Here is a 115,343-nt window from a genome sequence, read left to right on the forward strand (position 1 = left end):
CATCGGTTCTCTTATCCATTCCATTTCATCACCTCCTTTACACTTCCTTCGTTTCTTCATATTCCAAAATGTCACCCGGCTGACACTGTAATACTCTACAAATCGCTTCCAATGTAGAAAACCGAATCGCCCTAACCTTTCCAGTTTTTATATTCGACAAATTTACATTCGATATTCCCACTTCTTCTGCAAGTTCTTGCAGGGAAATTTTTCTATCGGCCATCACCCGATCTAACCGTAATACAATTGGCATCTTATATTTCCTTTACTTTATCTATAATATTTCATCAGCCTCTTTCTGCAATTCGTACCCATGTTGAAAAGAAACACCAATGAAATAAATACAGATTCCTACTATAACAGCTGCTCCAATAAAATGATCCGTTCCTTTCCATTCTACCCCTTTTATAATCTGGCATGCTGCTAAACTTAAATATTTCAGGCATTTAATAACCGGATATCCGATTACAAAACATAAGGCTATCCCCCTACATTTTCAAATTGTTTTTTTACTTTATTTTCGTTCTTTCTTTCAAACATTTTTTATTCTCCTTTCTTGTATATCATAATTTCACTTTTTATGTTTATCAATACATTTTTAATGTTTATCGTTAATTTATGACGAAAAATCCCAAGAGCGATGCCAGCATCGATACTCATGCCACAAAAAAGGAGCCACACAGCACTCCTGCTGTGTGGCTCCTTCGATATTTCATTATCCTTCAATCGCAATATATTTGTTTTCTTCTACCGCTTTCTTTGCCTCTTTCTTCGGCACGAACAGCTTTAAGATACCATGCTTAAATTCTGCTTTGACATCCTCCTGCTCAATATCTTCACCGACATAAAAGCTTCTCTGGCAGGCACCGGCATAACGTTCCCTGCGGATGTAGTGACCGCTGTCTTTTTCTTTCTCGTCCTTATCCAGTCCCTTTGCAGCACTGATGGTCAGGTAGCCATCGGAAACAGAAGCCTTAATCTCATCCTTGGTAAATCCCGGAAGATCAATCATCAGCTCATATCCATCCTTCTGCTCTTTGATATCGGTCTTCATAATCCTTCCGGCTTTCTTACCGTATAGCTTCTTTTCGGTATTATTCATTTCTTTATCCATATCATAAAATGGAAACTCATCAAACCAGTCATCAAATAAATTCTCTCCAAAAATACTAGGCATTAACATAAGTCATCTCTCCTTTTCTTTCTGCGTCCACGGTCTGTGGACCTCTCATGCTTGTTTACCTTGTTTCTTTGGAACCGGGATGTTTCAGGAACCTTTCGTTCTCTTTTGGTTCCCTTCCTTTGTTCTTGCCTATGTTATAGCACTGTTTATTAGCACTGTCAATAGGTGAGTGCTAATTTTTTGAGTTTTTTTTTGCACACCTTGATTTTGCTTGGTATGCAGCCATCTTTTCTTTCCAACTGCCAAAGATGGGATTTTACTATAACCGGATTTTTTATTTCGCGCACTCCATAATAACCGCTTCACATCTGCCATATCCAAGCTGTGAACTGTTCAGACACAACGTGTAATTGCTGGCCTTTCCCCACTTCTGCCCGGTATAAAAGTTATAATTTGTCATACGCCTTTTATCTGTATCCTCTATCAGCTTTGCTGCTTCCTGGTCACTGACATTATATAACCGGCTGATACGCTGTATGCATCATCCAGAAGCATTCCCTTGGTCTCAAGCAATTACCTGCAGTGTCTCTCCCGCTCCCTTTTTTAAACATATAATGATTTATAAAGCGTTACTTTTTTTCTCTGCACGGTCAAGATAAATATAAAATCCAACATTTAGCACGATTCCCACCATTGTCGATACTGGTGCCGCAAGACCGATCTTCGTCAGGCTTGCATTCGGCTGGATACTCATCACATAGGCAAATGGAAGACGTACCAGCAATGTCTGGATTAATCCCTGTGTCATTACCCATACCGTCTTGTTATTACCATTGAAATATCCGACCATACTGAACAGAATTGCTGTCACGATTGTTTCCAGTGCGAATCCTTTCAGATATGCATACCCTTTCTGGATAACGGCTACATCCGTTGTGAAGAACCCTGCCAGTATATCGCCTCCAAACATCACCAATAAAAATACTATACATCCCACAACCAGGCCAACACCGATTCCGGTAAACATGGATTTCTTCGCACGCTTTGCCTTGCCTGCTCCGATGTTCTGAGATACAAAGGATGCCATCGACTGCATCAGCGCACTTGGAACCAGCATCGCAAAGTTGACAATCTTACATGCAACACCGTAACCCGAAGAAGCTTCCAGGCCAAGCCGGTTCACAAATGCACAAAGTGCCAGGAAGGACATCTGTGTCAGGAACTCCTGCAGTGCAAGCGGAAGTCCGATCTTTAGGAATTTCTTACACTGACTATTCAACCCGAAATCTTTTCTGGTAATCTTAAATGGAAGTTCCTTTTTGATCAGAATAACAATAGCAAATACTACGCTGAGTGCCTGCGCTGCAACAGTTGCAATCGCCGCACCTGCTGCGTCCATATGAAATCCTGCCACAAGTACTATATCTCCGATCACATTTACAATACATGCAACAAATACAAATAGCAACGGTGATTTACTGTCCCCCAGTCCACGGAAAATTGCTGATAAAAGATTGTATGCAACAATAAAGAAAATACCGCCTCCGCAGATACGCACATATACCGAGGTCAGCTCAACCGCCTCTTTCGGAGCCTGCATCAGGACTGAGATTGGATGTGCAAATCCAACCATAACGATAAATAATCCGACTGCAATCATCGTAAATACAACTGCTGATCCGCCAATGACCGATCCAATCTGCTCTGGTCTCTTTTCACCGAGATATCTCGCAATCAGTACCGTAATACCCATTGCAAACTGTGTCACTACAAAAGTTACAAGATTCAATACCTGACTTCCCGTAGAAACCGCTGAAAGCCCGGATGTAGAACCGAATCTTCCAACTACCAGAAGATCCACTGCACCGTATGCCGCCTGCAGGATCAATGCTCCCAGCACCGGTATCATAAATGCAATCAGTTTTTTAAGTATGCTTCCTTGTGTAAAATCTGCCTTATCGTTCATCGTAATGTTTTCTCCTTTCGCACATGATCTGATAAAATTTCTCTATCGTCCGTATCATACATTCTGCATCTTCGTCCGAGATTTCTTCCATGTAAGGGAGCAGACTTTTAAAATATTGTTCGTCATATTTCTGCGAAAGATTTGTTCCCTTTCTTGTAACAGCTATGTATGTGACACGTCCATCTGCTTCAGAAGCCATTTTCTTAAGGTATCCTTTTTCTTCCATCTCTTTGACAGTTCTTGTAACTCCCGGTCTTGGAAGCTCCATTGCATCACTGATATCCGACACCTTTACCTGTACGCCCTGTCCTTCCAAAGACTGTATCGTATCCAGATATTGAATAAAGGATGAACGAACACCTTCGGGCAACGGTGGGAGCATCTCCCGGGTCCGCTTTGCCTGATAACATGCATCGAACATCCTTTTTATTATTTCACTTGTCATATTCTGTCCTCCTTATATATTATCAGTAAAATCACCACTTATACTTTCTTTTGCATTCATGGCACTTCTAGTAATTATCACAGTTAATTACCTTTGATAATTATATAAAAATTTAGAAATTTGTCAAGCTTTTATTCCATTGTTAACAGCTGATCCGCTGAAAATTTATCATCTTCTTAATATCTTCCGGAATTTTTTCCCAGATTTCCGCAGACACATATTCCATATTTTTCCAAATCTACCCTTCCATTTATCACTTCAACTCCATCCGCTCGAAGAAGTTCTGCCTGTACATCCTCTCCACCAAACGCAAATGCCCCGGCCAGTTCACCTTTCGCATTGACCACTCTGAAGCACGGAATATGTTCCGGATCCGGATTCTTATGCAGTGCATTGCCCACGGCTCTTGCCATTCTGTGGTCTCCCGCCATCTCTGCGATCTTCCCATAAGTTGCCACATGTCCTTTCGGAATACGCTTCACTGCTTCATAGATTCTCTTTGTCGGACTGTCCGTAACCAGATCATACCCAGACAATCTGATCTTTCTCTTTATCCGGCAAAGGCTCTTTTTTCTCTAGCTGTTTCAGAATCACTTCTTCCCGTTCTCTGGCTGCCTTGTCTACTTCCAGAAGATGCTCTCCAATGGTGTCCTGCAGAAGCATCACCTGATAAGTTGAATTTCGATGGTTCTTCAGATAATCTCTGCGAAGAAAACCATACTTGCCAAGTTGCTCCATCTGCTCACCGGATTTATAGGTGAGATTCGGAATCAGATATCCATTTACATTTGTATACGTTATATAAATAGGACATTCGCAATCCGCTTTCGCTACTTGCTCATGAACGCAGTTGCTTCGCTGCCTGCGTTCATTTTATTAGCACTCTCCATTTCTCATCATTTTTTGACCACAAATTTACGACATTTACGACAATTCTGACACTGCTTTACAATACCAGACAAAATGACTGATGCCCCGGAAAGCCTGTAAAACAGGCACTTCCGGGATACACAAGACCGGACAAAAATCGACTTCCATTATCAAGTATCGAGTGCTAATTTTTTGTGAAGATTTTTTGACGTCTTAATTTTAGTCCTGTTTTCCTATTGTGCATATGTTTCTTCCATGCTATATTTTCTTTACACATTTCGAATTTGCAGCTAAATTTATATACCGCTGCATTTCACCGGATATTTCATCCGTTTTTTCCATGTGTACGAAACAATTAAATATTGGAGAGGAATTTCGTGCAGAGCAAAAATTCAGTTATTATTTTATTATTGTTTTTATTTTCAGATATTGAAAGCTGGGGGGCTTCCATGTTACAATCTTGATAGAAGAACAGCCGCTATATCACACGTTTTCCTCTCCGCCACTACAAAGGAGAAGAAAATGTACAAGAGCAAAAAGTTCGAAGACCTTACCATTAGTGATGATTTTATGTTTGGGATTGTTATGCGCGATCCCAAATATTGTAAACCGTTTCTGGAAACTATACTGAATATTAAGATTTCACGCATTGAGTATCCCGAGGATCAGAAAACGATTAATCTGTCTCTGGATGCGAAGAGCATCCGGCTGGATGTGTATGTTGAGGACGATTTTGATACGGTTTACAACATTGAAATGCAGAACGGACACCATAAAAATCTTCCGAAGCGCACCCGCTATTATCAGGGGATGATTGATTTAAACCTGCTCGACAAGGGCATGGATTACACGCAGTTGAAACAAAGTTTTGTGATCTTTGTCTGCACCTTTGATCCGTTCCATATCGGCAGGCATGTGTATACTTTTGAAAACCGCTGCGTGGAAGATCCGAATCTGCCTCTTAACGATGGCACACAGAAAATCATTTTAAATACGAAAGGAATTTTTGATGATGTTCGGCCGGAACTGAAACGGCTGCTTAACTTTATTGATGGCAGACAGCCGGAAGATTCTTTTACACAAGATCTCTCCAAGGCTGTGGAATCTGCCAAGCGCAATGAGAAATGGAGGCATGACTACATGACGCTGCAAATGGCTTATGACGAGAAATACCGCGAGGGGCTGGAAACTGGCATTCAGCAGGGCATTGAACGAGGCATTACAACATCTGCCCGTCGTATGCTTTCCTCCGGTAAATATTCGGATTCTGAAATTTCTGAAATTACCGGACTTTCCGTGGAACAAATTCAGGCTTTAAAGAATTCCGCAAAATAAACTCTTATTATTTTTAATTCAATACTTTATAATTCAAGAATAATCTTGAGGTTATTGTCCTGTACGCTTGCTCCTACATTACCATCAAGAGCCAGAACGAGAGCCTTAACTACCGCAAGCCCTACCCCCGTACTTCCATCGTGTCGTGAGGTATCCCCTGTATAAAAGCGGTCAAACAGCCGGTTACCATCAATTTGCAAGCTGTCACTCACTGGATTTTCCATCATAAACCGGATACCGCCATCCGATTTCTGCATAAGTGTTATTTTTATGTTCCCTGCCGAATACTTCATTGCATTTGTCAGCAGGTTTTGCAAAATCCGCTCTACCATATTCCGGTCTGAATATATGTAGATGGAATAATCTGGCAGTTTTATTTCCGGTATAATATTCTTTTTTTCTAATGCCGGTGCATGTTCCGTTATCAGATCTATGAGCATGTTGGAAAAATTAAACGTTTCTTTACTGGGAACGGTCTGCTGTTCCTCTAAAACAGAAAGGTCATAAAATGCTTCCACCAGTTCCTTCATTTTTTCTGCTTTATGCAGGACAACTGCGATGCGTTTGGCCTGCGCCGGCTCTAAATCTTCTTTTTGTAACAATTGTAAATGACCAAGAATAACCGTTAGCGGCGTACGCAGATCATGTGATATATTTGCAACAGATTCTTTTAAATGTTCTTCATGACGTATGGTTTTCGCTACGGCCTGTCTCTGCCTGATATTATAAAGATTCAGTATAGCTGCCAGGTGTTCTAAATCTTTATCCATCAGGGAAATGTCTATCATCTGTCCGGAATTTCCACGATTCCATTCCTTCACCTGACCGGAAAGATTACGAATTTGTTTTTTCAGCTGTATATGTCGGAATAATAATATCAGGAATCCCACTGCCAGAAGCAATAAAAACCATTTTATTTCAGACATCTTTCCTCCATCTATTTCAAGTCACATTTACGAAATTTTATCCACGAAAGCAATATCAGTATGCCCGACCATATCACCCCTGCCAGAATAGCAGCCGGCTGAAAAAATGTGTTCCTGCTGACAACGACCCGGATCTGATAAACCGGTAAAAACGCTACCGGCAATTGCAGCATCATTCCATATCCGAGATAAAGACTAAGTGCAAAAATAATAATTGCCGTAACAGAAGTTGCTCTCACAACATCTTGCAAATAACAGCAAATTAAGATTGCAATCAGAAAGATCCCGCTATTTAACAGAAGCGAATAAACGATTGCTTTTGTTACATTATAAAAAAACACCCCACCATCTTCCATACCAAACTTTCCAAATTCTCTGATACATCCCGCAACCGGATACACAAGCGCCATGATATGAAAAGCGATCAGATAGGATATGATTTTACCCAGAAAAATTTTGCTTCTGGAATGTCCGGCACTGACTTCGAGCGTTATGGTTCTCCCGGAAAATTCCTGTCCGAAACTCAAAGCAAGAAGCCCCGAAATAATGATAAGGAGAAACGTAGAATCATACACCATTCCGTTAAAAATATCTGCAAGGGAAGATGCCTTTCCTCCTGCCGGTCCCATAACTTCCGGCACATAGGTATCGGCAGTAAAAAAGCCCAGAACAAATATTCCAATCATCCCACACCAGTAAACGAAATTATGCAAAAACTGGTATTTCTCCATCTTTAATAATTTTTCCATCCTAAACACCTCCCACTATTTCAAATCTGCATGTAAAAAAATGCGACCGGCACTATAATACAAAATAAACATCCACAGAAAATCCAGGCTTAACGGAACCGTTGTCCTGTCAAACTTTTGTAATGCAATTAATCGAAGCTGTCCCATGGGCAATATTCTTATCAGACTTTCTGCATGTTGCCCATTCATCAAAAAAATCATAAGAAAAAACAGAACCATGGAAACTGCCAGTGTTTTTCCCATATCGCGGAAAACAAAAGCAAGAACGACCGGTAATGCACACATGGTGATTACGACAAACAGTATTTGAAAAGCCACAGTAAAAGTACCTGAAATTTCCGGAAATCTTTCTTTCATACCAAACCGGCCAATGATTTCATGTATCAGTAACGGAACTGTCAGAATGAGGATGCAGCCAATCTGGGATACCATGACTTTTGCCCAGAATACATAACCTCTCTTATGTCCTGCAGTCAGATATGCATTTAAGGTTCTTCCTCCAAAATCATTTCCAACAAACAATGCTATAAAAACAATAATCAGGAAATAAAGAAGTGGCATATTATATAAAGATGCCATAACCAGATTTGAAGTTTTTCCTTTGCTGTCCAGCAACAATATACTGCTTAAAAGAAACGTAAAGATCCCGATTCCCCAAAAGTACCAGCTGTGCCATAATTTATACCATTCCGTTCTCAGGAGATTTGCCATCTTTTGCCCCTCCTATTTTACTCAGGAAATAATCTTCCAATGTATCACCCGATACAAAAAGCCCGGTAACCAGCACATGCGCTTCTGATAAAACAGATGCAACCATTTCCAGATCATCCAGATGATCGTACAAACGAATCGTACCATCGGGCATCAGCTTAAAATGATCTGTATGAAGATTTTCTTCCAGAACCATCACTGCTTTCTGCATATCGGTTGTCTGAATCGCAATATGACGTTTGCACCGTTCATTTAATTCATGATCAGAAATTTCTTCTATAATATTTCCATGATCAAGCAGAATAAACTCTGTTGCCGTTTGATACAATTCTTCCAAAATATGACTGGAGACCAGAATTGTCATTCCGTATTCCCTGTTTAACGTTTTTAATAAATTCCTGATTTCCACAATTCCGGCAGGGTCCAGTCCGTTAACAGGTTCATCTAAAATTAAAAATTCCGGGGTATTCAAAAGAGCCATTGCAATTCCAAGGCGCTGCCGCATCCCTAAGGAAAAATTTCGAACCCTCTTTTTTCCCGTATCGTTTAACCCAACCATATCCAATGTTCTTTTTATCACGGTTTTATCCGGTATGCCACGCTGAATACGCTGTATTTCCATATTCTGATATGCGGTCATTGCAGGAAATAATGCCGGTGTTTCGATCATACTTCCAATCCGTTTACGCTGTTTCTGTAATTCCACAGTTTCTGATTTTCCCCATAAGGAAAGCGTGCCGCTTGTCGGAAATGCAAGTCCCGTGACTAGTCTTAAAAAAGTAGTCTTGCCAGCCCCATTCTGACCGATAAAACCATAAATTTTACCCTTTTTTATCTGCAAATTTATGTGGTCCAATGCCAGTGTCTGCTTATACTCTTTCGTTAAAGACCGGGCTTCTAAAATAACTGAATTCATCTTCCGAACCTCCTTTACAAAAAACAGTATAACGAACATTCTTAAAGAATTCCTTAAGCTGAGATAAGAAGACATTAAAAAAGCATAAAGCCAGGGAACTTTTATTCCTTAGCCTTATGCAGACGATAACCAATGCCCCAGACCGTATCTATAAATTCTTTATCCGGACAAACCGCTTTTAATTTGTTACGCAGATTACTGATATGAACATTAAGCGTATTGTCTTCCACAAAATATTCTGTATTCCACACACTCTGAAAAAGATTTGACTTTGAGAATACTTTGTCCGGATATTTCATCAGCAATTCCAGAATGGCAAATTCTTTTGCGGTTAAAGCCAATTCCGCTTCCTTCAAAAATGCCGTATTCTTTTCCAGATCCAGACATAAATCCCCGTATTGTAAACAGGCAGCCGAACGATTTTCAAACTGTACTCTGCGCAGATTGCTTTCGATTCTGGCAAGCACTTCTTCCATATCAAAAGGTTTTGTAATGTAATCATCTGCCCCAAGACGAAGCAGATCAATTTTATTCTGTGTCGTTTCTTTCGCTGAAATAATAAGAACCGGTATCGTAAATTGTCTGCGTATATCTGCCAGAATAATATCGCCGCTTCGATAGGGTAACATAATATCAAGTATGATCAGATCAATTTTTTCTTTGTGTAAGAAATCCAGAACATGGAGTCCATCATATTGACTGTACACAACATATCCGTTTTCTTTCAGGAAATCTGTTAACAGCGTATTGATTTCCACATCATCTTCAATTATTAATATTTTATCCACTTGTGTACCTCTTTTTTACAGACAATAACCTTCTTCCCTGAGTTTCTTTCCCTCTTCGATATAAGAAAGTGCACTCTCTTTTAACCCTGCAATTTCTTCTTCCGTCAATGCCCGCGTGACCTTCGCCGGTCTGCCCATAACCATGCTTCCATCCGGGATATTCTGATGTTCGAGCACAAGGCTTCCTGCTGCGATGAGACAGTTTTTTCCGATCACACTGCCGTTCATCACCGTTGCGCCCATGCCGATTAATGTGTTGTCCCCGATCGTGCAGCCATGAAGAATTGCATTATGCCCCACCGTCACATAATCGCCCACCATGGTCGGGTCGACTTTGGAAGTGTGAACCGTGCAGTTATCCTGAATGTTTGTCCCTTTTCCGATGATAATTTTATTGTCATCCCCACGCAGTACCGCATAAAAAAGAATGGTACTGTCCTCACCGATGGATACATCCCCCATCACTACCGATTCCTTTACGATATTGGCGGATGCCGCTATATTTCCCGTTGTTTTTATCATGACCGATTTCCTCATTTCTTCATTTCATACTGTTTTTAGTATAACATCTCCGTTTTTTCTTCTCAACATGCTCCTGGAAAAGAAAAAGCGAGGACATCAGCAGATGCTCTCGCTCGACTCCATTTTACGATTTATTCGTAAATGTGTTTCTTTTTATCTTTTGCTTTCGCCTGTTTTTTCTTTAACGGGTGTTTTGGATTCTTATCTGACATAGTAATCGCCTCTTTTCCTCATATTCATATGTCAAATTTGTTTCCTTTGTTATGCCTACGTTATAGCACTGTATTCTGGCAATGTCAACCCTGTCTGTTAATTATTTTGTGTTTTTTCTGTGAATATGATAAATTTACTCATTTTAACGCAAGTTGTCAGGCATTTTGTGTTTGTGTTTTTTCTGTGAACTTACAAAATCCTCCAAAAAAAGCCATTGACATTTTAAATTTTCATCCCTATAATGATAAAAGTTCGGTTGCTAACTATTTAAAATCATTTTAAGAAAGGAGTGATTTCTTGCAGGATTTCGATGAAGAACAACTCAAAGAAATTCATATGGGCCGCCTGATCCAGGTACTGTCCCATCAGATGAAACGGAAAAGCTGTGTGAACTCCATGATCAACGACGATGGTCTGACCACCATGCAGAAACATGTGTTGAAATTTCTTCTTCTGGAAACCCTTCACAAGGTTGTCTACCAGAAAGACATCGAAGAAGAATTTCAGATCCGCAAATCCACGGCGACCGGAATGCTGCAGCTTCTCGAAAAAAATGGTTTTATTGTGCGGGAAAGCGAAAAAAAAGATGCCCGTCTGAAACGCATCATTCCTACAAAGAAAGCGGAAGCACTCCGTCCGAGCATCCTTGCACACATAAGGCAGTCGGAAACACAGCTTACGACAGATATTTCCGAAGCTGATGTTCTGACCTGTAAAAAAGTGCTCTACCAGATGCTCTATAACGTATCAGAACATAAGGAGGTATGTAAAAAAAATGAATAAGAAACTTTTACAATCCGTCCGGGAATACAAAAAGCAATCCATCATTACCCCTCTTTTGGTTACATTAGAGGTACTGATGGAAGTATTGATTCCTCTGGAAATGGCAAAAATTATTGATATTGGCATTGCAGAAGGAAATCTCGGATATATTATCCAAAGAGGACTTATCCTTGTAATTATGGCAATGATGTCCCTGTTTTTCGGTGTACAGGCCGGAAACTTTGCAGCAATTGCCGGAGCCGGATATGCCAAAAATCTGCGGCACGATATTTATTATAAAGTACAGGATTTTTCCTTTAAAAATATCGACCATTTTTCCACGTCCGGTCTTGTAACACGTATGACCACCGATATTACAAATATCCAGATGGCTTATATGATGAGTATCCGCCTGCTGGCAAGGGCTCCGATCATGATTATTTTATCCTGGGTTATGACCCTGACGCTCAGCAGAAAAGCTGCGCTCTTATTTTTAATCGTCATTCCGGTACTCGGTGGCACGCTGTTATTTATTGCAAAAAAAGCCCATCCACATTTCATCAAGGTGTTTGACGAATATGATGAATTAAACAATTCCGTACAGGAAAATGTAAATGCCGCCCGCGTCGTAAAGGCATTCGTCCGTGAAGATTATGAAATTGGTAAATTCCACGGTGTTTCCAAATATGTTTATCAACTTTTTACCACAGCGGAAAAGATCGTTGCCTGGAATTCCCCGGTTATGCAGTTTGTCATGTATGCTGTGATTATGATTCTTATTTACATTGGCGGAAAAGGCATCGTAACCGGAATCATGGAAACCGGTGCACTTACTTCTATTATTGTATATGCCTTACAGATCATCGGTTCCCTGACGATGGTAACATTTGTGTTTGTCATGATCATGATTGCCGGTGCATCGACCGACCGTATCGTGGAAGTACTAAATGAGATTCCGGAAATGCGCGATCCTGCTGATGCTGTAACTTCCGTTGCCGATGGTGATATTATTTTCGATCATGTCAGTTTCAGTTATGCCGGTGAAGGTGGAAATCTTTCCTTAAAAGACGTCAATCTGCATATCAAATCCGGTCAGACCGTGGGGATCATCGGTGGAACCGGAAGTGCAAAATCAACGCTTGTACAGCTGATTCCGCGTCTGTATGACGTCACCGAAGGAAGTGTAAAAGTTTCCGGTATCGACGTGCGCAAATATAATCTGGAATCCCTGCGCGATCAGGTTTCCATGGTGTTGCAGAAAAACGTCCTGTTCTCCGGAACAATTTACGACAATATCCGCTGGGGCAACGAAAATGCTACGGATGAAGAAGTACAGAATGTCTGTAAACTGGCACAGGCCGACGGATTCGTCCGCGAATTTCCGGATGGTTACAATACACAGATTGTCCAGGGTGGAAACAACGTATCCGGTGGACAGAAACAGCGTCTTTGTATTGCCCGTGCCCTGCTGAAGAAACCAAAAATTCTGATCCTTGATGATTCTACCAGCGCCGTGGATACCAAAACCGATGCGCTGATCCGCAAGGCTTTCCGCGAGGAAATTCCAAACACGACAAAGATCATCATTGCACAGCGTGTTTCTTCCATTGAAGATGCCGACTTGATCATTGTCCTTGAAAACGGTGAGATTTCCGGCATTGGTACATCCGAAGAACTGTTAAAAACCAATGCTATTTACCGTGAAGTATATGAATCACAGGTCAAAGGAGGTGAAGATCATGAATAACAAAAAACCAAAGCTTTCCAAATACAATATTGCTACCGCAAAACGTCTGTTGAAATATGTAACAGAAACCTATAAAGCCCGCTTTATTCTTGTATTTGTATGTATCTTCTTAAGTGCAGTCGCATCCATTTCGGTATCTCTGTCCTTAAAATACATGCTTGATGATTTCATCCTTCCCCTGATTGGACAAAAAAGTCCGGACTATACCGAATTTTACCGTGCACTTGCTGTACTTGGCTGTATTTTCATTGTCGGTGTTATTGCAACATTTATCTATACCCGTATGATGGTATATATCGGCCAGGGTGTGTTAAAGCGTGTGCGTGATGATATGTTTGAGCATATGCAGACCCTTCCGATCCGCTATTTCGATCAGAATACGAATGGCTCTATCATGAGTCTTTACACAAATGATACCGATACCCTGCGCCAGATGATCAGTCAGGCAATCCCACAGGCACTGATGTCATTTTTCACCATCATTGTTACGTTTATTTCCATGCTGGTCTTAAGTCCCCTGCTGACACTGCTTGCCATTGTTGTCATCGGGATTCTGGTATTTGTCACAAAAAAAATCGGTGGAAACAGTGGAAAATACTTTGTGCGCCAGCAGGTTTCCCTTGCCGACGTGACCGGATTTGTGGAAGAACATATGAATGGCCAGCGTGTGGTAAAAGTGTTCAACCATGAGCAGAAATCCAAAGAGGAATTCGACCAGCTCAACGAAGCACTGTTTGACAGTGCCTCACAGGCAAACAAATACGCAAACATGATGGGACCGGTGATCGGAAACATCGGAAACTTACAGTTCGTTCTGACCGCTGTCCTCGGTGGTGTTCTCTCGGTTGCCGGTGTGGGCGGCATTACGCTCGGCGTCATGGCCTCCTACCTGCAGTTTACCAAGAGTTTTACCCAGCCATTTATGCAGGTGGCACAACAGTTCAACTCCATCGTTATGGCGCTTGCCGGAGCGGAGAGAATCTTTGCCCTGATCGACGAAAAACCGGAGACAGACGAAGGCTATGTAACACTTGTCAATGCAAAAAGAGATGCCGATGGCAACATCATCGAATGTAAAGAACGTACCGGCATGTGGGCATGGAAACATCCACATTCCGCAGATGGAAGTGTATCTTACACCCCTCTGACCGGCGATGTCCGTTTTGAGGATGTTACATTCGGCTACAATCCGAATAAGGTCATCTTAAAGGATATCAGTCTGTTCGCCAAACCGGGACAGAAACTGGCATTTGTTGGCTCTACCGGTGCCGGAAAGACAACAATTACCAACCTGATCAACCGTTTCTACGATATTCAGGAGGGAAAAATCCGCTATGACGGCATCAATATCACCAAGATCAAAAAAGATGATCTGCGCCGCTCCCTCGGTATTGTCCTGCAGGATACCCATCTGTTTACCGGAACCATCCGCGATAATATCCGTTACGGAAATCTTGATGCAACCGATGAGCAGATCTACGAAGCTGCCAGACTTGCGCACGCAGACCAGTTCATCCGGATGCTGCCAAACGGTTATGATACCATGTTAAGCGGTGACGGCGAAGAACTTTCCCAGGGACAGCGCCAGCTGCTTTCCATTGCAAGAGCCGCCGTGGCTGATCCACCGGTTCTCATCCTCGATGAGGCAACTTCCAGCATCGATACCCGTACCGAAAGCATTGTACAAAAGGGTATGGATAATCTGATGAAAGGACGTACGGTATTTGTGATCGCTCACCGCCTGTCTACGATCCGAAACAGTGATGCAATTATTGTGCTTGATCATGGACAGATCATTGAACGCGGAGATCATGCGGATCTGATTAAGCAGAAGGGAACCTATTATCAGCTGTATACCGGAAAACTGGAACTTTCCTAAACTGGAAATACCCTCCTATTGCAGAAATATTACAGACTTGTTACAATACATTTGTACTTAGCTAATACAAATACAAACAGGGAGGTACTTAACTATGTGCTTTAGATTTTTTTCCAACTGCGATTTCTCAGCACTGATCCGTAAGTGTTTTGGATGCTAATAACCAGCAAAAAAGAAGCTGCACACGAATTTTCTTTTCGTGTGTCAGCTTCTTTTTGCGTTTCCTGTCTGTATTCACCTGACCGGTCCGTCTATGCACGGAAATCAAATTTATTTTTTGATATGTTGATTTAAAAACTCCATTACTTCTCGTTTCTTTGGAATCGCAGGAATTCCACCTCTCTTTTGCACACACAGACATGCTACTGCATTTCCCTGCCGTGCACAGGCACGCAAATCATTCCAGTCCATCTCATCAATTGCTTTGTTCAAGGATAAAAACTGGCTCAGGAATCCACCCCAGAATGAATCTCCGGCTCCTGTTGTATCAACCGCCTCTGTTGCAAATCCCCTGATCTGTTCTTTTCCATCCGTAGTTGCCACAAGTACGCCGTCACTGCCAAGTGTAATGGCAATCAGCTCTGGTCCCATGGAAAGCAACTCCTCCGCAGCTTCTTCATAGCTGTTTTTTCCCGTCAGCAGGAGACTTTCTTCATCCGATACCTTCATCACATCCGCAAATGGAATCACTGCTTTCATTTCCTGTACTGCAGTCTGTTCATTTCTCCACAAGGATGCACGGTAATTTGGATCATAAGAAACCAATGCTCCCGCGTCTTTTGCGATATGAACGGCTTCTAAAGTTGCACTTTTTGCCGGTTCATCCGTCAGGGAAAGCGATCCGAAATGAAAAATTTTACCTTTTTGCAAAAGCGTCGGATCCAGTTCTTCTTTCCGAAGTTGTGTATCCGCGCCCGGTTTTCTTGCAAATGAAAATTTCCGCTCACCGTTTTCATCAATTTCTACAAACGCAAGTGTAGTAAAATACTTATCATCTTCGATCAGATGGTCCACTGCAATCCCCTCATTTTGTAAGGTTCTTTTTAAAAATGCACCATGCATGTCTTTTCCGACTTTTCCAATAAACGATGTCCGGTATCCCATATGGCTTGCAACCGTCAACAAATTCGCCGGTGCACCACCGGGATTCTGCTCAAACAGCTTCATTCCATCTTTTCCGTATCCTGCCTCGGTAAAATCGATCAGCAGTTCACCCAATGCTACAATATCAACCTCTTTTTCCATTCTTTAATTCCTCCACAATTTCATTATAACGCTTTTTATTCAGCCGATAAAAGAATAATACCACAGCAGTCACAATCCAGAGAACCCCCGGAATGGTTGTAAATGCATGTTTCATAATGGAAAGTACGGCTGCATTTTGTGTCTGGTTTGCCACATACCCGTATTTTCCGAGTAATCCGGCAAGAAGTGCTGTTCCAATTGCCATTCCAATCTTGTTTCCAAGCGAGATAAACGCATATTGAAATCCATCGTTGCGCAATCCGGTTTTCCACTCACCGTACTCCACACAATCCGGAATGATTGCATAAATTGCGGTATTGAATCCGGAAAAGAAAAACTGTGTAATTCCAGACAATGCATAAAAGATAACCGGAGCTTCTTTTACATTAAAGAAAAACATGGAAAGCATCGAAATTCCTGTCAAAAGTGCAAATACACTGGCAGTTCTTCCTTTATTGTTCAGTTTACGGAATACCGGCTGAAAGCAGGCTGCTCCAATAATGGAAGGAATAATGATGCACATCGAATAAGTGGTATAATACGAGGCATTTCCTTCTACATAAGTAAAATAATACAGGACATCCGCATTTCTTCCATATAAAGTAAAACCAAATAAAATCTGTCCTACCAGAGCCAGCAGATACGGACGATTCTGAAGCACCGCTTTTAGCTGGACTTTTATAGAAATTTTTTCTTTTTCCGGTGTGATCACAGCCTCTTTTGTCTTTGCAAAGCAAAAGAAATGACATGCTGCAAAAATGCATCCATAAATAACTGCCACCGTCAGATATCCGGTTTTTGCACTGCTGCTTCCAAATTTGTTAATCAAAGGAACGGTAATGATATTTAACACACCGATTGCAATCATTGCTGCAACGGAACGGGAAGTGTTGATTTTTGCACGCTCATCAATGTCCTGTGTCATTGCTCCACAGAGTGTTCCATATGGAATATTCACACAGGTATATCCCAAAACAAGGAGACAATATGTGATTACCATATATACAATTTTTGCAGTCTGATTCCAGTCTGGTCTTGCCCAGAATGTCATTACAAGGAGCACCGCCGTAATCGGTGCCGCCACCAAAAGCCATGGACGGTATCTTCCCCATCTTGTCTTTGTCTTGTCGGTCAGTCCCCCGACAATCGGATCATTAATGGCATCCCAGAATCGGGAAAACAGCATCAGTGCAGACACTGCTGCCATACTGATTCCAAATACATCGGTATAAAAAATCATTAAAAAATTGCTGACAAACATCCAACTGAAATTACATCCCACATCACCAAAACCATATGCAATTTTGCTGATCAGCGGCACTTTTCCACTTCTGTTCTCGCTACCCATACGTTCCTCCTACTTCATCAGAGTTTCTGGCAAAACTCGATTCTCTCCTCATTCGGTCCTTTAATCATGAAAAACTTTACACCATTATCCCAAAACGGAAGCTGCTCAATTCCATCCGTAATGACTTCATATCCATTTTCACAGATCTTTTTATACATTTCTTCAATATCTCTCACATCCAGTGCGACATGCTGATATGCCCCGTCTGCCATTACCGCCTGTCCGTTCTCAAACGATTCGATACAGTAATTCTGAATCTGCAAAAACGCAACCTTTTCTTTTGCCTTTTCATTATAGGTTTCTAAAATCACTTCAAATCCAAGACTTTTATAAAATTCGATTGTCTTTTTTAAATCATTCGTCGGGAGCCCTATGTGGGCTACTCCGACAATTCCATATTCGTTTTTCATCTGTTTAATCCTCCTGCACATTGATGATGACTTTCATCGTTGTCTCACGGTTATCATCAATATACTGGTATGCTTTCAGATAATCTTTAAATGCAAACGTTTTTGAAATTAATGGTTTCAAATGTACCTTTCCCTCATTGACAAGACGGATACCATCTACATAATCGTCATGCCGGTACATCATGGTACTTTTAATATCGAGTTCGTGATCATTTGCGACTGCCAGATCCACCTCTGCCATTCCTGCAAATACTGCAACTAGTACGATCACACTTCCTTTTCTTGCATATTTGATTGCCTGCCCCATCGTAATGTTATTTCCTGCACAGTCATAGATCACATCTGCCTTATCCGGACCAAATGCCTCTACCATAGCCTCTCCAAAATCTTTGTGCAGCGTGTTGACACATACATCAATTCCACATTCTTTTGCTTTTTCCAAACGCAGATCACTGACATCGGTAATCATAACCTTTGCTGCTCCCATCCCTTTTGCTGTTTGTGCAACAAGATTTCCAATTGGACCTGCGCCGATTACTGTGATATTCATTCCTTTTACATCGCCCATCTGCTTTACTCCATGAACTGCAACTGCAAGAGGCTCGATCATCGCCCCTTCTTCATAAGACATATCTTCCGGAATCGGTGTTACCTTAGATGCATCTACTGCAAAATATTCAGAAGCCGTACCTGTGGTCTGGAATCCCATAACCTTTAATTCCTCGCAAAGATTATATTTTCCATGGCGACACGGATAGCAGTGTCCGCAATAAACCTGTGGTTCAATCGTAACTTTCTGTCCGATCTGAAACCCAGAAACATTTTTCCCTATTTCTGCGATTTCTCCGGAAACCTCATGTCCCTGTGTCACCGGATATTTCGTAAACGGATGCTTTCCATGATATACATGGATATCAGAACCACAGATACCTATATTTCTGATTTTTACCAGTACCTGATCATCCTTGACTTCTGGAACCGGAACCTCTCTAAATGTAATTTCTCCTGGATTTGTCATTACCTGCTGTAACATAATTGTTTCCTCCTTTATATTTGTTCTTCTTTTGTTTTATCTTTTATAAAATGTTTTATTAAAGTAATTACATTATTGTCCCATTCCTCTGTTTTGTCAATAGTTTTTGAGAGTTTTTACCAGTTGCACAATTTTTTATTTTACTTTTTGTACAATTTTTCTAAATTTTTAAACAAAAAAGTTCCCTCTTTACCGCATGTACACGCCAGTAAAGAAGGAACTTTTTTAATTTCATCATTACGAACAGCATTCTTTTACATATTCATACAAAAAATGTTTTGCCGCACCAACCGCCGATGCTTCTTTTTCATAAGAACAATTTTTCAGATAAGAAATATCCCTGTCAAATCCATTGTAAGACAATACCCTCTGTCCCAATGGAATCATATACTCTGCCAGTACACCTCCGACATCTCCCCCAAGTATAATATCCATATCGTATGCCATCCGAAGATTGGATATCAGGATAGCAAGATGATCCAGATATCTTTCCCATTTTTGTTCAGCTTCCTTATTTCCCTGTTTCAATTGTTCCATAAATACTTCCAGAGAATTTTTTCCGTCCCCAGTCAGCACACTTGCCGCACAATAAGCATCTGCACACCCCTGCTTTCCACAATAACATCTGTCCCCTCCGGGAATCAGGATCATATGTCCAAACTCTCCTGCCTTCTGGTTCTGTCCACGAAACAGTTTTCCATCAATGCAAAATGCCCCTCCAAGAGTATGATTTAAGGAGAGGTATATCGCATTGTTATATTTTTGTGTATCTTCCGCAAGCATAGCGGAATTAGCATCATTCTCAAAATAAACCGGAAATCCCAATGCCTGTTCCAAAAAACGCAGACTGTAATTTTCTACCTGAAGAGCATGCGATTTTAGAACTGTCTTCTCATTCTGATCGATAATTCCGGGAATTGCAATTCCAATCCCTAAAATATCTTTCTCCGTTTTGCATTCTTTCAGAAACTGTTGCACCTGCCCGGCAATTTTTACACTATAATCGATATCCGGTGAAAATTTTAAACGGACACGTTTCAGATGTTCGATTTCATATCCCAGATTTACGAGTACCATTTCCAGATGATTAGCGGTAATTACAAGTCCCATTGCCCTGCAATATTCCTTGTTAATTCCTATGCTTTTGGCTTTTCTTCCTCCGGTAGATGCATACTCTCCATTTTCTACAATCAGTCCCTTTGCAATCAGCTCATTGACATTTGTCAGAACTGTAGGCATACTAAGCCCCAGTTCTTTTGCCAGTTCTGCCTTTGATGTAACGGAATGGTTCAACATGTAATTAATAATTTCAGTTCTTGCTATATTGCGTTTTTCTCTTTTTTCCGGCATAATCTTCCTCTTAAATAAAGTATTTTATAAAAGTATCATATGCTTTTATTTATTATTTGTAAAGAACCAATTTCATCCTATATCCAAACAAAAAACCGCTGCGGCTGCAACGGTTTTCATTCTGTCTATTATTCTTATTTTACGGTAACGGTCTTTACTTTTGACCATGCAGAATATGCTTTCTTATTGTTATCATTTTCTGTTCTGGCACAGGAACGAACCCGCACGTAATACTTCTTTTTTGAAGTAAGGTATTTGATTGTAACAGAAGTCTTCTGATCGTAAACACTTACTTTTTTTGCGCCCTGAAACTTGCTGTTGGTCGCATACTCTACCTCATATCTGTAATTATTTACTTTCGACCAGCTTACTTTTGCACTGCTCTTTCCGGCAGAAACAGATACGGTCGGAGCCTTCAGATTTATTTTTTTCACTCCGATTTCGTACTTGTACTGTTTTCCATAGTAATTTCTTACATAAGCATAATATGTTCCGGTATAAGGTGCAATAAACACATCACCGGATGCCACACAGAAATCTTTTTTCTTTACAGATGGCCAGAAAGACGATAATTCTGTTGTTTTGCCAAGCAATTTTACAATCGTTGTTTTTTCACTGTAAGAGTCCGCATCACAGATAAATTTATAGCTCTGTCCCTTTTTTAAGGTTACTGCATACATATCATTATCTTCTTCCGCACCACCATAGGAATTTCCCATAAATCCTGTATACATGGTGTTTACTTTCATACCTGTAGCATCATTTTTCTTCTCATTTGCCTCAAGCTCACAGACATTATTTTTTTCAAACGAAAAACGATACGTTGTAGAAGGCCGAAACTGGTAATGCGATTTCAGTGATACATAATAAGTTCCCTTTGCAAGCCCCACATAATTATCTGCTGCTGCCCCTGCACAGTCCATCATGATCTTCCAGATCTTTTCCCCTTTGGCGGAGTAAACAGCTACAACATAATTCTCCAGGGATTTCGGATCCTCCTCATTCAAATGAATCCGAAGGATTCCCTGCTGATCCAGCGTAACCTTGTTCCAGTATACCTTATCCGCATCCCATTTTACGGTATAATCGGTATCAAACGACTTCTCCGTTGCCGTGTCCATGGAAGTTTCCTCAACCGTAATTCCATCGGCATATGCCGGTACCGGTGCCATTACACCTGCTGCCAGCGCAAGTGTCAGTATCATCGCAGCTAATTTCTTTTTCATAGTATTCTCCTTTTTGTTTACATTTTAACCGAACCAATTGTCCTACACAATTCGTCCGACTCTCCCATTGTAAACATTTCAGGATGTAACCACAATAGGCGATAAGTCCTATAATTAACACAGCTTGTTGCCGTTTCCAAGAAATTATTTTGTAAAAATTATCCCTGTGCATACCGTGTCAGGAACTGCTTTGTCCGCTCTTCCTTCGGATGATCGATCACCTGGTGCGGGTCTCCCTGCTCCACAATCACACCACCATCCATGAAAATCAGCTGATCTGCCACATCACGGGCAAATGCCATCTCATGGGTAACAATGATCATCGTTGTTTTCTGTTCTGCCAGTGTGCGGATGACTTTTAAAACCTCACCGGTCAGCTCCGGATCAAGCGCCGATGTCGGCTCATCAAAACAGAGAATATCCGGTTTTAAGGCAAGAGCACGCGCAATTGCCACCCGCTGCTGCTGTCCGCCGGACAACTGATGCGGATAATGATCCATGCGCTCCGCAAGTCCCATGCGCTCTAACAGCTGTCGGCCGTGTGCATCAATTTCTTCCAAGATCTTTTTCTTATTCTGTTTGAAATCCGGACGTTCCTGTGCCAGAAGCTGTTCCGCAAGCGTCACATTCTGTAACGCTGTATACTGTGGAAACAGATTGAATGACTGAAACACCATGCCAAAATGCAGACGTTTTCTGCGCAGATCCGCATCCTTTTCCATTCCGGCTGTTGATGCATCAAACAAATTCTCTCCATTAACCGTAATCGTTCCGCCATTCGGGCGCTCCAGAAAATTCAGACAGCGCAGAAGCGTTGTCTTTCCGGAGCCGGACGATCCGATAATTGCAAGCGCCGTGCCTTCCTCCATGGAGAAACTGACATCTTTTAATACATTCGTTCTGCCGAAATGTTTTTCTATATGTGATACCTCTAAGATTGCCATGTTATCCTCCTACTTAAAGTAATCCAGCTTACGCTCAATATAATTAAATAAAAGCGTCAAAATACCAATAAAAATAAGATAAAATACACCGGTGTAAAACAGCGGCCAGGTCAGGCCATCGGATTTCATAAACGCAGCACCGGCAAAGGTCAGCTCATAGGCTGCAATGATACGCGCAAGAGAGGTATCTTTTACAAGCGTAATGATCTCGTTTGACATCGGTGGTACAACGCGCTTGATCATCTGAAGCAATGTGATTTTGAAAAAGATCTGATGCTTTGTCATGCCAAGCACCTGTCCGGCTTCCCTCTGTCCGGCCGGAACTCCCTCGATTCCTCCACGGAAAATCACAGAAAAATAGCACGCATAATTAATCACAAATGCCACTACGGTTGCGGTAATTCGCCCGCTCTCATTTCCGCTCCAGACGGTCGTATGGAGCCAGAGCCCCGGTCCATAGAAAATAATGATCAGCTGAAGCATCAGAGGTGTTCCACGGATGATCCAGACCAGAATCTGAACCAGACGCTGCAGCGGTTTAAACTTGCTGAGCAGGCCAAATGCCAGCACCAGCCCAAGCGGCAGCGCAAAAATCAGTGTCAGTATAAAAATTTCAAAAGTGGTGGCAAGACCTGTCAAAAGTGACTGTGTTACTGTCCAGAACATGATTTATTTCCCCTCTGGTACGACAACTACCTGTGCATTGTTACAATAAGCATTGGTACATTCCATTGCAGAAGTTACCTCGCTCGTCAGAGTCATTCCATTCCATACGACATCGATATTCTTGGAATTCAGTTCCATGACCTTGTTGTCCCAGTCGATCTCTACAAAATCAACCTCTACACCAAGTTTTTCTCCGACAAGTTTTGCCATATCTGCATCAAAACCGATCCAGTTGCCATCTTTATCCTTATAATCCATCGGCTCAAAATCGGTCACACCGACAACCAGTTTTCCTCTTCCCTTGATGTAATCCACGTCACTGTCTTTTGGGGACTGTTCAAAGGTGGCATCTTTCTGCTCTACAAGTGCTTCCTGAACACCGTAGGTTTCGGCAATTTTTTCCATGCTTCCGTCTTTATAAGAGTCAGCAAACACCTGATTGATATAAGAAGCCAGATCCGATCCTTTCCGGCATCCAACGCCATACTCCTCGGTCGTAAGTTCGTCTGTATGCTTCAGATTCGGATAACTGGTGCCCTCACCAATCATGGCACCTGCCATCAGAAGGTCAATGATCGCTGCATCAGATGTACCGGAAGCAACTTCCATCAGGGCATCTGCCTGAGACGAAACGGAATTGTACTGAAATCCCTTTTCTTTTGCAGCTTCTTCTCCGGCAGATCCTGCCTCTACTGCATATACCATGCTCTTTTCGCTCTTTCCGGTATCTCCTGCTCCTTTGGATGCACCACAGGCAGTCATACCAAGTGTCAGCGCTGCTGCCAGCAATACTGCAAGTTTCTTTTTCATAATGTTCCTCCATTAATTATTAATTCTTCTGTTTACTACATGTTTACCATATTATCATGTTATCATGCTAAAGTAAAGAGGAGTCAATTACAAACCTTCCTGCATTTTTTCCCTGACCATTTTTACCATCTGAATCACCAATGTCGGCACAAATGCCAGCAGCAGAATATATCCATACATCAGCACTCCCATTTCTGCCACATCAAACAGCCTCTCAAAAACCGGAACGCAAAGTACCAGTCCCAAAAGAATACATCCACCCAAAAATGCTCCCATGCTGTACTTGTTGGACCCAAGTCCAGCCCGTGCCATGGACTTTTGGCTCCGGCAGTTAAACCCATGAAACAGGCGTGCCAGTGTCAGCGTTGCAAAAGCCATCGTTGCTGCAAGCGCGGTACTCTGCTGCAGCCCTATATAATAAGAAGTCATGACCGGACACGCAATCAACGCTCCCTCTGCCACAATTTTCCCCAGAAACGAACCGGTCAGTATTCCAGCAGAAGGATCCCTTGGTTTTTCCTCTAAAAGTGCTGCATCTGCCGGCTCCATGCCAATCGCAATTGCCGGAAGCGAATCCGTCAGCAAATTGATAAAAAGCAGATGCACTGGTGCAAACGGAACCGGAAGTCCTGCAAGTGAAGTATACAGTACCGCCAGAATCGCTGCCATATTGCCGGACAGCAAAAACAAAATAGCATTCTTTATATTCCGGTATACATTTCTTCCATTCACCACCGCCTGAATGATGGTCGCAAAATTATCATCTAAAAGAATCATGTCTGCCGCATCTTTTGCCACTTCTGTTCCTGTAATCCCCATTGCCACTCCGATATCTGCGCGTTTTAATGCCGGTGCATCGTTGACACCATCCCCCGTCATGGAAACAATCCGTCCTTTTTTCTGCCATGCCTTTACAATTCTTATCTTATGTTCCGGCGAAACTCTGGCATACACACAGATTTTTTCCAGTTTTTCCTGCAATTCCTTCTCACTCATGGCATCTAACTCCCTTCCAGTCACAGCCAGATCCCCTTCCTGATAAATTCCAAGCTGTTTTGCAATCGCACGCGCGGTAATTTTGTGATCCCCTGTAATCATGACCGTGCGGATTCCTGCTCTCTTTGCATCGGCAACCGCCTGAATGGCTTCCGGTCTTGGCGGATCCATCATGGCAATCAGCCCGAGAAAGATCAGATTTTCTTCGCTTTCTATGGTCAGCGGTCCTTCACTCTCTTTATACGCAAATGCCAGCACACGCAGTCCCTGCCCGGAAAATTCCGCAATCTTTTTTTTGATTTTTTCTGTCTCCGTCGGATCAAGTGGAACAATTCCGGTACTTTTCCGGACAAAATCACAGCGTTCCAGCAATACATCCGGTGCCCCTTTGGTCAGAATGGTTCCGACCCCGTGCAGGCAATATCTTGTGCTCATCCGTTTCCGCTCAGAATCAAACGGAACCTCTTCGAGACGTTTCATACAGCTTCGAAGCATTTCTTCCCGGTAACCGCCTTCACCCATCATTCCCCCTTTCGGTGCGGGAATTTTACGAAACATTTCCAACAGGGCATATTCGGTCGGATCTCCGATTCCTTTTCCGTTCTCCAATGTCGCATCATTGCTAAGCACCGCATCGTAGACCAGATATCTGTGCAGCTGTTCTTCCATGGAAAGCTGTCCGGGCAGATATTCCCTGTCGTCCACATAAACTTTCTGTACGGTCATCTTATTCTGTGTCAGCGTTCCGGTTTTATCCGAACAGATCACCGATACACACCCAAGGCTCTCCACTGCCTTCAGCTTTCTGACGATGGCATTTTCCTTTACCATCTTCTGTGTTCCCATCGCCTGCACAATGGTCACGATTGAACTGAGTGCTTCCGGAATGGCGGCTACCGCAAGTGCAACCGCAAACATCAATGCATCCAGAAGCGGCATTTTACGGTATAAACATAACCCCAGTACCACTGCTGAAATTCCCATAACCAGAACTGCCAGCTTTCTGCTGAACTGATCCAGACTCACCTGTAATGGTGTCTTACGATCCCGGATATCATTCATCATCCCGGCAATCTTTCCGATCTCTGTATGCATCCCTGTTCCTGTAACCAGAACCTGTGCGCGTCCATAAGTGACCAGGCTTCCGGAATATACCATGTTTCTGCGGTCTGCCAGTGGCAGATCCTCCGGCAGACTGCCTTGTGTCTTTTCTACATTGGTGGATTCTCCGGTCAGCGCACTCTCATTGACCTGCAGAGAATAATTATCCAGAATCCTTCCATCTGCCACAACCATGTCACCAGCTTCCAGTTCCACAAGATCTCCAGGAACCAGTTCCCTCGAAGGGATCTCTTTCTTTTTCCCTTCCCGGATGACTTTTGCACACGGTGCAGACAGATTTTTCAGACTGTCCAGTGATTTTTCCGCTTTCTGGTGCTGCACCGTTCCCAAAACTGCATTCATCACCAGGACAACTGCGATTACAATCGTACTCTCTGCATTTCCGGAAAACATGGAAATAAGCGCGGCGATCAGCAAAATGACAATGAGTAAATCTGCAAACTGTGACAAAAACACCCTCAGAAGCCCGGGTCTTTTTCCCTCTTCCAGTATATTTTCCCCACATGTTTCCCGGATTTTTTTCACCTGCATTTCGGATAATCCCTGCTCCGTAGTAGAAAATACGTCTCTTAGCTGCTCTTTGGAATACTTCCAGTATTTTTTCATGGCATGCCCTCCCTGTGTTGTGGTACAAAAAAAGAAACGGGACTTTTTTGCACCAGAATAATGCAATAAAAAGTCTCGTTTCTTCGTGTACAGCCCGGTTCCAGCTTTCCTGTAACGTGATGACGGCCTGCACAACACCCGGACACACCGGATGCAAACTACTCCCTGTTTATTATCTTTTTGTATTTTACCCATATCCTCTTTCATTTGTCAACTGCTTTGTTTCTTTTTTCACCACATTGCACAAAATATTTGTTTCTTTAAGCATTATATAGTATAATAAATCCAAAGATAAACTTACATCAGGGATTTACATGATAGAATAGGAGATACGCTTATGATGCTTACACTCATTCCTTTTTTTGACCGAAATATGTCCGTTAGTGCTTATTCTCTGTTTACCAGAAAAAATAACTTTCTTATGAACCCAAGCCTTCTTGGTTCCAGACAGTTTGACGGAGCTGCCTATGTAGATGGGCTGGAACTGATTCAGGAGCTTGGAACCACCACACTCTCCGGAGGAAAACCGATTTTTGTATCTTTAAATAATATCTCTATTTTCAGCAGTCTGGAATCCGAATGCAAAAATACAAACCATGCACCGATTCTCCTGATTGACCAGACATTTCCTCCGGTATCCATGTATACAGACCGCATCCGCGAACTGCGCGAATTCGGATATCATTTTGCAATCCGTAATCTTCCTGTTCACTGCTACGAAGACTACGCACCGATTCTGTCACAGATGGACTACGTTCTGATTGACTGCCAGAAAATAGATGCCGTCAAGGCTTCTTTCTATTTCCGCAAACTGTATCCGGATATCTGTATCTGTGCCAGCAACATTCCGGACATGGAAACTTTCGGAAAACTCAGTCCTGCAGAAACAATTTCTTTATTTGAAGGAACCTTTTTCCGTATGCCGGTCACACGCGGCGAACATAAAGTATCGCCCCTGAAGATCAATTACATTTCCCTTCTGAATCTGATTGAAGAAGATGATTTTGACCTGACCAAAGCGGCTGATATTATCAGTCAGGACACGGCTCTTATCATCTCCCTGCTGCGGCTGGCAAATACACGCTCCTTTAATTCCGAAATCACTTCCGTGCGGGTTGCTGTCTCAATGCTGGGGCAGAAGGATCTGACGCGCTGGATTCAGACAACCGTTATTGAGAAACTGTGTTCTGACAAGCCTAATGAACTGATGCGCCTTTCCCTGCTGCGTGCCAAGTTTGCAGAAAATCTTGCACCGGTCTTTGGCATGGCAATGCGTTCCCAGGAACTGTTTCTGACCGGTCTTTTCTCGATTCTGGATATTATTCTGGATTGTTCCATGGAAGAAGCTCTCTCCATGGTGCGTGTATCGGGCAAGATCCGCACCGCCCTTCTGGAACATACCGGTTCCCTGGCAGAAGTGCTTCACTTTATTGTAAAATACGAATCGGCAGAATGGCAGGAAGTTTCCCGCCAGCTGGTGCTTAAAAACATCGAAATTCCGGATGTTTCCCATGCATGGGTTTCTTCCCTGCAATGGTATGCAAAACTGATTACCATGAATGAATAATGTCAGATAAAAAAAGGATGCACAAAACGTGCATCCTTTTTTATTGTTTTATTTTCTTCCGCTGGTTCCTTTCAGACGTGCCATCGCACGGGAAAGAGAAGCTCTTGAGTGGTAATACTCACGGATACTCTGCTTCTGGCGCATCTGCTCCTCTGCACGCTCTTTTGCTTCGCGGGCTCTTGCCACATCGATTTCCTCCGGACGCTCTGCAGTCTCCACGAGAAGTGTCACACGGTTATTGACGATCTCGACAAATCCCATTCCGACTACTGCATATTCCCAGTTATCCGTGCCTTCCGGCTGAAACCTCATCTCGCCCTCATCAATGGCGATGACCATATCCTCATGATGGGCCAGAATTTCTTTCTGCCCATCATATTCCGGAACGATCAGAGAACGGCATCTTCCGGAAAAGAACACACGGTTCGCAGATATAATTTTTAAATAGAATGTATTGCCTGCCATAATGATCTCCGTTCTTTATGCTATGCGTTCTGCTCCATCTGCTCTGCTTTCTTCCTGACATCTTCGATGGTTCCTGCATTGAAGAATGCATTCTCCGGATATTCATCCATCTCACCATCTAAAATTGCCTTGAATCCGCGGATTGTTTCTTTCAAAGGAACATATACACCTTTGATACCGGTAAAGTTCTCTGCTACGTGGAACGGCTGTGACAGGAACTTCTGAATCTTTCTTGCACGGTATACCAGGACTTTATCTTCATCTGCCAGCTCTTCCATACCAAGAATTGCAATGATATCCTGCAATTCCTTATACTTCTGAAGGATCTCCTGCACTTTACGTGCAACTTCATAATGCTCCTCCCCAACAATATCCGGCTCAAGGATACGGGAAGATGACTCCAGAGGATCAACCGCCGGATAAATACCCTGCTCAACGATCTTTCTGGAAAGTACGGTTGTTGCATCCAGATGTGCAAATGTCGTAGCTGGTGCCGGGTCTGTCAGGTCATCGGCTGGTACATATACAGCCTGTACGGAAGTGATAGATCCATTCTTTGTAGAAGCGATCCTCTCCTGTAATTCACCCATCTCCGTAGCCAGTGTCGGCTGATAACCTACGGCTGACGGCATACGTCCAAGCAGTGCGGATACCTCTGATCCGGCCTGTGTGAAACGGAAAATGTTATCAATGAAGAGAAGCACATTTTTATGCTGCTCATCACGGAAATACTCAGCCATGGTAAGTCCGGTCTCAGCGACACGCATACGAGCCCCTGGCGGCTCATTCATCTGTCCAAACACTAAGGCTGTTTTTTCAAGTACACCGGATTCGCCCATTTCGGTCCACAGATCATTTCCTTCACGGGAACGCTCCCCGACACCGGTGAAAATGGAATATCCACCGTGCTCTGTTGCAATATTACTGATCAGCTCCTGGATCAATACGGTTTTCCCTACACCGGCACCACCGAACAGACCAATCTTACCACCCTTTGCATATGGGGCAAGTAAGTCGATGACCTTGATACCGGTCTCTAAGATTTCCTCTGCAGGGTTCTGATCTTCAAATGCTGGCGGCTCTCTGTGGATCACCCACTTTGGAGCATCCCCGATCGGCTTTCCGTCATCAATTGTTTCTCCTAATACGTTGAACAGACGTCCCAGTGTTGCCTCACCAACTGGTGTCTTGATACCGCTTCCGGTTGCAATGACTTCCATATCACGGTGAAGTCCTTCACTGGCTGCAAGCATAATACAGCGTACCGTATTATTTCCTATATGCTGTGCAACCTCCATGATACATTTTTTGTCACCATTTTGTACTTCCAGAGCGTCTCTGATTGCAGGCAATTCTTCGTCTTCAAATTCAACGTCCACAACAGGTCCCATAACCTGTATGATTTTTCCTGTTTTCATCCTAGGCCTCCATTATCTCTTTTTCTTGCGCTTCTGGGATTTTGCTCCCGCAATTACCTCTGTGATCTCCTGGGTAATCGCTGCCTGTCTGGCACGGTTATACATGATATCCAGCTCATGAAGCATATCCTTTGCGCTGTTGGTTGCTGCCTCCATCGCCATCATACGGGCATTCTGCTCGCAGGAGAAGGATTCTACCAGCGCACCATAAACAAATCCTACCACATAGTCCGGAACAATACGATTCATCACTGCATCTGCCGATGGACGCAGGGCAAGCTCCTCACGTCTGACATCCAGCGGAATCTCCACGTTGTGGAAATCTGCTTTTTTCAGTGGAAGCAGCTGCAGGATTTCTGCTTCTTCCTGCATCGCATTGACCATTGAGGTATAAATGATATAGATTTCATCAAACTCTCCCTGACGGTAATCTTCGAGAAGTTCCTCAGAGATATTTCGTGCACGGTTCAATGTCGGATTCTGAATCGTATAATGGAACTGTTTGTTGATCTCAATTCCACGTTCTTCAAAATAATGTCTTCCGACTTCACCAAGCACATACAGCTGACGTTTCGGGTGCTTTGCAAGTTCCTCTTCCGCAATTTTTAAAATATTGTGGTTGTAAGATCCTGCCAGTCCCTTATCCGCCGTAACCACCATATAAGCGATCCGTTTTTCTTCTTCCGGAATCTCATCTGTGGACCTGAAATAAATACTGTCCAGATCCGGCAAATGCCGCAGAATACGGCTCATCTCAGATTGCAGGGTAAAGAAATACGGTTCTGTGTCCGTCAGCATTTTTTTAGATTTCTTTAATTTCGAAGAAGAAATCATGTACATTGCATTTGTAATCTTTAATGTATCATTGATACTCTTCATTCGATCCTGAATTTCTTTTGCATTTGCCATCGTAACACCTGCTTACTGTTCTGCTGCGAACTCTGCTGCAGCATCTTTGATTTTCTGTCTCAGTTCATCGGATAAAGCTTTTGTCTGCTCAATTTCTTTTCCGATCTCCGGATGTTTCAGATCCATGAAATCCAGGATATCTTTCTGATACTGTTTTACCTGTCTGGTAGGTATCTTATCGAATACACCGTCCGTTGCCATGCACAGGGTTAATACCTGCTCATGCATGGAAAGCGGATGACTCAGCGGCTGCTTCAACAGCTCCATCAGAGCTTTTCCGTGCTGCAGCTGTGCTTTTGTTGCATCATCCAGATCAGAAGCAAACTGTGTGAACACTTCCATCTCACGGTACTGTGCCAGATCGATACGGATACTACCGGATGCTTTCTTCATTGCCTTTGTCTGGGCTGCACCACCGACTCGGGATACGGAAAGTCCTACGTTTACGGCTGGTCTCATACCTGCGTTGAACAGGTTGCTCTCGAGGAAGATCTGACCATCGGTAATGGAAATAACGTTGGTAGGAATATATGCGGAAACATCACCGGCCTGTGTTTCAATAATCGGCAGTGCAGTGATGGAACCGCCACCTAACTTGTCACTCAGATGACTGGAACGCTCAAGCAGTCTGGAGTGTAAGTAGAATACATCACCAGGATAAGCCTCACGTCCCGGGGAACGCTCAAGCAGAAGGGAAATTGCACGGTATGCAACCGCATGCTTGGACAGATCATCATATACAATGAGAACATCCTTGCCCTTGTGCATAAAATATTCTGCCATGGCAGTTCCTGCATATGGAGCTATGTACTGTAAAGATGCCGGATCACTGGCTGTAGAAGATACTACGATGGAATAATCCATGGCATCATGTTTCTTTAATGTATTTACAATCTTTGCAACGGTAGATGCCTTCTGACCAATGGCAACGTAAATACAGATTACATCTTTGCCTCTCTGGTTGATAATGGTATCTGTTGCAATGGATGTCTTACCTGTCTGACGGTCACCAATGATCAACTCACGCTGTCCACGTCCGATTGGGAACATGGAATCAATGGAAAGAATACCGGTCTCCATTGGTGTGTCTACGCTTTGTCTGTCGATGATACCAGGAGCTTCCTGCTCGATCGGACGATAATCATCCTCTTTTACATCACCGTTTCCGTCAATCGGCTCACCGAGTGCATTGATTACTCTTCCTACAAACGCATCACCGACCGGAATACCGGCTTTTTTCTTGGTACGAACCACTTTGGTTCCTTCTTTGATTCCGGTATCACGACCAAAAAGAATAATACCGATTTCATTCTGTCTGACATCCTGAACCATTCCTTTGACTCCGTTTTCAAAGGCTACGATCTCGCCATACATTGCATGATCAATTCCGTATACGGTAACAATTCCATCACCGACCCAGATGACCTCACCTGTCTCACGGCTTTGTTCATCCCAGTTGATATTTTCGATCTCACCCTGAATAATGGAGATAATATCTGTTGCACTAATAGCGCCCAAAGGGGTCACCTCCCTGTAAGTTTTCTTTGTAACTGACGCAGACGTCCTTCATAGCTGTGGTCATATTCTTTATATCCCACCTTAACAACATAGCCACCGATCAGCGACTCATCCACACTCTGCGTCAGGGTAATCTCACTATCCGGATAGTTTTTATCCAGAATTTCTTTCGCCTCGGCCTCCTCTTCTTTGCTCGGAGTCTCGGCATAAATCAGGTCCGCACGAACCACATGATGCATCTGATCCCAGTATTTATAATAATATTGGAAAATATCCTGCATCTCGGTCATGTTACCAATCCTGCACATGATCTTCATGTACCGGACCAGCACATCTTCTGTCGTTTCCAGTGCAAATACCTGATCGATAATTTCATACTTTTTTGCTGCCGGTACGACCGGGCTCGTCAGAACTTTCTGCAGTTGCGGTGTCATAAAGAAAAGTTTTTCCGCTTTCTCGACATCCTCTCTGCTGACAGACAGCCGGTATAGTACCTTGGCACTATTTACTGCTGCCTGCGTCATGTGCTTCACCCGTCTTCATAATCTTCTTAGCAGCCAGCAAAGCAAGCTCTGCAATCTTTGCCTGAGCATCTCTTGTTGCCTTTTCCTGCTCATTTGCAATATCACTCTTTGCTTTCTCAAGCATATGATCTGCTTCGACCCTGGTTGCTTCCATTTTATTGTTATATTCTTCCTGTGCACGCGTCTTCGCATCGAGAATGATCTGATCTGCCTTTTCTCTGGCACCCTTTAACTGGTTCTCATACTCACTCTTCATCTGCGCTGCATCGTCCTGCTGTTTTTGGGCATCCTCGAACTGTTTGTTGATCATGTCCTCTCTCTCATGAATGATATTCATGACCGGCTGAAACAAAAACTTACGAAAGATTGCATATAAAACAAGCAGATTTACGATCGTCCACAAGATATCCCATGGATTTAAACTCAGCATAGTTTACTGCTCCTTTCTTAATGTAATAATTACGCAGGTAATCATTATTTTAAGAAAAGAATGATAAGTAATGCAATAACGAAACCGTAAATAGCGGTTGCCTCGGCAAGTGCACAACCAAGAAGTAATGCTTTGGAAATCTTACCTTCTGCTTCCGGCTGTCTTGCGATAGCGTCTACTGCAGAACCTGTTGCCTTACCGATTCCAAGACCTGCTCCGATACCTGTTAATACTGCTACTCCTGCTCCGATTGCTACAAATAATGATGCTGACATAATGTTTTCTCCTTTTCTTTTCTCAGTTAATTAGTGTGTTACTCCGTTGCTTCCTTGATGAACAAGCCTGTAAGGAATACAAATACGTATGCCTGAATCAGTCCGTCAAAAATATCAAAGTAACAACTGAATATTGCTGGAAGTACGGGTGGAACCACCATCTTCAGTAACTCCATAATAACGAAGGAACCAAGTACGTTTCCAAACAATCGCATACAAAGTGATAATGGTTTGATGAATATCTCAAGAATGTTAATTGGAAGAACTACAGGCATTGGTTCCGCAAAGCTCTTTAACCAGCCTTTGGTTCCTTTCTTTCTCACTCCTGCTGCTTCAATTAAGATGATACTCATCAATGCAAGCGCTACCGTGACATTCATGTCTTTTGTCGGTGGCTTGAAGCCTAATAGGCCGATGAGGTTGGCAATTCCTATGTAGATGGCAACTGCTGCCAGGTACGGAATGTACGCTTTACCGTTTTCTCCTATCGTGTCCTCAAAGAATCCATACAGTTTTGAAACAGCAAGTTCAAGTACTACCTGCTTACGGCTTGGATTCTCAACTCTGAGTCCTCTGACAAGGATCAGACACAAAAGAAGAATGACCGCCATGATGATCCATGTAACAACAACCGATTCATAGATCGGAATGCCACCAAACAGCGGGATTGTAAAGACGGTATCGCAATTCAGCTCCTCCATCAGATTCTTTACCAACGCATCCAACAGTCTCACTTCCTTTCTTAACTTTTGAATCAAAAGCTATTATATTTGTCATATTGTAAAAAGTAAAACGTTTTTTTTATATAAACTATATGTCATATTTGTATATTTCTCATATGGTCATACACTTTATATATAAAAAGAGGCGTCGTACATACATTACGACGCCTTTGCTCTACCCACTGTGGTATTCTACCCCTTTCTTCCAAAAAATGCAAGCACAAAAAAACTAATTTTCGGCAAAGAACTTCGAAAGAACTTCTTTCAGCGTATTTGCAGACTCATGCAGTTTGGAAACTTCCTCCTGATCCAGATCGATTGGAACCTTGGTTTCATAGCCATCGCGGCCAACGATACACGGCAGACTTAACACCACGTCTGAGATTCCATACTCTCCGTGCAGCATGGTCGAAATCGGCAGAATTGATTTTTCATCTCTTATGATTGCTTCGCAGATGCGCTTAACTGACATGGCAATTCCATAATATGTGGCTCCTTTTTTGGAAATAATCTCATAGGCACTCTGTTTTACCTCCGCGGCGATACGTTCCGTTGCTTCCATATGATTATAGTGCCCCCGCATCTCACAGAAATTGTCCAGCGGTATTCCGGATATATTCGCACTGCTCCATGCCGCAATCTCACTGTCCCCGTGTTCTCCCACGATAAAAGCATGTACACTTCTGCTGTCCACTCCCAGATGCTGTCCCAGATGATACTTCAGTCTGGCAGAATCCAGCACAGTTCCAGAACCAATTACCCGTTTTTCCGGATAACCGGACAGTTTCTGCGCCGTGTAAGTCAGAATATCTACCGGATTTGCAACAATCAGAAGAATTCCTTCAAAATCTCTTTTTGTAATTTCCGGAATAATCGACTGGAAAATTGCAATGTTTTTGTTTACCAGATCCAGCCGTGTTTCGTCCGGCTTCTGATTTGCACCTGCTGTAATTACAATAATGGCTGCATCCGCAATATCATCATAATCTCCGGCATAAATCTGCATCGGTCTTCCAAACGGAATTCCGTGTACGATATCTTCGGCTTCCCCTTCTGCTTTCTGATGGTTTGCATCCAAAAGCACCATCTCGGTAAATAATCCGCTCTGCATCAGGGCGAATGCAGATGCAGAACCGACAAATCCACATCCGATAATTGCTACTTTTCCTGATTTTAATTTACTCATATGGTTACCTCCTTCCAGGCACAAAAATTCTCTACAATATAGTCTGCCTCTTTTCCGTCATCATTTTTCGGGGAAATATTGGAATTTACATAAAACACCGGCATTCCGACACCTTTTGCACCACCGACATCACAACGGCTGTCATTCCCGATATACAGGGAATGTGACACATCCAGCTTATGCCGCTCCAACAATATATGAAAGAAACGTTTATCCGGTTTTTTGGTGTGATAATCCGAAGAAATCAAAATATCATCAAAATATTTTGTAATGCCTAAAACATTCATTTCATATGCGGTAAAAATGCGCTGGGCATTCGATAACAGATATACTTTTTTGTCCATTTTTTTCAGACTGGCAAGCATCTGCTGTGTCCCCGGATACAAACGGACATAATCGGTAGACAGCGCACGGAAAAACTGTCCGGTATGTATGGCAAGGGTCTTATCGGCCACGATCCCTTTTTCCTGATACAGTTTTTCAAACACTTCCCCGATCTCAATCTCCGGAGATGCCTCATGCGTATAATGCCTGTCCTCTTCCAGCGTCTTTTTCAACGCGCGCTCACAGTCGCTGACAAGTGCCGCATAGCGCTTCTGCAATTCCTTCGGTTCATAAATGGCCCCGTAATATCCAAAAAACAATGCCAGTTTCTCCCACAGTTTTGGAAAATCTTCCTCTGTGTGGATATCCACCAGTGTCCCGTACAGATCAAACACATAATTGTCGTACTGCACCGGCAACACGGCTTCCTGCAAATATTCTCCCATGTTAATTTCTCCCTTTTGTGATCTTTTACGTGCAAATTATACCAGATTTTCCCTGTACCTGTAAGTGGTAGCTACAACATTTTTCTGCGAAGTTTTTCCAGTATCTTCCTCTCACTGCGCGATACGGATACCTGATTTTTCCCCATGCGCTTTGCTGTTTCTGCCTGGGAAAGATTGTCCATATAGCGAAATTTTATCAGCTGTGCCTCTTCCTCCGGCAGCTGGTCGATCGCCTGTTTCAATGCAATATGATTCAGAAGCGGAGTTTCAAACCGGTGATTATCCTCCAGCTTTTCTTCCAAAGTCAGCACTTTTCCGTCATTTTCCGTCACCGGTCGTGAAAAAGAATCCACCTCTCTTCCTGCTTCCATTGCCACCACCAGATCTTCAATGGCAATTCCTGTCTTTTCCGCCAGTTCCTGCAATGTCGGCTCCTTATTTTGTGTCTTTTTCATTTGTTCTCTGACAATTGCTATTTTTCTTGCATGTTCTTTCATCTGGCGACTCGTATGAATCATACCGTCATCCCGTAAAAATCTCCGGATTTCCCCCATAATAAGCGGAACCGCATAGGTAGAAAAAGAGTAGGATAGCGAAGTGTCAAACCGGTCGATCGCCTTGATCAGACCAATCACTCCGATCTGTGTCAGATCCTGCAAATCGGTTCCCCGGTTTGCAAATCGTTTCGCCACCATATAAACCAGCCCCATATTCTCGGTTATCATCTGCTGCCTGATCTTCCGGTCTCCCTGCTGCGCCCTCTGGATGTTCTGTCGTCCATTTTCCTCTTTTGCCGGTATCTTACTGCTCACGTTCCCTTTCTATGTATTTCCACATAACCACACGTGTTCCTTCTCCTTTTTTTGACCGTACCTCAATCCGATCCATAAATGCCTCCATAAAGGAAAAGCCCATACCGGAACGTTCCAATTCCGGTTTTGTAGTAAAAAAAGGCTGCAATGCCTGTTCAAGATCTTCAATTCCGACTCCGTGATCTTCCACCGTTACCACCAATTGCTGACCGTTTTGGTCACAGGTCAGTTCCACCTGTTTCGTTTCATCTTCGTATCCATGGATAATGGCATTTGTCACAGCCTCACTCACTGCTGTCTTTACATCTGCAATCTGCTCCAGCGTCGGATTCATATTTGTCATAAATGCGGTCACAACCATGCGTGCCAATCCCTCATTTACGGATTTTGCATCAAAATGAACCTGCATATGATTTTCCTGCACCATTTTATTTTTCCTCCTCTTCCAATGAAATAATCTGAAACAACCCGGATTTTTCAAATATTTTATACACCCGTTCTCCCAGATTTACCGCTGTCACTTTTCCTGCATGCATGTCCATCGTCTTTTTTCTTCCTATTAATATACCGATTCCGGAACTGTCCATAAAATCAGTCCCCGCAAAATCAAATACAATCCTGTGAACATGCCAGCTTTCCGCCAACAGATCTATTTCCCTGCTCATATTGCCTGCCACATGATGATCCACCTCCCGCGGCATCGGCACAATCATGCAGTCCGCTTCCTTTCGATATGCTGCTTCCATATAAAACCTCTTCCTTTCCCTTACTTCTTTATAAATAAGCAAAAAAAGACACCGACAGTAACCTGTACTGTAGTGTCTTTTGTAATGCAATGTGTTCCTTTTTATTCCTGTGCGTCTACATAATTCTGTGACGTTCTCGCCCGCTCCGTATCCGGATAATTTTCAATTACATACTGATAATACGGTTTTGCAGATTTCAGGTCCCCGTTTTTCCGGTAGGACTGTGCCAGATAATAGGCAGCTGATCCGTCCTGGAAATCTTCCTGCTCATCCGTAATCTGTTTTAATGTATCGATGGCGTCCTTATACTTTCCACGGGAGTACAAACTATAGCCTTCCTTGTAAAGCTGATTCAGATACTTATCCTGTACCTCCCCATGGATATCATCATATATGGTTTTGGCTTTATCGGACAGATACTTCGTCTTTACTTTGTCCAGCGTCTCTCCCGCAGTCGTCACATCCTTTGATCCATAATAGGAAACACATGCCTGTAGGAGATTTTCATAAGTGGATATCTTAACCTTGACCTTTTCGTTGTTGGTCGTCTGCTCCTCCAGCTGATTTTTCAGATCCTCCACCTGTCCTTCCAGATCTTTGATTGTCTGTCCATTCGTGGAAATGGTATCACTCGCCTCAACCAGTTTTCTCTGTGCCTCTTCTTTTGCCTTGTTGCGGACGCTCGGCACGATCAGAAACGCGGTAATCGCAGTACCCACGATTAGTCCGATCACGATATATACCAATGTTGCCCCAATCGAAGATTCCTTAAACCGCTTCGGCATGATAATGGTCTCATTTCCACTTTGATAAGAAATCAGATCATCATCCTTCGGCTTTTTGGAAGGACTTTTTTCCTTCAGTCTTGCATTCACTTCGCGCAGATAACGCAGGGTGGTTGTATTATTTGTATCAATCTTTCCCGCATTGCGCAAAGTTTTTTTTGCCAGTTCCAGCTTATTGTCCTGCAGATAAAGAAGCGCCAGCAGCTGATGTGCCTTGACAAGCTTCGGATTCAGCGAAAGTACCTTTTTCAGCTGGATAATTGCCAGATCCCGACTGTCCTGCTTGCAATAGTGCAATGCCTGGTTATATTTTTTAATCGTCTGATTTACGGAATCCAATCTTCCCCGGTCCTGCTGGATCTCATCAAGATAATGACTGGCAAGATTGTCCTTCGGCTGATAACTGCGGCTGATCACCCATTCACTTAAGGCATCTACCACTTCTCCTGTCTCGCAATAAATCAATCCCAGAAGATTTCGTGCATCAATATTATATTTATTAAACTTCAGACTGTTTTTCAGGCTGACAATCGCTCCGGAAAGATTTCTCACGCCCGCCTGTTCCAGCCCCAGATTATAATATGCGTTGGAAATGTGACGCACTTTCAAAAATACGGAAAGATCTGCCCCGCAATTCGGGCAGCGCTTTGCATTTCCAACCTCCTGTCCACATTTATAACAAATCATTTCTTCCTCTTTTTCATTACTGTCCTAACTGCTGGCCATTCTGACGTACATCACGCAATATTTCGGTAATAATATCCGTTACGTCTGTCAGATCATGGTTATAAATCGCCGCCTCGGCTTCTTCCACTTCCAGACTCGGCTGAAAATTTTTCAGCTCCTTTTCAAAATTAATCATTTCTCCTGCTCCTTTTTGCGATATACAGGTTCTGCGTTCCCATGTATCTTAATTATAATATAATGCATTGGATATGCAAGTAAATTTATTCGCATTATTTCTCGGAAATATTACAGGAACTGCATCTGTTTACTTGAGAGAGATCATCACAACCCCTTCTTTTTTCTTCTGAAAACAAACGGATTCCTGCAGTTCTTTTACGGTAAGCGTCTGCTGGTCAATGGTTACAACACATCCGGAATACACTTTGCGTACGACACTGATCTTTGCATTTTCCCCGCGTTTGACCAGTTCTTCCAGACGATCTACCGCTTTTTGGCTTTCAGCAATATCTGCCTGCGTTTTCATTTTGGCACGAAGAAGCTCGGTTCTGCGCGGATCTTTCGATACATCAATTCCTTTTTGCGCAGCCACCAGTTCAAACTGTTTCAGCCCGGTGGTAATCTTCTTGATCACTTCCCCATTTTCTTCAATGGATTTCTGCAGATCCGACAGTTCCTGCCGCATCTGCGCACTGACTCCGACATGCACCTGTGTCTTTACTTCCGTGGAATTTCCGATTACATTCACATCCATTCCACTGATTGCGTAGGCATATCCGCCAATGATACTTCCCTTTTTTCCGGTTACATAAATATGATCAAAACTGATCATATGACTGTCTAATGCATAAGTCACTTCAATAAAGCCATCGGCTTTCACCTTACAGTATTCGAAAAATTTTGCGTGGATATTCCCACCTGCACGAATACTGGTCTTGTTTCCACCGAGAACACCGCTTCGCAGGACAATATCTTTTCCCGCTTCAATCACACAGTTCTCGCAGATACCGTCTACCGTGAGACTTCCACTCGTACTTACCTTTGCCCCCGGTTTGATTCCACCGTGGATTATAACATCTCCGTGATATTCCACATTTCCTGTACCGATTCCCACATCACCGGGAATTTCATAAACTGCGGATATCCGGATCTTTCCGTTTGTCATTTCAATCTTTCCAGACAGGTCTGCAATATAAGTACTTCCGTCTTCTGTACAGTGAAATCCTTTTCCGCGGAGTGGCTGCAATGGCTTGCCACGGACTGCCAGTATCGGCTTTCCCGAAACATTCATCCCGTTTACCGCCTCGGTTGGTGGATAGTAGGTGGCAATTGTCTGACCTTCTTTTACCATCTCCACTGTACGGATGCTCCAGTAATCTATGGAACCATCCTCCTTGACCTTTGGTTTTCCATCCACATCCGGATTGAAATGAAGTTCATAGCGGCCATTTTCTGCATTGACCGGTGGCTGTCCTTTTGCAATACATACATCTCTCATGTACACTCCGCCATCGATCATCTCCTGGATCGCCGCTTCGTCAATTCCATTGGTTACCCGCTGGGTGCGGATATACCGCACCAGCTCTGATAATGTGTATCCCTCTCCGTTCTCCGGCGGCTGCAATGTCAAATATGCTTCCATACTATCCTGTGAAATCCGAACAACCGCACCTCTCATTGAAATATCTTCCATGGCATTTTCCCCTCTCTGCTATAGAAATCCGAAACCATTTATTTCATTTGTGCCAGCCGCGCTTCTACCTGAGCCATCATCTGCTCATACTTTGCCAGCTTGTCTTTCTCTTCCTGTACCTTTTCTGGTTTTGCGTTATTTAAGAATTTTTCATTGGAAAGCATGCCCTTAGAACGTGCAAGTTCCTTCGTCAGCTTATCTTTTTCTTTATGCAAACGCTCTTTTTCTTTTTCAAAATCTACCAGATCCTCCAGTGGCAGATAAAGAACTGCTCCTGGAATCACAACGGAAACCGCATCCTCACTGATACCGTTTTTGTCTGCCTGTACTATAATCTCGCTGGTAGAAGCAAGATTTACATATACTTCCTTATTTTCTTCAAAAACAGTGCGAAGCCCTGCATCCTCAGATGTAATATAAAGCTTTGCCTTTCTTGATGGCGGAACATCCATTTCTGTGCGGACATTACGGATTCCCTTAACGAGATCCTTACAGTGCTCAATGGCAGATTCCTCTGCCGGGAAGTTCCACTCTTCTTTGTACTCCGGCCACTTGGAGAGCATAATCGTCTCTTCCTCTGACTGTAATGTACAGAAGATTTCTTCTGTGATAAATGGCATATACGGATGTAACAGTTTCAATGCCTCGGTCAGTACGGTCTTTAAGGTCCACAGTGCTGCATTGGCAGATACCGGATCTTCATCCTTTTTATAGGTACGGACTTTTGCGATCTCAATGTACCAGTCACAGAACTCATCCCAGATGAAATCGTATACTTTCTGTACAGCAATTCCGAGTTCAAATTTATCCATATTTTCTGTGGCATCTTTTGCAAGGGTATTCACCTTGGAAAGAATCCACTTGTCTGCTGCATGTAACTCATCCTTTGACGGCGTATGGAGTTCAAATCCATCCAGATTCATCATGATAAAACGGGATGCATTCCATACTTTATTGGCGAAGTTACGGGATGCCTCCACACGCTCCCAGTAGAACCGCATGTCATTTCCCGGTGCATTTCCGGTAATCAGTGTCAGACGAAGTGCATCTGCGCCATACTTGTCAATGACTTCCAGTGGATCAATACCATTGCCCAGTGATTTACTCATCTTGCGTCCCTGGGAGTCACGTACCAGTCCGTGGAACAGTACGGTATGGAACGGTGCCTTACCCATCTGCTCATATCCGGAGAAAATCATACGGATAACCCAGAAGAAAATAATATCGTATCCGGTTACCAGCACATCGTTCGGATAAAAATAATCCAGATCCTCGGTCTTTTCCGGCCAGCCTAACGTAGAGAATGGCCACAGTGCAGAAGAGAACCAGGTATCAAGCGTATCCGGATCCTGTGTCATATGTGTACATCCGCACTTCGGACACTTGCCAGGATTTTCGATGGATACTACCATCTCGCCACAGTCATCGCAGTACCATGCCGGAATGCGGTGTCCCCACCACAGCTGACGGCTGATACACCAGTCACGGATGTTGTCGGTCCAGTTAAAGTAGGTCTTGTCCATACGCTTTGGAAGAAGTTTGATATCTCCGTTCTTCACACCTTCCACAGCCGGCTTGATCATCTCATCCATCTTTACAAACCACTGCTGCTTGATCATCGGCTCAACCGTTGTATGACAGCGGTCATGCACACCGACATTGTGGGAATGTGGAACAACTTTTACCAGAAGTCCCTCTTTCTTAAGATCATCCACCAGTGCTTTCCGGCACTCGTAGCGGTCCATTCCGGCATATTTTCCGGCTTTTTCATTCATCGTTGCATCGTCGTTGATGACAACAATTTCTTCCAGATTATGACGCTTTCCAACCTCAAAATCGTTCGGGTCATGTGCCGGAGTGATCTTTACGCATCCGGTTCCAAATTCCTTGTCTACATAAGCATCTGCGATCACCGGTATTTCGCGGTCCGTCATCGGAAGCTTTAAAGTCTTTCCGACAATATCTTTATAACGCTCATCGTCCGGGTTTACTGCCACCGCAGTATCACCAAACAGTGTCTCCGGACGTGTGGTGGCAATCTCTACGAAGCGGCCTTCCTCTCCAACAACCGGATAATTGATATGCCAGAAAAATCCATCCTGCTCTTCATGCTCAACTTCCGCATCGGAAATGGAAGTCTTACATACCGGACACCAGTTGACAATACGGGAACCTTTATAAATCCAGCCCTTCTTATATAACTTGGTGAATACTTCCTGTACCGCATGGGAACATCCTTCATCCATCGTAAAGCGCTCACGCTGCCAGTCTGCGGAAGAACCAAGTTTGCGCAGCTGCTTTACAATACGTCCGCCGTATTCTTTTCTCCACTCCCAGCACTTATCCAGGAACTCTTCACGGGTCAGGTCCGCCTTATTGATGCCCTGCTCTTTTAAACTCTGGATCACCTTTACCTCTGTAGCGATGGATGCGTGATCCGTACCCGGCTGCCACAGTGCATTGTATCCCTGCATTCTCTTGTAGCGGATCAGGATATCCTGCATGGTATTATCCAGTGCATGTCCCATGTGAAGCTGACCGGTAATATTTGGCGGTGGCATCACAATGGTAAACGGTTTCTTGCTGCGGTCTACTTCTGCATGAAAATACCCATTGTCCTCCCACTTCTTATAGAGACGATCCTCTATATCTTTCGGATCGTATGTTTTACTTAATTCTTTGCTCATGTGTTCCTCCTTAATATAAATGAAACGCCCTCTGTACAGAAAGCCTTTTCTTTTTCTGCACAAAGGGCGAAAACTCTCGCGGTACCACCTTTGTAATACTCATCATGTCCTTTAACGGGGACGATCCGGGAATGCCTACAGGGCAATGTACCACATTCAACATTCCAGTTCCGGAGCTACCTTCCACACTGCATCCTGTGGATATCTTACAGCCATTGCAGGAACATTCTGCACGAAAACTCTGCCAATGCTCCACTTCAATGAATATCCTTCTCTTTCAGGAATTCCATGTGTACTCCTCTCCATCATCACTTTTTTATACATAATTTAATCTTACTTGCGGCTCTCTTTTTTGTCAAGAAGATTTCTGTGAAATTCACTATAATTCCTCTTCTACCATGTTCTTTTCCCGATGGAACATATCGTAGATACATGGAATGACAATCAGCGTCAGAACGGTACCATAAACCAGTCCTCCAATCAGTGTGATTGCCATCGGACGCATCATGTCGGAACCGTCACCGATTCCAAGAGCCGTAGTCAGCATTGCAAGAACCGTAGTCAGTACCGTCATCAGAATCGGACGCACCCGGGTCTTTCCGGATGAAATAATCGCCTCATGCTTAGAAACACCCGCTTTTCTTGCCTGATTGATATAATCAATCAGTACAATACCGTTGTTTACAATAAGACCTGCCAGCATGATAAATCCAAGCATTGCAAGGACATTGACTTCCTGCCCTGTCAGAAGCAGAGCAATAAATCCTCCGGTGAAGGCAAGCGGAATCGAGAACATAATGATAAACGGAGAAACGAGTGACTGGAACTGTACCACCATGATCAGATAAATAAAGATAACTGCCAGTATCATCATCAGAACCAGCTGGCTCATGGAATCACTGATTGTCTCGTCCTCTCCGGTCATTTCGATATGATAGCCTTCCGGCACATTCAGCTTATCCATACTCTTTTGAATTTTATTGCCAAGCAGTGTGACATTGTGATCTTCATCCACACCACAGGATACCGTAATATAACGTGTCTGTGCATCCCGTTTCATGGTGCTGAGTGTTGTCGTATCTTTCATCTCACAGATTTTCGTAAGAGGAATCTCTTTTTCTTTTCCGTCTTTGTCTGTGTGGGTAAATGTCATCTGTCTGATATCGTCCAGTTTCGTATCCGTCTGTTCCTGTGTCTGCACATAGACTTTATAATCTTTGATGTCTGTGGAAATCGTGGTTGCGCTCTTGCTGTCTGCCATCTTCGCACTGACAAGCTGATATACCTGTGCAACCGTGTATCCGTATTCCGCAGCTTTTTCTTTATCCACGGAAATGGTAAGCTGTGGTTCCATATCTTCCAGACCATCGTCCACATCCACGGTTCCCTTTGTCTGCTTCATCACATCTGCCACTTCTTTGGCAAGCTTCTGCAGCGTATCAATATCATTTCCTTTAATTCTGACGGAAAGACCGCTGCCGAAATAACTGCTGTAATCCATGGAAGAACTGTTGGTTTCTACTTTGCAGTCCAGATCTTTCGTCCTGCTGACAATTTTTTCTTCCACATCCGATGCTTTGACTTTGGAGTCCTCATCCAGCAGGATATACATGCTGACGCTGTCATTTCCTCCACCCATCAGATTCATCGTGGAATCTCCACCAGCCATCGCTCCGACCGTCTTGATTCCTTTGATTTTTGAGATTCTCTGAATCACATCATCCGATGCCTGTGTTAATTCCTCAAAGGTCAGTTTCTCACCCTCTTTTGCAGAAATCGTGACGGAAAGCTGATTTGTCTCCATATCCATATCCATAAAGTTTAAGCCTTGTGAAAGTGACAGTGCTGCACTTGCGATCAGAAGAACCACCGCAATAATCAGTACCAGTGGTTTGAAACGCAGACACCACTCCAGCACTCTGCCATACCATTCCCGGACGGCATCGAACCACGGATGACGGATATCTTTTGTTTTTCTGAGTGTAACAGAAGCCATCGCCGGGACAAACGTCAATGCCACGACCAGACTCGCTACCAGGGTATATGCAATCGTCAGGGCAAGATCCACAAACAGCTGCCGGGTAATTCCCTCTGTAAAAATAATCGGCGCATAGACGCTGATCGTGGTAAGCGTTGACGCAATGATCGCCCCCGTCACCTGTTTTGATCCTTCTACCGCTGCTTTCCGGATGGAATAGCCTTCTGCGCGCAGACGATAAATATTTTCAATGACAACAATTGAGTTGTCCACAAGCATACCAATACCAAGCATCAGTCCGGACATGGAAATAATATTTAAGGTAATTCCGGTAAAGTACATCAGCACGATTGCAGCGACAACGGAAAGCGGTATGGAACATGCAATCACGATTGTCGGTTTGATATCTTTCAGGAACAGCAGCAATACCAAAATAGCAAGGATTGCCCCCCAGATCATATTCTGCATTACAGAGTTTACAATCATGTCAATGTATACGCCCTGATTCATCAATACATTCAGGTGGAGCTTGGAATCTTCTTTTTCTAACGCTTTAAATTTATCCAGGATACGATTCGTAACTTCTCCGGTAGAATATCCGGTCTGTTTTTCCATCGAAAGCATAATGCCAGGATTGCCATTAATCACGGCATACGTCTCATCGGAATTATCCGTCACTTTGACTTCTGCCACGTCCGAAAGACGGATCGTATCGATTCCGTCGATTCCCATATCCACAAGCGGCAGATCTTTTAATTCATCGACATCCTGCACGGCATCTCCCACGCGGATCAGATACTGGGTATCCCCGTCCATGGCATATCCCGCCGGCATATCAAAATTCTGCGCGGCAAGCAGGCTTGTGATGGTATCCTTGCTCAGCACTTTATTCAGATCTGCGGAATCATGTGCCGTATCTTTGGCTTCATCCAGTTTACTCTGTGCGCTCTCCAAGGAGGAGGCTGCATTGGCCAGTTCGGTAGAAGAAGCACTGACCTGAAGTGCCGTCATGGATGCATTGGCATTCAGCGTATCTAAAGCCGAGGCCAGGCTGACTTTTCCGCTCTCTACCTTCTGCTGTGCACGTTCAATGGTTTTCATTCCTGTATTGACTTCGGTCAGGAGTTTTCCCACTTCTGCGGATGCCGCCGGGAGATCCTCATAGGTATTTACTGTGATTCCAAGCGAGGACAACGCTGAAAACTGCTTTTTCACAACCGCATTAACCTGTTTGATCTGTGTCTGCATCTCACTGCTCTCTGCAAGCTGCGGGTTATCTTTTAATACCGTCACGATTCCGGTATAGGCATCCGACTTCATAAAGGTCTGAATACCGGTCTGGATCTGTTCCAAAGAAGCTTTCTGTTTTTTTAACTCTGCGAGTTGTTTTTTCAGATCCTGTTCCGTCTTGTAGAGCTTCTTCTGCTGATCCATCGTCTGATTAATCGCGCTGTTTAGCTGCTCCGATCCCTGACTGATGGAAGACTTTCCACTCTCTACTTTCTTTTTCCCCGCATCAATTTTTTTCTGGGACTTTTCAAACTGTTCATCGATCTTCTTCTGAATCTTTTTATTTAATGCGTCTATCTTGTCCTGATTGAGTGTTACATCTACGCTTTCTTCCAGCTGCCCGGTCGTAGTGACAGAAGCCACTCCTTCCAGACTTTCAAGTGCCGGCGCAAGATCATTCTTCACATAATCGGAAAATGCGTTCGCATCCATGCCATCCTTATCCACCGCTGCAGCCAGCACCGGCATCATGTCCGGATTGACTTTCATAATTATAGGTGTTCCAATGGAATCATCCCATTGCCCGGATACCTGATCAAGACTCTGCTGAATTTCGATCACCACCGAATCCATATTCGCATTCTGCTCATATTCCAGTGTTACGATGGAATAACTGTTATAGGAAACAGAACTGATATTTTTAATGTTGGACGTTGTTGCCATCGCCGATTCAATCGGTGATGTCACATCACTTTCCACCTGTTCCGGACTTGCTCCCATATCGGTTGTGATAACCAGCGCATACTGAAAACTCATATCCGGAAGCAGATCTGTCGTCATTTTTGACAACGAGACCGCACCAAGCACGATGACCAGCACGACTGCCACAAGCACGGTATAAGGACGTTTCACACTGTACTTTGAAATCATGTTTTCCTCCTGTAAATTTTTCTTCTGCTGAATAAAGCAGACACATTGGAAGTGGAACACAGTTCCCAGCGCCTGCTTTTTTTTCATTATACCGATAATCGGTTCTTTTTTACAAGAGGATTTCCGAAAGCTTTATTTTCTTTTTAGAAACAAAAAAGACATCCGCTTCCGAATGTCTTTCTTTCCTGTACTTTGTCCGTTATTTTCTGACTACTTTATGCGTTCTCCTCCAGTCCATCCTCTTCATCCGAAATAGCTGCAGATGCCCCGGATACTGCTGCAATCACTGCGATCAACGCCCCAAGTACCGCAATCCCGATAATCGCAATCAGAAAAATAAATAACCCCGTTGCTGACATGATTCCATCTCCTTTTGTAATTAATCCCCAAATCCTTTTCACCTGTCTTATCCTTTAAGATACCCGGATAAGTCTCAAAGAATACAATTTCTTTTTTTTATTTTATCACAGAACCACTGTCCTCACAATGTTATTTTACTTTAATTTTCATGGAAACTGTCTTTGTCTTTCCGTTCTTCAGTGTTACTTTTGCTTTGATCGTGACGGTTCCCTTCTTCTTTGCTGTAATCTTTCCGTTTTTATCTACTGCTGCAACAGACTTTTTACCAGATGTATATGTAATCTTTTTTACATTATCTAGATCAAGCTTACTGCTTAACTGTATCTTTGTATTCTTTCCCGCTTTGATGGAAGCTGTCGTCTTTTTTACGGCGACCGTTTTTAAAACCGCTTTTTCCACATTTTTTATTTCTGCTGCAGAAAGCATCCGATAATCCGAACCTGCGGCAAGATTCACATGTAATGTGCCATCTTTTCCAACGGTATACGTCTTTGCATTCACCAGTTTATACGCTCCGGTTTTCTTATCCACAACAACGACACTCAGTTTGTTTCCTGCAGTTAAGTCTTTTGCATCTGCGGTTACTGTATATCTGATATTTCCTTCTTTATCGGTAACATTTGCAGTAATTGCCACATGGTCTGTTCCGGCAGCTTCCACGATCCTGCTCACCATATCTGCAGAAATCTCTGCCTTGGTACCTGTCACTTCTGCACTTGCTTCCGTTACTTTTCCAGCCGTATCTTTTGTCACGATAACCGTTACTTCTGCTTTCTCCCCGGAAGCAGTCGTTGCCGTTACGTTCTTTGATTCGGTTGTCTGCTCTGGCTTGTCATCCTTCTTCGTATCATCAGATGGAGTGACGGTTGCAGCGCTGCCGGAGGATGAGCCACCAGAGGATGAGCTGCCGGAAGTATTTGTATCATCCTTTCCTTCCGAAGATGATGCATCCTTATGCAGATACAGCACATCCACTGCTCCCCATCCGCCATCCTCATGTTCTACACATACACGAAGTTTTACGCTCTTTGTCTTATCCAGTGTAAAAGTTACCTTCGGTGTATGCCAGTCTCCCCATGCGGTCATTGCTGTGGCTTCGCCGGTAAATAATACACTGTCATCTTCTGCGTTTAATATCTGCATGGTTACATCTGACTGTGCCCCCTGGGCATATGCTTCCAATGTATAGGTTCCTTTTTCCAGCGTAATTGCTTTCTTATATGTAACAGAACCATTTGCTGCGGATGCTCCGTACCAGCCCATACTGTTTTTTCCGCTCTTTGCATTCTCTGCGGAAGGAATTCCCTTAAACGTGGCTCCGTCTACGGTAAAGTATTCTCCACTGTCAAATTCAACCGCTTCTTTATTTGTAATCAGATTTGCATATTTTACCTGTAAAGTAAGTGTAACATCTACACTGGTTTTTCCTTTATAAGCACCTCTTGTAATTTCTTTGCTCAAAGAAACTGTACCGGAAATCTGATAAGTTCCGGGCTTTGACATATCCGCCTTTTTTACAGATGCTTCATCCCAGGTAACCGCCTCTTCTACCGGTGTTTTGCTATCGGAATACGTAACTTCCACGGAATCCGGAAGTGTAAAATCACTGCCTGCAGTAATCGTCTGTGTCAGTGCAGAATCAAATCCTTCTACACTTACCAGATTCGAAACAGCCCCTGTTTTTACATAATTCCATACATGAAGTGCAGGAGTTGCCGTGCCATCCGGATAAAACATGGCTTCATTGTCAACTGCAGAACCGCCATACCATTTGCCTGCATCTTTCGAATCATATTCGTTGGCATAGCTTGAAGCCCATCCGCTTCCGTATTTTTCCCACTTTTCCTGATTTTCCTTTACCTGTGCATTGTATGCATCTCCGGTAAGTCCTTTGGTATTTCCAACGGTCAGCCATGCCGGCTCCCAGTAATATACCCCAAGTCCTCCTGCTTCGTTTACCGTATTGATCAGATTGCGGATTGCAGTTGCCTGTCCCTGCTCGGTAAACGGCTCCGTTGTGTCAGCTCCGTTATCATTATTTCCAACACGCACTGTATTGGCATGTCCGTCACTGTCTTCTAACGTATAAGCATAACTGGTTTCCGCAACCATCACATCTTTACAATATGTATTCTTTACCGTCTCAAACTGCTGTTTTAAGTTATCTAATGTTCCATGCCAGTATGGATAATAACTGGTGGCAAGAATATCATAATCAACATTGTTGTCCTGCAGATTTTTTGCCCATGTTACCATGGTTCCTTTATGTGGGCTTTCCACATGGATGACGACTTTGACATCCGGATTATACATTTCTACACCGGTTGCGCCCGCTGAAAATAATACACACATATTGCTGACATTTGTCTCACCGATAAATCCGCCCGTTGTCTCATTACCAACCTGCACCATATCCACAACATCTTTTGACGGATCAATGGTATTTAAGGATTCTGTGATATAAGTATTTAATGCCTCTTTTTTCTGTTCAAGGGTGTAACCTTTCCATGCTTTCGGTTCCTGCTGCTTGCCCGGATCTGTCCACAGATCGGAACAGTGGAAATCAACTAACATTTTCAGTCCGGCATTGCGGCATGCATCTGCAAACTCCTTTGCTTTTGCCACATCATTGTTTCCTCCGCCATAGCCGTTGCCATTGGCATCATACGGGTTATTCCATACACGGACACGAATGTGATTGATGCCCTGCTCTTTGATAAACCTGCAGATATCATCAAGTGTTTTCAGTTCGTTTCCGTCATAGTCACGGTATACCACACCGCTCTGTAATTCAGAGATCATGGAGGAGATATCCATTCCCATGATAAAATCAGAAGACAAATTGTTTACTTTTGTTACATTGATCGGTGCATCTTTTACACTGTTGGATGCCTCGTTCACTGTAATTTCTATTTTCTTTTTCACAATATCCTTCCACTCTGCGTCCTGAAGTTCTGCCTGAATTTCGTTGGTTCCAAGCGTTCCTAAAGTTGTCTGCAAAGTCAGGGAATAACCACTGTTTTCATAATCTATAAACTCATTGGAACTGTTTGTTGTATTATTCCACCAGTACAGATGCAGCCCTGCTGCTTCTAAATCGGTGATTTCGGTCTGTCCCTTTTTCAGTACGGCTGTCAGACTAACTGTATCACCTGCTTCTACTGTAGTGTTATCTGCTGTGATCTGCAGATTGTATTCAGTGGAATTGTCATCATCATCTGCCTGATCTTCCATATTCAATCCAGCTTCTGACAGATTTGTATATACGGTTTCATCTTTTACTGCATAAGCGCTCTCCGTTCCGGAAACAAAATTCGCATAATCGCTTTGGTTATTATACTGACTGTCATATTGTACCAGTATATTGTCATCTCCTGTTCCATTCTGATAAATGGTAAATCCATCATCTGCCTCTGCATCCAAAATTTTAATAGTTACACTATACCAGTTTTCATTTCCATCAACGGCTTTCATAACGGCAAGATCATGATTCCATCCAAATTCAGAAGTCACTTCTACATCTTCTGCAAATGAAATTCCAGCCCAACTCCATATATTCACATACAACGGCTCCTTGCTTTCATTGTAATAATACAATGTGAAACTGCTATTCTCCGCTGCCTGTACGCTCTCCTTTCCGGCATTCCACACCCCAAGCTGTGTAATCACCATAGCAAGTGCCAGAAAAAAACTGAGCACTCTCCTGTTCCAATGTTTTTTCTCTTTCATACACGATCCTCCCTCTTTGGACACAAACACGATAGTTCTGATATCCTCTCCCTTATCACCAGACCTATCGTGTTGCGCAACCGTTTGTTTTGTTGATATGTCCACTATACCACTTGCGCAACCGTTTATTCAATTGACGGGAATCCCAAGTTTTTCTTATGCATTTTATACACTTTTCACATACATTTCCGTTGTATGAAAGAGATTTTGCACAACGCAAAAAAGGTGCAGTATCGTAAATCTCTGCGCCTTTTTTGATATTTTATGCATTTATACCTGTATTTTTATTATTTATTTTGTTTTCTGCTTATTTTTACAAGGTATTTGCCTATAATTTTTCCGACCATCGTAAACACTTTTACCAATGCCTATAGGATGCTTTATTTCAATTTTTTTATCATGGATTTTAATTCAATCTCTTCCAATTCCGTTGCATCCATAATCTGTTCTAATGAGTACCCTTTCTTATGCATATTTAAAACTACTTTTTCAATTTCTCTTTGCTTGCCCTCGACAATTCCAGCTTCTCGCCCCTCGGCAATTCCGGCTTCTCGTCCCTCGGCAATTCCGGCTTCTTTAATGCCCTGACTCAAATTACACATAATACTCACTTCCTCCTTAAAACTTTCTTCCATTGGAATATGATATTCCTGTTCCATAATTTTCATTTTTTGCTGTTGTGATAATTCATTAGAAAACATGGCACATAACAGTCTATGCAGCCCATATTCATTATGACTCTCCGGAAGCGCATTCGTCAAGCCGATCATAACGATATTTACCAGATTCAAATTTCCTTTCCAATTATGCTTTCCGAGTAAATCTTCTTTTGTTAAATAAATATGACACATACTGTTTTCCGGCATATTCATGCAAACCCATATACTATAGACTGTCTTTATATCATTATAATTTGATTTTACAAAATCCCGTTCCTTCTGTGAAGAAATCAGTCTGCTTACATAAAAAATAGCGCGGTTTAAAATCTGATAGGAACCGGGTTCATCTTTTTGTGCTTCCACATTGATAATCATCTGTGCCAACCCGTTTCTCATTCGCACATAAAAAATAATGTCAAAACGAACCAGTCCTTCATTTTTTTCTCCGGTTTCTGTATTTAGTCCTACAATCCTTTTCCCCTCCACATTCCTGTCCTTATTGGTCAGTCCAGACGCAACCGGTACTTTGCTGATATATGGATCTCCTTCTATCAGGGAAGCTACTTTTTCGATTTCCATCCCTTGAAATTCTTCCACTGTTCTAACTAAAATGTGAGCCAATACATACTTTTGTGCTAACAGACGCTTTGCGCTTTCATCATACTGTGCCTCACTATCAGCTGCCTGTATGGCATTCTTTATCTCTGTATTCAAATAAAACCTCCTCTTACATAAAAATCCCCGTCAAAAAATCTCCCCAAAAGAACGTATGTGATTTTATTGTAAAAGATATTGATTCTGATAGCAAATTAAATTTTTATAAATCCATATTTCCATATTTATGGTCGATCTTGATAAACTAAATGAAGCTGTCATACAAACTAAAGTTCATACGACAGCCCCTCTTCATTTAATGCTAAATTCTTTTTATTGTACTGTAAAATTCACCGTAATTTCAACCGACTTTGATTGTTTTACGATAGTTCCATCATTTTTTGCATAACCAAACGATATTTCAAATTTTACTGTATTACTTCCTTCATGAAACAGTTCATCATTCCAATGAATATCTACAATGCCCCAGCCGGTTTCCTGACTTACTCTGTTCCAATCGTAACCATTTTGTTGAATTTTCAGATTTTCAAAGGAAATAGAACCAATTTCCTGTAACTCGTCCGGCACTGTTCCATACGTATATTTCAACATTCCTTTTCCAAAATCTACCGCAATTGCACTTCCGGATGTTACAGTTTCCAAATTAATTGTTGTCTGATCCGGTTCTTTCAATATTATTTCAAATTCATCGGCATTTTTATCTAAAGAAAACGTTGTCTGCGCATACATTTCAGAGCAGCCTTTGAGACGTTTGTATAAAACATACTCTGTATTATTTGTAAGATTTTTGATTTCATAATTTCCAAGTCTGCCTGCGTAACCGTCCCATTTTTCTTCCGGAACATCAGAAATTGCTGTACCACTTGTGACACAAGCATATTCATATCCCGTTTCATAAGAAACAACAATTGACTCCTTTAACTGTTTTACTATAGTAGGCTCTGATACTGTAATTGCATCTCCTGTACAGGCAAAATCTACAAAATCATTCATCATATAATTTGCATCGCCCTTATAAATTCCTACCCAGATGCTTACCATCGCATGGTCTTTTTCTACTGTTTCATCTGGATATTCTTCCTCATACTTGAAAGGACGGGTCTGCACACTCCATCTTTCAATCTTACAAGCCTCTGTATCTTTACTCAGTTCCTGTTTTAAATCTTCTTCGAATGCATGTCTGCAAATTTCCGCACTCTTTAGTCCCGATACCGAAGCTATATGTGTCTTTTCCATTTCTGCCTGCACAATTTTCTTTGCTGCATCCAAAGATGCCCAGACAGAACCATCATATGTGAATTTCTTTACAAACTTTATGCCGGATATACTTATTGTTATTGTATATTCCCCTGTCTGCAATTTTTCTGAAAATTCCATATAATATGCCTGTGTGTCCTGCTGATGTCTGTATATCTTATCTATGTTCACCTTATTCCCGGCTGCATCTGTAACCGTCACTGCCTCTGACGCAATTTCTGCCGGAACTGTCTGATTAAAATATGCTGCAATCTTTTGTGAAGAACGAACCATAATATTAGTTAGTTTCAACGGATCTGGCGAAGTATAGGTGTATCCAGGATTGGTAGTTGTCGTTTCGGTATTCTTTCCATCTGAATTTACCTTGGACGATGTACCTGTAGCCACTTCCTGTGTCCCAGATGGTGTTTCTACTTTAACTGCCGTAGCTGTATCATTTTTTACTGCAACTTCTGTCTTTTCTCCAGTTGCTGCAACTTTACTTCCTTCTGCTCCCTTTGAAAGCGTAAGAGAAATATCTGCGGCAGCTTTTACATCTACCGGTGTACTGGACACAACACTTGCTCCTGCAGCCTTTTCACTAACCTTAATTGGTACTGCAGTTGTGGTTTTTCCTTCTACAGAAAGTACTGCAGCCGCTTTAACATTTACTTCTCCAATTTTTCCATCTACAGCAAGATCAACAATAACCGGTGCAGAAATTTCTACTGCATCAATTGTTCCTGATGCTTCAATTTTAATTTTTCCACCTTCCTGTGTTACGGAAACTTTTGCCAAAGATGCACCCGCTTCAACAATAATTCTTGCATCTACGGCAGTAATTTTAATTGAATTTCCCTTCGCATTCTCGCGGTAAGTATTCGGCTTGATTGCCTGAATATCAATAGACTTGAATTTTCCGTTATTCACAACATCCGCATTCGGCGCGTTGATCACCAGATCCACTTTGCTGTAATTGCCCTGTGGTACCGTAAATGTAACGGCTCCCTGCGTTGCAACCGTGATCTTTCTGACGTTTTTATTTTTCAGAGCCTTTTCCAGTTCGCTCTGAGAACCAACGGTCAAGCTGGTAACTTTTGCTGTTTTCTTAACCGCAACCTTGCAAGTCAGCTTGGTTGTCTTTCCATTTTTTGTTGTCACCTTACAGGTAACAACAGCATTTCCAGCTTTTACTGCCTTTACCACTCCCTTTTTGGAAACGGTTGCAATGGATTTCTTATTGCTGGACCACTTCAATTTGGCCTTTTTCCCTGCATTCTTTACTTTCAGGGTCTTTTTCTGTCCCACCTGAAGTGTCATTGTCTTTGCATTTAATCTTGGTTTTTTGGTTGCTGCATATGCCACTGATGGCTGATAGATCGTGATGATCATCGCAAATGCCAGTACAAATGCAAGCAGTTTTTTCATTTGTTTCATAGTCATCCTCCTGACAATGATTCATATCCTTTGAAATTCAGATATATTATTTTACTGTAAATGAAGCTTCTCCATCCGGAATTCCTTCTGCGGTAACGCTCACCTTATGCTCTCCTGCGGAAAGTCCTGTAGCATCCACCCAGATAACAAATACACCATCTCCATTTAAGAAAGCATCCTTAGGTTTTACTTCTGTACCATCTACTTTAATCACAAAATCTTTTCCATCCAGCTTTGGTGTACAGATAACGTACAGGGTTCCGTCAGATACCCAAGGCTCTTCTCCGTCCGGAAACATTCCATCAACCTTTAATGCTGTAAATTTGAAGGATTTTGTTACTGTCTTATAACCTTTTTTCTAGATGGCAAAGGTATGTTTTCCATCTGTAAGTTTCTTTGTAAGTGTAACATAAGAAACTACACGCTCTCCATCCTTATCTGTCCATGTACTGTAATCCTTTTTCCCGAGTTTCTTTCCATCCAGTACATAAGTTGCGCCCTTGATTTCCTCTCCCGGATAAGAAATAGTTTCTCCACCAGTGAATACACTAATATCCTTTGCTGCAATTCCAAGTGATTTTGCTGCTTTTACGGTAACTTTACATGAATATGCAGCTTTTGTCTTTGTATCCTTTGCTGTAACAGTACAGGTGCCTTTCTTTACGCCTTTTACCAGTCCCTTTTTATCAACAGTGGCAATCTTCTTATTGGAAGTTTTCCAGGTTACGGATTTTACTCCTTTCACAGTCAGTGAAACTGTCTCTGTTTCATAAATAGAAACCGATTTCTTGTTCAGTTTTCCCGCAGCCTGCACCGGTGTTACCATGGCACATGTTAAAACCATTGCCAATGCTAAAACCATTACCACCGCTTTTTTCAGCTTGTTCATAATCATTTCCTCCTTATTTTAAATAATATTTTTTACATATTGATTCTACCTCCCCCCGAAAAGATATGTCAATGTGAAATTCGTTTTTATCCAGAAGCAAATATTATGTATCGTTACGTTCTCTGATATTTTCTGCCCATAATCCCTTCTCTGGCTTCTAGAATATGAGTTTCATGAAAAAACAGGACATATAGAGGAAAATTTTTATATTATATCCCCATTTTCTCGTCAGTCAGGACATATACGAAAAAAACTGTTTGTTATGTCCCTTGTAAATGTCATAATAGGACTTTTTTATCACCTTTACGTCTATATGTCCCATTTGACTGTTTCAGAAGGACTTTTTTGTTATCGTTTTGTCTATATGTCCCATACCGCTGCCACAGCAGGACATTTTTGTCACTCTCCTGTCTATATGTCCCACTTTCCTTATTCACCGGGATATTTTTTGCCCTTTATCCTTTATATATCCCATTGGGTTCTTTCATCAGGTTTTTATATAGAACAGAAATGTTTCGCAAAGGGAAATCCGTATATCTGTTGGTTTCAATAACCAAAAATCCGGGAAATACACAACTCAATGTATTACCGCCTCCGTCGTCTTTTGTTTTTCGGCATCATCCGCAATCTGTTTTCCTGTCGCATCCATATGATAATTTTTCTTCATGATCAGCTTCGAGATGGGCACAATCTTGTAACCCTGTTCCTCTAAATTGGTCAGCATGGCATCCAATGCATCCGCTGTATACTTTGCTCCATTGTGACAGAGGATAATGGCTCCCGGTGCAAGTGCTTTATGGTTGCAAACCGTCGTGATAATAGAATCCACACCATAATTCTTCCAATCCAGACTATCCACTGACCACTGAATCGGATAATAATGCATGGCGTACGCCGTCTTGATCACATCATTGTCGTAAGCCCCATAAGGCGGCCGAAACAGATACATCTCATATCCGGTCAGTTTTTTTACTTTATCATGCACAGTTTTTAATTCACTGTCTTTTTCCTCCTGGGAAATTGTCGTCATGTCATAATGATGCTCACTGTGGTTTCCCAGATCATGCCCTCTTTTTACCAGCTCTTTCACACAATCCGGGTTATCTTCTACCCAGCCTCCGGTCATAAAAAATGTCACCTTTACTTTATGTTTATCCAAAACATCCATGATACGCGGAAAATCTTCTGCTCCCCATGCAGCATCGAAGCTGAGTGCTACTTTCTTTTCTGTTGTGTCTACACAGTAAATCGGAAGTTCACGATCCCCGACCTTAGCACTTGTAATCACTGCAGATGTCGCCTGATACGAGACAAACATCAGACAGCAAATAAGAGCCATGACAAGAAAACCGTTTCCGATCTTCCTGCATGACTCTTTTTTTAATTCACGATGTATTTTTTTGAACATAATAACTCCATCAAATGTCTTTGTAGAGTATATGTACCATTCCAAAAATTTAGACGCAATTTATGCCTGCAGCTCATCCGCTCTCTGAATGAAATCAATCACCACAAGAATTGACTGCAGTGCTGCTTTCTCTGCAAATGTTGCATAATCCATAGAAGCACCCTCTCCATCCGAAATGGAACGTAAAATTGCAAACGGAACTTTATTTACATAACAGACATGTCCGATAGATCCGCCTTCCATCTCACAGGCAATCGCATCAAACCGCTCATGAATCTTTGTCTTCTGCTCCGGTGTGCTGACAAACAGATCCCCTGTGGCAATCGTTCCGACATGATAGTGAATTCCTTTTTCTGCCAGGCAGCTGCCCAGCAGTCTGCACATTTTTTCATCTGTCGGCAGATACACTTCGTTGATACCGGAAAGAAGTCCAACCGGATCTCCCAGAGGTGTCGTATTCATATCGTGCTGCACTACCTTATCTGCCACAGCAACATCCATTACGCCAAGTTCTTTGCAAAGCGTACCACCCACACCGATATTGATCACATAATCCACATGAAACTCCAGAATCATTGCCTCCGCACAGATCGCGGCAAACACCTTGCCGATTCCACACACTGCTGCAACCACTTCCTTATCTCCAATGGTTCCGCACACATAGGTAACGCCACTGTATTCCTTCGTGCTGATATCGCTCATGGATGCTTTCAGGTTATCCACCTCAATCTGCATCGCACCAATTACTCCGATTCTCATGTATCTTTTCCTCCTGCAATCTGTTTTATTCTGGATATGTAAAATCCATATTTGTCTGTTCTTCCAGCACAGCAAGATAGGTTGCCGCTTCTGCCTTTGCCGCTGCGAGAGATAAATTTTCATAATGTCCGCACTCAATTGCAGACTTACCGAATACCTCTCCTTTATGATCATAAATCTGTCTCAAAACCTCTTTTGTCATGGCAAACACTTCTTTGGGACTTCTGCTGTTACGAACCAGCAGATAAAATCCGGTCTGACATCCCATCGGTCCAAAATAGACAACTTCATTCCCCATCTCGGAATTGCGAATATAGGTAGCAAACATATGCTCCAGGGAATGCATGGTTGCATTGTCCATATAATCTCCTGCGTTCGGCTTGCGCGTACGCAGATCATAGGTAATCACATCCCCATCTTCACGGGAAATATAAAATCCCGGCATCAGAAGATTGTGATTGATTGTAAAACTCTTAATTCGATTCATTTTGTGCCTCCTGCAAAAAACTACTATTTCTTGATCAGAGTTCCCATACCACCGGTAATCTCTCCTGCTTCTTTATTTAATTTGGTTACAAGAACAGAGCGGATCGCAGACTCTCCAATGAAGTCAATTGCAGCTTCAATCTTAGGTGCCATGGTTCCTTCTCCGAATTCTCCTGCCGCAAGATATTTCTTTGCATCGGCAAGAGAAAGGGTATCCAGCTTTACCTCGTCTTCTTTGCCATAATTCAGGCAAACCTTATCTACACTCGTAAGGATCACCAGCATATCAGCATCCAGAAGTTCTGCAAGCTTTCCGGCTGCAAGATCCTTCTCAATGACAGCACTGGCTCCCTGCAGACGGTTGTTCTGTGCCAGAACCGGGATTCCGCCTCCACCACAGGCAATGACAACCTGATCGGCATCGGACAGTGCGGAAATTGCATCAATTTCCACGATATCCATTGGCTTTGGAGATGCCACAATACGGCGGTATCCACCTTCCACCTCTGTCACATGATTCCCCTTCTTTTCTTCTTCCTCTGCTTCTTCTTTTGTCATCACACGACCGATCACTTTGGCTGGATGATAAAATGCCTCATCATACGGATCAACGACAACCTGTGTCAAAACAGTGGAAACTGTTTTATAAATACCACGATTTAATAACTCTGTACGGATGGCATTCTGCAGATCATATCCGATATATCCTTGACTCATCGCAGAGCAGACAGAAGTCGGAGTTGCTGTATATTCCGGATACAGACGGCAGAATTCGTTCATTGCCGTATGGATCATGCCAACCTGCGGTCCATTGCTGTGTGTAATAACCACCTGATAATCTTCGCGAATAAAATCCGCAACTGCTTTTGCAGTACGCGCAGCTGCCTTCTGCTGTTCCGGCAGTGTACTTCCAAGAGCTTCATGTCCCAATGCGATTACAATTCTTTTCTTTTTCATACATCCTCCTAACTCTCCAACCCCGGCTTATGCTTCCAGGAATCTTTTTCTGGAGATAAAATTATACGTAGTAACTAACATGGTGGAGAATATTTTTGCTACTGCATAAAACATTCCTAAATGTTCTACGGCAAACCACATGATCATCTGGTTCATCACAAGCCCGATCATACTGAGTGCCACAAAAATAACCATCTCCTGTGCCTTCGTCATGTCTTCCTTTCCAATAAAAACAAAACGCATGCTCAGGATATAATTCACAATAACGGATACGGTAAACGACACGGCACTGGATGCAAAATAATGCATGATATGTGTCTCTGTCAAAAAGATCATCAGTCCATAATCAATGCCAAAGCACAATCCACCGACCGCACCAAACTTACAGAACTGAATGACCAAATCTTTTATCCTATTCATTTTTGTCTGACTCCTGTTTCTAAAACTGCAACTACCCCATAGCATTGTCTGCTGCCACAGGCAGTGTTGCTTTAAAATACAAAATAGATTGCCCGAATTATGTTCGGACAATCTATTATAGCGCATCTTATGCAATTTGTCATTAATTATTTGATCCACCAAATCCATCGAAGAAACCGGAGTTGCCGGAATTATCGGAATTTTCCGAGTTTCTGGAATTGCCGGAGTTACCGGAATCCTGTGAGTTCCGAGAATCATTGGAATTATCGGAACTGCTCTCGGATACAAAATCGGACTGTGCTGCAAGTGTCACGGTAATGGATTTTTCCTTGTAGCCATTTCCCAGCCGTTCCATTGTCATTTTTACTTCATCCCCTGATTTGTGGGATGCGATCAGCTGTTTCAGCTGCGTCATACCTGTAATTGTCTGACCGTCAAATTCTGTAATAATATCGCCCTGACGAAGTCCTGCTTTTTCTGCCGGTGATCCGGAAACAACCTGATATACATATACACCCTGCGGCATGTTATAAGCACTGGCAACACTGGAGGAAATATCCTGTCCCTGAATACCGAGGAATGCAGCCTTTGACTGATCTACCTGTCCTTTTTCAATCAGCTGTTCAACGATCGGCATGGCATCTGACATCGGGATTGCATAACCAAATCCTTCTACACTCGTATCGGAATATTTTGCAGAGTTGATACCAACAACCTCTCCGCTTGCATTCAGCAGCGCACCACCGCTGTTGCCAGGGTTAATTGCTGCATTGGTCTGGATCATGTTGTTATTGACCACGGTCTCTCCGGTCTGTTCATCCTGCACGGTAACGGTTCTTCCTAACGCACTGATAATACCGTTGGTAACGGACTGTCCATAACCAAGTGCATTACCGATGGCGATAACGCCCTGACCAACTTCCAAGGTATCGGTGTCCTCGTTTACCGTAGCTACCTTGATTTCTTTTAATGTAGAATCCTTAATATCACTCAATGCTACTTTGACTACCGCCAGATCATCCGAAGCATCTGTTCCCTGCACCTTGCATTCTACGGTTTCGTTATCCACAAACTGCACTTTCAGTGAATCGGCATCTGCGACTACGTGGTTGTTTGTTGCAATGTAAAGATATTTACTGTCCTGTTTGATAATAATACCGGACCCTGCACTCTCACTCTGCTGCTGCTGTGTCCCCCAGAATGTCTGATAGGATACTGTTCCGGTATTTGTAATTGCCACAATACTCGGCATTGCCTCTTTTGCGATTGCGGAAACATCGGAAAGATCCGCTGCATTGCCGGTACTCGTCTGGCTGACTTTTGCGGAAGAAGAACTCTTTGAACTGCTTACATTCTGTCCGGAAACTCCCAGCGCTTTGGTTCCTACATAGCTGACTCCGGTAAATACACCTCCGGCTACCAGACCAAAGACCAGAGCAACTGCCGCACACTTACCAATGGTAGCTCCGAATCCGGACCTGCGACGCGGTTTCCGGGGTGCCGGACCTCCGGTCGGCTGCTGATACGGATTGTACGCATTGTATGATGTATTCTGATATGTCTGTCCCTGACTGTTGCTGTTGTACGGATTGTACCCATTCTGATTATTTTGTGTATTCTGATTTTGATCCATATTGTTATAATAGTTGTTATCCATAATGAAAAACTCCTTTCCTGTTTTCTAAGGAGAATTCTACCTGTCAACTGTGTTCAAATTGTGACAAAGTTCTGTAAATTTTGTAAATCCCTGTTAAATGGCAATGCCATTTTTCTTTAACAGTTCTCTGGCAGACTCTACCGAATCAGTTCCGAGCGCATTTTTCACCGGTGCAAATTCCTTTTCCCGCTCAACCTCAAACGGAAGACAATTATCCATCATATACACCATATCCAGTATGAGTGTTTCAAATTTGTAGGCATTCGGCTCCTTCGGTTTCTGCAGCTGACCGCTTTCATCCAGATACGGAACCTTCTTCTCTACAATATGCATCGGAAGATTTGTTTTTACAATCTCCATCAGCTTATCCACACGGAACAGATAATTTAAAATCACACCGAACCCGTAAAGCAGCGAACCATTTTCATTGACAGCCTCTGCCATCTCCGGTGTCAGTTCATAGTATTCGACAATCGATGGTTTTCCATCTTCCAGACACATTGCACCCACACGTTCATACGGAGAAACCTTACGCACGACTTTCGAACCACACACACATCCAGACAAAATCGTTGCCCCGACAAACACCGGATCCGCAATCCTCTGCAATACATTGTCCACGGCAAAAACATTCAGCCATTCAATTCCACGTGTCCGGATATCTTCATCCAGATGTGCCCGAAGCATGGATTTAAACCATCCACCGTTTCCATTCGGAGACATCGCGAGAGAATCCTCCGATTCCATCAGTATGTTTCCATCAAAATCGACCGCCGGAACCATTTCCTGCACAAAAAATTTCACATAACTGCTGTCATATCCGAAAAAATCATGTTCTTCAAAAAACGCCCGTGTCTGTGCATCGTTTTTTTCACTGGTCATAATATAAAGCGGAATCCACACGCCTGCCTCATGTTTTACCTGCATCAGATTTTTTATCAGCTGTTCAAAAATATAGAGTGTTTTCGTCACTCCGATATTAAACATGCCTTTTGCCTTGTCAAATCCCAGCCGGGTACCCTGTCCTCCCGCCAGAAGAATCGCACCGACTTTTCCTTCCCGAAGTGCTTTCAGTCCCGTTTCCCGATACAGATCTTCCTTCTTTCGGATTTCGGAAAGCTCGGCCGCCTGCAGCGGGGCAAACGTTCCTCTTTGCTGTTTTTTCCGATGAATCAGTTCCAGACAGGACCAGTCCATTTCCTCCAGCTGTTTTTCCAGTTTCTCCGGCACCTGCGCATCTGTCAGTTTCTGTAAATATTTCTGCTTATACTCCATAATATTTTTCTTTACCTGTTCGTTCATGGAAACATTCTCCTTTATCTTTATTGACTTTCCTCTCCAATGACAACAGTAGACCAATCATGCCGATTGGTCTACTCTTATTCCTCAATTGATTACTGTACATTTGTTCCGCCAGTAGTTTCTGATCCCTTCTGGATCTCATCCGTGCCTGTGGCACCTACTGTCTCGTTATAATCCGATGTATTAATCTTTGCAGAATCTGCCGTGATTCCGGTTGTATTTACAATCGTTTCAGAGATTGCCTGCACCGTCTGTGATGGTGTATACGCGGCATCATCAAACATGTATTCATGCAGTTTTTTTACATTCGTCACAAGATCTGCCGGAATTACCGTATCTCCACATCTCGGCATGTTTTTCGTAGTCAGATCTGTTGGAAAACCAGTGGTGCTGTTGATTTTGTACTTGGTTACATCTTTCGCCAGACTCACCATCTGATCCAGCGAAAGTGTTGTGGAAATATCATCTACCACACTGTTACAGATTTTGACAAGTGTTGCCGGATTTGCTTTCTTTGCTTTCTCCAACATTGCCTGCAGCACAATTCTCTGACGGGATGCACGTTTAAAATCATCTCCGGAAAGTTTTCGGATTCTGGCATATGTGGTTGCCTGTGTTCCATCCAAATGTACCAGACCGTACTGTGTCACATTCGGGGTATTCTTTCCGGTTACGCCGTCCACATCTTTCTTGTACTTGTTGATCTGGTTCATCTCGCCCTGGGTAATATTCAGATCCAGTCCTCCCAGATCATCAATCACTTCTACGACAGCTGCCCAGTCCACACACACATATTCCTTGATATCCAGATCCAGATTGGAATTTAACATCTGAACCGCCTGTTTTGCCCCGCCTCTGGCATAAGCATTGTTACACTTGAAATAAGTGCCGCCTCCGACTGACAGAAATGTATCACGGTATACCGATACCAGTTTGACATTTTTTGTCTTATTATCAATACTTGCAATCATGACAACATCGGAATTTCCCTCTTGGTAGTTATTTGCACTCCGGTTATCCAGACCAAACACTGCAATATTGGTATATCCTTCCAAAGACTCCAAGGTATCTTTGCTGAGATCATCATTAATTCCTGCCTCTGTCTCACTCATATTTTCATATTTCACACGATTTACCATGCCAATAAAATACGCAGCGACAAGCAGGATTGCGAGAAGCAGAATTTCAAATACAAACAATACAATCTTTCTGCTCTTCTTTTTCTTTCTTCTCTTTTTCCTTCTTCTATTATCTGCCATTTTTTTAATCCTTTTGCCTATTGTGTATATACAGCCATGCGTCTGCATAACTGACGCGGTCCTGTTCCGACATGGAAGTATATTTCTCCAGGTCGAGATTGGTCAGCCGCATCTGCGCGTTCCCACACTGATGACATTCGACATCTTTTCGTCTGGAAACCATACGGAGCCATCCACATTGCGGACAAATGTATATTTTCATCATAACTGTCTACCGATTATTCAAAGTGCTTTAACACTTCTGCTTTTAATTCTTCCAGCATCTGATCTGCACCATCCAGGGTATCTCCCTTAACACCGACATAAAATTTAATCTTCGGTTCTGTTCCGGATGGACGTACACAGCACCATGCATTATCGGATAACTCATAATACAGGACATTGGAAGACGGAAGTCCGGTAGCAGTCACCTCCCCGGTCTTTAAATCCTTACGGGTGTCTGCCTTGTAATCGCGGACTGCAAGTACATCAAACGCTCCAAGCTTTGCCGGAGTACTCTGTCTTGCCCGATCCATAATCTGCTGAATCTGTGCGGCACCATCGATTCCCTTAAGTGTCATGGTTGCGATTCCCTCACGGTAATATCCGTACTTTTCGTACATATCAATCATGCCATCCCAGAGTGTCTTTCCCTGTGATTTATAAAAAGCAGCAACCTCACACAACATACATACAGCTGCCGGAGCATCCTTATCTCTTGCATAAGTGCCAGGAAGACATCCGTAACTTTCTTCAAATCCGAACACATAATTCTTTTCTCCGGATTTTTCATATTTAAGCATCTGCTCACCAATATACTTAAATCCGGTCAGTACTTCTACCAGCTCCACATCGTATGCCTTTGCGATTGCCTTTGCCATGTCGGTGGAAACAATGGATTCTACCAGTACCGGATTCTCCGGCATTGTATTATTTGCACGTTTCTGTCCCAGAATATATTCCGCAATCAGCATTGCAGACATGTTTCCGGTAAATGTCACATACTCGCCGCTTTTCGTATCCTTGCAGTATACACCCAGACGGTCGGCATCCGGATCGGTTGCCAGAACCAGATCCGCATCCTTTTCCTTCGCAAGCTTCAATGCAAGTTCCCATGCATCCGGGTTCTCCGGATTCGGATACGGAGCCGTCGGGAAATGTCCGTCGGCAACTGCCTGCTGTGGCTCGATATATACATTTTCAAATCCAAGATCGCTCAGCACACGCTTGACCGGACCAAGACCGGTTCCGTGTAACGGTGTATAAACAATCTTGATATCCTTTGCCATCTTTTTGATGATCTCCGGATGAATGGATAAATTTCTCAGCTCTGCAAAATAGGATTCATCCACGTCGTCGCTGATGATCTGATACAGCCCTTCTGCCTGTGCTTTTTCCTTCTCCATGGTCTTTACCATGTCAAAAGAAGTTACTTTTGCTACTTCCGCCATAATACCGGTATCATGTGGCGGTGTTACCTGCGCGCCGTCTTCCCAGTATACTTTATATCCGTTATATTCTCTCGGGTTATGGCTTGCGGTAATAACAATACCTGCAATACATCCGAGTGTCCGGACAGCAAATGAAAGTTCCGGAACCGGACGCAGACTCTTGAACACATATGTTTTGATTCCGTTTGCTGCAAGACAAAGCGCCGCTGCATCGGTAAATTCATCTGCCATCAGACGGGAATCATGTGCGATTGCCACACCTTTCTCCTGTCCTCCCTGTGCCAGAATATAGTTTGCCAGTCCCTGTGTCGCCTGACGGACCGTGTAGATATTCATACGATTGGTTCCCGCACCGATCACCCCGCGCAATCCGGCGGTTCCAAACTCCAGTGTACGATAAAAACGATCCTCGATCTCCTTGTCATCACCGGCAATTGCCTTCAGTTCTTCCCTTGTCTGATCATCGAAATACGGGTCATTACACCACTTGTCATATTCCTGTCTGTAATCCATTATTTTCCTATCCTCCTGATCTGCACTCCTTGCGATACATATTCTATGCTTCGCCCAAGATTTTTAAATTCTCTCCACTTGCAATTTTCTGAAACTCAATTGCTGTATGCCATTTTATCACAATCTTGGTTTTTTGAAAAGTTTTTCACGGAAATATTAGAATTCCTTAAGAAACTCATCCAGCTCCTTTTTTGCCTGCTCATAGGACCGGAAAACAATCCCATGAATGCCACAGGTTTCTGCTCCTTTTATATTTACCGGACGATCATCAATAAATACGCTTTCTTCCGGTTCCAGCCAGTATTCATCACACAGATATTCATAAATTTCCGGATCCGGCTTTATTTTCTTTATTTTATATGAAAAAACAACGCCATCCATAAGCGGAAGAAATTTCAGTTTATCCTTTGTCTGATCCAGCATGTTTTCACTGTAGTTGGAAAGGATATACACATGATATCCTCTTGCCTTCAGATCGAGAATCCATTCCATGGCATACGGGAACAGTTCCACGGTATTTCCGACGGTTTTATGGATTTTCGTAATTTCGTCTGCCAGTTCGGGTGCTCCCGCAATAAATTTCTGTAAGAATTCATCCGGTGTCCCAAGTCCCTGATCGGACGTATCCCACAATTTGTTTTGAAACATTGCTTCATTAATTTTTTTCTGTTTTTCTTTACTGATTCCCAGACGCTGCATATACGCATCCGGCTCGTAGGAAACCAGGACCTTTCCCACATCAAAGATTATATTTCTGATCATGTTGTACTCCCTTATAAAATTTGTTTATTCCTATCATAACACAAAAACGCCGCATCGTACACACTGGTATCGACACGGCGTTCATTCGTTATGTTCTAGCAATATATCTGAAATGTTGAATTTTCCTCCTTTCCAACACTGAGCATCTGCATCTGCTGATCCAGCATACCTGCAAACGATGCTTTTTTCTGCTTCATCTGTGATTCCCCATGATTCTCACGCGGAGAATGATAAGTGATCGCGATAATGCTTCCTACGGGTACAATTGTCTGATATCTATCCTTGATTGCTGCGGTAACGCGCCTCCCTTCCATGATTGGCGTTCTTTTTGTTTACCTACACAATATATATCGGACATCTTTGCCATTTCTTAACCGTTTTCTGAATTTTTTTATTTTGTCACCCTCATTTTCAATAAAACAAGGGCAGAATCACAATGATTCCACCCTTATCCTTATAATCATCTAAGAATGACCGAAATTTATTTTGTTGTATAGTATCCACCGTATACGATCTCATAATGGTCGAAATTCGGATGGCTGTAAGGGCTCTTGGAAACGGTTTCCGAAGTAGTTTTGGTTTCCTTTTTATCCAGGTATAAGGAGCTGGTAGATACATCTATGATGGTTCCGTTTGCATCATAGCTGATAATATAAATTTCTCCATACACATACTGACTTGTTTTGTTTACCTTTTTCAGTTTAAATGAAATGCTAGAATCTGATACCTGTTCATCTGTGACAGTAACAGAAAGCTTATCTTTTCCCAGCACTTTATATTTCTGTTCCGGATTTCTGTCAAATGCCGTAATCTTTACACTGGACTGCGAAATATCAACATCTGCCGCAGATGAGACATAAATACTTTCGTATGCAGTCTTTCCACTCATTACACGATAAACAATCTCATCTTTTGCTGCAACCTCAGATCCGGAACTGTTCTTTAATGAGTAGCGTACCGCCAACCGGTCAAACGTTGCCTTCGTATTGTTTTTCACACGGATCAGAATATAATTTCCATCCAGTTTCTGAAGCTTAAGGTCAAACTTCGGCTCCGCAACCGTTACTTTTATCTTTAAAGACTGCGTATGTCCGTAATAATCTTTCCCTTTTATAGTTACAACCGAAGTTCCTGCTTTCTTTGCAGAAATGGTATACTGCTTTTTCGATTTATTGGCTTTTACTGTTGCAACTGCTTTCTTGGTGCTTGACGCACTGCTTAAAGATTTCACACCGGTAAGGTACCAGGTATAGGTTTCTCCCTTATAAAGTGTTAAGCTCTCATTCTTTGTGGCTGCCTCCACAGATGCCGGTGTCACCAGCGCCAGAATCATGGCAAAAGCCAGACATGCCGTAATTACCCTCTTCATTACTTTTTTCATTCTTTCAATTTCTCCTTTCAATCTTTTCATGGATTTACGCAAACGGTGCAGGCAAATGTTTTCCCGTTTACTTTCAATGTTACTTTGGCTGTGCCGGTACCCTTTGCCGTCACTTTGCCACTGGCATTTACTACCGCAACCTTCGTGTTGCTGCTGGACCAGGTAATTCCTTTGCTTTGTCCGGTCACTTTAAACGTGCCGGTCCTGCCTTTGGAAAGAACCATGGTTACCCGGTTCACCGCAAGTCCCGGGATGGTTGTTGTAGTATATGTTTTATCTGCATTCGCTGAAGTTTCCAGCGTTGATGCTGTATATTTTTTACCGGCGATCACGACAGAATTTTCCATATGTTTTTTGCCGTTGACCACTTTGGCGGATATGCCATAATGCTTCATAATCAACTGATAAGCTTCACAAACCCCCTTATAATTTGCCTTGCCCTGCTCGAGTGCTTTCTGTGCCAGAACCGATGTTCCATTCGGGGAAACATTCTGCTGCATCCACTGCTGGGTGGCAACTGCCTTTTCATAATCGCTCATCCCGGATGTCACGTAATGATTCCAGATAATATCAAGCACGTTTTTCTGGGAACGCGCAATCACCGTATAGGGATATGTATAAGTTTTTTTGCCAATGGTTGCCGTTATTTTTACAGTTCCGGCTTTTTTCGCCGTCAGCCTTCCATCCGCATCTACCGATACCACACTGCTATTTGAACTTTTCCAGACGGGTGCCACAGAAGCATTCAATACGACAATGGATCGGCTCTCTCCCACATACAGTTTACTATACCCTGCCTGTATTTGTAAAGATGTCTGACTGCTATAATGAATTTCGTTTGCTTTCGCATACGTTTCCGCCGCAGAACCATACGGAGTAACTATCGTAAGCCTTGCCTTGTTACATCCTGCAAATGCATCTATTCCAATCGTTTTTACGCTGGCCGGAATCTCAATTTGGTACAAATCCGTCTGATTCTGAAACGCCTGTGTTTCAATCGTGGTATATCCTGATGGAATCTTTACCGTCTGCAAATTTGTCAGAATCAGCTGACCAAGATTCGTTCCGATGTTAGTAACTACGTAGGAATTACATTTTGCAGGAAAGATAACTGTGCTTTTTTCTCCCGTATACATATAAATGGAACAGCCTTTTTTCGTTGTTGCACCTTTTGGAATCTGATAGACAAATCCTGCCGCATCCTGCGCATATGCAGTTCCATCCATATCTTTGACAATCTCTGCAGCCTCTGCGATATATGGACTCCCCGCCAGCAGCACGGTAACTGCCAGGAACATCCCCGCGATCTGCCGGATACTCTTTTTCTTAGCTGTTTGTTCTCGGAACTTCATATCTTTTCCTCACTGTAAATTTCCACTACTGTACGATATTATCCGGAATCTCCAGATCAGCATCTGTCAGGATCTGTCCCTCAACGACTTTATTGACAAGCTGCTCTGCATATTTTACCTGCACCTCATCCGGATACATGACATAGCTTCGTTTCGTAGGCATGGAGTAGGTCGTCGATGATCCGCCTTTTCCTGTAACTGCATAAGACTTTACATTCCAGGAAGCCAGATCTGACAACTGCATTTTTACCAATGCAGAAATATCCTCTGAACTCATACTCGTCGTAAACATCCCGGACATACTATCCATAATTGCTGAATAGTTGCTAAGCACCGTTGTTCCGGAAGAAATCTTCTTAATCAGTGCCTCAATTGCCTGCATCTGATGACGTCCTCTGGAATTATCCCCATCTGCAAAAGATTTTCTCTCCCGCACGTAGGAAAGCGCCACCGTACCATTTAACTGATTGGTTCCCTGATTGATATAAAATCCACCTTCACTTGTCCGGAAGGCTTTCTCCGACTCTACGGTAATTCCTCCGACTGCATCTACTAATGTCTTAAATCCATTAAAATTAATCTGCACATAATAATCCACATGCTCATCATACAGATTTCCAAGTGTGGCCATAGAACAGTCTATTCCATACATTCCACAATGGGTCAGTTTATCTTTTGCACCTGCTGATGCTGCCGTATCCACGTAGTAATCTCTCGGTGTATTAATTAGAAGCACCTGCTTCGTGGACGGATTGACAACTGCCAGAATATTGACATCACTGCGGCTGGTGGTAAGAGTAAGGGTTCTGGTATCGGAACCACTGATATAAATGACAAACGGATCTGTTGTAATGGATTTTTCTGCCGTCTGTGAATCCTCCGTCACCACCGTTTCTTCCTCATGATCATACAGGGTACGCGTTCTGGAAGAAAATGTTTCATACCCATCCTGTGCCTCTACCACGTCTACATATGCCACATTCATAAGCATAGCATCTGCATTTCCTTCGTATAATGCCTGCACCATGTCGAGAATATTATCATACACCTGCGTGTGGATCTGTGTCCCGACAGTTTCATTGATCTTTTCGATTGCCTTTTGGGTATGTTCGTAATCGTATTTTTCGGTAATCGCAAACACATAGTCTTTCGCATCCATCAGTGTCTGTGCCGGATCATCCGTCATCACATAGGCGGATACGGTATCGGTGGTCTTTACATTTCCGGCAATATTATCGAGCGTATTTCCGGCCTTTACAAGCATATAGGAACCACCCCCACACACAATCACACATGCAAGGAAAAGAATTACACCAAGCGTACGCCTGACATAGCATCCGGTCTTTTTCTTTCCCTTTTTCTTTTTACCAAAATAAAACAGACAATATTCTATAATGAGCAGCAGCAGCAGAATTAATCCAAGCAGGATCACATACAGCGTTGGAACAATATTCAGCCACAAAACAACTCCGACCGTTGCCAGGCTCAGTAACAATTGGATCACAAGCATAATCCCTGCGATCATTTTCCATTTGCTTTTCTTTTTCTCTTTGGTTTTCATGTGTCATCCCCAATTATTTCTTGTTCGACAAAACACCGTTTTTATTGCTATAGTAAATTTTTCCATTTCGTTTAATCTTCTTATTTGTAACTAGTACTCCATTTTTACCAAAGTAATAATTATGTTTTCCCACATGAATAATCTTATTGCTTTGTAATTTTCCTTTTGAGTTAAAATAATATTGATACCCGTCAATCTTTGCAATTTTCCCCGACACTAATGTTCCATCTGCCCGAACAGCATATGTACTATTCTTAAAATCATAAAGTTCCGTATGAGAATCCCCTACAGCAAGAGTTCCATCGCTTTCAAACAGATAATTATCTCCTGCAATTGCATACACTCCGTTACGGTACATTTTTCCATTTTTCCCAAAGAAATAATCTTCCCCGTCTATATTAATCCAGTCATCCTCTGTCATTGCTCCATCTTCATTTAAATAATAATAATCAGATCCTATCTGTGTCGGATAGATATCATCCTCAACATTTTCATCATCACCAACAATATCCGGAATTAATTTATACCCATTTTTATCAAAATAATAGGTTTCACTTCCAATTTTCTTTCTGCCGACATCCATATATGCATAATTTTCATCATCAGACAATCTGAAATAACGTTTCTTTCCGTTGTAACTATGCCATCCCGAGTAATTTCCCTCTGAATTATAGGTTCCATAATCCATCTGTCCACCTTTGCGAAAATAATAGTAGTGTTTCCCTATCATTTTAACCCCGGTAGACAATGAACCATTTTTATCAAAATAATACATATCGTGGTCACGGTAGAGACCATCAGCTCCATATAATGACTGCCATCCTGTCATTTTTTTACCTGTTTCTACAGTATCTCCGCGATATAGTGTAATCTTATCATTCTCAATATGGAAAATCAATGTTTTCTCTTCATTTCCCACCAAATAACAAAGACCATAAGATGTCATGCGCTTAATCGCTGTTCCTGTACGCCATTTATTCGTCTTCGCATCTGTCTCGGAAACTCCAGTGTTCGGAATAAAAGCATAAGATGGCTGTACCGCCTCCAATAATGACACTGAATTTCCACTTCCAATTCCATGATGATTCATTTTCATAATATCACATTTTAAAGACGTACCATAACGTGAGACTAACCGATCCGATTCATCAGAATAACTATCTCCCGCTGTAAAATAACGTGTATTTCCACAGGTAAAAATAACTGCAAGTGAACAATTATTTTCATAACGTATAAAACGTTCTTTTTCTTTTGTAATACTGGTATAAGCATATGGGGAAATCTCATTCGTGTTTACTGGCCCAATAACTTTTCCAGTCGCATCACCAACATTGACCTGATCCCCAACATTCAGATATACAATTCTTCCTGTTCCCTGTGTGCTCATAAATGCTTGAAATGCTGCATAGCGGGATGGATAACTTCTTGATAAAACCGCCAGCGAAGGGTCTGGCAGATATAACGTATCAATCGTAATCCCGGAAAGTGCAAACTGCTTCAATCCAGCCTGTAAATCCGTAGAACATCCTCCAGTATGATCTGTGTGCAAATGGCTAAACATCACATCTACATGAGTAACTCCCAATGTCTGTAGCTGTTTAATGATTGCAGGTGCGTGATTGTCTGCGCCAATATCAATCAACAAATAATGTCCTTTCGATTCTAACAGTGTAGAATCCCCCTTTTTTTCTGAATTAAGATAAAATGCATAAATATTAAGTTCTGTATTATCTGATGCCTTTACTTCAGTTGTGAATACAAACGGAAGTAATAAAGCCAGAATCAATCCAAAACAAATTCCTTTCTTTCGCATAATATACGTCCTTTCATTTATGTGAAATCCAAGTAAAACATTTTTAATATACCATATTTACTAAAAAAGATCACTGTAAATTTTACATATTAAAAGAGAACAAATGAACCATCATCTATTCTCTCTTTTATTACTTCACATACGTAACATTACTGTCTTTTGCAATGCCTATCTTCCCACTCTTGCAACCGCTTATTTTATTTTTGCTGATTTCATTACCTTTGGATTGCATTCCAAATGTGATTCCGTATGCTTTACATTTATGAATTATATTTTTTATCAATGCCAGTCAATAATCTCTGGAAATCAGTCTTTCACAATAACCTTTTCATAAAACCAAACACCTAATTATATATACTTGCATCATTTCAAAAATCCTTTTACCTTATTTACGACTTTTTTGCTAAGGGGTTCTGTTGCAATTTTCTGATTTTTAATTCTCTCTTTTTGTAATAAATCCGAAGTAAAATTTAATTTTTTCGATAATCTATCCAGTTTTTCATCCAAATTTGTATAGTAATCTCTATTTCTTTCTGCAATTTCTTCCAGAGAACATTGGGAAACCGGAACTATTCCCTCCAGCAAATCCGTCTGCTTTATTTTTCTGTCAAATGCAGTTTCCTGCGGATCTTCTCCGTCCATAAAAATATTTGGGATATCATTCTTTTTCAAAAATGCAACATACCTGTCGAAATTCTGTTTCTGATATTTTTCAATCTGCGAAAAATCCTGCTGTTCCACAAGTTCCTGCAATGTCAGTTTTTCATTCAGCTTACTCTCATGTATCGCATTTAAATGATGATACTCTGCCAATTCCCTAGTTCTTGAGTCCTTCGTCACAAGCAATGCCGGAGTCCCTGCTAAAACGGCTGCAATATTTCCATGTAACCTTGATCCAAAAGTCAAATCTGAATCATTCAGGAATTCCATCCACTTAGGTACATTACAAAAAAATCTCAATCGACCATCCTGATAAATTTTGTCTGTAACGTTGCGAAAATTATATTCGATTTTATATTCATATGGAGCACCTAAATAAATACTTCTGAGTTCATTTACAACTTGTCCAATAAAATAATGGTTTTCAAATTCCTTCATTTTTAATTTAATAAACTTACGAGTAGGAACAGAAGCTGCAACATTTGAATTAAAACATACTTTAGAATTAACATCTAATTTCGGATTTTGTATATGCAATCGTTTTCCCTTCATATACATAGATGGACAACCTATCACCATAAAATCGCGTCCTTCTGCAAAACCTAATGTCTCCAAATATTTACCGGTTAATTCACCTCTTACCCCAATACAATTTGATTTTTCAAGTACTGCTGTAACAAATTTCTTTACAGCTTCATCCTGTGGTTTGGGTTGTGAAAAATCCGGTTCATAGGATTCCTTTAACCCAACGCCAATTACATAACATGGAATCTTTAACTTTTTAACAAAAGAAGTTAATTCATTTAATTCATTCACAAAATTCTCTCTGAACGCATCAGCCAATGGAATGACAAAACAATCGAAGTTTTCATTAACATATTCAGGTTTATAATAATTTGTATTATAATAATTTGCCTGAATTACTGTATTGTCGTCGATCATCAATGAACGCAATACCCCATTTAAATATAAAAAATTACCAACATTGGTTCCAATAACATTATGCGTCAAAATATATCCCGGGGAAAATGTCTCAAATGGAGACATTCCTCCTCTATAATAAATTCTTGACATTACGTCTCCTTTCTCACCACCCAATTGCCTTTCTTAAGTTCATAATCAGTTCATCAATATCTCCCTCCCGGAAAATACTGCTTGTACCTGCTACAAAAATGTCCGAACCATTCTTGTATAATTTTGCCGCATTCTCACAGGTAATGTTTCCGTCGGATTCAATATATACCTCCGGATGTCCCAGATCATCCAGATATTTACGAATACGTGCTGCTTTTTCAATGGTATGCGGTACAATTTTCTGTCCAGCAAATCCCGGATTAACGTGCAGCACCAGAACTCCCGCAATATAATCTGCAATTTCCTCCAGTACCTGAATCGGTGTACCCGGATTAATGGCAATCACCGGCTTAACCCCTTTCTTTGCAAGATAATCAAGGCACTTCTGGATATGGCAGGTTCCTTCATAGTGCAGGGACACATGCTCTCCCGGCTGGAAATCAAACCAGTCCAGCTTATCTTCCGCACGGTCTACCATCAGATGACAGTCCAGTGTAATATCTGTTTTCTTACGCAGTCTTTTTACAAAATCCGGACCATATGCAAGGTTTGGGACAAACGTACCGTCCATGACATCCACATGTAAAAATTCAATATTATTTCTCTCAAATTCATGTACATAATCCATTACCTGATCAAATCCCGAACACATAATAGATGCTGCAATTTTTCCTTTTTCTCTCACGAAATTTTCCTCCATTTTTTACTCTGAATATTTATCGTTATTCTGACTTTCGGAATCTTTTTCCTGTGCTTCCCCGCGGTTCTGCACGACAGAACGGTCATCATCGCGATACCGCTTGTCTACATGTTCTCCATTCATTCCGAAATTATTGCTTACTGCCGCAAGTGCTCCCTGCATGGATGCCGCCGAATACTTTTTAATCTCTTTGTCATCCCCTACGATCAGATCAATCACACGATCCGTTGATTTTCCGTCTGTGTATGCGAAATTCTTTTTAATAAACCACTCAATCTTGTCGGTATTGTACTCTTCTTTCTCCAGAGCTTCCATCAGCTGATCAAAACGCTTGATGATACGTCCCGGTACAATATCCTCATATGGCTCATAGAAATCTCTCGTAGAAACATACATGATCTGATCAAATGCGTAAAACAGCATCGGTCTTCTCAGCAGAGAGAATTCATAAATAATGGATGAATAGTCGGTAATCAGCAAATCTGTAATGAATAAAATATCATTGACTTCACGATACTGTGCCGCATCCGCAATGCAGTCTCTGTACTTTTCCGGAATATTGATTTTCTCCTGTACAAATGGATGCATCTTTACTATGAGGTAAGAATCTGTCCTCTTACATAATTCTCCCCACTCTTCAAAATCCAGTTTTTCCATCGGGAAATGTGCATCCACAGCGCTGTTTCCACGGAATGTCGGCGCATACAGAATCACACGCTTCGCTTCTTTTGCCCCCGGAAATTCCGCATATACACGTTCACAGGTTTTTTTCTTGTAATCCTCATCAAAGAAAATATCTGTTCTTGGAATTCCGACCGGATAAAACTTATCGATACCGATACCAAACGCTTCCTGATGATGCAGTGCCGAATGATAGGAGCTGACCGGTACATGGGTATAACATTTATGCACCGACGTATTGATCGGCGGAGCTCCTGCCTTTGACATACGCTCAAGTCCCAGTGCCTTAAATGCTCCGCAGGCATGCCATACCTGAATGACCTTAACATTCTTATCGTAGGTCGGTTTATAAATTTCCGGATAATAATCGTCCAGTAAAATCACATCACTGCTCGCCAGACGATAGATAAACCGGATCATTTTAAACGGTCCGTATGTCTTATTGATCGTAGGTTTGAAATCCAGAACAAACTTATATTTTTTGTCCAGCCCGCGCTCAAGCATACGGTTGTAAATAAATTCTTCATTTCCACCAATTTCAGCACGTGATCCGGAACAGAATAAAATCTTATTGCCACGCTTTTTACAGCACTTGTTGAAAATATTAAAAACAACCACAAAAAGCTTCTGGGCCCAATCCTTTAAATCGTTACGCACTCCATAATATAATTCCCCACATTTTCTGCGAATATAATTTTTACGCGGTTTCGGGAGCACGGTATCAACATGAATAAAAAGTTCATCCGTATCCAGATCCATTAAGGATTTACAGATTACATGATGTCCTTTTCCCTTGTTAACGACCACATCATTTTTCCACTCCGCCTGTTCCCGTTCTTCAATAATGCTTTTTGCCACCTGCAATGGATACTGCTTTCCCTTCCCATCCACAGCAATCGGATAATAATCGCCACTGGAAATCGGATTATTCTCATTTGCCTGCTCCACATGAAGCATCATACGGAAGGTATCCCCATCCCACTCAAATACGGATGGTTTTATGGTAATCTTCAAATCATAATTATAAAAAACAAATTTTAAACCTTTCGGTCTCTCTCCCTTTACATAACCTTCAAAATAATATATAACCCTGCGGGCAGTCAATTTGGATATCGCGAGTTCCATTGTGTATCTCCATTTCTAACTTCTGTATTTATTCCATAACAAACATAACTTTGGTAGAGAATGTATTTCTGTCTCTCATCACACGGAAAGCTTCTTCCGATTCTTCCATCGGGAAGCGATGTGTGATCAGCTGATCAAACTCTCCGCCTTTGAGCCGGTCAAGTGCTGTCTTCCAGTCATTCTGTTTGTCATTATAGCTGGAATTCCAGGACCCACGTAAAGTAATGGATTTTCTTAAAATTTTCCAGTATAAATTCTTTTCCATGGTCAGATCCGCTTTTGGATTTCCAACCAGAACGATCGTTGAATTCGGTCCTGCTGCCACCACAGCATTGCAGATTGCCTGATTGGAACCGACAACTTCCATAACTACATCCACACCTTCCCCATCGGTCAGTGCGTTGATGCGTTCTTCAAAATTGTCTGTTTCCAGTGCAATGGTTTCCCATCCGTATTTCTTTGCCAGCTCAAGCTTTGCAGCAGAATTTCCACACATAATAACTTTATCTGTGATCTGACTGGCAAATGCAGCGCAGACATAACCGATCATTCCGGTTCCGATTACAAGAACCGACTGTCCTTTCTGCACATTTGCAAGTCCGTTCGCATGAATTCCTACCGCAGCCGGTTCGCACATTGCTGCCACATCATAAGACAAATCATCGTCAAACAACACCAGATTCCAGGTCGGAACAACCAGATATTCTGCATATCCGCCATCCCTGCGTGAACCAAAATAATCATAATGGCTGCACTGGGCATACTGCTGCTTTTTGCAGGAAGGACACTCAAAACATGGGAGCATCGGGAATACACAGGTTCTTCTTCCCAGCAGACTCTCATCCACGTCATCTCCAACGGCAACGATCTGTCCGGAAAACTCATGTCCCGGAATTGTCGGGAAATGATAAGTTCCGTTGATAAACACGCGCTCCACGTCCGAAGAACAGATCCCGCATGCTTTAATCTTTACCAGAACCGTACCCGGACGAAGCGGCTCTACCGGAACCTCATCAAGTGTAAGCTTTCCGATCTCATGCAGAACCAGTGCCTTCATTGTCTTTGGAATTTCTATTAATGATTTCATTACTATCTCCTTTCAACCTATACCGTCTGATCATCAATGATCGATTTAAAAATCAACAGATCCCCATCGGTTGTCAACTTAAAATTCAGAGGATCTCCCTCTATAATATAAATCGGCTGGTTATTCATGGTGCAGATCTGGGAAGTTCCTGTAATCACTTCCCGCTGTTCCTCTGTCAGATTTGCCTGCATCTCCAAAAACCGAGGCAAAGAGAAACTGTCCGGAGCCTGTCCGTTAAACAGTTTAGAGCGCTCCGGAATCGTTGTCACTACTTTGCCATCTTCCGAATAAAGCATAGTATCTACTGCCGGTAACCCACATACACACGCGCCATAAGTTCCTGCCGCATCAATACTGTCATTTAAAATTTTTTCTGTCACAAGGGGACGTACCGCATCATGGATCACAATCACATCATCCTCATGTACCCCTTCGTCCTTTAAAATGGCATCGGTCACATTATGGATACTGTCCATACGTTCCTTTCCGCCCTCGATAATCCGGACTTTTTCCGGCTTATCTGTATATTTTTGAACCATTTCTTTCATATACGCCAGATAATCCTTGTGTGTGGCGATATAAATATAATCAAAGCGGTCTACCTTCAGCATATTCTGAAGGGTGTAAATGATGATCGGCTTTCCGTCCACTTCAAGAAACTGCTTCGGAATCACCGCACTTTTCATTCTGCTGCCTACGCCGCCTGCTAACATTGCTCCATAAATCATAATTTTATCCTTTCTAATCCCCACTGATCATTTCTTCGTATTCTGCCGAAACCGTATCAATATCTCCAATACTTCGAATCGAACCATTTTCCAGAATCATTGCTTTCGTGCAGATTCTCTTTACCTGCTCAAGACTGTGCGATACAAAAAGTACCGTCACACCTTTGTCCATCATGGAAAGAATCTTCTTCTCACTCTTTTTCCGGAATTTGGCATCTCCTACAGACAAAACCTCATCCAGAATCAGAATTTCCGGCTCCACAATGGTCGCAATGGAAAATCCCAGCCGGCTTTTCATTCCCGAGGAATAATTTTTCAGGGGAACATCCAGGAATTTCTTCAAGCCTGAAAATTTTACAATCTCGTCAAATTTACTGTCTATAAATTCTTTGGAATATCCAAGAACAGCTCCATAAAGATAAATATTTTCACGGCCGGTATATTCTTTGTCAAATCCGGCTCCCAGTTCCAAAAGTGGAACAATCTTTCCTTTGTGGACTACGCTTCCCTCCGTTGGCTTAAATACCCCGGCAATTACCTTCAAAAGAGTACTCTTTCCTGCTCCGTTTGTTCCAAGAATACCAATACGTTCTCCTTTTTCCAACGTAAAATTAATATCTTTTAATGCCCAGAATTCATCAAATTTCATCTGTCTGGTAATAGATTTTAAAATATAATCTTTCAGGCTGTCCACTCTTTCTTTACTCAGATTAAACCGCATGCCAACATGTTCCACACGCAACACTGTCTCTGCCATTGTTTTAATACTCCTTATACTCAAGCATATTGTTACTAAATATATAAAATAAATTTATCCTGATTTTTATGAAATACGATCACTCCAACCACTACAGAGACTAACGCAAACACACATGCATATGTCATGCACCCCCAGTTAAACGCCTCATGGAAAATAATATTTCTTACATTAATAATGACATTATATACCGGATTCACCGTAAGCACCCACGAATACCCACTCTTTAATAATCGCTCCGGATAGTAGAAGATTGCGCAGGTATACATAACGATCATCAGCGCAACTTCCCACAAATACTCCATATCACGGAAGAAGACACCAATCGTAGCCAGAATCATTCCCACACCAAACGTCATGATCAGAAGTACCAGTAAAGGGAAAGCGATCAAAAGCCAGTGCAACGTCGGATAATTTCCTGTAAAAATGCCGAGAAGCACTAATACAATCAGCGAAATTAAAAATATAATAAAATTATAAAGTACGGATGATAACGGATACAGATACTTCGGCACATACACTTTCTTTATCATGGCCGAATTTTGTCGGATCGATTTCAGTGACACTTTCGTGCCCTGTGCAAAATAGGAATAAAGAAGACGTCCCGATAGAATATACAGTGGAAAAGTGTGATCTTTATTACCATAGAGTGTTCCAAACACAATGGTAAGTACGATTGTTGTCATAACCGGCTCCAGAAGGGACCAGATAATTCCCAGGTAAGATCTTCTGTATTTTAACTTAATTCCTTTTTTTACTAATTCAAATAATAAATTCCGATAACGCCAAAACGTATCTATTCTCTTCTTCATAAATCATTCTTCCTCTTGCTTGTTTCAATCTGTCTATATTTTCAGCTGATAAACAACATGATATTCCCGCTTATCCTCCGGCGGAATTTCCATATAATTTCCATACATATAGGACAAATACCAGTCAATGTTTTTGGGAAAAAGAAATTCGCGATCCTCAAATTTCCGCTTTTGCGCACATAAAAAATCACTTCGCAATTTCAGTTCGCCAAAAAAATGCTTTCTCCCTGATGGTACAACAATGTATTCTGACTGGTCATTGCTGCACATTTGCATCAGCCGCTGTACATGAGCATACCAAAATTTCCCGGTCGGTGCAATCAGCCGCCCGATAAAACTTTTCAGATGTATCATGGTGGCTGCCTTTTTATTGCCCTGGGACAACTTATAAAATTCATTTCTCCATAAATACATCCGATAACAGGAAAGCAGCAATAATCCTGCCTCTACCCGCATACCGTGCAAACGGCGCAAAAAGGCATTGTCATAGGTGTTTTCCACCACAAAAATATCAATTTTAATTCCACATCGTTCTTCCGGGATCTCTAAATATTCCCGACACACTGTGTTTTTCCGGTGAATCTGAATAAAAGAACTCAGATACCCCGGTGTCCGAAGCGGTGCCTCTACAAAATACCGGTCCGGATACCTCTGTTCAATCGCATCAAGCAGACGTTCAATATATTTTCTCTCGACAACCATATCCACGTCATCATCCCAGGGAATAAATCCCCCATGCCGGACGGCTCCAAGAGCGGTTCCCCCGGTAAGCATATAGGGAATATTTAATTCACTGCACAATTCCGTAATATCTATCGTAATACCATAGACAACCTGCTGCACCTTATGAATCTCCTCCGGTGACAGGCGGTGCTGTCCTTCCGATAATTCCGTTTTAAAAATATCGTTTGTTTGTAAAATAGCCACAACCTACCTCTATCTGCCCGCTTTCATTCTGGCAAATAACTTTCCATTATGTTCTTTCACAAAAGTGATGACGCTTGATTCCATCCAAGCAAGTGTAACATTTTTCCACCGGATAGGCAATAGCATAACCTTCATATATCCCGACCGTGGTTTTGCCAGTGCCAGTGCCTTGTCTACCCTCGGATTGTGCAGCATCTTTCTGATCTCTGCCCGCTGTTCTTTCCCGGAAAGGGTACATTTCGAACTTGTTACATTTGCAATGCATCCCACCATGCGCTCAATATATCTTCTGGCAACCATCTCCTGCGTTGCCGCATTGGTCACACCCCAGCTGCGAAACAGTTCTTCCATCCAGCCCTGTTCTTCCTCTCTCTTTTCGTACATGTCAGCACGATACGCTGCGGTCTCCGACTCTGCGCGTGCACGTATGAAATGATAGTAGGCATTTGTAGAAAACACAACCGATTCCACATGATCCAGGTAACTCAGATTAAACGGGAAATCATCCCACAGTGTTTTTGGAAAATACAGTCCGTATTGCCGGATCACATCCATGCGGTACAATTTATTCCACGGTGTATACAGCATGTTTCGGTCAAAATACCGGTATGCCTCTTCCCGAAAATTTTTTGCATCGGTAAACACCCTGTCGTCCACACAGATTTTTTCTGACAAATGATTCTGTCCACAGTAAGTGTCAATATAAAATCCACAGACCACAAGCTGTGCCTGATGCTTCTCGGCAAGTTCGTACATATCCGCAAGCATCTGTGGTTCTGCCCAGTCATCCGAATCCAGAAAATAAACATATTTTCCCTGTGCAATATCAATGGCTGTGTTTCTCGCGCTTGGTGCACCTCCGTTTTCCTTGTGAATCACCTGGATTCTTTGGTCCTTTTTTGCATACTGGTCACAGATTTCTCCGCTTCTGTCGGGAGTCCCATCATCAACGATCAAAAATTCAAACTCGGTAAAGGTCTGCGCAAGAATGCTTTCGATTGCCTTACCCACATATTCTTCTACTTTATACACCGGCATAATGATGCTGATTTTAATGTCGCTCATCACCGTCTCCTTTGACATTTTATTTGATTGCAGTTGTCTGATCCTGATCCACACCTTCCGTGTTTTCTTTCTGGAACAGAATCTTGAATGTCAGGAATAAAATCTTAATGTCCATCCAGACAGAATAATTTTCAATATACGTCAGATCCAGTTTCAGTTTATCATATGGGGTTGTATTATACTTTCCATATACCTGTGCATACCCGGTCAGTCCCGCTTTTACTTTCAGCCGGAGTACGAATTCCGGAATTTCTTCCGTATACTGATCCGCAATAATCTGACGCTCCGGGCGGGGTCCCACAACAGACATCTCACCCTTTAAAATATTAAACAGCTGTGGCAGCTCGTCAAAATGAATGGCCCGGATCACACGACCGACCGGCGTAATTCGTGCATCTTCTTTTGCGGCAAGACGTGCTCCCGCATCCTCGGAATGTGTGGTCATGCTGCGGAACTTGTAGATCATAAACGGCTCTCCGTCTTTTGTCAGCCGCTCCTGCTTGTACAATACCGGACCGTGATCATATAATTTAATGCAAAGTGCAATCACAATCATAAATGGAGAAGCAATTACAATACCGATCAGGGAAATCACAATATCCATCAGTCGTTTTACAAACAGATCTACAATGCCAAGCCCCTGATTCCGGGACAGATACAGCGGTGTATCAAACAGATGAATATCATCCGCTCCACGAAACAGAATATCTGAAATCTTTGGTGTAACATATGTGCGGATAGATTCCTGATAACAGTATTTCATAATCTGGTTGCGTACTTCCGATGGCAGGTCACACAGAACCACCGCATTGTATTTCTGAATCATCGGATACAGCTTTTCATAACCTATCCGGTAACTTTCCGCTGCACAGATATTATACTTGTCCTTTCTGGTATTGATCTTTGCAATCAAATCATCCGGCGAATAATTTCCATATATCACGAGCATCTGGCGCGGCGGATACAGACGCGTATATGCCTTTCGCACCAGTACGACCCACGGAACGATAAATATAATCTCTGTTACCGTCATCAGAAGCAATGGCTGTGGTGGCAGATAATCGTTGGCTACCAGACAGATCTCAAAATATGCAACAATCATCGCAAGAATCACTGCCAATATCTGGGATAATATAATATCCGAAATCCGCATATATCCGATCCGGTATCCTCCAAATATCTTCGTGAAAAAGAACACAAAGAGTACATACATACCAATCACTGCCCAGTTACCTCTGTTGAAAAAAGTATTCGCTTTATCCAGCATCGGAATATAGAGCATATACCATACCCATCCGAACATAGCCGCTTCCACCGCAAGCGATATGATATTCGCCGTAAAATTCAATAAATGCTTGTATTTATCTTTCATTAAAACTTTCCTCTAACATGTAGTTTTCCGGTTGTACCCCGCAAAAATTTTATTCGCCCAGTCCGCTTTCCACATAAGCGACCAGTTCCCGAAGTGCTCCCTGTTCATCTTCTCCGTCACAGATAAGTGTAATCTCATCTCCGGATTTGATGCATGCACCCAGGACGCTGAGCACACTTTTGGCATTTGCTGTATTTCCGCTGTACTCGAATGTAATCTTGCTATTATATTTCATTGCCTCTTTGCATAAATTTCCTGCCGGACGTAAGTGCAGTCCTGTAGGATTAATAATTTTTACTTTTTGGGATACCATAAGAACGCCTCCTTATAACATAACTTTGGTAATCAGATCAGCTAACTGCTTTGCTTCCTGCTGAATCACTTCCTGATTTTTGCCTTCGATCATGACACGAACCAATGGTTCTGTACCAGATGGACGGATTAGAACCCTTCCTTCTCCGGCAAATTTTTTCTCCAGTTCACCGATTGCCTCTGCAATTTCTGAATATTCCATGTAACTTTCTTTTTTATGGTTCGGCACTTTTGCATTGACCAATGCCTGTGGCAGCACCTCCATGATCTGTGCAAGTTCTGATAATTTCTTTTTGGTTTCCACCATCACCTGCAATAAGTGTAATGCGGAAAGAAGTCCGTCTCCGGTTGTGTTGTCATCCAGAAAAATCACATGACCGGACTGCTCTCCTCCGAGATTATATCCGTTTTCCAACATATTTTCAAGAACATAACGGTCTCCGACTTTTGTTTTCTCCACATGAATTCCCTGTTTTTCTCCCATCAGACTGAATCCCAGATTCGTCATCACGGTGACAACAATGGTGTCCTTTGCAAGTTTTCCGTTTTCTTTCAGGAAATTTCCGCAAATCGCCATGATCTGATCTCCATCTACCAGCTTTCCGTTTTCATCTACAGCAAGCATACGATCCGCATCTCCGTCAAATGCAATACCGATATCTGCCTTTTCGGAAACAACTCTTGCACACAGTTCGTCCATATGGGTAGAACCGCAATTGGAATTAATGTTCGTTCCATCCGGATTGGTATGAATAGCGATCAGATTTGCCCCCAGATCTTTCAGCGTCTTAACCGAAGTATAGGAACTTGCGCCTTCTGCACAGTCCACAACGATCTTCAACGCAGACAGATCTACCGGAACCGTCTTTTTCTCAAACGCAATATACTCATCCACAATATCAAACCGATACTCAACCCTGCCGATTCCCGGTCCGATCGGAAAAACAACGTCTTCCATATCATTCCGGATCAATGCCTCGATTTCGTCCTCCAGCTGATCGGATAATTTATATCCATCTCCATTAAAAAATTTGATTCCGTTAAATTCCATCGGATTATGGGAAGCAGAAATCACAACCCCTGCATCTACTTTATGTTTCCTTGTAAGATATGCAATTGCAGGTGTCGGGGCAACTCCCACAAAAATAGCATTTGCTCCGACTGAACAAATTCCTGCCATCAATGCATTTGCAAGCATTCCTCCGGAAATTCTTGTATCACATCCAATGATGATTGTCGGCTGGTGGGACTGTTCCTTTGTTAAAACATAAGCGCCCGCCTGACCGAGCTTCATTGCAAGTTCAATTGTAAGCTCTGTCCCCGCAACTCCTCTGACTCCATCGGTTCCAAACATTCTTGCCATAATAATTATAACTCCTTTATATACTTTACTATTCGCCGGTATCCTCACCGCTGTCTGTCGAAGTATCTCCGTCCTGTATATTCTTCGCTTTCACGGTAACGCTGACAGTAATCGGCTGATATGCATAATGATCTTCATCCAGTTTCAGTGAAAGTTCCACCTGATGCGTTCCCTCGCTCAGCTGGGAGGCATCAATGGATGCTGCCAGCTCCGATGCGTTCAGCTTATTCAGATCATCCTGCAGCCCACTGATCGTCACAGAAACCTGTGCCTTATCAAAAGATAAGTTCAGGCCGTCCGGCAGACTGTTCACCCTGATATCAGATGTCTGCAGATGATAGGTTCTGGACGCATACGCTTCAATTCTGACGGTTACCGTAACGGATGCCGCAGAAGAATCTACCAGTTCCACGCCGTCCGGCAGATATTCGGAAATATCAATCGTTGTCTTTACATCTTCCCTTGCCCCGCTCACATTGATTACGTTTGCCGGAATTTCAAGTGAAACAAGCGGATTGAGTACATTGGATGCCCCTTTCAGTTTCACAGTATCCGGTGTGCTGCTGATCTCCACTACCCGGTATTCCCCGTATGGGGTTCCTGTTGTCGAAAATACAAGCGGTACTTCCTTTACACTCAGGATTTTTGCCGAAATCGTCACCGTCGTATTGCTCAGCTTCAGCTGGGTGGTATCCACTTCATTTCCATCCGAATCATAGAGAACCGGAATCACATTATCCGTCAGATTCGATGACATTCCATCCACATCAATCGTAGCCACAACCTTATCTACTTTTTTCACAATAGATGCCGGTCCCGACACGTTCAAAACATTCGGGTTTGTCACGGAAACTTCTCCGAGGGCATATCCCGCTGCCACTTTTCCGCTGGTGTCCGCGGAAATCATAAATCTTCTGCTCATCAGATCTTCCAGGGAAAGTTCCATATATTTGTTTTTATTGTTAATGCTCACGGATGTATACGTCCGCTTGGCACTGATCTCGATCGGAACACTCGCCTTATTCCCCTTGTCATTTATGATCAGGCGGTTCATATCTGCCACCGCAGAGAAATCGGTGTCATCAAGTTTTTCAAGTTCACTGCGTTTTCCGGTCACAGTAAAGGTAACCGTGTTGGTTCCGTCCAGCACTTCATAGCACTTGTTCATATCTGTAACTGCGGACGCATTTTCTACCGTTACATTTGTTGTAAATGTTTTTGATTTTTTCGGATCATCAATATTATATACAACCAGCCATAAGATAAATGCAAGAACTACAGCCAGAATTTTAAAGCCCAGATTATTCACCAAGGTTTTCAGAATCTTTTTTGCCATTCATAAACCTCCTTTTCAGCAGTCCCAGTTTGGTCATCTGTTGATTTCTGTTCTGCAGATACTTTAATTTGCCTCTCAGAAAATCCGCATTGACATTCCGGTAAATCTGTCCCCGCATAGCGATTGATACCTTACCGGTTTCCTCCGAAACTACGATCGTCAGCGAATCGCTCACTTCACTGATTCCTACAGCTGCACGGTGTCTGGTTCCCAGATCTTTGCTCAGTGTCATACTGTCCGACAACGGCAGATAACAGGTCGCGGAAACCACACGGTCTCCACGTACAATAACCGCTCCGTCATGAAGCGGAGTATTTTTTTCAAATATATTAATTAACAGCTGGCTGCTGATAATTGCATCAATATCAATTCCTGTTCTCACATATTCATTTAACAGGATTTCATCTTCTATTACGATCAGGGCACCGGTTTTTACTTTCCCCATGGCATAACAAGCCTTGATCAGTTCGTCAATTGTGTGGTCGGAAAATTTATTTTCCTCTACTTTTCCAAAGTCAAATAACTTTCCCAAAACATTTTTTCCACCAAGATTCTCAAGTGCCTTCCGAAGTTCCGGCTGGAAAATAATCACCAGGGCCGTCAGTCCGACACTCAACGTATTTTCTGCCAGCCAGAGGATGGTATTCATCTGAAAGATTGCTGCAACGAGTACAAACAGCAGAATCACGATGATTCCTTTGAACAGATTCCACGCACGCGTATTTTTAATCCAAAGCAGAATATGATAAAACAGGAAGGAAATGATCAGTATTTCCACGATATCCACAAAGGAAAAAGAGATATCCGGCATACCGAACAATCCTGTTGCATTGTCATAAAATTGGCTTAATGTTCCCAGAAAATTTTGCATCTGGCTCCTCTTTTCTTCATTTCATTATTTTGATGCTTCGTTCCCCTTATTTGAGTAAATCCTCATCAATGTCCAGCTCTTTCGCAATAACCTTCCGGCTGTTCTCTTCCTCTTCCGGAGACAGCACGGATCTGCTATGGTCAATCCGCTTTCCCATGCTTGCGGTATTTCCGAAATGTTTTACCGTAACCTCACGGACAGCGACCATTTTCTTCGGCACAGCCTTGACATAATAATAGTAATCATCATCCTCAAACTGCACCCGTTCGGTCCGCGCATAATCCAGATTCATAAACAGAAACTGAAGGATAAATGCAATAAGCAGGGAAATAATATTGCCGACTATCAGCCATAATGTCTTTCCTGTAACTCCAAGAACAATATAACCTACAAATAATCCGGCAACCTGAATAAGCGCACCGGAAATAATTGCCAGTGTCCAGGCATTATCCACTTCCATCCGGCGTACCAGATAAACTACAATGGCAGTAATCACAAAGATAACGATTACCAGATACATTTCTTTATTTCCCAGAAACTGCCCCACCGAAATATCAAATTTGGAAGAAGACTGTTCCTCATCTGCATTTGCCGCACTCATCAGTGCTCCTGCATTCCGGTGAATTCCGTCCAGAAAATAATAGACAACCGTACCGCATACCACTCCGATCACGGAATATGCACTGCGCAGCAGGCTGCTGCCAACCGGCATCACATACGGAATATACAGTTTAAAACACAGCGGTGTAAGCACAACCGTCAGTCCGTCTTTCGGTGCGAAACGAAAATATACAAAGAACAGAATCGCAAACAAAATCAGTGCGGTAAGTGCTACTTCCATGGAAAGCGCATACATATCCGCAAGCACCACAATTGCGCCAATCCATAATATGGCACTAGTCGGCAGAATGGCACAGACAAGCGCCAGCAGTAACGCCACCGGAAACCGGCTGATTTTCTCCATGAATCCGATATTGGTATTGATCACGGTAAAAAGAGCCAGTGCAACGGCAAATTTTACGATCGGATACAGATATGTTTCATATTTACTGTAAAACCGGATCAGCTGATCCTTTATTTCCAACAACTTCGTCATAAATCCTCCCTGTTATGCCCCATCCTTTATTTTTCTTCCCGCAGTAATCTGCGCGCTCTCTTCAGATGATTTCCATATGCTTTCATCTTGCGATAGCTTTTTGCATACCGGACACAATAGATCCGTGCGGTAATCAGAAGATACACGATCATAAATCCGGCATATGCAACAATAAGTTTCGGGACGAACGTCGTAAGATCCACGCGATTGATCCATTTCGTAATTGTATCAATATCCCCAAGTCCCCAGAACACGATCAGAAGAATAAATGCGATGGTTCCCGAAAAGAAACTTTTTACAATTTCTTTTCCTACATAGTCCCACATCGTATATTCTCCCGCCTGATAATATTTTTTATTTTCATATTCATCAAATGCTGCAAGATGATATAATTCTTTTACCCGTTCTTCACTGATCATAGATAACTCCTGTCTCGAACGCATCCCGGAATTTGGACACAATGATGCATTATTTGCTATTATACCATAGATAGTTCTTTTTTCAAAGTCTGTTTTCCAATCGCCCGTTTCCATGAAAAAAGCCCCGGAAATATCCGGGGTCTGGTTATTTGTCCACTATTCATTTTTTAAATATCTCATACGGTCCCTGTCTCTGGTAGAGCGTAAGTTTTCCATCTTAGGTTCCGGTTTCTGATAGGCATTCTGAAATTCGTTTGCCATTCTTTCCTTGCATCTTTCGCAAAAACGTCCCGTGCGGATCGGTTTCCCGCATTTTTCACATACAATCCCTGCTTCCGTTGCTGTGGAAAGAATCAGTCTTTCTTCCCTTACCCACTGCCGGATCTGCTTGGTTGAAATATCATTGTCCGTTGCCGTCTGCTCTACAGAAGCGCCCGGATGCTCTTCGAGATACTCTTTTACTTCATGAAATTTATCTTCCAGTTTTTTCTGGCATGCCGGACAGATACGCTCATTGTTGAGAACATTAAACAATCTGCCACACATTTTACAATTTCTTACATCCATAGTATCCCTCCTAAAAGCCTCTGCCAATGCAGGCAGTCAGCACATAAACCTGTTCCGCACCCGCTTCTTTTAATCTCTCCGCTACAGCTTCTACTGTAGATCCGGTTGTATAAATATCATCCACAATCAGAATTCTCTTATATTTTACTACATTATCCGAACTCTGAAAAGCATTTTTGACATTATTTTCTCTTTCTCTGCCATTCAGTTCTTTCTGTGGCCGTGTATCTTTCACCCGGATCATCAGACGCGGAATACACGGAATATCCATTTTTTCTGACAGTGCCCTGCCAAAAAGCGCAGCCTGATTATATCCGCGATACCGTTCTTTTTTCGAATACATCGGTACCGGAACGATTGCTTCGATCCTTTTTTCCCGCATCCAGTTTTCCCAGCGCTGCATGGCTTCCTCCGCCAGAAAACGGGCATATCTCCTCCGGTTTGCATACTTAAACCGGTACATGGATTTCTGCACAGCCCCACGATATACAAAAAGCGATCGTCCTTCTGCAACAAAAGAACGATGCTTTCTGCAATTCTGACAATATTCTGTTTCGGTATCCGCAAGCGGGCTTCCGCAATGATAACAGTACGGCTGCACAACGGGATACAATTTTTTCCGGCACGCTGCGTGAACATTTCGCTGTCTGCGGATATCTGCCGTTTCCAGCAGACGGTCGCATACAAAACAGCGTGGCGGAAATATACATTCCAGAAAATTATCCAAGACGGATACGGTTTCGAACTTCAATCTGTGCTGCCGCTTTTTCAAATTCAGCCTCTGTCATATCTTTTGTAGTAAATCCAATCTCTCCTGCAATTCCGGCATCTGCATATTCTACACTGCCAAATGCATTTTCGATTGTTTCCTTACCGGAAGAAGTGCGTACAAAGAAACTGTTTACACTGTCTTTGTAATCTACCAGTGTCAGTTTTTCCGGTGACCAGTCAATGTAAATATTGGTATTTTTGTGCTTTGTCATATCCACGATATCTGCTACTACTGCACTTGCTGTCGGAAGCTTACCTGCTCCGCTGCCGTAGAACATTGCATCGCCCAATACATTTCCATGTACGAAGATTCCATTGAACACACCGTTTACTCCGCAAAGAGGATGCTCTGCGCTGAGCATGAAAGGAGCAACCATACAACTGTAACTGTTTCCGACTTTACGGCTGGATGCAAGAAGCTTAATGGAACGGTTCAAAACCTTTGCATACTTAAAATCATCTGCTGTGATCTTTGTGATTCCTTCGCAGTGAATATCCTCAAAATCTACCTGCCGGCCACACATCAGAGAGGTTAAAATGGCAATCTTGCGGCACGGATCATGTCCTTCGATATCCGCAGTAGGATCTTTCTCTGCATATCCCTTTTCCTGTGCGTCTTTCAGTACCTCATCGAAATCTGCACCTTCCTCCGCCATTTTTGTCAGCATGTAGTTTGTGGTTCCGTTTAAGATACCTGTAATCTCTTCGATCTCATCGGCAGTCAGACATTTATTCAATGGACGGATAATCGGAATTCCGCCGCCTACACTTGCCTCAAACTGAAAGTTTACGTTGTGATCCCGTGCGATTTTAATCAGTTCCGCTCCCTTGGCTGCAACCAGGTTTTTATTGGAAGTGGCAACCTGTTTTCCAGCCTCAAGCATTGCTTTTACAAACGTATATGCCGGCTCCACGCCTCCCATGGTCTCTACTACGATGCCGATCTCCGGATCGTTTACGATCGTCTGATAATCATGTACAATGGCATCTTCCATAGGGTCTCCCGGGAATTCCCGCAGATCAAGAATATATTTGACATCAACCGGTTCTCCCGCGCGCTTTGTGATCTTTTCCTTGTTAATTCTTAATACATCTACGACACCGGAACCAATGGTGCCATAGCCCATAACTGCAATCTTCATTTTTCTTACTCCCTGGCTAATATTTTTGCATAATGAATCCCCTGCACAGATTCAATACTGTTTCTCATATCCTCCACATTGCCCGTCGCAGGGAACACATCAATACTGAGCGACAATGAAGCAATTCCATTAACCGGAACGCTTTGATGAATCGTCAGAATGTTTGCATGAAATTCCGCAATTGTTTTTAATACCATGGATAACAGCCCCGGTTCATCATCCAGCTGGATCACCATATTGACCGTTTTTCCTTTTGCATTTTCATGATATGGAAATATATCGTCCTTATATTTGTAGAAAGAGCTTCTGCTGATCTGTACCATCTCTGTGGCTTCCTGCACAGACTCCACTTTACCGGAATCCAGCAGCCGCTTCGCTTCCACGACTCTGAGCAATACCTCAGGCACGGCTTTTGCCCGCAATACGAAGAAAGATGCCTTCTCGCCCATCCTAATTTCCTCCCTTATGTATTGTCTGTCTACGACCGACACTTGTGCTCACTTGAAAGATTCTACCATAAGAACATCAATCTTGCAAGAGGTATCGGGGATCTGTCCCCGATTTTTACGCTCTCGGCTTTCCGCAGTTGGAGCAGAAATTTCCGCTGTTAACCTGTCCACAGCTACAGGTCCACTCGGTTTTCGGTGCCGGTTTTCCACAGTTGGAACAGAATTTTCCCTGATTCTTCTGTCCACATGCACAGGTCCAGCCTTCCGGTGCCTCCTGCCCAGCAGGAGGTATCGCAAGCACCGCCCCCTGCGTCATTCCAGCTTGTGCACCTCCATTCATCATCTGCATCTGCTGCAGATTCACATTTGATGCCGCTCCCATCATACCACCGGATATATTGGAAGCCATTCCCATTCCCATAAAACCGGCCATGGAACCATTGGAATTACTTCCCGCTGCCTCAAGCCCTCTGGCTACCGCTCCCTGCACGTATCCTTCCCGGACCGTCGGATCGGAAAGCATGGCTCCTTCATTTCTCATATTCAGCAGTTTCTGCGATTCCTCGCTGTAAGAAACCGTCATACCTACCGCCTGGATTTCCATACCACGGGTCTGATTCCATTCCTCATCCAGAACCGATGACATATACTTTCCAAGTTCTCTTGCCTTGCTCGAAACAAAAGAAATACGGAAACCATCTGCCGACATCTGATTTACGGATGACTGCAAAGCCTCTAAAAACTCAGACAGATACTGCTCATTGATTTCGTCAATCTCTACATGATCCTTATTTTTGGGAACCGCTTCCGCATAAAATTTGAGCGGATCTACAATTTTAATCGAATATGTGCCATGTGCACGCAAAAACAGTTCGGCATTATAGAACGAATCAAAATAATTGATTGGCTGTCTTGTTCCGAACTTAATGCCTTTGATTTCCTGCAGATTGACAAAAAATACCCGCTGTTTCTGCGGCGTCTGTCCGCCGAAACGGAAACGGTCAAACGATTCCTTGATGGAATCTCCCAGTTGTCCGTTGAGCAGTGACGGCATGGAAGAATGATCCACTTTGTAATATCCCGGCTCTGCTGTGTAATCTACAATCTTGCCTCCGTCCACCAGCATCATAAACTGATTGTCATATACATGAATCATGGAACCATTCGACACGACATTGTCCGTTCCCTTTTTATTTTCCCCACGGCGGATCAGTGTTCCTTTGGTAAAAACGGTCTGATCCCCCATATTATCTGCTTCAATGACTTCCAGCCACTGATCTGCAAATGCACCTCCAACTGCCTGCGTTACTGCCTTAATAATTCCCATTACGCTCCTCCTTATTCCTGTTTTTATTTACACATCATCACTGTCCATATTTTTCGGACATCCCAGGCTCTGCCATTTCAGATATCCATTGATAAACGGATCAATGTTTCCGTCCATCACTGCGTCCACATTTCCGCTTTCCACACCGGTTCTGTGATCTTTAACCATGGTATACGGCTGCATAACATAAGAACGGATCTGGTTTCCCCAGCCGATATCTGTCACTTCGCCCCGGATTCCAGCTGCTTTGGCTGCATTTTCTTCCTGTTTGAGAAGATACAGTTTCGCTTTGAGCATCTGCATCGCTTTATCCTTGTTCATATGCTGCGAACGCTCATTCTGGCACTGCACCACAATTCCGGTCGGAAAATGCGTGATACGGATAGCAGAAGACGTCTTGTTGATATGCTGTCCTCCGGCACCACTGGAGCGGAACGTATCAATACGGATATCTTCCTCCCGGATCTCCACATCGACATCTTCTTCTATATCCGGCATCACATCGCAGGATACAAAAGAAGTCTGTCTTTTTCCTGCCGCGTTAAACGGAGAAATACGAACCAGCCGGTGCACACCTTTTTCCGATTTCAGATATCCATACGCATTCTCCCCATTTACCTGAAATGTAATGGATTTGATTCCGGCCTCTTCTCCATCCAGAGAATCCAGCACTTCCACGGAAAATCCCTTTTTATCTGCCCATCGGATATACATACGATAGAGCATGGCTGCCCAGTCACAGGATTCCGTGCCACCCGCTCCCGCATGCAGGGAAACAATGGCATTGTTCCTGTCATATTCTCCCGACAGAAGCGTTTTCATACGGATATCCTCATAGGTCTGAACAAATTCTTTCATCATCTGATCGATCTCCGGGATCAGTTCCGGATCATTTTCCTCATATCCCATCTCGATCATGGTTTCAATATCATCATATTGCGTCGACAATGCCGCATAAGTTGCCACATCGTCCTTTAAACTTTTGACTTCCTTCATCTTGTTCTGGGAAACTTCCGGATCGTTCCAGAAATCCGGTGCCTCCATCTCCCGTTCCAATTCCTGAATCCGCTGTTCTTTGCCAGCTAAGTCAAAGTGAATCCCTCACTTCCTGCAGTGGAGCCTTGTAGCTTTGCAGCTGGCTCTTAAAATTATCCAATTCTACCACAGAATCACCTCTTTCTATTTCTTATTTCAGACTTATGATAATATAAAATAATATGAATAGCAAGCAATGCAAGAAATGCTCCTGCCGAATCAATCAGCACATCCGTCACTCTTCCGGCTCTTCCCGGCACAAACAGCTGATGAAATTCATCGGTTGCTGCATAGGCTGCCGTTATGCCAAGTGCCATACATCCACGGTTCTTTTTCCGGTCAAATGCCGTCAATGCCTGAAATATCAGAAGTGCAAGAACTGCATATTCGCTCATATGTGCAGCTTTGCGCACAGGATATTCAATTTTCTGTGCCATCTGTTCCAGTTCCGGCCCGGAATGTTTCCATCCAAACACCTGATTCCACATCTTAACAATCCGGTAACTCACATGCCCGCTGATTTCCGAAGACTCCGTATCCGGCTGTGCGGAAAACGAAAAAATAACCACAGCCCATACAACAATCAACGCAACACTGACAATTCTCCATACACGTTTTCTTTTCATTGTTACCCTTTAATTTATTTTTTCTTTCACAACAGAAATTGCTTTCTGTAACTGATTATCGTACTTCATGTCATAACTTTCATCTTCCGGACCGCTGTATTTGTATTCCAGTTTGATATCCGGCTGAATGCCTTTCCCGTGAATGTAATGTCCCTTTGGCGTATAATATTTCGCGGTTGTAATTTTAATGGCATCCCCGTTTTCCAGAGGAAATACCGTCTGGACAATTCCCTTGCCAAACGTTTTTGTTCCAATCAATGTTCCATAATCATAATCCTTGATTGCTCCGGCAAAGATTTCTGATGCACTGGCACTGTCTCCATTAACTAAAACTGCCATCGGATAATGAATGCAGGACGCATCGGATGTATATGTCTCTTTTTTCCCATATTTATCCTCCGTGTAAACAACCGTTCCCTCCGGAAGAATCTGATCCAGAATATCCACGACAGAAGTCACCAGTCCGCCCGGATTGCTCCGCACATCGACAATCAGCCCTTTCATATCTTCCTTTTCAAGTGCTACAAGTGCCTTTTTAAACTGTTTTGCGGTATTACTCTGGAATTCGCTGATCTGTATGTAGCCGATCCCATCGGAAAGCATTTTGGAATCCACACTCGGAATATCCACGTTTTTACGTTCCACATCAAATTCAAGATTTTCCCCGGTCTGCGAACGATAAACTTTCAAATGGACTTTTGTCCCCTCTTTTCCCCGTATCTTTTTTACAAGGTTGGAAAGTTCCATACTGGTCGCTTCATACTTATCCACGGATAGAATTTCATCTCCGTTTTTCAGCCCCGCTTCCTCTGCCGGTGTTCCCTCGTACACTTTAACCACTGTCACTTCCATGGTCTTTGCATTCTGTGAAAGCGCCGCACCGATTCCATAATAATTTCCATTGGTTGATGTCTGCAGATCTTTATATTCATCTACCGTGTAGTATACGGAATAAGGATCTCCAAGCCCGCTCAGCGTTCCTTTATAAATGGCATTGCGGATATCTTTTTCTTTGTAAGAATCGTTGTAATACAAATCGATATATGACAACAGCTCATCCACTTTCTTTATTGCTGCCTGGTCGAGAACATTGTCTTTGGCTGTCTGTTTTACTCCCTGTGGTCCAAATATAACATAATTGTTTGTAAGATTCGCATACGCACGAATTCCGACTCCGGCACCGATTCCCGTAATCAGCAGTCCTAGCACCAGCCCGATAATCACTCCGTTTTTAAAGCCCGATGGTCTTCTTTTTTCCGGTTTCCCGGTTTTGATCATTTCTTCCTGTTCTTCCTGCATTCCTGCCTCCATAATTTTCCCTATAAATCAAGAAGCCACACCTTGCAGCATGGCTTCTTGTCATTTTATGACAACAATAACAATATTATACTTTCAAATGTTTGCGGATCGTCATCTGACTGCCGATAAATCCGATACCGGCTCCAAGGATAACTCCCACCGGAATCAGTGTCCGGAAAACAACCTTCACCGGTTCAAACACGATCATCGAACCGATAAAATTGAATTTCGCTGCAATATAGACAATGATCTTCTGATACATAAAATACAGCACACCAAGCGGAATCGCTGCTCCGATCAGTCCGATCACAATTCCTTCCACAATAAACGGCGCACGCACAAGAAAATCCGTTGCTCCGATCAGCTTCATAATGGCAATTTCTTCCTTACGGACCGAGATACCGACCATTACGGTATTGCTGATCAAAAAGACAGCCACACACAGCAGAATCAGAATAATTCCTCCGGAAACATATCCCAGCAGTTTATTAAAATCCGTCAGTGTATTTGCCACCTGGGCAGACTCTTTTACCTCGCGCACCCCGGTAAGTCCCTTGATATAGGTTACAAGGGAATCCTGCATCGAAACATCGTTCAGATACACCTGATAATGTGCAGAATTCGCAAGCGGATTATCTGTAAATCCATCCGCAAGTTCTTCTTTTCCCTGAAAATATACTTTTTTATATTCTTTCCACGCCTCGTCGGCAGACACATACTCGTTTTTGCTGACCTCGGCACGCTTATTAATCTTTTCTCCGATGTCACGGATCTGTGCATCTGTCGCATCATGTTCAAAAAATACGGTAACTGACACACCCTCTTCAATAGAATGTACCGTCGCACTGAAATTCGTTACAATAATATAAAACAGACCGAACATAAAAATGCAGGCCGCCATGGTTGCCACGGAAGCAAGCGAAAACATTTTATTTCGAAATATATTTTTTAAGCCCTGTCTGATCGAATAAAAAAAGGTATTAATTCTCATCGTCGTAGCCACCTTCCTTACTGTCACTGACAATCGTACCCTTTTTCACTGTGATCACACGTTTTTTCATAACTTTCACAATTTCCAGATTATGGGTTACAACAATCACTGTAGTTCCTTTACTGTTGATTTCCTCCAGCAGTTTCATAATCTCCCACGCATTATTGTTATCCAGATTTCCGGTCGGCTCATCTGCAAGCAAAATGCTCGGCTCATTGATCAGAGCACGGGCAATCGCCACTCTCTGCTGCTCACCTCCGGATAGCTGTTTCGGAAAAGAACGGTATTTTGCGGCAAGTCCCACCATAGAAAGCATAAGCGGTACTTTTTTCTTAATATGGCTGTTCGGCTCACCAACCACCTTCTGTGCAAATGCTACATTGTCATAGACATTGCGGTCTTTCAACAGACGGAAATCCTGAAATACCACTCCGATGTTTCTCCTGAATTTCGGGATCTGCTTCCTTCGGATCTTTCCAAGCTGCTTTCCGCCAATGGTAATACTTCCTTCCGTTGGTTCGAGTTCTTTTAACAACAGTTTAATCAGGGTTGACTTTCCCGAACCGCTGTCTCCTACAACAAATACAAATTCACCATCTTCTATTTCCAGACTCACGTCATTTAAGGCAGGAACTCCTGCCGCATATGTCTTGCTGACATGTTCCAGTGTAATCATAATCTCTCCTTCAATTTCTAATAGTCCAGTGTTTCCATATACTTCATATACTTGACTACCATGAGTGCGATCTTAAACGTGATTGCATCTTCAAAAACCCGCAGATCCAGACCTGTGCTTTTTTGCAGCTTGTCCAGACGATATACCAGCGTATTTCGATGAATGTACAGTTGTCTTGACGTCTCTGACACATTCAGACTGTTTTCAAAGAATTTGTTGATCGTCGTCAGAATTTCCTCATCAAAATCATCTGGTGATTTTCCACCAAAGATTTCCTTGATAAACATTTTGCACAATGGAATTGGAAGCTGATAAATCAGTCGGCCAATTCCCAGCTGGGAATACGCAATCACATCCTGTCCCTCAAAGAAGATCTTTCCGACATCCAGTGCCATGCGCGCCTCTTTATAAGATCTCGAAACCTCTTTCAATTCGTTCACAATGGTACCATATGCGATATGAATATTGCAATTGGTATCAGATTTAAACAGCCTGATGATTACATCTGCTGTCTTATTCAAATCCTCATAGGTTTCATTTTCTGCAAGTTCTTTGACTACAATAATGTTTTTTTCATCTACCGCTGTGACGAAATCCTTTGATTTTCCACCAAAAAGTCCCCGGATCTTCTCCAGCTCATTTCCATCTTTCTCACGGTTTGTCTCCACCAAGAATACCACACGGCGTACTTCTGTTTCAATATGAAGTTTCTTGGCACGATTGTATATATCTACCAAAAGCAGATTGTCCAAAATCAGGTTCTTGATAAAATTATCTTTATCAAAACGTTCCTTATAGGCAACCAAAAGATTCTGAATCTGGAAAGCAGCAATCTTTCCAATCATATACACATCCTCGCTGTCTCCATATGCCAGCAGAATATACTCCAGTTGATGATCATCGAACACTTTAAAGAACTGGCAGCCATTTACCACCTGACTGTCCGCCGGCGATTCCACGAAGGTCTGTGCCGGAGCTACAAACTGTTCTGCATCCGGAAATGTCGCGACCAGAATTTTTCCCTCTACATCAATCACACATAAATCTGTACGTGTAATTGCTTTCAGTCCGTCAATTGTATTTTGAAGTATTTGATTGGATATCATAGTCAGCTCTCCTTATCCCCATATTTCATCCAGAAATCTATCGTTCCCCCACCTGTTTTCTGAACAATTACTTTTATTTTAATACATTCTTCCAAAAAAAGAAAGAGGAAATGTATATTTTTTATGCATTTCCTCTCTTACTACTTTTTCCGGTTAGTAATATTTCACTATAAAATTTTAACAATATCGTTCTAAAAATCATCCGAATATTCCAGAAATCCCTCGCCCAAAACCTCCCGGACATCCGATACGATTACAAACGCAGAGGAATCCACATCATTTACAATCTCTTTCACACGCACGATCTCTTTCCTTGATACAACGCAATACAGAACGCACTTTTTCTCCTCTGTGTACATCCCCTGTGCGTGCAGTCCCGTAACCCCGCGGTCAAGCTCATCCATCAGCCGTTCTGCCACTTCCTCATACCGGTTTGTGATAATAAAAGCTGCTTTGGAAGTCTTAAAGCCCTCCAGAAAGGCATCGGATATTTTTGTCGACACAAAAATAGAAACAACTGCATAAAGTGTAGGTCTTAAACCAAATACATATAATCCGAGAATCACAATGGCTGCATCCAGTACCTGCATCACCTGAACCACCGTATAGTGCCGCATGTGTGACTGGATGATCGCCGCAACCATATCGGTTCCGCCGGTCGTTGCTCCCGCCTTAAGAACCAGTGCCATGCCAATGCCGGTAAATGCCCCGCCAAACAGGGCTGCAAGCATATAATCATCCCCTGACATATCTATCACCGGTATCAGATAAAGCCACACCGAAAGCAAAATGGTTGCAAAGCCCGTTTTCCCGATATAATTTTTTCCAAACCGGATATAGGAATACAGAAATATCGGAATATTCAGCACAATATTCGTCAGCCACAGAGGAATTCCTCCCGGCAGAAGCGCTTCCGTAAGATTTCGTATGATAATGGTAAGACCAGTAAACCCTCCGGTGATCAGCCCCACCCTGTCAAAAATCCACTGAATGGCAATGGCCATAAGTGCAGTGCCCAGCAAAATCAGGAAATAATTTTCCAATTCTTTCCAGACATTTGCCCTCATGATATGCTTTCCTGCTTTCCATGATAATGAATCAGCTGCCGCTCCAGTTTATGCGTGCGGATCAGATTCCGTATATTTCCGAGCAGTCCCTGTCTGCGCTTTGTAAAATCCCAGGAACCGATTCCATACCACAGTCCGGCAGACAGTTTCTCACAATTCTCCATCAGGAAATGTTCCTGATCCGGACTTGGCAGAACACTTAAGATCATATCAGGAGTCAGTGCATTGATCTCATTGACCATGGCATCCGTCCCCCCCTGACAGTTTTCAAACGCTTCTGCTCCCAGGATCTCGCATTTTCCAAAATGCTCTGATAAAAAAGCACAGGTCTTTTCCACATGTTCCGTGGTATCTCCGATCACAAACACCGTCTGATGATTGCGTTCCACCCGCTTCATCAGTTCAAAAAAGAAATCATGATGTTCGATCTCATGACGGTGCTGGTAAGATCCTGCACCAACAGCTTCTAAAATTCCGTTTTCCGCAATCACGGTATGTTCCGCAAACCCTATGGCTTTGCGGACAAGTTCATCCGTTTCTGCCAGCATAAGCGTATCCATGTTTACTTCTTCTATTGTATGGAATCCATGATCAGACATATCCTTTTCTACATTCATGATCATTTCCCGAACGGTATAATTGTCCAATTCAATTCCAGCAAAATCAATCGTTTTAATCATAACTTCCCTAGTATATCAAAAATACCTCCCGTTTGCAATCATTCAAATACATGCTTTTTATGCGTTGTTAACAAAACAATCGTTTGTTTTTATCCCTGTCATCCACAAACAACTTATCCCAAATTATGTGGATAATGTGCATAACTTCGTGTATAACTCAATTTTTCGGCATTTTTTGATTCCGGATAGTGGATAATTTTTTCATTTTATCCACATCTGTGGTTTCCATCCCCCATCTTAGTTTTGATTTTTTTGTGCACTTTGTATATTCACGTTTTCCCCTGTAACGGTTATCTGCACTGCCTGCGCAATTTTTGTGCAGGAATCTTTCTGATACCCCACATGGCATCCGCATACCGTATACTCATAAGAAGTTCCCGGCCTTACCCCGGTATCCGTGTATCCGGTTTCCTCTGTTTCTTCGAGACAGACATATGTTTTCGTCCCCACGATTCTGCGGTAAATACGATAATAATCAACTCCCTGCACCGTATTCCATGCCAGTGTCACCGACTCATCCGCATTTACAGCCGGTGTCTGCAGAACCGGTACCTGATCTAAAATCAGGTCAAAATATTCTGCAATGCCCGTGGCATCCGCCACGCCAAGACGTTTCAGCCGGTCGTTACCATTTAGAAATGTTGTACTGTCATCGTGGTTGCTGACATAAGCATGCTCCACAATCAGTCCCGGAAAACCGGCATACTTGCTCCGCTTGATCACGGCGTAGTAATCTGCCTTTGATTTATCCGGATAGCGGGACCCCACAGCCGAATTTCGGTAAAGAATTCCATTATTTTTCAGTCCAAGTGCCACCAGCTGTTTCTGAATACTTGCTGCCGCCATTTTTCCTTCACTTCCCACCTCTTCTTTATACCCGCTGTTCGGATAATAAACACAGGCTCCATGGTCGGTTTTTTTCAGGGAAGCATTGTTGTGTATCGCAACAAACAGATCTGCTTTCCTGCTTTTTGCAAAATTCACACGGTTTCCAAGTGTCACAAAACGGTCGGAAGAACGCGTCATATATACCTTCACTCCTGCATACTTTTCCAGTTCGGTTTTACAGGCCTTTGCAATGGCAAGATTTAACTGTTTCTCCTTGTATGTTTTTCCGCCCCACTTATATCTGGCACCCTGATCATGCCCTCCATGTCCCGGATCAAGAACTACAACCACCGGATCTGCGTCCGGCGCCTGATTTGCAGCCGCATACACGTTTCCCGGCGGGAAAAGACCAATTCCCAGTATTGCCAATGCCAAAAACACGCCTGCCATTTTTTTCATTTGTACTTTCTTTTTCATTTGTTTCCTACTTTACTTTAATTGCTGTGGTGTTTGAAAATGCTCCGTAATAGTTCTTTTTGTTTACCGTTTTGTATGCGCGGACCTTATAGCGATAGGTTGCCCCTTTTTTCAGTTTTGTATTCCGATACGAAGTTCCCTTGACCGCTGCAATCTTTGTATATTTTCCGGTCTTTGTGTTCAGCCGGTATACCTGATAGCCAGTTGCCCCGGAAACCTTACTCCACTGCACGGTAACTGCTGCATCTTTTGTACTGAGTTTTATCGTTTTTACCTTTGCTGGATTTGCAGGTTTTTCCGCTTTTTTGGTCGTTACCTGCTTTTCTGCGGAATACGCGCCCCTGTAATTTTTATTTCTGTAAGTTTTGTATGCACTGACTTTATATGTATAAGTCTTTCCCGCAGCAAGTTTCTGATCGCTGTAGAAAAGCGTCCGGGCACTTTTTACCGTCGCAATCTGTCTGTATTCCCCGGTTGCTGTATCCAGCCGGTAAATCATATATCCGGTTACTCCGTCCACTGCTTTCCACGTCAGTTTCACGGAAGAAGTCCCAGTTGCGGAAACATTCGTCAAATTCACCTGTCCCGGCAGTGTCACATCGCTGTAAACATCCGAAAAACTGCCCGCCAGTACATTGTCATTATTTTTTTCATATGCGCGGATTTTAAATTTATATTCGGTTGCGCCTGTCAGGCCGCTTACAGTATAAGAAGTACTTTCTCCTTCTACGTCAGCAACCATTTCATACTGATCGCTTGCAGCGCTGTACTGATAAATCTGATATCCGGCAGCTCCCTGCGTCTGTTTCCATGACAATCCAAGAGAGGTTTCGGTCCGCGTCTGCGTTGCAATTCCGCTGACCTTTTTCGGCAAAGTAGTTACCGAAGCCGGAGAAGAAAATGTTCCGTAATAAGCATTTCCTCCTATCGTCCAGTAACATCTCACTTTATACTGATAAACTTTTCCTCCTTCTGCCGTTGTGTCTGTATAACTGCAATCTGTTGTTGTCTTCAGCAACGTGTATTTTCCCTGGTCCGAGTCACTGCGCCACACCTGATAACCTTCCACATCATCCGCAGAAACACTGTCCCAGCTCAGATTTACAGTACCCGAAGCACCATCCGCAGCCTTTAGCCCGGTCGTCTGTTCACTGGTATCCTTATACCAGAAATTTGCATCCAGGCTTCCCGCATAGCCATCTATTTTTGCAGCAGATGAATACTGCCAGAATTCATAATCGTATGCCACGTCCGAATATGGCGTTCCTGATTTTGTATTGCTTGTCGTGGTATTGTTGTACCGTGCCACCCACAGGGAACAGTCATACAAAGCATCCGTATTGATATAGTTTTTGATCCACGCATAAGATGCATATACGCCTGCCCGGTATCCGGCTGCCGTAATGGTATCCGCAAATGCCTGACATACCGCTGTCTCTTTTGTTTTGGAAAGTTTTCCCGCAGTCAGACGCTTGTTTGCCCCTGCCTCCCGGTCCATGATGATCGGCATCGACACATTCCAGCCGTACTGGTCAATCATATCGAGCACATACTGTGCTTCCTCCCGTGCCTCTGTCTCATTCAGAGCCTGGGAAAAGAAATACAGTCCGACATTGATATCATTGGAAACTGCTCCCTGAATATGACTGTCTGCACAATTATCTCTGTAAATACTTCCATCTTTCGTATCTCTGGATGCCACACGCACGAAAGCAAAATCAATTCCGGCTCCGTGAATACTTTCCCAGTCCAATCCGGTCTGTGTCCACTTTGTTCTGTCTTTGGAATACTTTTTCTTCAGTGCTGCATCCGCCTGCCAGTACGATACATCAATTCCGTTGACCAGTTCATCATCCGCATAGTCCGCTTTGTGATAATAGGTTGCGCTGGTATAATCACCGGCCGTCGTAAAAGACGCATTCAAAAAAGCACTCGAATACGACGATGCTTTTTTCAAGGATGTCCGATTCCCGAAAACAGGTGCATTCTTTTCTATCAGTGTATCCAGATCCGGCTTTGACTCATACACGGTCTCATCCTCTATGCTCTGTCCCATGACGCCATCCATCTGCGCTTCGGGCACCTGAGCCTTTAACTGCTGTGGCGCCACAATACAAACCGCCGTCACCGCCAGTCCTGCCATAACTATCTTCGCCTTGGTAAATGCCAATTTCTGTTCCTCCCTCTGTTACCGTTCAATAAACTACTCATTTTACATAGTAACTTTATATGATTGTGCTTGTCAATGTTATTTCCCTTGCAAAATCTGTTTTTTGCAAATTTAAGAAATCCTTAAATAATATTAAGAAAAAGAGCACTTGCTTTCGCAAGTGCTCCTGTTATAATTATGTTATCTTAATTGTTAGAAAATTCTTCGAACTGCAAGAATGGTTCTGTAATTTGCAGGAGAAGTATATTTAATACCGTCTCTTGCATTGCTTGCATGTACAATCGTATTGTTTCCAACATAGATTGCAACATGTCCGCTGTAACATACGATATCACCCGGCTGCATGTTTGATGTGCTGACGCCATATCCTACACTTCTTAAAGCACTTGAGCTGTGTGGAAGGCTGACACCGAAATGTGCGTATACAGACATTACAAATCCGGAACAATCCGTTCCGTTTGTAAGGCTTGTCCCACCATATACATATGGATTTCCTACAAACTGTCCTGCATAACTTGCAACCGCTGATCCTGTTGAAGATGCGCTTGATGAATCCTGTACGGAAGAATCTGAGCTTTGTGACTGTGAAGAACCTGAAGAGGTTGTCTGAGATGCACTCTCTGCTTTCTGTGCTGCTCTGTCCGCAGCCTCACGCTCCTCTTTTTCCTTCTGTAATCTTGCCTTTTCTTCTGCAGCAGACTCTGCATATGTGTATTCTGTAGATAATGTGACATAATCTGTAGATACATAGCCTTTGCCTTCATCTACAGAAACCTTTGCCCATCCATCCTTTGACTCATCCAGTACCGTCAGATCGTCTCCTTCCGGCACCAGAGTAATTACTTCTGCCTTCTGGGAAGCTCCCTTGCGGACTTTTAATGTCTCTGTCTCTACAAGAGCAACTCTTCTTCCTGCTTTCTTTAATTTTTTCTCATCACCAATGGATACGAATTCAGATTTTACATAACCTGTTACCGATCCAGATTTGATTTTGTACCAGCCATCCTTCTCCCCGATGACGGTTCCTACGTTATTCTTATATAATTTTCCTACAGCCTTGCTGTCTGTAGTTGGTTTCTTACGAACGTTCACGTAATCATCCACAACAGCTACCGCTTTGTCTTCATACTCAGACTTTACAACTGGTGCTTCAACTTCTTTTACTTCCGGCTGTGCACTTGCAACGGTTGCCTCATCTTCCACTTTTTCTGCGACTTCACTGAGTGCCAGTGAAAATCCTGCTGTCGGTGCAGATGATGTTGTTGCAATATCGGAAGCAAGGCTTGCGACTCCAGCAGTTGGTGCTGCGTAAGCTGCTACAGTAAAATTGCCAATGGTCAGTGCCCCAACTAACCCACATGCGGTCAATTTTAATAATGTTTTACGTTTCATTTTCGCCTCCAATGACTTTTGTACTTCTTTATTACGAATTTGTTACAATTATTACATTGTCATTATAGCAAAGGCACGGATATGTGTCAACCCCTTTTCCATCCACAGAATTCAATTGAATTTTTCGTATATTTATGCCATAATAAAGATGTAATAAAGAAAAACACGTATACCGAGTATTTTAAAAGGAGATCTGTCATATGGATATTTCAAGTATCAGTTCTGCGCTTCTTTCCGTAAACAGTTCCGATCCCGGCTCTCTGGCAAATGCCGTCAGCATTAAAATGCTTGACAATGCCATCTCATCGAATGAATCGCTTGGTGTTGGGCTGGCAAAAATGATGGAGAACTCTGTTTATCCTAATTTAGGAAGTAACATTGACGTTTCCGTCTAACCGGAAAAAGAACCGCAAGGACAACAAAAGAGATCTGTGCAATGCACAGATCTCTTTTCGTTTTTGATCTTTTCTTTATTTTACAGCAATGGCTTCAATTTCAAGCATAACATCTTTCGGAAGACGTGCCACTTCCACACAGCTTCTGGATGGAAATGGTGACGGGAAAAATTTTGCATAAACTTCATTAATTGCTGCAAAATCATTCATTTCCTTGATAAAAACAGTGGTTTTTACTACCTTATCCATTCCGGTTCCGGCTGCCTCAAGCAGATTTGACAGATTTTCAAATGCCTGCTGCGCCTGTGCCACAGATCCTTCCGGAATTTCTCCGGTAGCAGGAACAACCGGGATAATGCCGGATGTGTATACCGTTCCGTTCACTTCAATCGCCTGTGAGTACGGTCCGATTGCGGCTGGTGCTTTATCTGTACTGATTACGTTTTTCATTTTATATTCCTCCTTTTGCCTTTACCTGCATTATACGAAACTCTTGCGGATTTTTCCACCATCCAGTGTAATTTTTCTTTCTTTATACAAGTGTCCGATGGCACGTTTAAACGCAGCTTTACTCAATCCGGTTTCCCTCTTAATCACCTCTGGACTCGCTTTTTCCGAAAACGGAAGCACTCCTGCATAGGAATCCAGCAATTCAAGTATTTTCTCTGCATCCGTGTCCATCTGAATATAAGCTTTTTCCCGCAGTGTAAGATCTAACTTTCCATCCGGTTTTACTGCAGTAACTTTCGCCTCAATCACATCTCCGATTTTCAGGAAACTGTGATCCTCTGAATTTGGTATTCTTGCGGAAAAGCGATCATCCACTGCCACAAAAGCACCAAAGTTATCGGAAAACTCATACACCCTTCCGGTTACCATCTGATCTTTCTGATACGGTGAATCCTTGGAAAGCAGATCGTACAGTCCCTTCATGCTGGCACAAAGCCGCTTGCTTTTATCAATATAAAGGGTTACAAGAATCTCGTCTCCTGCTTCTACCCGTGAAGTCATCTCTTTATATGGCAGAAACAGATCTTTTTCCAGTCCCCAATCCAGAAAAGCACCGATCTTTCCAACTTCTTTCACCACAAGCGGTGCATATTCTCCCAGTGTCAGCTTCGGTGTGTTGGTTGTTGCAATCAGCCGGTCTTTGGAATCTTTATATAAAAAGACCCTTATCTTTTCCCCCGGTTTTGCATCTTCCGGCACCTGTTTTGACGGAAGCAGCACATGTGTCTCACCGCCCATATCCTCTGCCAGATATACTCCGAAGTCTACTTTTTTTACATAATACAAATCCTGATATTCTGCTAATTTCATCTTTTTCCTACGCTTTCAAAAAAACAACAACTGCATATAGCTGCCCATCCGGTGCACACAGTGCAACCGTCACACGGGGATCTTCTATCGTCACATGCGGCACAATTACATCTCTGCACATCGCAGCTTTTTTATATTCTACCCGGACTTCCATTGTCCGAAACTCCTTCGGAACATATTCCATCGCCACCTGTACATATCTGGTATTGTTCATATGGTGATTGGTATCTATGAAATAAGAAGGAACGACCAATGAATCTTTTTCTTCATATTTTTCCGGCAGCATAATTTTCCGCTCGCTGCACTGCATGGGAAGCTGTGGGTCCAATCCGTATGCATCCGAGATTTCTTTTGTCACTCTGACCGGAATCCCCTTCTTTGTATCCATCAGTACCCATACGGAATTTGCATATGCCATCCGTTCCCCATCCCTGCCGTTCATGGAGAAATTCCGGTAACCGTAAAAGCCTTTCATTCCATATGCCCATGTCTGTGTCGTAATCTGTTCGCCCAGCCGCGGCATCCGGTTCAGACAGATCTGCCAGGAAGATAAGATCCACGCCTTTTGTGCATCGGTCCATACTTCCACACCAAGGTTCACGGCCTCTGAATGAAATACGCTGCAATCCTGAAAGTAATCCATAAGCGCCAGCCATGTCATCCGGCCTTGCGCATCTGTCTCACTGTATCTTACTCTGCTGTCAAATTCGTACATTACCGTGTCCTTTCTTATTCTTATCTTTTATAAAACAAAAAGCACTACATAATGTAGTGCTCTTCAGCTGGCCCACCAGGATTCGAACCTGGAAATGACGGAGTCAGAGTCCGTTGCCTTACCATTTGGCGATGGGCCAATGTGTTTCATGTCTCTCAACAAATGGTATTATACATGGAACCCCTATAAGTGTCAACCCATATTTTCAAATTTTTTCAAAAAAACACAACTTCTTTATCAATTAGTGCATATACGCAGGTTTTCCCCCATTCCAGTCCGGCAGATCCGTTGGTCAGTTCTATAATCTCTTTCGGAAGTATCTCTTTTTGTTCTGCAGGTACGAGAATTATCATGGTAACATCCGCCTCATATGCCGTATCCAGAATCACAGTGTGTTTCTGTCCGAACAGATACTGCAGCTTTCCAAGTCCATTATAATCGGTATGAACCAATAGCTGCTGCCCCTTACATTTTTCTATGAGCCGGCTGGCTGCAAGTCCAGCCTGTGTGGCTGCCTGATAGGCGCGTACAAGCCCTCCTGTTCCAAGCAGCACACCTCCAAAATAACGTGTAACAACAACCGCAACGTCCGTAATTTTCTCCCGGAGAAGTACATCCAGCATCGGACGGCCTGCGGTCTGTGCCGGCTCTCCATCATCCGAACAGCGCGTCAGTTCCTGCCTCTCCCCGATGACAAAAGCAGAACAGTTATGACGGGCATCCCAGTATTTTTTCTTTGTCTCATTAATGAAAGCAACCGCTTCTTCTTCTGACTGGACAGGTTTTACCGTTGCTATAAAATGAGATTTCTTCTCTGTGATTTCACCCTCTCCTCCGGTATAGACCACTCGCATATATCCTATTCTCCTTTGTATCATTCCTCATTCTTCTCCGGTATCTGTTCCGGTTCATGTGTTTCTTCCGGCTTTGCATCATCCGGTGGATCTGCCGGTTCTTCTTCCGGCTTCTCCTCATCCTGCGTTTCGGCATCGTGTATATTGCATGTTCCATTTAAAAATTTCTCTGTCGCACAGTACTGGTAATCAGCCGAGCCCTTTTCGGCACCCACAATATAAGTTTTTGTCACAACCTGATCTGCCGGACAGTATTCTCCGGCAACTTTTCCGGATGCCTCACAGATCTGCAGAGAAATATGATGATCACAGTTCTCGGTCGGAACCGTTCCTTCTGCAAAATATTCCGTATAACTTTGCGTTCCACGCGGATCTTTATCACAGACATCCGCTTCCGGCAGAAGTCCGGATTTTGCACAGACAACAGCCTGTGTAATTCCGGAAGGCTTTTCAAAATCTTTTGCCTTAAGATCCGCATGAATCCGCTTCATCACGGCTTTCCACAAATTCTTTGGATATCCCGTAGCTGACTGAATGGAATTATCATCATATCCGCCCCATACCACGCAAGTGTAATAAGGCGTAAATCCGGCAAACAGTGCATCCCTGTTCAGCGTTGTCGTACCGGATTTTCCTGCCTGTGCCATTCCGGTTCCGAAATAGGCCCGCATACCCGTTCCACTCGTCATAACATCTTTCATGGCATCCGTCAGAAGCCATGCGGTATCCTCTTTTATTACCTGATGCTGTTCCTTTGTTTGTGTTTTATCAAGAAGAACGTTGCCGTCATGATCCAGTACCTGGGTATAAAAACTCGGTTCGTTATATTCTCCCTGATTTGCAATTGCGGCATAAGCTGCAGTAAGTTCCAGGTTTGTCACACCCTGTGTCAGACCTCCGAGAGAAATTCCAAGGTTTCTGTCCGTATCGGTAAGCGTGGAAAATCCGAAGTTTTCTGCATATTCATATCCCAGATCCACACCAATATCCTGAAGTGTTTTTACTGTCACAATATTGATGGATTTTGTGATTGCCTTCCGGATGCTCGTGAATCCTCCGAATTTGTGCGTGTAGTTATTGTATGTTTTATTTCCGACCGTAAGCGGTGCATCATCCTGCACGGATGCCAGCGTTTTTCCTCCGGCATCGAGTGCCGGCGCATAACATGCAATGATTTTAAAAGTAGATCCCGGCTGCCGGCAGGTCTTTGTTGCACGGTTCCAGGTACGGTTTCCGGCCTTATTTCCGCGTCCGCCGACAATCGCCTGTACCTCACCGGTCGACTGATCCATGATCGTCATCGCCACCTGCGGCTGCATGGTAATGAAAATATACTCTGAATTTTCTACCAGCTTGTCCCCTTTTCCGAGGACATCTTTTTCGTACTGTGCAATTGCAGCCCGGCAGTCCTCCTCCGATGTAAAATTGATCGAATAATTCTGACTTTTGTTTTTCTTTTTATAATAGGAAAGCATTGTCTGATTGGTATATGTTTTTATTGTACCGTCCTTCTCCTTCACCTGAAAAGAAAGATAGAATGAACATTTGGTACCCGCATCATAGTTGGCTTTGTCTGCCACCTCCTCATCACAGATTTTCTGGATTTGAAGATTCTGTGTGGACTTGATCGTCAATCCCCCTTGATAAATTGCCTTGTATGCTTCTGACTCCGAATAGCCTTTGATATTTACCAGATCACCAAAAACATCATCAATGACCGCGTCCACAAAATATGTGTTCATGGTTTCTTCCCTCACATCATTGTGTTCGGAAATCCTGCCATACACATCATCTGCCATCGCTTTATCATACTGTTTCTGCGAAATATATCCCTGTTTTTTCATGGCATCCAGCACATTCTTTCTGCGCTTTGCATTTTCCTTTGGATGAAGAATGGGATTGTAACCTGCCGGATTCTTTGTAATTCCGGCAATAACCGCACATTCCGAAAGTGTCAGCTTTGACACATCTTTCCCAAAATAACGCTGTGCTGCTGCCTGAACCCCAAGGGTATTGCTTCCAAGGTTGATGGAATTCAGATAATTTTCCAGAATCCAGTTCTTGTCATTTACCTTTTTTTCCAGCTCTATTGCCAGATACTGTTCCTGTATTTTCCGCTGTACCTGACGTTCCATCTTTTCAATTTTGGAAATATTACTGTCATTTTCGTTTGCCCACTGCTCACTCAGCACATTATTTTTAATCAGCTGCTGCGTAAGCGTACTTGCTCCCTGACTGAAATCTCTGGTCCGGACATCCGCCACCAGTGCCCTGACAATTCCTTTCAGGTCAATACCGTTATGATCATAAAAACGCTCATCCTCGATCGCCACTACCGCATGCTGCAGATTCTCCGGAATCTGGTCAATTGTCACGTACTGCCGGTTGGATCCGGCTGCCACTAATTTTGCTGTCTCACTTCCGTCTGCCGCAAGCACTTTCGTGGAATATCCCGTTGGAATGACATCCACTTCGGATATATCCGGTGCGGATGCAAGAATTCCTTTAAATGCACCCACTCCAAAACTCACTGTCGCACAGCCTCCCACAATGATTCCAATCAGTAGAAGTTTCCCCAGTATGACTCCGATTTTATGACGTATTCTCGTTCCTCTTGCGTCCAGCTGTTTTGCTCTCCGGCGCAAAGAAGTTCTTCCATAGTTCATAGTTTTCTCCCCGCAGAAATAATAAAAATTCTTTTATCCATATATTATACCAAATAATATGTGCAATAGAAAGTTTTATTTATCGACAGCAAAAACCCCCGGCTTTCGCCAGGGGTCCGCTGTTGATGTATACTAAAACTAAGGGGATTAGATTTCACTAACCTAGCCATTAGATTAGTGCAAAATTATTCGACATCCTGTAAAGCTTCCATATCTTCCTCACCGGTACGAATCTTGACAACCTTTGCCACATCGTATACGAAAATCTTTCCATCTCCGATATGTCCGGTATAAAGAGCCTTCTTTGCGGCAGCAACAACACTGTCTACAGGAATCTTGCTTACTACAACCTCAACCTTAATTTTCGGAAGCAGGGTTGCATCGACTTCAGCACCACGATAACGTTCGCCGGAGCCCTTCTGGATACCACATCCCATAACCTGCGTACAGGTCATACCAGTAACACCCAGATCGTTCATTGCTTTCTTTAAGTGGTCGTAACGGGAAAGTTTTGCAATGATAACCACTTTGTACATACCGGTTGCATCCTTCGGAACTGTTGAGACAACTTTAACAGCTGCATCTCTTTTTGTCTGGGAAGCCTGTGCATATTCCGGTGTACCCAAATCTGTATTTTCATTGATATCCATTGTCATGGTATTGGAAACATCCATGATAGAAAATCCTGAGTAAGCTGATGCAAGTCCATGTTCCATAGAATCCAGACCAACAATTTCTTCTTCCTCTGTAACACGAAGTCCAATCGTTTTCTTAATGACGATAAATGCAATGGTAATGGTTACAGCTGTCCATGCAGCTACCGTAACAAAACCTAACAGCTGAATACCAAGCTGTCTGAATCCACCACCATAGAATAAACCAACCACCGAATCATTTCCCGGAGCAGATTTCGTAGCAAATAAACCAACGGCGATGGTACCCCAGATACCATTCATCATATGTACAGCTACCGCACCAACCGGATCGTCCACATGAAGCTTATAATCCAAAAGCCATACACCAAAGCAAACCAGTAAACCGGAAACAAAACCAATACAGATTGCACCGAAACAATCGGTCACATCACAAGGAGCGGTAATTGCTACAAGTCCTGCAAGTGATGCATTCAGGCACATTGATACATCAGGTTTACCATATTTAAGCCATGTAAAGATCATACATACAACTGTTGCAACTGCCGGAGCTACGGTCGTTGTAAGAAATACGCTGGCAAGCTGTGAACCGGAAGTACATGCAGCGCCATTAAATCCATACCAGCCAAACCAGAGAATAAAACATCCAAGGCATCCAAGTGGAAGATTGTGTCCCGGGAATGCGTTGACTTTTGTAATCTTCCCAGACTTATCTTTTGAGAACTTTCCAATACGTGGTCCAAGCATTGCTGCACCGATGAGTGCTGAAATACCACCAACCATATGAATGGCACAGGAACCTGCAAAATCGTGGAATCCAAGCTGTGATAACCAGCCGCCGCCCCAGATCCAGTGTGCTTCAATCGGATAAATCAATGCCGAAATTACTGCTGAATAAATACAGTAGGATAAGAATTTTGTACGCTCTGCCATAGCACCTGATACAATCGTTGCTGTAGTTGCACAGAATACTAAGTTAAACACAAAATTCGAAAAATCAAAATTTGCATAACTGGTAAAGATATCAAATCCCGGTTTTCCGATAAAACCAAGAACATCTTCTCCCAGCAATAATGAAAAACCGATCAGGATGAACATTACGGTACCAATACAGAAGTCCATCAGGTTCTTCATCAAAATGTTGCCTGCATTCTTTGCTCTGGTAAAACCGGTTTCTACCATGGCAAAGCCTGCCTGCATCCAGAATACCAGTGCGGCACCGATCAGAAACCAGATGCCAAACATATTTTCATTGATAAAACTTACAATTTGTTGTTTATCCATAACAATCTCCTCCCTATATAGAAAAAGAGACACTTCCCCAAATTCCACAGCTTCGTGGTTCTGAAAAAATGTCTCTTTTTTATTTTGTAAGATGTTTGTAAAAAATGTTCCTTAAATCTTTGGATTAAACTTCAAAGATCAGATCTCCATAAGATGGCATTGGCCATAAATCCTTGTCAACGATCATCTCCAGCTTATCTACCGGTGCACGGAGTGCATCCATAGCAGATTTCACCTCATCCCTGTAATATACAGCCTGTTCCTTACCTTCACCCATTTCTGTTCCCTTTGCAGTAACAGTTTCCAGACTCTTGAGTGCTTTCTGTGTCTCAGCAAGCAGGGAGGATGTCTCTGTCAAAATATCTGTCTGTGCGCTGACATCTGCAGATGCACATGCACTCTTTACAGTTGCAATTGACTGTCCAAGTTCTGTTGTGTACTTGATA

General features: G+C 42.8%; 106 protein-coding genes, 1 tRNA gene and 4 pseudogenes (2 of these 111 running past the window's edge). 6 read left to right on the forward strand and 105 right to left on the reverse strand.

The features are described from left to right. From M72_RS17290 to M72_RS01525, 8 genes and pseudogenes are all read right to left on the reverse strand, one after another. Window positions 1–24: the beginning of an SIR2 family NAD-dependent protein deacylase gene (locus tag M72_RS17290; protein WP_055066912.1), read on the reverse strand. Its footprint begins 369 nt before the window's first position; only the first 24 of its 393 coding nucleotides appear in the window; it begins with the start codon at window positions 22–24; its stop codon lies off the left edge, out of view. A 13-nt stretch (window positions 25–37) separates the two neighbouring features. Further along, on the reverse strand, window positions 38–253 hold the full coding sequence (locus tag M72_RS01500; RefSeq protein WP_022046901.1) for a helix-turn-helix domain-containing protein: 216 nt from the start codon (window positions 251–253) through the stop codon (window positions 38–40). Window positions 254–715: 462 nt separating this feature from the next. Then, window positions 716–1,183: an Hsp20/alpha crystallin family protein gene (locus tag M72_RS01505; protein ID WP_022046902.1), complete on the reverse strand. Its 468-nt coding sequence runs from the start codon at window positions 1,181–1,183 to the stop codon at window positions 716–718. A gap of 274 nt (window positions 1,184–1,457) precedes the next feature. Beyond that, a pseudogene (locus M72_RS16190) lies at window positions 1,458–1,661 on the reverse strand (cytidylate kinase-like family protein); the annotation flags it as partial. An 81-nt stretch (window positions 1,662–1,742) separates the two neighbouring features. Then, window positions 1,743–3,089 carry an MATE family efflux transporter gene (locus M72_RS01510; protein ID WP_055066913.1) on the reverse strand — a complete coding sequence of 449 codons (1,347 nt, stop codon included), beginning with the start codon at window positions 3,087–3,089 and terminating at the stop codon, window positions 1,743–1,745. Beyond that, on the reverse strand, window positions 3,079–3,534 hold the full coding sequence (locus tag M72_RS01515) for a MarR family winged helix-turn-helix transcriptional regulator (RefSeq protein ID WP_022046904.1): 456 nt from the start codon (window positions 3,532–3,534) through the stop codon (window positions 3,079–3,081). Before M72_RS01515 ends, M72_RS01510 begins: the two co-directional genes overlap by 11 nt. A gap of 176 nt (window positions 3,535–3,710) precedes the next feature. Continuing rightward, window positions 3,711–4,061, reverse strand: a pseudogene (locus tag M72_RS01520) (MGMT family protein); the annotation flags it as partial. Then, window positions 4,060–4,341, reverse strand: a pseudogene (locus tag M72_RS01525) (TnpV protein); the annotation flags it as partial. The pseudogenes M72_RS01520 and M72_RS01525, both read right to left, overlap by 2 nt. A gap of 585 nt (window positions 4,342–4,926) precedes the next feature. Between M72_RS01525 and M72_RS01530 the strand changes: the two are divergent. Further along, window positions 4,927–5,739: an Rpn family recombination-promoting nuclease/putative transposase gene (locus M72_RS01530; RefSeq protein ID WP_055066914.1), complete on the forward strand. Its 813-nt coding sequence runs from the start codon at window positions 4,927–4,929 to the stop codon at window positions 5,737–5,739. Between the two features lie 26 nt (window positions 5,740–5,765). On the opposite strand, the gene M72_RS01535 is transcribed toward M72_RS01530, so the two are convergent. The 6 genes from M72_RS01535 to M72_RS01560 all read right to left on the reverse strand — a co-directional run bounded on the left by M72_RS01535 (window position 5,766) and on the right by M72_RS01560 (window position 10,351). After that, window positions 5,766–6,665 carry a sensor histidine kinase gene (locus tag M72_RS01535; RefSeq protein WP_055066915.1) on the reverse strand — a complete coding sequence of 300 codons (900 nt, stop codon included), beginning with the start codon at window positions 6,663–6,665 and terminating at the stop codon, window positions 5,766–5,768. An 11-nt stretch (window positions 6,666–6,676) separates the two neighbouring features. Continuing rightward, a complete protein-coding gene (locus tag M72_RS01540; protein ID WP_055066916.1) occupies window positions 6,677–7,414 on the reverse strand; it encodes an ABC transporter permease in 738 nt (245 codons plus the stop codon). Between the two features lie 15 nt (window positions 7,415–7,429). Then, a complete protein-coding gene (locus M72_RS01545) occupies window positions 7,430–8,125 on the reverse strand; it encodes an MBL fold metallo-hydrolase (RefSeq protein WP_055066917.1) in 696 nt (231 codons plus the stop codon). Then, window positions 8,094–9,041 (reverse strand): ATP-binding cassette domain-containing protein, encoded by a 948-nt coding sequence (locus tag M72_RS01550; protein ID WP_055066918.1) that lies wholly within the window; start codon window positions 9,039–9,041, stop codon window positions 8,094–8,096. The genes M72_RS01545 and M72_RS01550 overlap by 32 nt, the downstream gene beginning before the upstream one ends. A 101-nt stretch (window positions 9,042–9,142) precedes the next feature. Then, a complete protein-coding gene (locus tag M72_RS01555; RefSeq protein WP_022046912.1) occupies window positions 9,143–9,829 on the reverse strand; it encodes a response regulator transcription factor in 687 nt (228 codons plus the stop codon). A gap of 15 nt (window positions 9,830–9,844) precedes the next feature. Continuing rightward, window positions 9,845–10,351, reverse strand: coding sequence for a gamma carbonic anhydrase family protein (locus M72_RS01560; protein ID WP_055066919.1), 507 nt, complete (start codon window positions 10,349–10,351; stop codon window positions 9,845–9,847). 510 nt (window positions 10,352–10,861) lie between these two features. On the opposite strand from M72_RS01560, the gene M72_RS01565 reads away from it, so the two are divergent. From M72_RS01565 to M72_RS01575, 3 genes are read left to right on the forward strand one after another with little or no spacing between them, the layout of a single operon-like run. Next, window positions 10,862–11,347 (forward strand): MarR family winged helix-turn-helix transcriptional regulator, encoded by a 486-nt coding sequence (locus M72_RS01565; protein WP_022046914.1) that lies wholly within the window; start codon window positions 10,862–10,864, stop codon window positions 11,345–11,347. Beyond that, window positions 11,340–13,073 (forward strand): ABC transporter ATP-binding protein, encoded by a 1,734-nt coding sequence (locus tag M72_RS01570; protein WP_055066920.1) that lies wholly within the window; start codon window positions 11,340–11,342, stop codon window positions 13,071–13,073. Before M72_RS01565 ends, M72_RS01570 begins: the two co-directional genes overlap by 8 nt. Then, window positions 13,066–14,952, forward strand: coding sequence for an ABC transporter ATP-binding protein (locus M72_RS01575; protein WP_055066921.1), 1,887 nt, complete (start codon window positions 13,066–13,068; stop codon window positions 14,950–14,952). The genes M72_RS01570 and M72_RS01575 overlap by 8 nt, the downstream gene beginning before the upstream one ends. Window positions 14,953–15,222: 270 nt before the next feature. Here M72_RS01575 and M72_RS01580 read toward each other — a convergent pair whose 3' ends face one another. From M72_RS01580 to M72_RS01625, 10 genes and pseudogenes are all read right to left on the reverse strand, one after another. Continuing rightward, the gene (locus M72_RS01580; protein ID WP_055066922.1) at window positions 15,223–16,197 is read right to left on the reverse strand and encodes a carbohydrate kinase family protein; all 975 of its coding nucleotides are present in this window, start codon (window positions 16,195–16,197) and stop codon (window positions 15,223–15,225) included. Next, window positions 16,181–17,545, reverse strand: a complete 1,365-nt coding sequence (locus M72_RS01585; RefSeq protein WP_022084857.1) for an MFS transporter — start codon at window positions 17,543–17,545, stop codon at window positions 16,181–16,183. The genes M72_RS01580 and M72_RS01585 overlap by 17 nt, the downstream gene beginning before the upstream one ends. 17 nt (window positions 17,546–17,562) lie before the next feature. Then, on the reverse strand, window positions 17,563–17,955 hold the full coding sequence (locus M72_RS01590; protein ID WP_022046919.1) for a VOC family protein: 393 nt from the start codon (window positions 17,953–17,955) through the stop codon (window positions 17,563–17,565). 4 nt (window positions 17,956–17,959) lie between these two features. Then, window positions 17,960–18,988, reverse strand: a complete 1,029-nt coding sequence (locus M72_RS01595; protein ID WP_022046920.1) for a zinc-dependent alcohol dehydrogenase — start codon at window positions 18,986–18,988, stop codon at window positions 17,960–17,962. 237 nt (window positions 18,989–19,225) lie between these two features. Next, window positions 19,226–20,338 carry an ROK family transcriptional regulator gene (locus tag M72_RS01600; protein ID WP_022046921.1) on the reverse strand — a complete coding sequence of 371 codons (1,113 nt, stop codon included), beginning with the start codon at window positions 20,336–20,338 and terminating at the stop codon, window positions 19,226–19,228. Window positions 20,339–20,472: 134 nt separating this feature from the next. Next, window positions 20,473–21,564 carry a fibronectin type III domain-containing protein gene (locus tag M72_RS01605; protein WP_055066923.1) on the reverse strand — a complete coding sequence of 364 codons (1,092 nt, stop codon included), beginning with the start codon at window positions 21,562–21,564 and terminating at the stop codon, window positions 20,473–20,475. Window positions 21,565–21,722: 158 nt separating this feature from the next. Further along, entirely contained in the window at window positions 21,723–22,508 is a 786-nt protein-coding gene (locus tag M72_RS01610; protein ID WP_055066924.1) for an amino acid ABC transporter ATP-binding protein, read from the reverse strand. A 9-nt stretch (window positions 22,509–22,517) separates the two neighbouring features. Then, entirely contained in the window at window positions 22,518–23,174 is a 657-nt protein-coding gene (locus M72_RS01615; protein ID WP_022046923.1) for an amino acid ABC transporter permease, read from the reverse strand. A gap of 6 nt (window positions 23,175–23,180) precedes the next feature. Next, window positions 23,181–23,579: pseudogene (locus M72_RS18170) on the reverse strand (transporter substrate-binding domain-containing protein); the annotation flags it as partial. 492 nt (window positions 23,580–24,071) lie between these two features. Next, window positions 24,072–26,708, reverse strand: a complete 2,637-nt coding sequence (locus M72_RS01625) for a cation-translocating P-type ATPase (protein WP_055066926.1) — start codon at window positions 26,706–26,708, stop codon at window positions 24,072–24,074. A 337-nt stretch (window positions 26,709–27,045) separates the two neighbouring features. Here M72_RS01625 and M72_RS01630 point away from each other — a divergent pair, with 337 nt between their 5' ends. Continuing rightward, the gene (locus tag M72_RS01630; protein ID WP_055066927.1) at window positions 27,046–28,275 is read left to right on the forward strand and encodes an EAL and HDOD domain-containing protein; all 1,230 of its coding nucleotides are present in this window, start codon (window positions 27,046–27,048) and stop codon (window positions 28,273–28,275) included. Between the two features lie 48 nt (window positions 28,276–28,323). On the opposite strand, the gene atpC is transcribed toward M72_RS01630, so the two are convergent. The 73 genes from atpC to M72_RS01985 form a co-directional block, all read right to left on the reverse strand. Further along, entirely contained in the window at window positions 28,324–28,740 is a 417-nt protein-coding gene (gene atpC / locus M72_RS01635) for an ATP synthase F1 subunit epsilon (protein ID WP_022046927.1), read from the reverse strand. A 20-nt stretch (window positions 28,741–28,760) separates the two neighbouring features. After that, window positions 28,761–30,158 (reverse strand): F0F1 ATP synthase subunit beta, encoded by a 1,398-nt coding sequence (gene atpD / locus M72_RS01640; protein WP_022046928.1) that lies wholly within the window; start codon window positions 30,156–30,158, stop codon window positions 28,761–28,763. 12 nt (window positions 30,159–30,170) lie between these two features. Further along, a complete protein-coding gene (gene atpG, locus M72_RS01645) occupies window positions 30,171–31,067 on the reverse strand; it encodes an ATP synthase F1 subunit gamma (RefSeq protein WP_055066928.1) in 897 nt (298 codons plus the stop codon). 12 nt (window positions 31,068–31,079) lie between these two features. Further along, window positions 31,080–32,594 (reverse strand): F0F1 ATP synthase subunit alpha, encoded by a 1,515-nt coding sequence (atpA, locus tag M72_RS01650; RefSeq protein ID WP_082413716.1) that lies wholly within the window; start codon window positions 32,592–32,594, stop codon window positions 31,080–31,082. After that, entirely contained in the window at window positions 32,591–33,109 is a 519-nt protein-coding gene (gene atpH, locus M72_RS01655; protein ID WP_055066930.1) for an ATP synthase F1 subunit delta, read from the reverse strand. Before atpH ends, atpA begins: the two co-directional genes overlap by 4 nt. Beyond that, complete coding sequence (gene atpF, locus M72_RS01660) at window positions 33,087–33,539, reverse strand: F0F1 ATP synthase subunit B (RefSeq protein ID WP_055066931.1); 453 nt, start codon at window positions 33,537–33,539, stop codon at window positions 33,087–33,089. The genes atpH and atpF overlap by 23 nt, the downstream gene beginning before the upstream one ends. Window positions 33,540–33,583: 44 nt before the next feature. After that, entirely contained in the window at window positions 33,584–33,814 is a 231-nt protein-coding gene (gene atpE, locus M72_RS01665; protein ID WP_022045476.1) for an ATP synthase F0 subunit C, read from the reverse strand. Between the two features lie 38 nt (window positions 33,815–33,852). After that, the gene (locus tag M72_RS01670; RefSeq protein ID WP_055066932.1) at window positions 33,853–34,539 is read right to left on the reverse strand and encodes a F0F1 ATP synthase subunit A; all 687 of its coding nucleotides are present in this window, start codon (window positions 34,537–34,539) and stop codon (window positions 33,853–33,855) included. A 226-nt stretch (window positions 34,540–34,765) separates the two neighbouring features. Continuing rightward, window positions 34,766–35,722, reverse strand: a complete 957-nt coding sequence (locus M72_RS01675; protein ID WP_055066933.1) for an L-lactate dehydrogenase — start codon at window positions 35,720–35,722, stop codon at window positions 34,766–34,768. Next, window positions 35,719–36,492: an HAD family hydrolase gene (locus M72_RS01680; protein ID WP_082413717.1), complete on the reverse strand. Its 774-nt coding sequence runs from the start codon at window positions 36,490–36,492 to the stop codon at window positions 35,719–35,721. Before M72_RS01680 ends, M72_RS01675 begins: the two co-directional genes overlap by 4 nt. 71 nt (window positions 36,493–36,563) lie before the next feature. Then, window positions 36,564–37,304: a sigma-70 family RNA polymerase sigma factor gene (locus tag M72_RS01685; RefSeq protein ID WP_022045472.1), complete on the reverse strand. Its 741-nt coding sequence runs from the start codon at window positions 37,302–37,304 to the stop codon at window positions 36,564–36,566. After that, window positions 37,294–37,731: an anti-sigma F factor gene (gene spoIIAB, locus M72_RS01690; RefSeq protein WP_022045471.1), complete on the reverse strand. Its 438-nt coding sequence runs from the start codon at window positions 37,729–37,731 to the stop codon at window positions 37,294–37,296. Before spoIIAB ends, M72_RS01685 begins: the two co-directional genes overlap by 11 nt. Before the next feature lies 1 nt (window position 37,732). Next, window positions 37,733–38,050, reverse strand: coding sequence for an anti-sigma factor antagonist (locus tag M72_RS01695; RefSeq protein WP_022045470.1), 318 nt, complete (start codon window positions 38,048–38,050; stop codon window positions 37,733–37,735). A 101-nt stretch (window positions 38,051–38,151) separates the two neighbouring features. Then, window positions 38,152–39,522 carry a tetratricopeptide repeat protein gene (locus tag M72_RS01700; RefSeq protein ID WP_055066934.1) on the reverse strand — a complete coding sequence of 457 codons (1,371 nt, stop codon included), beginning with the start codon at window positions 39,520–39,522 and terminating at the stop codon, window positions 38,152–38,154. A gap of 16 nt (window positions 39,523–39,538) precedes the next feature. Continuing rightward, window positions 39,539–39,697, reverse strand: a complete 159-nt coding sequence (locus M72_RS17020) for a hypothetical protein (protein WP_022045468.1) — start codon at window positions 39,695–39,697, stop codon at window positions 39,539–39,541. 129 nt (window positions 39,698–39,826) lie between these two features. Next, window positions 39,827–41,212, reverse strand: coding sequence for a DUF342 domain-containing protein (locus tag M72_RS01710; protein WP_055066935.1), 1,386 nt, complete (start codon window positions 41,210–41,212; stop codon window positions 39,827–39,829). Between the two features lie 38 nt (window positions 41,213–41,250). Continuing rightward, complete coding sequence (locus M72_RS01715) at window positions 41,251–43,899, reverse strand: valine--tRNA ligase (protein WP_022045466.1); 2,649 nt, start codon at window positions 43,897–43,899, stop codon at window positions 41,251–41,253. A 156-nt stretch (window positions 43,900–44,055) separates the two neighbouring features. Further along, window positions 44,056–44,223 carry a hypothetical protein gene (locus M72_RS17295; RefSeq protein ID WP_155208329.1) on the reverse strand — a complete coding sequence of 56 codons (168 nt, stop codon included), beginning with the start codon at window positions 44,221–44,223 and terminating at the stop codon, window positions 44,056–44,058. A 55-nt stretch (window positions 44,224–44,278) separates the two neighbouring features. Next, a complete protein-coding gene (locus M72_RS01720; RefSeq protein ID WP_055067125.1) occupies window positions 44,279–48,037 on the reverse strand; it encodes an efflux RND transporter permease subunit in 3,759 nt (1,252 codons plus the stop codon). 215 nt (window positions 48,038–48,252) lie between these two features. Then, window positions 48,253–48,396 (reverse strand): hypothetical protein, encoded by a 144-nt coding sequence (locus tag M72_RS17025; protein WP_022045464.1) that lies wholly within the window; start codon window positions 48,394–48,396, stop codon window positions 48,253–48,255. Window positions 48,397–48,526: 130 nt separating this feature from the next. Beyond that, complete coding sequence (locus M72_RS01725) at window positions 48,527–52,126, reverse strand: glycosyl hydrolase 53 family protein (RefSeq protein ID WP_022045463.1); 3,600 nt, start codon at window positions 52,124–52,126, stop codon at window positions 48,527–48,529. 380 nt (window positions 52,127–52,506) lie between these two features. Continuing rightward, window positions 52,507–53,499: a hypothetical protein gene (locus M72_RS01730; RefSeq protein WP_055066936.1), complete on the reverse strand. Its 993-nt coding sequence runs from the start codon at window positions 53,497–53,499 to the stop codon at window positions 52,507–52,509. Window positions 53,500–53,712: 213 nt separating this feature from the next. Continuing rightward, on the reverse strand, window positions 53,713–56,073 hold the full coding sequence (locus M72_RS01735) for an Ig-like domain-containing protein (RefSeq protein WP_055066937.1): 2,361 nt from the start codon (window positions 56,071–56,073) through the stop codon (window positions 53,713–53,715). A gap of 46 nt (window positions 56,074–56,119) precedes the next feature. Further along, window positions 56,120–56,371 carry a hypothetical protein gene (locus M72_RS01740; RefSeq protein WP_055066938.1) on the reverse strand — a complete coding sequence of 84 codons (252 nt, stop codon included), beginning with the start codon at window positions 56,369–56,371 and terminating at the stop codon, window positions 56,120–56,122. 60 nt (window positions 56,372–56,431) lie between these two features. Continuing rightward, on the reverse strand, window positions 56,432–56,962 hold the full coding sequence (locus tag M72_RS01745; RefSeq protein WP_055066939.1) for an Ig-like domain-containing protein: 531 nt from the start codon (window positions 56,960–56,962) through the stop codon (window positions 56,432–56,434). A 577-nt stretch (window positions 56,963–57,539) separates the two neighbouring features. After that, entirely contained in the window at window positions 57,540–58,370 is an 831-nt protein-coding gene (locus M72_RS01750; RefSeq protein ID WP_055066940.1) for a polysaccharide deacetylase family protein, read from the reverse strand. Window positions 58,371–58,430: 60 nt separating this feature from the next. Continuing rightward, the gene (locus M72_RS01755) at window positions 58,431–59,129 is read right to left on the reverse strand and encodes a 5'-methylthioadenosine/adenosylhomocysteine nucleosidase (RefSeq protein WP_022045458.1); all 699 of its coding nucleotides are present in this window, start codon (window positions 59,127–59,129) and stop codon (window positions 58,431–58,433) included. A gap of 25 nt (window positions 59,130–59,154) precedes the next feature. After that, window positions 59,155–59,616, reverse strand: coding sequence for an S-ribosylhomocysteine lyase (locus tag M72_RS01760; protein ID WP_055066941.1), 462 nt, complete (start codon window positions 59,614–59,616; stop codon window positions 59,155–59,157). Window positions 59,617–59,639: 23 nt separating this feature from the next. After that, window positions 59,640–60,572, reverse strand: a complete 933-nt coding sequence (arcC, locus tag M72_RS01765; protein WP_055066942.1) for a carbamate kinase — start codon at window positions 60,570–60,572, stop codon at window positions 59,640–59,642. A gap of 27 nt (window positions 60,573–60,599) precedes the next feature. Next, window positions 60,600–60,992: a GtrA family protein gene (locus tag M72_RS01770; RefSeq protein WP_226947350.1), complete on the reverse strand. Its 393-nt coding sequence runs from the start codon at window positions 60,990–60,992 to the stop codon at window positions 60,600–60,602. A 142-nt stretch (window positions 60,993–61,134) separates the two neighbouring features. After that, the gene (locus M72_RS01775) at window positions 61,135–62,649 is read right to left on the reverse strand and encodes a S1C family serine protease (RefSeq protein WP_055066943.1); all 1,515 of its coding nucleotides are present in this window, start codon (window positions 62,647–62,649) and stop codon (window positions 61,135–61,137) included. A 93-nt stretch (window positions 62,650–62,742) separates the two neighbouring features. Continuing rightward, window positions 62,743–63,951 carry a UTP--glucose-1-phosphate uridylyltransferase gene (locus tag M72_RS01780; RefSeq protein WP_055066944.1) on the reverse strand — a complete coding sequence of 403 codons (1,209 nt, stop codon included), beginning with the start codon at window positions 63,949–63,951 and terminating at the stop codon, window positions 62,743–62,745. Between the two features lie 92 nt (window positions 63,952–64,043). Then, window positions 64,044–65,210 carry an LCP family protein gene (locus M72_RS01785; protein WP_055066945.1) on the reverse strand — a complete coding sequence of 389 codons (1,167 nt, stop codon included), beginning with the start codon at window positions 65,208–65,210 and terminating at the stop codon, window positions 64,044–64,046. Between the two features lie 4 nt (window positions 65,211–65,214). Then, on the reverse strand, window positions 65,215–65,373 hold the full coding sequence (locus M72_RS01790) for a DNA-directed RNA polymerase subunit M (RefSeq protein WP_242853304.1): 159 nt from the start codon (window positions 65,371–65,373) through the stop codon (window positions 65,215–65,217). Between the two features lie 55 nt (window positions 65,374–65,428). Beyond that, a complete protein-coding gene (locus M72_RS01795) occupies window positions 65,429–67,153 on the reverse strand; it encodes a phospho-sugar mutase (RefSeq protein WP_055066947.1) in 1,725 nt (574 codons plus the stop codon). Between the two features lie 156 nt (window positions 67,154–67,309). After that, window positions 67,310–67,915 (reverse strand): HAD family hydrolase, encoded by a 606-nt coding sequence (locus tag M72_RS01800; protein WP_022045449.1) that lies wholly within the window; start codon window positions 67,913–67,915, stop codon window positions 67,310–67,312. 95 nt (window positions 67,916–68,010) lie between these two features. Continuing rightward, window positions 68,011–68,229 carry a hypothetical protein gene (locus tag M72_RS01805; RefSeq protein ID WP_055066948.1) on the reverse strand — a complete coding sequence of 73 codons (219 nt, stop codon included), beginning with the start codon at window positions 68,227–68,229 and terminating at the stop codon, window positions 68,011–68,013. Between the two features lie 167 nt (window positions 68,230–68,396). Beyond that, a complete protein-coding gene (locus M72_RS01810) occupies window positions 68,397–69,296 on the reverse strand; it encodes a hypothetical protein (protein WP_055066949.1) in 900 nt (299 codons plus the stop codon). A gap of 26 nt (window positions 69,297–69,322) precedes the next feature. Then, the gene (locus M72_RS01815) at window positions 69,323–70,648 is read right to left on the reverse strand and encodes an Ig-like domain-containing protein (protein WP_055066950.1); all 1,326 of its coding nucleotides are present in this window, start codon (window positions 70,646–70,648) and stop codon (window positions 69,323–69,325) included. Between the two features lie 25 nt (window positions 70,649–70,673). Further along, a complete protein-coding gene (locus M72_RS01820) occupies window positions 70,674–72,209 on the reverse strand; it encodes an LCP family protein (RefSeq protein WP_055066951.1) in 1,536 nt (511 codons plus the stop codon). Window positions 72,210–72,222: 13 nt separating this feature from the next. Further along, complete coding sequence (locus tag M72_RS01825) at window positions 72,223–74,022, reverse strand: hypothetical protein (RefSeq protein WP_055066952.1); 1,800 nt, start codon at window positions 74,020–74,022, stop codon at window positions 72,223–72,225. A 363-nt stretch (window positions 74,023–74,385) separates the two neighbouring features. Beyond that, window positions 74,386–75,756, reverse strand: a complete 1,371-nt coding sequence (locus M72_RS01830) for a polysaccharide pyruvyl transferase family protein (RefSeq protein ID WP_055066953.1) — start codon at window positions 75,754–75,756, stop codon at window positions 74,386–74,388. Between the two features lie 13 nt (window positions 75,757–75,769). Further along, a complete protein-coding gene (locus tag M72_RS01835; RefSeq protein WP_055066954.1) occupies window positions 75,770–76,441 on the reverse strand; it encodes a ribulose-phosphate 3-epimerase in 672 nt (223 codons plus the stop codon). An 18-nt stretch (window positions 76,442–76,459) separates the two neighbouring features. Next, window positions 76,460–78,262, reverse strand: coding sequence for a CDP-glycerol glycerophosphotransferase family protein (locus M72_RS01840; RefSeq protein ID WP_055066955.1), 1,803 nt, complete (start codon window positions 78,260–78,262; stop codon window positions 76,460–76,462). Window positions 78,263–78,290: 28 nt separating this feature from the next. Then, window positions 78,291–79,349, reverse strand: a complete 1,059-nt coding sequence (locus M72_RS01845) for a galactitol-1-phosphate 5-dehydrogenase (RefSeq protein WP_082413721.1) — start codon at window positions 79,347–79,349, stop codon at window positions 78,291–78,293. A 17-nt stretch (window positions 79,350–79,366) separates the two neighbouring features. Beyond that, a complete protein-coding gene (locus tag M72_RS01850; RefSeq protein ID WP_055066956.1) occupies window positions 79,367–80,077 on the reverse strand; it encodes an IspD/TarI family cytidylyltransferase in 711 nt (236 codons plus the stop codon). A 13-nt stretch (window positions 80,078–80,090) separates the two neighbouring features. Continuing rightward, window positions 80,091–80,834, reverse strand: a complete 744-nt coding sequence (locus M72_RS01855) for an ABC transporter ATP-binding protein (RefSeq protein WP_055066957.1) — start codon at window positions 80,832–80,834, stop codon at window positions 80,091–80,093. A gap of 35 nt (window positions 80,835–80,869) precedes the next feature. Beyond that, a complete protein-coding gene (locus M72_RS01860; RefSeq protein ID WP_055066958.1) occupies window positions 80,870–81,646 on the reverse strand; it encodes an ABC transporter permease in 777 nt (258 codons plus the stop codon). A gap of 33 nt (window positions 81,647–81,679) precedes the next feature. After that, a complete protein-coding gene (locus M72_RS01865; protein ID WP_055066959.1) occupies window positions 81,680–82,573 on the reverse strand; it encodes a LicD family protein in 894 nt (297 codons plus the stop codon). 9 nt (window positions 82,574–82,582) lie between these two features. Next, window positions 82,583–83,638, reverse strand: a complete 1,056-nt coding sequence (locus M72_RS01870) for a glycosyltransferase family 2 protein (protein ID WP_055066960.1) — start codon at window positions 83,636–83,638, stop codon at window positions 82,583–82,585. A gap of 19 nt (window positions 83,639–83,657) precedes the next feature. After that, entirely contained in the window at window positions 83,658–85,010 is a 1,353-nt protein-coding gene (locus tag M72_RS01875) for a sugar transferase (protein WP_055066961.1), read from the reverse strand. A gap of 49 nt (window positions 85,011–85,059) precedes the next feature. Beyond that, window positions 85,060–85,323 (reverse strand): HPr family phosphocarrier protein, encoded by a 264-nt coding sequence (locus tag M72_RS01880; protein WP_022045433.1) that lies wholly within the window; start codon window positions 85,321–85,323, stop codon window positions 85,060–85,062. Window positions 85,324–85,335: 12 nt separating this feature from the next. After that, window positions 85,336–86,685 (reverse strand): phosphoglucosamine mutase, encoded by a 1,350-nt coding sequence (gene glmM / locus M72_RS01885; RefSeq protein WP_022085849.1) that lies wholly within the window; start codon window positions 86,683–86,685, stop codon window positions 85,336–85,338. Between the two features lie 28 nt (window positions 86,686–86,713). After that, window positions 86,714–88,021, reverse strand: coding sequence for a CdaR family protein (locus M72_RS01890; protein ID WP_055066962.1), 1,308 nt, complete (start codon window positions 88,019–88,021; stop codon window positions 86,714–86,716). Next, the gene (gene cdaA / locus M72_RS01895) at window positions 87,987–88,892 is read right to left on the reverse strand and encodes a diadenylate cyclase CdaA (protein ID WP_022045430.1); all 906 of its coding nucleotides are present in this window, start codon (window positions 88,890–88,892) and stop codon (window positions 87,987–87,989) included. Before cdaA ends, M72_RS01890 begins: the two co-directional genes overlap by 35 nt. A 46-nt stretch (window positions 88,893–88,938) precedes the next feature. Next, window positions 88,939–89,988 carry a hypothetical protein gene (locus M72_RS01900; RefSeq protein WP_055066963.1) on the reverse strand — a complete coding sequence of 350 codons (1,050 nt, stop codon included), beginning with the start codon at window positions 89,986–89,988 and terminating at the stop codon, window positions 88,939–88,941. A 26-nt stretch (window positions 89,989–90,014) separates the two neighbouring features. Beyond that, a complete protein-coding gene (locus tag M72_RS01905) occupies window positions 90,015–90,407 on the reverse strand; it encodes a hypothetical protein (protein WP_055066964.1) in 393 nt (130 codons plus the stop codon). Window positions 90,408–90,563: 156 nt separating this feature from the next. Beyond that, complete coding sequence (locus M72_RS01910) at window positions 90,564–90,974, reverse strand: flagellar protein (RefSeq protein ID WP_055066965.1); 411 nt, start codon at window positions 90,972–90,974, stop codon at window positions 90,564–90,566. Window positions 90,975–90,984: 10 nt separating this feature from the next. Then, a complete protein-coding gene (locus tag M72_RS01915) occupies window positions 90,985–91,701 on the reverse strand; it encodes a ComF family protein (protein WP_206541795.1) in 717 nt (238 codons plus the stop codon). Beyond that, window positions 91,694–92,887, reverse strand: a complete 1,194-nt coding sequence (locus M72_RS01920) for a homoserine dehydrogenase (RefSeq protein WP_055066967.1) — start codon at window positions 92,885–92,887, stop codon at window positions 91,694–91,696. The genes M72_RS01915 and M72_RS01920 overlap by 8 nt, the downstream gene beginning before the upstream one ends. Window positions 92,888–92,892: 5 nt before the next feature. Beyond that, window positions 92,893–93,336, reverse strand: coding sequence for an ACT domain-containing protein (locus tag M72_RS01925; protein ID WP_022045424.1), 444 nt, complete (start codon window positions 93,334–93,336; stop codon window positions 92,893–92,895). A 115-nt stretch (window positions 93,337–93,451) separates the two neighbouring features. Continuing rightward, window positions 93,452–94,663 carry an SPFH domain-containing protein gene (locus M72_RS01930; RefSeq protein ID WP_055066968.1) on the reverse strand — a complete coding sequence of 404 codons (1,212 nt, stop codon included), beginning with the start codon at window positions 94,661–94,663 and terminating at the stop codon, window positions 93,452–93,454. A 27-nt stretch (window positions 94,664–94,690) separates the two neighbouring features. Then, window positions 94,691–95,828, reverse strand: a protein-coding gene (gene prfB, locus M72_RS01935) for a peptide chain release factor 2 (protein WP_138347234.1) whose coding sequence is annotated in 2 segments (ribosomal slippage) — window positions 94,691–95,752 and window positions 95,754–95,828 — 1,137 coding nt in all. Because the reading frame shifts where the segments join, the coding sequence is not laid out codon by codon here. A 4-nt stretch (window positions 95,829–95,832) separates the two neighbouring features. After that, window positions 95,833–96,324, reverse strand: a complete 492-nt coding sequence (locus M72_RS01940) for a VanZ family protein (protein ID WP_022045421.1) — start codon at window positions 96,322–96,324, stop codon at window positions 95,833–95,835. A gap of 9 nt (window positions 96,325–96,333) precedes the next feature. Next, window positions 96,334–97,623: a S41 family peptidase gene (locus M72_RS01945; protein ID WP_070103598.1), complete on the reverse strand. Its 1,290-nt coding sequence runs from the start codon at window positions 97,621–97,623 to the stop codon at window positions 96,334–96,336. An 85-nt stretch (window positions 97,624–97,708) separates the two neighbouring features. Next, window positions 97,709–98,614, reverse strand: a complete 906-nt coding sequence (ftsX, locus tag M72_RS01950) for a permease-like cell division protein FtsX (protein ID WP_055066971.1) — start codon at window positions 98,612–98,614, stop codon at window positions 97,709–97,711. Continuing rightward, window positions 98,604–99,290: a cell division ATP-binding protein FtsE gene (gene ftsE, locus M72_RS01955; RefSeq protein ID WP_055066972.1), complete on the reverse strand. Its 687-nt coding sequence runs from the start codon at window positions 99,288–99,290 to the stop codon at window positions 98,604–98,606. The genes ftsX and ftsE overlap by 11 nt, the downstream gene beginning before the upstream one ends. A 17-nt stretch (window positions 99,291–99,307) precedes the next feature. Next, window positions 99,308–100,396, reverse strand: a complete 1,089-nt coding sequence (locus tag M72_RS01960; RefSeq protein ID WP_022045417.1) for a PucR family transcriptional regulator — start codon at window positions 100,394–100,396, stop codon at window positions 99,308–99,310. A 191-nt stretch (window positions 100,397–100,587) separates the two neighbouring features. Then, the gene (locus M72_RS01965; protein ID WP_055066973.1) at window positions 100,588–101,463 is read right to left on the reverse strand and encodes a YitT family protein; all 876 of its coding nucleotides are present in this window, start codon (window positions 101,461–101,463) and stop codon (window positions 100,588–100,590) included. Next, on the reverse strand, window positions 101,460–102,143 hold the full coding sequence (locus tag M72_RS01970; RefSeq protein WP_022045415.1) for a WecB/TagA/CpsF family glycosyltransferase: 684 nt from the start codon (window positions 102,141–102,143) through the stop codon (window positions 101,460–101,462). The genes M72_RS01965 and M72_RS01970 overlap by 4 nt, the downstream gene beginning before the upstream one ends. A gap of 237 nt (window positions 102,144–102,380) precedes the next feature. Beyond that, window positions 102,381–103,448, reverse strand: a complete 1,068-nt coding sequence (locus M72_RS01975; protein WP_055066974.1) for an N-acetylmuramoyl-L-alanine amidase family protein — start codon at window positions 103,446–103,448, stop codon at window positions 102,381–102,383. Window positions 103,449–103,455: 7 nt separating this feature from the next. Then, complete coding sequence (locus M72_RS01980) at window positions 103,456–105,618, reverse strand: GH25 family lysozyme (protein WP_055066975.1); 2,163 nt, start codon at window positions 105,616–105,618, stop codon at window positions 103,456–103,458. A gap of 192 nt (window positions 105,619–105,810) precedes the next feature. Then, on the reverse strand, window positions 105,811–107,010 hold the full coding sequence (locus M72_RS01985; protein WP_055066976.1) for a C40 family peptidase: 1,200 nt from the start codon (window positions 107,008–107,010) through the stop codon (window positions 105,811–105,813). Window positions 107,011–107,210: 200 nt separating this feature from the next. On the opposite strand from M72_RS01985, the gene M72_RS01990 reads away from it, so the two are divergent. Continuing rightward, a complete protein-coding gene (locus M72_RS01990; RefSeq protein WP_022045411.1) occupies window positions 107,211–107,405 on the forward strand; it encodes a YjfB family protein in 195 nt (64 codons plus the stop codon). Between the two features lie 75 nt (window positions 107,406–107,480). On the opposite strand, the gene M72_RS01995 is transcribed toward M72_RS01990, so the two are convergent. From M72_RS01995 to M72_RS02030, 8 genes are all read right to left on the reverse strand, one after another. After that, the gene (locus tag M72_RS01995) at window positions 107,481–107,855 is read right to left on the reverse strand and encodes a RidA family protein (RefSeq protein WP_022045410.1); all 375 of its coding nucleotides are present in this window, start codon (window positions 107,853–107,855) and stop codon (window positions 107,481–107,483) included. 30 nt (window positions 107,856–107,885) lie between these two features. Beyond that, on the reverse strand, window positions 107,886–108,725 hold the full coding sequence (locus M72_RS02000; protein ID WP_022045409.1) for a CvfB family protein: 840 nt from the start codon (window positions 108,723–108,725) through the stop codon (window positions 107,886–107,888). Window positions 108,726–108,732: 7 nt separating this feature from the next. Further along, window positions 108,733–109,440 carry an acyl-[acyl-carrier-protein] thioesterase gene (locus tag M72_RS02005; RefSeq protein WP_055066977.1) on the reverse strand — a complete coding sequence of 236 codons (708 nt, stop codon included), beginning with the start codon at window positions 109,438–109,440 and terminating at the stop codon, window positions 108,733–108,735. Window positions 109,441–109,507: 67 nt separating this feature from the next. Continuing rightward, window positions 109,508–109,579, reverse strand: a tRNA-Gln gene (locus M72_RS02010). Window positions 109,580–109,655: 76 nt separating this feature from the next. Continuing rightward, the gene (locus tag M72_RS02015; RefSeq protein WP_055066978.1) at window positions 109,656–110,294 is read right to left on the reverse strand and encodes a YigZ family protein; all 639 of its coding nucleotides are present in this window, start codon (window positions 110,292–110,294) and stop codon (window positions 109,656–109,658) included. 20 nt (window positions 110,295–110,314) lie between these two features. Further along, window positions 110,315–112,960, reverse strand: coding sequence for a transglycosylase domain-containing protein (locus M72_RS02020; protein ID WP_055066979.1), 2,646 nt, complete (start codon window positions 112,958–112,960; stop codon window positions 110,315–110,317). Window positions 112,961–113,145: 185 nt separating this feature from the next. Then, on the reverse strand, window positions 113,146–114,897 hold the full coding sequence (locus tag M72_RS02025; RefSeq protein WP_055066980.1) for an ammonium transporter: 1,752 nt from the start codon (window positions 114,895–114,897) through the stop codon (window positions 113,146–113,148). Window positions 114,898–115,021: 124 nt separating this feature from the next. Beyond that, window positions 115,022–115,343 carry the end of a glutamine synthetase III family protein gene (locus M72_RS02030; RefSeq protein ID WP_022045404.1) on the reverse strand. It continues 1,796 nt past the right edge of the window, so the window shows 322 of its 2,118 coding nt (coding positions 1,797–2,118); its start codon lies beyond the right edge, outside the window; its stop codon occupies window positions 115,022–115,024.

Origin of the sequence: Roseburia faecis (assembly GCF_001406815.1) — a bacterium.
GTDB classification, from domain to species: domain Bacteria; phylum Bacillota; class Clostridia; order Lachnospirales; family Lachnospiraceae; genus Roseburia; species Roseburia faecis.

Coding starts and splice junctions, on each gene's coding strand:
- M72_RS17295 (WP_155208329.1), bottom strand. CDS start 44,223: ATGTATAAAAAAGTGATGATGGAGAGGAGTACACATGGAATTCCTGAA.
- M72_RS01925 (WP_022045424.1), bottom strand. CDS start 93,336: ATGGGCGAGAAGGCATCTTTCTTCGTATTGCGGGCAAAAGCCGTGCCT.
- M72_RS01540 (WP_055066916.1), bottom strand. CDS start 7,414: ATGGAAAAATTATTAAAGATGGAGAAATACCAGTTTTTGCATAATTTC.
- M72_RS01560 (WP_055066919.1), bottom strand. CDS start 10,351: ATGATAAAAACAACGGGAAATATAGCGGCATCCGCCAATATCGTAAAG.
- M72_RS01530 (WP_055066914.1), top strand. CDS start 4,927: ATGTACAAGAGCAAAAAGTTCGAAGACCTTACCATTAGTGATGATTTT.
- M72_RS01755 (WP_022045458.1), bottom strand. CDS start 59,129: ATGAGAATCGGAGTAATTGGTGCGATGCAGATTGAGGTGGATAACCTG.
- M72_RS01675 (WP_055066933.1), bottom strand. CDS start 35,722: ATGAGTAAATTAAAATCAGGAAAAGTAGCAATTATCGGATGTGGATTT.
- arcC (WP_055066942.1), bottom strand. CDS start 60,572: ATGAAAAAGAAAAGAATTGTAATCGCATTGGGACATGAAGCTCTTGGA.
- M72_RS01595 (WP_022046920.1), bottom strand. CDS start 18,988: ATGTTACAGCAGGTAATGACAAATCCAGGAGAAATTACATTTAGAGAG.
- M72_RS01625 (WP_055066926.1), bottom strand. CDS start 26,708: ATGAAAAAATACTGGAAGTATTCCAAAGAGCAGCTAAGAGACGTATTT.
- M72_RS01970 (WP_022045415.1), bottom strand. CDS start 102,143: ATGATTAAAACGATTGATTTTGCTGGAATTGAATTGGACAATTATACC.
- M72_RS01725 (WP_022045463.1), bottom strand. CDS start 52,126: ATGAAAGAGAAAAAACATTGGAACAGGAGAGTGCTCAGTTTTTTTCTG.
- M72_RS01820 (WP_055066951.1), bottom strand. CDS start 72,209: ATGAAAACCAAAGAGAAAAAGAAAAGCAAATGGAAAATGATCGCAGGG.
- M72_RS01750 (WP_055066940.1), bottom strand. CDS start 58,370: ATGTTCAAAAAAATACATCGTGAATTAAAAAAAGAGTCATGCAGGAAG.
- M72_RS01570 (WP_055066920.1), top strand. CDS start 11,340: ATGAATAAGAAACTTTTACAATCCGTCCGGGAATACAAAAAGCAATCC.
- M72_RS01695 (WP_022045470.1), bottom strand. CDS start 38,050: ATGGAAGCAGCATATCGAAAGGAAGCGGACTGCATGATTGTGCCGATG.
- M72_RS01615 (WP_022046923.1), bottom strand. CDS start 23,174: ATGTTCTGGACAGTAACACAGTCACTTTTGACAGGTCTTGCCACCACT.
- M72_RS01965 (WP_055066973.1), bottom strand. CDS start 101,463: ATGAGGGCAAATGTCTGGAAAGAATTGGAAAATTATTTCCTGATTTTG.
- M72_RS01870 (WP_055066960.1), bottom strand. CDS start 83,638: ATGAGCGACATTAAAATCAGCATCATTATGCCGGTGTATAAAGTAGAA.
- M72_RS02015 (WP_055066978.1), bottom strand. CDS start 110,294: ATGCGAGTGGTCTATACCGGAGGAGAGGGTGAAATCACAGAGAAGAAA.
- M72_RS01590 (WP_022046919.1), bottom strand. CDS start 17,955: ATGAAAAACGAATATGGAATTGTCGGAGTAGCCCACATAGGGCTCCCG.
- M72_RS01825 (WP_055066952.1), bottom strand. CDS start 74,022: ATGCGAAAGAAAGGAATTTGTTTTGGATTGATTCTGGCTTTATTACTT.
- M72_RS01550 (WP_055066918.1), bottom strand. CDS start 9,041: ATGAATTCAGTTATTTTAGAAGCCCGGTCTTTAACGAAAGAGTATAAG.
- M72_RS01875 (WP_055066961.1), bottom strand. CDS start 85,010: ATGAAAGATAAATACAAGCATTTATTGAATTTTACGGCGAATATCATA.
- M72_RS01505 (WP_022046902.1), bottom strand. CDS start 1,183: ATGTTAATGCCTAGTATTTTTGGAGAGAATTTATTTGATGACTGGTTT.
- M72_RS01900 (WP_055066963.1), bottom strand. CDS start 89,988: ATGACGAAGTTGTTGGAAATAAAGGATCAGCTGATCCGGTTTTACAGT.
- ftsE (WP_055066972.1), bottom strand. CDS start 99,290: ATGATTACACTGGAACATGTCAGCAAGACATATGCGGCAGGAGTTCCT.
- M72_RS01600 (WP_022046921.1), bottom strand. CDS start 20,338: ATGCCGGAAAAAAGAGAAAAACGCAATATAGCAAGAACTGAAATTATT.
- M72_RS01710 (WP_055066935.1), bottom strand. CDS start 41,212: ATGGAAGATATTTCAATGAGAGGTGCGGTTGTTCGGATTTCACAGGAT.
- M72_RS02025 (WP_055066980.1), bottom strand. CDS start 114,897: ATGGATAAACAACAAATTGTAAGTTTTATCAATGAAAATATGTTTGGC.
- atpD (WP_022046928.1), bottom strand. CDS start 30,158: ATGAAAACAGGAAAAATCATACAGGTTATGGGACCTGTTGTGGACGTT.
- M72_RS01585 (WP_022084857.1), bottom strand. CDS start 17,545: ATGGGTAGCGAGAACAGAAGTGGAAAAGTGCCGCTGATCAGCAAAATT.
- ftsX (WP_055066971.1), bottom strand. CDS start 98,614: ATGAGAATTAATACCTTTTTTTATTCGATCAGACAGGGCTTAAAAAAT.
- M72_RS01605 (WP_055066923.1), bottom strand. CDS start 21,564: ATGAAAAAGAAATTAGCTGCGATGATACTGACACTTGCGCTGGCAGCA.
- M72_RS01815 (WP_055066950.1), bottom strand. CDS start 70,648: ATGAAGTTCCGAGAACAAACAGCTAAGAAAAAGAGTATCCGGCAGATC.
- M72_RS01920 (WP_055066967.1), bottom strand. CDS start 92,887: ATGAAGATTGCAGTTATGGGCTATGGCACCATTGGTTCCGGTGTCGTA.
- M72_RS01680 (WP_082413717.1), bottom strand. CDS start 36,492: ATGGGAGAATATTTGCAGGAAGCCGTGTTGCCGGTGCAGTACGACAAT.
- M72_RS01905 (WP_055066964.1), bottom strand. CDS start 90,407: ATGATCAGTGAAGAACGGGTAAAAGAATTATATCATCTTGCAGCATTT.
- M72_RS01830 (WP_055066953.1), bottom strand. CDS start 75,756: ATGTCAAGAATTTATTATAGAGGAGGAATGTCTCCATTTGAGACATTT.
- atpE (WP_022045476.1), bottom strand. CDS start 33,814: ATGTCAGCATCATTATTTGTAGCAATCGGAGCAGGAGTAGCAGTATTA.
- M72_RS01715 (WP_022045466.1), bottom strand. CDS start 43,899: ATGAGCAAAGAATTAAGTAAAACATACGATCCGAAAGATATAGAGGAT.
- M72_RS01990 (WP_022045411.1), top strand. CDS start 107,211: ATGGATATTTCAAGTATCAGTTCTGCGCTTCTTTCCGTAAACAGTTCC.
- M72_RS01610 (WP_055066924.1), bottom strand. CDS start 22,508: ATGGCAATCTTAGAGGTATCACATATAGAAAAACATTTCGGCAGAACG.
- atpF (WP_055066931.1), bottom strand. CDS start 33,539: ATGCTGAGTTTAAATCCATGGGATATCTTGTGGACGATCGTAAATCTG.
- M72_RS01960 (WP_022045417.1), bottom strand. CDS start 100,396: ATGATATCCAATCAAATACTTCAAAATACAATTGACGGACTGAAAGCA.
- M72_RS01945 (WP_070103598.1), bottom strand. CDS start 97,623: ATGCAGGAAGAACAGGAAGAAATGATCAAAACCGGGAAACCGGAAAAA.
- M72_RS01535 (WP_055066915.1), bottom strand. CDS start 6,665: ATGTCTGAAATAAAATGGTTTTTATTGCTTCTGGCAGTGGGATTCCTG.
- M72_RS01770 (WP_226947350.1), bottom strand. CDS start 60,992: ATGAATAGGATAAAAGATTTGGTCATTCAGTTCTGTAAGTTTGGTGCG.
- M72_RS02005 (WP_055066977.1), bottom strand. CDS start 109,440: ATGTACGAATTTGACAGCAGAGTAAGATACAGTGAGACAGATGCGCAA.
- spoIIAB (WP_022045471.1), bottom strand. CDS start 37,731: ATGGTGCAGGAAAATCATATGCAGGTTCATTTTGATGCAAAATCCGTA.
- M72_RS01930 (WP_055066968.1), bottom strand. CDS start 94,663: ATGGGAATTATTAAGGCAGTAACGCAGGCAGTTGGAGGTGCATTTGCA.
- M72_RS17020 (WP_022045468.1), bottom strand. CDS start 39,697: ATGATTAATTTTGAAAAGGAGCTGAAAAATTTTCAGCCGAGTCTGGAA.
- M72_RS01845 (WP_082413721.1), bottom strand. CDS start 79,349: ATGAAATCATTAATAGAAATTCCAAAGACAATGAAGGCACTGGTTCTG.
- M72_RS02000 (WP_022045409.1), bottom strand. CDS start 108,725: ATGAAATTAGCAGAATATCAGGATTTGTATTATGTAAAAAAAGTAGAC.
- M72_RS01785 (WP_055066945.1), bottom strand. CDS start 65,210: ATGGCAGATAATAGAAGAAGGAAAAAGAGAAGAAAGAAAAAGAAGAGC.
- M72_RS01995 (WP_022045410.1), bottom strand. CDS start 107,855: ATGAAAAACGTAATCAGTACAGATAAAGCACCAGCCGCAATCGGACCG.
- M72_RS01840 (WP_055066955.1), bottom strand. CDS start 78,262: ATGGAACTCGCGATATCCAAATTGACTGCCCGCAGGGTTATATATTAT.
- M72_RS01975 (WP_055066974.1), bottom strand. CDS start 103,448: ATGAAAAAGAAAGTACAAATGAAAAAAATGGCAGGCGTGTTTTTGGCA.
- M72_RS01500 (WP_022046901.1), bottom strand. CDS start 253: ATGCCAATTGTATTACGGTTAGATCGGGTGATGGCCGATAGAAAAATT.
- M72_RS01910 (WP_055066965.1), bottom strand. CDS start 90,974: ATGGATGTAAGAAATTGTAAAATGTGTGGCAGATTGTTTAATGTTCTC.
- M72_RS01735 (WP_055066937.1), bottom strand. CDS start 56,073: ATGAAACAAATGAAAAAACTGCTTGCATTTGTACTGGCATTTGCGATG.
- M72_RS01860 (WP_055066958.1), bottom strand. CDS start 81,646: ATGAAGAAGAGAATAGATACGTTTTGGCGTTATCGGAATTTATTATTT.
- M72_RS01795 (WP_055066947.1), bottom strand. CDS start 67,153: ATGGATTACAGACAGGAATATGACAAGTGGTGTAATGACCCGTATTTC.
- M72_RS01515 (WP_022046904.1), bottom strand. CDS start 3,534: ATGACAAGTGAAATAATAAAAAGGATGTTCGATGCATGTTATCAGGCA.
- M72_RS01780 (WP_055066944.1), bottom strand. CDS start 63,951: ATGAACGAACAGGTAAAGAAAAATATTATGGAGTATAAGCAGAAATAT.
- M72_RS01760 (WP_055066941.1), bottom strand. CDS start 59,616: ATGAATCGAATTAAGAGTTTTACAATCAATCACAATCTTCTGATGCCG.
- atpG (WP_055066928.1), bottom strand. CDS start 31,067: ATGGCAAATGCAAAAGAAATTCAGGATCGAATGAAGAGTATCAATGAT.
- M72_RS01800 (WP_022045449.1), bottom strand. CDS start 67,915: ATGATCAGAAATATAATCTTTGATGTGGGAAAGGTCCTGGTTTCCTAC.
- atpH (WP_055066930.1), bottom strand. CDS start 33,109: ATGACGCAGGCAGCAGTAAATAGTGCCAAGGTACTATACCGGCTGTCT.
- M72_RS01805 (WP_055066948.1), bottom strand. CDS start 68,229: ATGGAAGGGAGGCGCGTTACCGCAGCAATCAAGGATAGATATCAGACA.
- M72_RS01720 (WP_055067125.1), bottom strand. CDS start 48,037: ATGATTTCAAAGTACAGTGTGAAACGTCCTTATACCGTGCTTGTGGCA.
- M72_RS01630 (WP_055066927.1), top strand. CDS start 27,046: ATGATGCTTACACTCATTCCTTTTTTTGACCGAAATATGTCCGTTAGT.
- M72_RS02020 (WP_055066979.1), bottom strand. CDS start 112,960: ATGAACTATGGAAGAACTTCTTTGCGCCGGAGAGCAAAACAGCTGGAC.
- M72_RS01985 (WP_055066976.1), bottom strand. CDS start 107,010: ATGAAACGTAAAACATTATTAAAATTGACCGCATGTGGGTTAGTTGGG.
- M72_RS01580 (WP_055066922.1), bottom strand. CDS start 16,197: ATGGAAAAAGAGGTTGATATTGTAGCATTGGGTGAACTGCTGATCGAT.
- M72_RS01740 (WP_055066938.1), bottom strand. CDS start 56,371: ATGTTTCCGGACGGAGAAGAGCCTTGGGTATCTGACGGAACCCTGTAC.
- M72_RS17025 (WP_022045464.1), bottom strand. CDS start 48,396: ATGTCAGCAACGGGGTTATTTATTTTTCTGATTGCGATTATCGGGATT.
- M72_RS01775 (WP_055066943.1), bottom strand. CDS start 62,649: ATGGATAACAACTATTATAACAATATGGATCAAAATCAGAATACACAA.
- M72_RS01510 (WP_055066913.1), bottom strand. CDS start 3,089: ATGAACGATAAGGCAGATTTTACACAAGGAAGCATACTTAAAAAACTG.
- M72_RS01790 (WP_242853304.1), bottom strand. CDS start 65,373: ATGGTTTCCAGACGAAAAGATGTCGAATGTCATCAGTGTGGGAACGCG.
- M72_RS01810 (WP_055066949.1), bottom strand. CDS start 69,296: ATGAAAAAAGTAATGAAGAGGGTAATTACGGCATGTCTGGCTTTTGCC.
- M72_RS01940 (WP_022045421.1), bottom strand. CDS start 96,324: ATGAAAAGAAAACGTGTATGGAGAATTGTCAGTGTTGCGTTGATTGTT.
- M72_RS01575 (WP_055066921.1), top strand. CDS start 13,066: ATGAATAACAAAAAACCAAAGCTTTCCAAATACAATATTGCTACCGCA.
- M72_RS01850 (WP_055066956.1), bottom strand. CDS start 80,077: ATGATTTATGGAGCAATGTTAGCAGGCGGCGTAGGCAGCAGAATGAAA.
- M72_RS01880 (WP_022045433.1), bottom strand. CDS start 85,323: ATGGTATCCCAAAAAGTAAAAATTATTAATCCTACAGGACTGCACTTA.
- cdaA (WP_022045430.1), bottom strand. CDS start 88,892: ATGCAAAATTTTCTGGGAACATTAAGCCAATTTTATGACAATGCAACA.
- M72_RS01855 (WP_055066957.1), bottom strand. CDS start 80,834: ATGGCAGAGACAGTGTTGCGTGTGGAACATGTTGGCATGCGGTTTAAT.
- M72_RS01745 (WP_055066939.1), bottom strand. CDS start 56,962: ATGAACAAGCTGAAAAAAGCGGTGGTAATGGTTTTAGCATTGGCAATG.
- M72_RS01890 (WP_055066962.1), bottom strand. CDS start 88,021: ATGGCAAAAAAGATTCTGAAAACCTTGGTGAATAATCTGGGCTTTAAA.
- atpC (WP_022046927.1), bottom strand. CDS start 28,740: ATGGCAGGCAATACATTCTATTTAAAAATTATATCTGCGAACCGTGTG.
- glmM (WP_022085849.1), bottom strand. CDS start 86,685: ATGGCAAGAATGTTTGGAACCGATGGAGTCAGAGGAGTTGCGGGGACA.
- M72_RS01545 (WP_055066917.1), bottom strand. CDS start 8,125: ATGGCAAATCTCCTGAGAACGGAATGGTATAAATTATGGCACAGCTGG.
- M72_RS01700 (WP_055066934.1), bottom strand. CDS start 39,522: ATGATTTGTTATAAATGTGGACAGGAGGTTGGAAATGCAAAGCGCTGC.